This is a genomic window from Bradyrhizobium sp. Kon56 (assembly GCF_055807635.1).
This window is the reverse complement of the sequence record NZ_JBVVOU010000012.1, coordinates 112,678-204,152: the sequence shown is the minus strand read 5'-3', so window position 1 is coordinate 204,152 and position 91,475 is coordinate 112,678. Positions and strand designations below refer to the sequence as shown.

83 protein-coding genes and 1 tRNA gene (1 of these 84 running past the window's edge) are annotated in these 91,475 nt (G+C 65.1%); 44 read left to right on the top strand and 40 right to left on the bottom strand.

Annotated elements, in window-relative coordinates:
• Positions 1–254: 254 nt before the first annotated feature.
• The gene (locus tag AC0L3B_RS20975) at positions 255–1,214 is read right to left on the bottom strand and encodes an N-carbamoyl-D-amino-acid hydrolase (RefSeq protein WP_085352581.1); all 960 of its coding nucleotides are present in this window, start codon (positions 1,212–1,214) and stop codon (positions 255–257) included.
• A 233-nt stretch (positions 1,215–1,447) separates the two neighbouring features.
• On the bottom strand, positions 1,448–1,882 hold the full coding sequence (locus AC0L3B_RS20970) for a hypothetical protein (RefSeq protein ID WP_247298945.1): 435 nt from the start codon (positions 1,880–1,882) through the stop codon (positions 1,448–1,450).
• A gap of 258 nt (positions 1,883–2,140) precedes the next feature.
• Between AC0L3B_RS20970 and AC0L3B_RS20965 the strand changes: the two genes are divergently transcribed.
• The 3 genes from AC0L3B_RS20965 (at position 2,141) to AC0L3B_RS20955 (ending at position 3,253) form a co-directional block, all read left to right on the top strand.
• Positions 2,141–2,320 (top strand): hypothetical protein, encoded by a 180-nt coding sequence (locus AC0L3B_RS20965; RefSeq protein ID WP_371258555.1) that lies wholly within the window; start codon positions 2,141–2,143, stop codon positions 2,318–2,320.
• 161 nt (positions 2,321–2,481) lie between these two features.
• Complete coding sequence (locus AC0L3B_RS20960) at positions 2,482–2,706, top strand: hypothetical protein (protein WP_026233665.1); 225 nt, start codon at positions 2,482–2,484, stop codon at positions 2,704–2,706.
• A 220-nt stretch (positions 2,707–2,926) separates the two neighbouring features.
• Entirely contained in the window at positions 2,927–3,253 is a 327-nt protein-coding gene (locus AC0L3B_RS20955; RefSeq protein ID WP_085352582.1) for a hypothetical protein, read from the top strand.
• 198 nt (positions 3,254–3,451) lie between these two features.
• Here the strand turns inward: AC0L3B_RS20955 and AC0L3B_RS20950 are convergent.
• Positions 3,452–3,528, bottom strand: a tRNA-Pro gene (locus AC0L3B_RS20950).
• A gap of 68 nt (positions 3,529–3,596) precedes the next feature.
• Here AC0L3B_RS20950 and AC0L3B_RS20945 point away from each other — a divergent pair.
• From AC0L3B_RS20945 to AC0L3B_RS20920, 6 genes are all read left to right on the top strand, one after another.
• Entirely contained in the window at positions 3,597–4,586 is a 990-nt protein-coding gene (locus tag AC0L3B_RS20945; protein WP_204513870.1) for an L-threonylcarbamoyladenylate synthase, read from the top strand.
• Positions 4,587–4,608: 22 nt separating this feature from the next.
• Positions 4,609–6,036: an FAD-binding oxidoreductase gene (locus tag AC0L3B_RS20940; RefSeq protein WP_204513869.1), complete on the top strand. Its 1,428-nt coding sequence runs from the start codon at positions 4,609–4,611 to the stop codon at positions 6,034–6,036.
• Positions 6,033–6,476 carry a GNAT family acetyltransferase gene (locus tag AC0L3B_RS20935; RefSeq protein ID WP_247298947.1) on the top strand — a complete coding sequence of 148 codons (444 nt, stop codon included), beginning with the start codon at positions 6,033–6,035 and terminating at the stop codon, positions 6,474–6,476. The genes AC0L3B_RS20940 and AC0L3B_RS20935 overlap by 4 nt, the downstream gene beginning before the upstream one ends.
• 9 nt (positions 6,477–6,485) lie before the next feature.
• Complete coding sequence (locus AC0L3B_RS20930; RefSeq protein ID WP_085352586.1) at positions 6,486–7,067, top strand: NUDIX hydrolase; 582 nt, start codon at positions 6,486–6,488, stop codon at positions 7,065–7,067.
• Between the two features lie 276 nt (positions 7,068–7,343).
• On the top strand, positions 7,344–8,273 hold the full coding sequence (locus AC0L3B_RS20925; RefSeq protein WP_204513867.1) for a glycine reductase: 930 nt from the start codon (positions 7,344–7,346) through the stop codon (positions 8,271–8,273).
• A 36-nt stretch (positions 8,274–8,309) separates the two neighbouring features.
• Positions 8,310–9,503 (top strand): CaiB/BaiF CoA transferase family protein, encoded by a 1,194-nt coding sequence (locus tag AC0L3B_RS20920; RefSeq protein WP_204513866.1) that lies wholly within the window; start codon positions 8,310–8,312, stop codon positions 9,501–9,503.
• An 11-nt stretch (positions 9,504–9,514) separates the two neighbouring features.
• On the opposite strand, the gene AC0L3B_RS20915 is transcribed toward AC0L3B_RS20920, so the two are convergent.
• Positions 9,515–10,270, bottom strand: coding sequence for an SOS response-associated peptidase (locus AC0L3B_RS20915; RefSeq protein WP_204513865.1), 756 nt, complete (start codon positions 10,268–10,270; stop codon positions 9,515–9,517).
• 63 nt (positions 10,271–10,333) lie between these two features.
• Here AC0L3B_RS20915 and AC0L3B_RS20910 point away from each other — a divergent pair, with 63 nt between their 5' ends.
• The 4 genes from AC0L3B_RS20910 to AC0L3B_RS20895 all read left to right on the top strand — a co-directional run bounded on the left by AC0L3B_RS20910 (position 10,334) and on the right by AC0L3B_RS20895 (position 12,121).
• Positions 10,334–10,834 (top strand): hypothetical protein, encoded by a 501-nt coding sequence (locus AC0L3B_RS20910; RefSeq protein WP_085352590.1) that lies wholly within the window; start codon positions 10,334–10,336, stop codon positions 10,832–10,834.
• Positions 10,835–10,852: 18 nt separating this feature from the next.
• Positions 10,853–11,287, top strand: coding sequence for an NUDIX hydrolase (locus AC0L3B_RS20905; protein ID WP_085352591.1), 435 nt, complete (start codon positions 10,853–10,855; stop codon positions 11,285–11,287).
• Between the two features lie 47 nt (positions 11,288–11,334).
• Positions 11,335–11,712: a TIGR02301 family protein gene (locus AC0L3B_RS20900; protein WP_007607220.1), complete on the top strand. Its 378-nt coding sequence runs from the start codon at positions 11,335–11,337 to the stop codon at positions 11,710–11,712.
• 142 nt (positions 11,713–11,854) lie between these two features.
• Positions 11,855–12,121, top strand: coding sequence for a hypothetical protein (locus tag AC0L3B_RS20895; RefSeq protein ID WP_007594892.1), 267 nt, complete (start codon positions 11,855–11,857; stop codon positions 12,119–12,121).
• 86 nt (positions 12,122–12,207) lie between these two features.
• Here AC0L3B_RS20895 and AC0L3B_RS20890 read toward each other — a convergent pair whose 3' ends face one another.
• The 5 genes from AC0L3B_RS20890 to AC0L3B_RS20870 form a co-directional block, all read right to left on the bottom strand.
• Entirely contained in the window at positions 12,208–12,525 is a 318-nt protein-coding gene (locus AC0L3B_RS20890; RefSeq protein WP_018458822.1) for a cupredoxin domain-containing protein, read from the bottom strand.
• A gap of 10 nt (positions 12,526–12,535) precedes the next feature.
• Complete coding sequence (locus tag AC0L3B_RS20885; protein WP_085352592.1) at positions 12,536–13,069, bottom strand: DUF4142 domain-containing protein; 534 nt, start codon at positions 13,067–13,069, stop codon at positions 12,536–12,538.
• Between the two features lie 90 nt (positions 13,070–13,159).
• Positions 13,160–13,864 carry an RNA polymerase sigma factor gene (locus AC0L3B_RS20880; RefSeq protein ID WP_247338386.1) on the bottom strand — a complete coding sequence of 235 codons (705 nt, stop codon included), beginning with the start codon at positions 13,862–13,864 and terminating at the stop codon, positions 13,160–13,162.
• Positions 13,865–13,968: 104 nt separating this feature from the next.
• Positions 13,969–14,838 (bottom strand): sulfurtransferase, encoded by an 870-nt coding sequence (locus tag AC0L3B_RS20875; protein WP_085361348.1) that lies wholly within the window; start codon positions 14,836–14,838, stop codon positions 13,969–13,971.
• Entirely contained in the window at positions 14,839–16,176 is a 1,338-nt protein-coding gene (locus AC0L3B_RS20870) for a dihydroorotase (protein ID WP_018458826.1), read from the bottom strand. It lies immediately after the preceding gene.
• A gap of 101 nt (positions 16,177–16,277) precedes the next feature.
• Between AC0L3B_RS20870 and ygfZ the strand changes: the two genes are divergently transcribed.
• From ygfZ to AC0L3B_RS20840, 6 genes are all read left to right on the top strand, one after another.
• Positions 16,278–17,159 (top strand): CAF17-like 4Fe-4S cluster assembly/insertion protein YgfZ, encoded by an 882-nt coding sequence (gene ygfZ, locus AC0L3B_RS20865; protein WP_247298952.1) that lies wholly within the window; start codon positions 16,278–16,280, stop codon positions 17,157–17,159.
• Positions 17,156–17,782: a DNA-3-methyladenine glycosylase I gene (locus AC0L3B_RS20860; RefSeq protein WP_085361347.1), complete on the top strand. Its 627-nt coding sequence runs from the start codon at positions 17,156–17,158 to the stop codon at positions 17,780–17,782. The genes ygfZ and AC0L3B_RS20860 overlap by 4 nt, the downstream gene beginning before the upstream one ends.
• Positions 17,779–18,393, top strand: a complete 615-nt coding sequence (locus AC0L3B_RS20855) for a YfbR-like 5'-deoxynucleotidase (RefSeq protein ID WP_247298954.1) — start codon at positions 17,779–17,781, stop codon at positions 18,391–18,393. Before AC0L3B_RS20860 ends, AC0L3B_RS20855 begins: the two co-directional genes overlap by 4 nt.
• Positions 18,394–18,536: 143 nt before the next feature.
• Positions 18,537–19,043, top strand: a complete 507-nt coding sequence (locus AC0L3B_RS20850; protein WP_007607206.1) for a tyrosine phosphatase family protein — start codon at positions 18,537–18,539, stop codon at positions 19,041–19,043.
• Positions 19,044–19,248: 205 nt separating this feature from the next.
• Positions 19,249–20,217, top strand: coding sequence for an NUDIX hydrolase (locus AC0L3B_RS20845; protein ID WP_085352597.1), 969 nt, complete (start codon positions 19,249–19,251; stop codon positions 20,215–20,217).
• A 49-nt stretch (positions 20,218–20,266) separates the two neighbouring features.
• Positions 20,267–22,975 carry a DUF2339 domain-containing protein gene (locus AC0L3B_RS20840; protein WP_473380966.1) on the top strand — a complete coding sequence of 903 codons (2,709 nt, stop codon included), beginning with the start codon at positions 20,267–20,269 and terminating at the stop codon, positions 22,973–22,975.
• A 3-nt stretch (positions 22,976–22,978) separates the two neighbouring features.
• Here AC0L3B_RS20840 and AC0L3B_RS20835 read toward each other — a convergent pair whose 3' ends face one another.
• The 8 genes from AC0L3B_RS20835 to AC0L3B_RS20800 all read right to left on the bottom strand — a co-directional run bounded on the left by AC0L3B_RS20835 (position 22,979) and on the right by AC0L3B_RS20800 (position 34,954).
• Positions 22,979–24,667 carry a methyl-accepting chemotaxis protein gene (locus tag AC0L3B_RS20835; protein ID WP_166517499.1) on the bottom strand — a complete coding sequence of 563 codons (1,689 nt, stop codon included), beginning with the start codon at positions 24,665–24,667 and terminating at the stop codon, positions 22,979–22,981.
• A gap of 282 nt (positions 24,668–24,949) precedes the next feature.
• Entirely contained in the window at positions 24,950–26,920 is a 1,971-nt protein-coding gene (locus tag AC0L3B_RS20830) for a methyl-accepting chemotaxis protein (RefSeq protein WP_026233670.1), read from the bottom strand.
• Between the two features lie 206 nt (positions 26,921–27,126).
• Complete coding sequence (locus AC0L3B_RS20825; protein ID WP_247298958.1) at positions 27,127–29,196, bottom strand: methyl-accepting chemotaxis protein; 2,070 nt, start codon at positions 29,194–29,196, stop codon at positions 27,127–27,129.
• A gap of 415 nt (positions 29,197–29,611) precedes the next feature.
• Entirely contained in the window at positions 29,612–31,345 is a 1,734-nt protein-coding gene (locus tag AC0L3B_RS20820) for a methyl-accepting chemotaxis protein (protein ID WP_240543332.1), read from the bottom strand.
• Between the two features lie 206 nt (positions 31,346–31,551).
• A complete protein-coding gene (locus AC0L3B_RS20815; RefSeq protein WP_247298960.1) occupies positions 31,552–31,803 on the bottom strand; it encodes a DUF6894 family protein in 252 nt (83 codons plus the stop codon).
• A 158-nt stretch (positions 31,804–31,961) separates the two neighbouring features.
• Positions 31,962–32,561: a hypothetical protein gene (locus AC0L3B_RS20810; protein ID WP_247298962.1), complete on the bottom strand. Its 600-nt coding sequence runs from the start codon at positions 32,559–32,561 to the stop codon at positions 31,962–31,964.
• A gap of 112 nt (positions 32,562–32,673) precedes the next feature.
• Positions 32,674–33,660 (bottom strand): acrylyl-CoA reductase (NADPH), encoded by a 987-nt coding sequence (gene acuI, locus AC0L3B_RS20805; RefSeq protein ID WP_247298964.1) that lies wholly within the window; start codon positions 33,658–33,660, stop codon positions 32,674–32,676.
• Positions 33,661–33,700: 40 nt separating this feature from the next.
• Entirely contained in the window at positions 33,701–34,954 is a 1,254-nt protein-coding gene (locus tag AC0L3B_RS20800; RefSeq protein ID WP_085352605.1) for an MFS transporter, read from the bottom strand.
• 328 nt (positions 34,955–35,282) lie between these two features.
• On the opposite strand from AC0L3B_RS20800, the gene nadA reads away from it, so the two are divergent.
• Genes nadA through nadC form a run of 3 tightly spaced genes read left to right on the top strand, consistent with a single transcriptional unit; the run spans position 35,283 to position 38,890 of the window.
• On the top strand, positions 35,283–36,389 hold the full coding sequence (nadA, locus tag AC0L3B_RS20795) for a quinolinate synthase NadA (protein WP_247384304.1): 1,107 nt from the start codon (positions 35,283–35,285) through the stop codon (positions 36,387–36,389).
• Positions 36,390–36,398: 9 nt separating this feature from the next.
• Entirely contained in the window at positions 36,399–38,000 is a 1,602-nt protein-coding gene (locus AC0L3B_RS20790) for an L-aspartate oxidase (protein WP_247338843.1), read from the top strand.
• 11 nt (positions 38,001–38,011) lie between these two features.
• On the top strand, positions 38,012–38,890 hold the full coding sequence (gene nadC / locus AC0L3B_RS20785; RefSeq protein WP_247299531.1) for a carboxylating nicotinate-nucleotide diphosphorylase: 879 nt from the start codon (positions 38,012–38,014) through the stop codon (positions 38,888–38,890).
• Positions 38,891–38,894: 4 nt separating this feature from the next.
• Here the strand turns inward: nadC and AC0L3B_RS20780 are convergent, their stop codons facing one another.
• The 3 genes from AC0L3B_RS20780 to AC0L3B_RS20770 all read right to left on the bottom strand — a co-directional run bounded on the left by AC0L3B_RS20780 (position 38,895) and on the right by AC0L3B_RS20770 (position 44,035).
• On the bottom strand, positions 38,895–40,349 hold the full coding sequence (locus AC0L3B_RS20780; RefSeq protein ID WP_018454891.1) for a cell wall hydrolase: 1,455 nt from the start codon (positions 40,347–40,349) through the stop codon (positions 38,895–38,897).
• A gap of 479 nt (positions 40,350–40,828) precedes the next feature.
• Positions 40,829–43,783, bottom strand: coding sequence for a pyruvate, phosphate dikinase (gene ppdK, locus AC0L3B_RS20775; protein ID WP_247299533.1), 2,955 nt, complete (start codon positions 43,781–43,783; stop codon positions 40,829–40,831).
• A 96-nt stretch (positions 43,784–43,879) separates the two neighbouring features.
• Complete coding sequence (locus AC0L3B_RS20770; RefSeq protein ID WP_007594951.1) at positions 43,880–44,035, bottom strand: DUF3096 domain-containing protein; 156 nt, start codon at positions 44,033–44,035, stop codon at positions 43,880–43,882.
• A 220-nt stretch (positions 44,036–44,255) separates the two neighbouring features.
• On the opposite strand from AC0L3B_RS20770, the gene AC0L3B_RS20765 reads away from it, so the two are divergent.
• Positions 44,256–44,609, top strand: coding sequence for a DUF1236 domain-containing protein (locus tag AC0L3B_RS20765; protein ID WP_018454893.1), 354 nt, complete (start codon positions 44,256–44,258; stop codon positions 44,607–44,609).
• A gap of 268 nt (positions 44,610–44,877) precedes the next feature.
• Here AC0L3B_RS20765 and glyS read toward each other — a convergent pair whose 3' ends face one another.
• The 6 genes from glyS to AC0L3B_RS20735 all read right to left on the bottom strand — a co-directional run bounded on the left by glyS (position 44,878) and on the right by AC0L3B_RS20735 (position 50,540).
• A complete protein-coding gene (gene glyS, locus AC0L3B_RS20760) occupies positions 44,878–46,989 on the bottom strand; it encodes a glycine--tRNA ligase subunit beta (protein WP_368508446.1) in 2,112 nt (703 codons plus the stop codon).
• A complete protein-coding gene (locus tag AC0L3B_RS20755) occupies positions 46,989–47,924 on the bottom strand; it encodes a glycine--tRNA ligase subunit alpha (RefSeq protein ID WP_085352612.1) in 936 nt (311 codons plus the stop codon). Before AC0L3B_RS20755 ends, glyS begins: the two co-directional genes overlap by 1 nt.
• Before the next feature lie 195 nt (positions 47,925–48,119).
• Positions 48,120–48,311 carry a hypothetical protein gene (locus AC0L3B_RS20750; protein ID WP_085352613.1) on the bottom strand — a complete coding sequence of 64 codons (192 nt, stop codon included), beginning with the start codon at positions 48,309–48,311 and terminating at the stop codon, positions 48,120–48,122.
• A 118-nt stretch (positions 48,312–48,429) separates the two neighbouring features.
• Complete coding sequence (locus tag AC0L3B_RS20745) at positions 48,430–49,338, bottom strand: S49 family peptidase (protein ID WP_018454897.1); 909 nt, start codon at positions 49,336–49,338, stop codon at positions 48,430–48,432.
• Between the two features lie 211 nt (positions 49,339–49,549).
• Positions 49,550–50,320 (bottom strand): tRNA1(Val) (adenine(37)-N6)-methyltransferase, encoded by a 771-nt coding sequence (locus tag AC0L3B_RS20740; RefSeq protein ID WP_247412283.1) that lies wholly within the window; start codon positions 50,318–50,320, stop codon positions 49,550–49,552.
• A complete protein-coding gene (locus AC0L3B_RS20735) occupies positions 50,313–50,540 on the bottom strand; it encodes a putative signal transducing protein (RefSeq protein WP_007607161.1) in 228 nt (75 codons plus the stop codon). Before AC0L3B_RS20735 ends, AC0L3B_RS20740 begins: the two co-directional genes overlap by 8 nt.
• 131 nt (positions 50,541–50,671) lie before the next feature.
• Between AC0L3B_RS20735 and AC0L3B_RS20730 the strand changes: the two genes are divergently transcribed.
• The 5 genes from AC0L3B_RS20730 (at position 50,672) to AC0L3B_RS20710 (ending at position 55,438) form a co-directional block, all read left to right on the top strand.
• Positions 50,672–51,679 (top strand): polyprenyl synthetase family protein, encoded by a 1,008-nt coding sequence (locus tag AC0L3B_RS20730; protein WP_007594965.1) that lies wholly within the window; start codon positions 50,672–50,674, stop codon positions 51,677–51,679.
• 411 nt (positions 51,680–52,090) lie between these two features.
• Positions 52,091–52,606 carry a winged helix-turn-helix transcriptional regulator gene (locus AC0L3B_RS20725; RefSeq protein ID WP_018454901.1) on the top strand — a complete coding sequence of 172 codons (516 nt, stop codon included), beginning with the start codon at positions 52,091–52,093 and terminating at the stop codon, positions 52,604–52,606.
• 1 nt (position 52,607) lies between these two features.
• The gene (gene fabF, locus AC0L3B_RS20720) at positions 52,608–53,864 is read left to right on the top strand and encodes a beta-ketoacyl-ACP synthase II (RefSeq protein WP_247299540.1); all 1,257 of its coding nucleotides are present in this window, start codon (positions 52,608–52,610) and stop codon (positions 53,862–53,864) included.
• A 58-nt stretch (positions 53,865–53,922) separates the two neighbouring features.
• On the top strand, positions 53,923–54,555 hold the full coding sequence (locus AC0L3B_RS20715) for a LysE family translocator (RefSeq protein ID WP_018454903.1): 633 nt from the start codon (positions 53,923–53,925) through the stop codon (positions 54,553–54,555).
• A 7-nt stretch (positions 54,556–54,562) separates the two neighbouring features.
• Positions 54,563–55,438: an alpha/beta fold hydrolase gene (locus AC0L3B_RS20710; protein ID WP_247299542.1), complete on the top strand. Its 876-nt coding sequence runs from the start codon at positions 54,563–54,565 to the stop codon at positions 55,436–55,438.
• A gap of 27 nt (positions 55,439–55,465) precedes the next feature.
• Here AC0L3B_RS20710 and AC0L3B_RS20705 read toward each other — a convergent pair whose 3' ends face one another.
• From AC0L3B_RS20705 to AC0L3B_RS20695, 3 genes are all read right to left on the bottom strand, one after another.
• The gene (locus AC0L3B_RS20705) at positions 55,466–56,350 is read right to left on the bottom strand and encodes a 4-(cytidine 5'-diphospho)-2-C-methyl-D-erythritol kinase (protein WP_018454905.1); all 885 of its coding nucleotides are present in this window, start codon (positions 56,348–56,350) and stop codon (positions 55,466–55,468) included.
• Positions 56,351–56,378: 28 nt separating this feature from the next.
• Positions 56,379–58,181, bottom strand: coding sequence for a tetratricopeptide repeat protein (locus tag AC0L3B_RS20700; RefSeq protein WP_026232840.1), 1,803 nt, complete (start codon positions 58,179–58,181; stop codon positions 56,379–56,381).
• A gap of 331 nt (positions 58,182–58,512) precedes the next feature.
• Positions 58,513–60,174, bottom strand: a complete 1,662-nt coding sequence (locus tag AC0L3B_RS20695) for an electron transfer flavoprotein-ubiquinone oxidoreductase (RefSeq protein WP_018454907.1) — start codon at positions 60,172–60,174, stop codon at positions 58,513–58,515.
• Positions 60,175–60,309: 135 nt separating this feature from the next.
• On the opposite strand from AC0L3B_RS20695, the gene AC0L3B_RS20690 reads away from it, so the two are divergent.
• A complete protein-coding gene (locus tag AC0L3B_RS20690; protein WP_473380965.1) occupies positions 60,310–61,119 on the top strand; it encodes a uracil-DNA glycosylase in 810 nt (269 codons plus the stop codon).
• 124 nt (positions 61,120–61,243) lie between these two features.
• Here AC0L3B_RS20690 and AC0L3B_RS20685 read toward each other — a convergent pair whose 3' ends face one another.
• From AC0L3B_RS20685 to AC0L3B_RS20670, 4 genes are all read right to left on the bottom strand, one after another.
• Positions 61,244–62,752 carry a glycosyltransferase family 39 protein gene (locus tag AC0L3B_RS20685; protein ID WP_247391673.1) on the bottom strand — a complete coding sequence of 503 codons (1,509 nt, stop codon included), beginning with the start codon at positions 62,750–62,752 and terminating at the stop codon, positions 61,244–61,246.
• Positions 62,753–62,850: 98 nt separating this feature from the next.
• Positions 62,851–63,708: a ribonuclease HII gene (locus AC0L3B_RS20680; protein WP_247372689.1), complete on the bottom strand. Its 858-nt coding sequence runs from the start codon at positions 63,706–63,708 to the stop codon at positions 62,851–62,853.
• Positions 63,709–63,785: 77 nt separating this feature from the next.
• Positions 63,786–64,241 (bottom strand): VOC family protein, encoded by a 456-nt coding sequence (locus tag AC0L3B_RS20675; RefSeq protein ID WP_018454911.1) that lies wholly within the window; start codon positions 64,239–64,241, stop codon positions 63,786–63,788.
• A 23-nt stretch (positions 64,242–64,264) separates the two neighbouring features.
• Positions 64,265–65,428 (bottom strand): PA0069 family radical SAM protein, encoded by a 1,164-nt coding sequence (locus AC0L3B_RS20670; RefSeq protein ID WP_018454912.1) that lies wholly within the window; start codon positions 65,426–65,428, stop codon positions 64,265–64,267.
• Positions 65,429–65,639: 211 nt separating this feature from the next.
• Here AC0L3B_RS20670 and AC0L3B_RS20665 point away from each other — a divergent pair, with 211 nt between their 5' ends.
• The 4 genes from AC0L3B_RS20665 to AC0L3B_RS20650 all read left to right on the top strand — a co-directional run bounded on the left by AC0L3B_RS20665 (position 65,640) and on the right by AC0L3B_RS20650 (position 71,151).
• Positions 65,640–68,054, top strand: coding sequence for a phosphoketolase family protein (locus AC0L3B_RS20665; protein WP_473380967.1), 2,415 nt, complete (start codon positions 65,640–65,642; stop codon positions 68,052–68,054).
• 8 nt (positions 68,055–68,062) lie between these two features.
• Positions 68,063–69,247, top strand: coding sequence for an acetate/propionate family kinase (locus AC0L3B_RS20660; RefSeq protein ID WP_354263412.1), 1,185 nt, complete (start codon positions 68,063–68,065; stop codon positions 69,245–69,247).
• 338 nt (positions 69,248–69,585) lie between these two features.
• Positions 69,586–70,161, top strand: coding sequence for a glycosyltransferase family protein (locus AC0L3B_RS20655; RefSeq protein ID WP_204513849.1), 576 nt, complete (start codon positions 69,586–69,588; stop codon positions 70,159–70,161).
• Positions 70,162–70,224: 63 nt separating this feature from the next.
• Positions 70,225–71,151: a bifunctional helix-turn-helix transcriptional regulator/GNAT family N-acetyltransferase gene (locus AC0L3B_RS20650; protein ID WP_473380964.1), complete on the top strand. Its 927-nt coding sequence runs from the start codon at positions 70,225–70,227 to the stop codon at positions 71,149–71,151.
• Positions 71,152–71,395: 244 nt separating this feature from the next.
• On the opposite strand, the gene moaB is transcribed toward AC0L3B_RS20650, so the two are convergent.
• Complete coding sequence (gene moaB / locus AC0L3B_RS20645) at positions 71,396–71,959, bottom strand: molybdenum cofactor biosynthesis protein B (protein ID WP_018454917.1); 564 nt, start codon at positions 71,957–71,959, stop codon at positions 71,396–71,398.
• A 135-nt stretch (positions 71,960–72,094) separates the two neighbouring features.
• Positions 72,095–73,030 (bottom strand): KPN_02809 family neutral zinc metallopeptidase, encoded by a 936-nt coding sequence (gene ypfJ / locus AC0L3B_RS20640; protein WP_085352623.1) that lies wholly within the window; start codon positions 73,028–73,030, stop codon positions 72,095–72,097.
• Between the two features lie 400 nt (positions 73,031–73,430).
• Between ypfJ and AC0L3B_RS20635 the strand changes: the two genes are divergently transcribed.
• From AC0L3B_RS20635 to AC0L3B_RS20625, 3 genes are all read left to right on the top strand, one after another.
• A complete protein-coding gene (locus AC0L3B_RS20635; RefSeq protein WP_473380963.1) occupies positions 73,431–74,561 on the top strand; it encodes a DNA methyltransferase in 1,131 nt (376 codons plus the stop codon).
• Positions 74,562–74,682: 121 nt separating this feature from the next.
• Complete coding sequence (locus AC0L3B_RS20630) at positions 74,683–75,009, top strand: hypothetical protein (protein WP_018454920.1); 327 nt, start codon at positions 74,683–74,685, stop codon at positions 75,007–75,009.
• Between the two features lie 132 nt (positions 75,010–75,141).
• Positions 75,142–75,828 carry a glutathione S-transferase family protein gene (locus AC0L3B_RS20625; protein WP_085352625.1) on the top strand — a complete coding sequence of 229 codons (687 nt, stop codon included), beginning with the start codon at positions 75,142–75,144 and terminating at the stop codon, positions 75,826–75,828.
• A 59-nt stretch (positions 75,829–75,887) separates the two neighbouring features.
• Here AC0L3B_RS20625 and AC0L3B_RS20620 read toward each other — a convergent pair whose 3' ends face one another.
• Positions 75,888–77,849, bottom strand: a complete 1,962-nt coding sequence (locus tag AC0L3B_RS20620; RefSeq protein ID WP_473380962.1) for a methyl-accepting chemotaxis protein — start codon at positions 77,847–77,849, stop codon at positions 75,888–75,890.
• Between the two features lie 389 nt (positions 77,850–78,238).
• A complete protein-coding gene (locus AC0L3B_RS20615; RefSeq protein ID WP_018454923.1) occupies positions 78,239–78,682 on the bottom strand; it encodes a nuclear transport factor 2 family protein in 444 nt (147 codons plus the stop codon).
• Positions 78,683–78,772: 90 nt separating this feature from the next.
• Here AC0L3B_RS20615 and AC0L3B_RS20610 point away from each other — a divergent pair, with 90 nt between their 5' ends.
• Positions 78,773–79,693, top strand: coding sequence for a LysR family transcriptional regulator (locus tag AC0L3B_RS20610; RefSeq protein ID WP_204513844.1), 921 nt, complete (start codon positions 78,773–78,775; stop codon positions 79,691–79,693).
• Positions 79,694–79,892: 199 nt separating this feature from the next.
• Here AC0L3B_RS20610 and AC0L3B_RS20605 read toward each other — a convergent pair whose 3' ends face one another.
• A complete protein-coding gene (locus tag AC0L3B_RS20605) occupies positions 79,893–80,513 on the bottom strand; it encodes a glutathione S-transferase family protein (protein WP_085352629.1) in 621 nt (206 codons plus the stop codon).
• Positions 80,514–80,641: 128 nt separating this feature from the next.
• Here AC0L3B_RS20605 and AC0L3B_RS20600 point away from each other — a divergent pair, with 128 nt between their 5' ends.
• Positions 80,642–81,919 carry a flavin-dependent oxidoreductase gene (locus tag AC0L3B_RS20600; protein WP_085361332.1) on the top strand — a complete coding sequence of 426 codons (1,278 nt, stop codon included), beginning with the start codon at positions 80,642–80,644 and terminating at the stop codon, positions 81,917–81,919.
• A gap of 206 nt (positions 81,920–82,125) precedes the next feature.
• On the opposite strand, the gene AC0L3B_RS20595 is transcribed toward AC0L3B_RS20600, so the two are convergent.
• Both AC0L3B_RS20595 and mutY read right to left on the bottom strand, forming a co-directional pair.
• A complete protein-coding gene (locus AC0L3B_RS20595; RefSeq protein WP_247372684.1) occupies positions 82,126–82,548 on the bottom strand; it encodes a PaaI family thioesterase in 423 nt (140 codons plus the stop codon).
• Between the two features lie 52 nt (positions 82,549–82,600).
• On the bottom strand, positions 82,601–83,716 hold the full coding sequence (mutY, locus tag AC0L3B_RS20590; protein ID WP_018454928.1) for an A/G-specific adenine glycosylase: 1,116 nt from the start codon (positions 83,714–83,716) through the stop codon (positions 82,601–82,603).
• A gap of 122 nt (positions 83,717–83,838) precedes the next feature.
• Here mutY and AC0L3B_RS20585 point away from each other — a divergent pair, with 122 nt between their 5' ends.
• From AC0L3B_RS20585 to AC0L3B_RS20560, 6 genes are all read left to right on the top strand, one after another.
• The gene (locus tag AC0L3B_RS20585) at positions 83,839–84,333 is read left to right on the top strand and encodes a DUF721 domain-containing protein (RefSeq protein WP_018454929.1); all 495 of its coding nucleotides are present in this window, start codon (positions 83,839–83,841) and stop codon (positions 84,331–84,333) included.
• A gap of 126 nt (positions 84,334–84,459) precedes the next feature.
• Positions 84,460–85,134 carry a DsbA family protein gene (locus AC0L3B_RS20580; protein ID WP_018454930.1) on the top strand — a complete coding sequence of 225 codons (675 nt, stop codon included), beginning with the start codon at positions 84,460–84,462 and terminating at the stop codon, positions 85,132–85,134.
• A 217-nt stretch (positions 85,135–85,351) separates the two neighbouring features.
• Positions 85,352–88,816, top strand: coding sequence for a chromosome segregation protein SMC (smc, locus tag AC0L3B_RS20575; protein ID WP_018454931.1), 3,465 nt, complete (start codon positions 85,352–85,354; stop codon positions 88,814–88,816).
• A gap of 60 nt (positions 88,817–88,876) precedes the next feature.
• Positions 88,877–89,857, top strand: coding sequence for a small ribosomal subunit Rsm22 family protein (locus AC0L3B_RS20570; RefSeq protein WP_473380961.1), 981 nt, complete (start codon positions 88,877–88,879; stop codon positions 89,855–89,857).
• A gap of 138 nt (positions 89,858–89,995) precedes the next feature.
• A complete protein-coding gene (locus tag AC0L3B_RS20565) occupies positions 89,996–90,556 on the top strand; it encodes a LemA family protein (protein ID WP_085352637.1) in 561 nt (186 codons plus the stop codon).
• Between the two features lie 32 nt (positions 90,557–90,588).
• On the top strand, positions 90,589–91,475 hold the 5' portion of the coding sequence (locus AC0L3B_RS20560) for a M48 family metallopeptidase (RefSeq protein WP_317244902.1). It continues 358 nt past the right edge of the window; only the first 887 of its 1,245 coding nucleotides appear in the window; the start codon lies at positions 90,589–90,591; its stop codon lies off the right edge, out of view.

The window sequence follows — 91,475 nt, the reverse complement described above, 5'->3', positions numbered from 1 at the left end:
CGCTGCCGCGTCCACCGCAAGCCCGGCTCGCGAACATGACGACCACAAGATCGCCCCTCAAGGATGAGCCGGGATGGGCGACACATACGCCAATTCCGAATTTCGGTAAAGCGGAATATTTTTGTGAGAGCGGATTGACACGGGGGCGACACAGGCGCGGTCCCGTGGCCCGGATGAAGCGAAGCGACATCCGGGGTCTTGCCACAAGCGACAGCGGTCCCGGGTGTCGCTGCGCTCACCCGGGCTACCAGAGCTCACCGCTTCGTTCGCACCGGCGTTCCGTCCGCCATGAGTGTCACTCCCTTCCGTTCGACAATCATCCCGTAGGCGTGCGGCTGACGGTGAACGTCGAAATTGAAAGTGGTGCGCTTGTAGGAGTTGCAGAGATCGAGATCGCAACGGGCGAGCGCGATCTCGTCGCCCTTGGTCGTGCATCGCGCGATGATCTCGCCGGAGGGCGCGATGACGCAGCTACCGCCGATGTGGTCGACGCCCTCCTCAACACCGGCCTTGGCGACGCCCACCACGAAGGTGCCGTTCTGGTAGGCGCCAGCCTGCATCACCAGATGATTGTGAAACAGCGAGAGATCGTCATGCTCGGGCGCCGGCGGATTGTGCACTGGCGTGTTGTAGCCGATCATCACCATCTCGACGCCCTGCAGGCCCATCACCCGGTAGGTCTCGCTCCAGCGGCGGTCATTGCAGATCGCCATCCCCATCACGCCGCCAAAGGCCTCGGTCACGCCAAAGCCATCGCCTGGATCGAAATAGCGCTTTTCCAGATGCTGGAATTCGCGCCAGGGCTCATGCTCGGCATGCCCGGGCAGATGAACCTTGCGATATCTGGCGACGATGGCGCCACTCTTCTCGACCAGGATGGAGGTATTGTAGCGCCTCACAATTCCGGCCTCGACCGTCAGCTCGGCATAGCCAAGGTAAAATCCGATACCAGTTTCGCGCGCGAGATCGAACAAGGCTCTCGTCTCCGGCCCTGGCATCTCGCGCTCGAAGAAGCTGTCGATCTCCGTCTGATCCTCGAAATACCAGCGCGGAAAGAACGTGGTCAGCGCGAGCTCGGGATAGACGATCAGGTCGCAGCCGTTGGCGTGCGCCTGGCGCATCAGGGCCATCAGGCGCGCCACGACCGCGGTTCTGGTCTCGGTTCGCGCGATAGGGCCAAGCTGGCCGGCCGCGATCGTCACAAATCTCGTCACGAATCTTTCCCTCGTCCGCTTCCCGGGTCAGGTCGCGGCAGAGACTATCGCGCGATGCGCCGCGCGCACAGCCTCGCTGTCCGGCACGGTGCCCAACCTAGAGGCAGCCCGACCGTCATGTGGAAAGTACCGAGAACAGATAATCTCGCAAACCTCCGCTCGTGCTGCTCAGGCGATCGAGCATAGGCAGCTACACGCCTACCGGGGGGAAGATGCATCTCACGGAGCGCGACTTACCAACCCGCCGATGCAGGTTCGTTGAAGAACATCGTCTGATCGCGCGCCGCCATGCGCGAGGGCTGGCGTCGACGGTGCCTCTCCGCACTGCGCTTGTTCGGAACGGTCCGAGCTGCTTGCTTCGGCGTCGCATCAGGCTGCGCCACCATTGCAAAAGCTTGGCGGGGCTTCTCCTGCGTGGGAAGCGCGTCGGCGACGGCAGGTGCGGGAGTCGGCGGAACCGACTCGGCTTTGGACAGCGATATTTGCCGCACGCTGGTGTCCAGGACGATCTTCTCAGGCCAGGTTTGCGCGGAATGAACGCGCACAATCGACCGATCTGGCTCGGCCGGCGCGGCGGCGCTCACGGGGGCGGTCATGTACCGGTCGGCGAGGAAAAGGAGGGCGAGCAGAGCGCCGCCGGTGAAGACGAAATAGCGGATGAGCGGCATGGGTCCCTCGATCGCCTCGTTGTCGAGGCCCCTGCAGCAACGGGAAAGAGTGGCAATCGTTCCGGTGCGCTGTCGAGCAATCGTGGGAGACGCTCAGCCGCCCACTGGCATTCCGCTTGCTGCACGGGAGTCAAATCCCTCAGACCCGCAGTGGGTCTGTCTCATCGTGAGGCGATCATGCACCCGACGTCCCGTTTCGAAGCGACCATGCCGACACAGCTCCACGCATTGATCTCCGATCTGCGTTGGCGCTTGCAAATGATCGACGCCGACATTCTGGAGGAAGAACGGAAGGCCGGAATCTCCGATCCCCAAAACCTCGCCTACCCCATGCTAGCGCAGAACCTGCGGGCCCGGCGCGACAATATCCGGGTGAGCATCGCGATTCTCGAAAGCCGCCTCGAAAAGCGATCGACGGAGCGGCCGCGCGCGGCCTGATGCGGCGACGGCGATTGGCTCCCGTCGCACCCAGGTTAACGCGAAGGAACTCCCGTTGCCGATCTGCAACGGTTCCCGTCCGTCTGAAGCCGGACAAAAGAAACTCCCATTGCGGCCACGAACCCCTCTCACAACGCCGTGAGACGAGCAGGGGAACGACGATGCGTGCGCAAAGAGTCTGGGTGGTGAATGGGGCCGCCAGCGTCGAACAGTTGCAAACCAGATTGGACGATCTGAACAAGCGGCTCGGTCAACTCGAGACTCAGCACCCCGAGAGCTGGAAGGTCGAAGAGCTCAGATCGACTGCGCTCAGCCTGTCGCGCGAGATCGACGACATCCGCTGCGCCGAGGCGACGGCGGCGCTGAGCGAGCTCCTGCGGAAATAGCCGGCGTTCGCGATTCGCCCGTCGCGCAGGAACCAACGCCGCCTCCCCGCCATTGCCATGCCGAGCATGGAGCAAAATCATGACCAGGCACCTGACGCGGGCCGATCTCGCGCGCGGCGTGGCCGGCGCGGTATCCACGCTGGTCCTGTGCGCGACGATGGCATTCACCATCGCGCGCCACTTCGCTTTGTAAGGCATTTGGCGCTGTGAGGTATTTTCGATGACGTCCGACCCTGAGGAATCGGTCAGGCTGCAAGGCTACGGCGAGATGACCCTGCGTACGGCCGTCACGACGATGATGTTGCTTGCGCCGCGCGAGCGCGCGGATGCCGCCATCTTCCGCGTCCGCGACGGCGTCCGGCTTGCCTCAAGCGAGATTGCCGAACTCGCCTCCGAATGGGGCATCACGCCAACGCCGGAGATCAGGTCTCCGAACCTCGTCCCGGAGCAGCACTGGACCCACGTCGTTCGCGGCATGGTGCGTGAGGCGCCGCTGCCGGCGCTGATGATTGCGTTTATGGTCGGCGTGCTGGTGGCGAGGCGGTAGTCCTCTGACCTAGCTTGCAACGCCGAGTTATCGAAACAGGCAATGCCGAGCCATGCCACCGCGACAGACCGCCCTGTCCGGCCAAATCGGCCGTGGACCCGCCCTGAAAATCGTTGCAAGAAGACGCTCCCGGGCGCCGGCGGCTGGTCCGCCAAGCTTGGGAACGAGCCTCTAGAAAAACGTCGACTTTTGGAAGAATGGTCGGAGTGGCAGGATTCGAACCTGCGACCCCTGCGTCCCGAACGCAGTGCTCTACCGGGCTGAGCCACACTCCGACAAGAGGCCGGCTTATAGCGTCGGGTTTGGCGCACCGCAAGCGGCCGAGCTGAGGAATCTTATCCCTGTGAAAACGGGTCTTGAAACGCTGATTTTACCGGCCGGCGAGACCGGCGCGGAAGCTGCCGCCCGGACATTGGCAGCCGGCGGGCTGGTCGCGTTCCCGACCGAGACGGTCTACGGGCTCGGGGCGGACGCCGGAAATGCCAGTGCCATCGCCCATCTTTACGCCGCTAAGGGGCGGCCGGCCTTCAATCCGCTGATCGCGCATGTCGCCGACCTCGCGGCCGCGCGCAGGATCGGACGATTCGACGCCTGCGCCTTGCGCCTTGCGGAGGCGTTCTGGCCGGGGCCGCTGACGCTGGTGGTGCCGAAGACGGAAAACTGCCCGGTGGCCGAGCTTGCCACCGCGGGCCTCGACACGGTCGCGATCCGCATTCCGGCCCATCCGGTGGCGCAGGCGATCCTGCGCGCCTTTGGCGGGGCGGTGGTGGCGCCGTCCGCCAACATCTCCGGCCACGTCTCGCCGACGCTGGCGGCCCATGTCGAGAGCGACCTTGCGGGGCGGATCGACCTGATCGTCGACGGCGGGCCTGTTACGGTCGGCGTCGAATCGACGATCGTCGGCTGTTTTGCGGCGCCGATGCTGCTGCGGCCCGGCGGGCTGTCTCGCGAGCGGATCGAGGCCGTGCTTGGTGCAGCGCTGGCGCGACTGCCCGCGGAGACCGACAGCGAAGACAGCCAGCCGCTGGCGCCGGGCATGCTGGCCTCGCATTACGCGCCACACGCCCATGTGCGGCTCAATGCGCTGGACGTCGCGCCGGGCGAAGCGCTGCTGGCGTTCGGCCCGGCGCGCCTGCCTGGTCTGGAGGCCGCCGTCGCCGTCATGAATTTGTCGCCCACCGGCGATCTCGATGAAGCCGCCGCCAATCTGTTCGGCTATCTTCGCGCCCTCGATGCTAGGGGGCCGCGGGCGATCGCCGTGATGGCGATCCCCGAAGAGGATCTGGGCGAAGCGATCAACGACCGGCTGCGCCGGGCGGCTGTGGCGCGATAAGAGCGAAGCAAGAGACAAGACAATGAACATTAATCATCCCGCCACCCCTCCGCTTGCGCCCGAGCTGATCGAACAATTCCGCAAGATCGTCGGCGAGAGGCACGCCATCACCGATGTAGCCGACATCGAGGCCTACGTCACCGAAGAGCGCAATCTATTCCACGGCCGCTCGCCGCTGGTGCTGCGCCCGGGCTCGGCCGCGGAAGTCGCCGCAATCTGCAAGCTCGCCTCCGAGCACAAGATCGCGCTGGTGCCACAGGGCGGCAACACCGGGCTCGTCGGCGGCCAGACCCCGCACAATGGCGAGGTGGTGGTGTCGCTGCGCCGGCTCGACAAGATCCGCGAGATCGACACCGCCTCCAACACTATGACCTGCGAGGCCGGCGTCGTGCTGCAGATCGCGCAGCAGAAGGCCGCGGACGTGGACCGGCTGTTTCCGCTGTCGCTGGGGGCGGAGGGCAGCTGCACCATCGGCGGCAATCTCTCGACCAATGCCGGCGGCACGGCCGCGCTGGCCTATGGCGTCGCGCGCGAGATGGCGCTGGGGCTCGAGGTGGTGCTGGCGGACGGTCGCGTGCTCAACGTGCTGTCGAAGCTGAAGAAGGACAACACCGGCTACAATCTGCACAACCTGTTCATCGGCGCCGAAGGCACGCTCGGCATCATCACGGCGGCGACGCTGAAGCTGTTTCCGAAGCCGCGGTCGATCGAGACCGCCTTCGTCGGGCTGAAGTCGCCGGACGCCGCGCTGAAGCTGCTGGCGATCGCGCAAAGCGAGGCCGCCAATGCGCTGACGAGCTTCGAGCTGCTCTCGGAGATGGCGGTCGATTTCTCGATCCGCCACGGCATCGACGTGCGCGATCCGCTCGCGCAAAAGCATGCCTGGTACGTGCTGATGGAATTGTCGTCGCCCGGCGATGACGCCCGGACGCCGCTGGAAACGATCCTTGGCCGCGCCATGGAGGACGAGATCGTCGACGACGCGGTGATCGCGGCCAATCTGACCCAGCGCGCCGGCTTCTGGAAGCTGCGCGACGAAATGTCGTCAGCACAAAAGCCGGAGGGCGGCTCGATCAAGCACGACATCTCCGTGCCGGTGGCCACCGTGCCGGCCTTCATCGCCGAGGCCAATGAAGCCGTGGTGAAGCTGATTCCCGGCGCGCGGCCGGTGCCGTTCGGCCATCTCGGCGACGGCAATCTGCACTACAATGTCAGCCAGCCCATCGGCGCCAACACCGCGGACTATCTGGCGCGCTGGCACGAGATGAACGCGGTCGTGTTCGCCATCGTGCTGCGTATGGGCGGCTCGATCTCGGCGGAGCACGGCATCGGCGTGCTCAAGCGCGACGAGTTGCCCGACGTGAAGGACAAGACCGCAATTGAGTTGATGCGACAGCTCAAGGCGATGCTCGATCCGCTTGGAATCATGAACCCGGGAAAAGTGCTGTGAGTGCGCTCAAGATCGACGCGATCACCGAGGCCGATGTCGAGCCCGTGGTCGCGCTGTGGCAGCGCTGCGGGCTGACGCGGCCGTGGAACGATCCGCATGCCGACATCGCGCTGGCGCGACGGCGCGACAATTCCACCATCCTGCTCGGCCGCGACAACGGCGCCATCGTCGCCACCGTCATGGTGGGCCATGACGGCCATCGCGGCTGGGTCTATTACGTTGCGGTCGATCCGGATAGCCGGAAGCGTGGCTACGGCCGAGTGATCATGGCCGCGGCCGAAGACTGGCTGCGCGCGGCTGGAATTTTGAAGCTCCAGCTGCTGGTCCGGCGCGGCAATGAGCAGGCCAATGCGTTCTACCAGTCGCTGGGTTTCGAGGAATCGACCTCGGTGATGTTCCAGAAGTGGATCGACGGCCGCACCACAACGCCAAGCAACTGAGATCGAAGCATGACCATATCCGACCGCGTTCGCATCAAGGACGTCCGCGTGCTCTCGGACGGCTGGACCCCCCTCAAGACCACCACGTTCGAGTACCGGCGCGCCAATGGCGAATGGCAGACGCAGCACCGCGAGACCTATGAGCGCGACAACGCCGCCGCCGTGCTGCCCTACAACCGAGCGCGGCGCACGGTGATCCTGGTGAAGCAATTCCGCTTGCCGGCCTTCATCCGCGGTTACGACGATCTCCTGATCGAAGCCGCCGCCGGGGTGCTCGACGACGCCTCGCCCGAGGTGCGCATCCGCGCCGAGGCCGAGGAGGAAACCGGCTATCGCCTGCACCACGTCCACAAGGTGTTCGAAGCGTTTATGAGCCCCGGCGCCATCACCGAGAAGCTGCATTTCTTCGTCGCCGAGTACGAGCCGGAGATGCGGGTCAGCGACGGCGGCGGCCTCGAACACGAAGGCGAGGACATCGAGGTGCTGGAGCTCGGCATTGACGAGGCGCTGGCGATGATCGCGGACGGGCGTATCATCGACGCCAAGGCGATCATGCTGCTGCAGCATGTGGCGCTGCATGTGTTTCGGTAGGTTGTCTTCCTTCCTTCTCCCCTTGCAGGAGAAGGTGGCGCGAAGCGGCGGATGAGGGGTTTCTGTCCGCGCGCGCATCTCATGCAGTTGAGCACGCGAGAGACCCCTCACCCGTCTCGCCGCTTCGCGGCGAGCCACCCTCGCCCGCAAGGGGAGAGGGGAAAAAGCGGACCTGGCTCTATCAGTGCAATTCTGACCTGCATTGCCCCGCCCCCCGTTGAGCTCACCCCCGACTATCTCTAGTCTGTCGCCAACAAGAACCAGGAGACGCGCCCCATGTCCGCTTCGCGCGACGACGAATTCGGCTTTGCGCCCGACTATGACGCCCCCGTTCCCTATATGCAGCGCACGCGGGACTATTACGCCGCGATTGGCTACACCACGGCGTATCGCTGGGCTCACTACACCGAGGCGCCGTTCCAGCCGCTAAAGAAGCCGTTGTCGCAATCAAGCGTCACCATCATCACGACCGCCGCGCCATACGACCCCACCAAGGGCGACCAGGGACCGAGCGCGGCGTATAATGGCGGCGCGAAATTCTACCAGGTCTATGAGGGCGACACGGCGAAGCCCCACGACCTTCGCATCTCGCATATCGGCTACGACCGCAAGCACACCACGGCCACCGACAACGGCACCTGGTTTCCGCTGCCGCAACTCTTGAAGGCGAGCGCGGCGGAGCGCATCGGCGAGGTGGCGCCGCGCTTCTTCGGCGCGCCGACCAACCGCAGTCATCGCGTCACCCTCGACACCGACGCGCCGGAAATTCTGGCGCGCTGCCTTGCCGACAAGGTCGATGTCGCCGTGCTGGTGCCGAACTGTCCGGTCTGCCACCAGACCACGGCGCTGGTGGCCCGGCATCTCGAGGCGAACGGCATTCCGACCGTGATCATGGGCTGCGCCAAGGACATCATCGAGCACGCCGGCGTGCCGCGCTTCCTGTTCTCGGATTTCCCGCTCGGCAATTCCGCCGGCAAGCCGCACGACATCGCCTCGCAGGCGCAGACGCTCGAGCTGGCGCTCAGACTGCTGGAGACCGCGAGCGGCCCGCAGACCACGATGCAGTCGCCGCTGCGCTGGAGCGAGGACGCTTCCTGGAAGCTCGACTACAACAACGTCGCGCAGCTCTCAGCCGAAGAGCTGGCGCGCCGCCGTGCCGAATTTGACAAGCAGAAGGAGATCGCGCGCGGCAATCGCGCGGCCTGACGTCCTCCGACAACCAAAACAAACAGGGAGAGCGACGTGACGCGACCGTTCGAGGGCGTGAAGATCCTGGACTTCACGCAAGTGCTGGCCGGCCCCTATGCGAGCTACCAGCTCGCGCTGCTGGGCGCCGACGTCATCAAGGTCGAGCGGCGCGAGGGCGAGGACATGCGCCGCACGCCGCTGTCACGCGGATGGGCGGAGCGCGGGCTGGCGCCGGCGTTCCAGGCCATCAACGGCAACAAGCGCAGCCTGACGCTCGATCTGCAAAAGCCCGATGCGATCGCGATCGTGAAGAAGCTCGCCGCGCAAGTCGACGTCGTCATGGAGAATTTCCGCCCCGGCGTGATGGACAGGCTCGGCATCGGCTACGAGGCGCTGTCCGCGATCAATCCGAAGCTGATCTACTGCGCGGTGTCCGGCTTCGGCCAGACCGGTCCGGACCGGCTGCGCCCCGGCTATGACGGCAAGATGCAGGCGCTGTCCGGCATCATGGCGATCACGGGTCATCCCGAGACTGGGCCGACCCGCGCCGGCTTTGCGGTGTGCGACGTGCTGTCGGGCGCCACCGCTGCGTTCGGCGTGTCGAGCGCGCTTTACCAGCGCGACCGCACCGGCAAGGGCCAGCTCATCGACGTCTCCATGCTGGAGGCGACGATGGCGTTCCTGTCGGGGCAGATCGCGGACTGGTCGGTCGCGGGCCATCGCCAGCAGCTGTCGGGGAATCAGGCCGTCAGCCGCAGGACCACGGCGAATTTGTTTAGATGCGGCGACGGTCACATCCTGCTCGCCGTCAACAACGAGAAGCAATATCGCGCACTGATGTCTGCGCTCGGCCGCGAGGACGCGCTCAGCGATCCGCGCTTTGCCGACTGGTTTGCGCGCAACGAGAACGAGCCGGCGCTGCGCGCCATCATCGAAGAGGCGCTCGCGGCAAGGCCTGCGCGCGAATGGGAGACCATTCTGGAAGACGCCGGCGCGCCCTGCGCCAGCATCTGGAAAGTCGAGGAAGTCATCGACCATCCGCAGATCAAGGCGCGCGGCGCGATCCAGCAACTCGATACGCCCTACGGCCGGCTTCGTTTCGCCGGCAGCGGATTCAAGCTCGCGCATGGCGGCGGCAGGCTCGACCGGATGGCGCCGGAGCTCGGCGCGGATACGGATGCGGTGCTGGGCGAGCTGGGATTTGACGCAGCGGAGATCGCGGCACTACGGGCGCGGGAGATCGTGTAAGGGCGAAGCGCCTAAAACAACGACCCCTGCCCGTCATCGGCCGGCCCGGCCGCCGCTTTCCGCGCCACCTTCTTCTTCGGCGCCTCCGCCTCCATGTCCTCCGCGCTGATCGGCAGGAGTAACTGGTCGTCGTCATTGGCGACGCGGTTGACGCGGGTGGAGACCGGGTGCCAGGCGAATTCGCCGATGCGCGGGGCGGTCATCAGCGGCAACACCGCATCGAGGTCATCGCTGCGGCTGTCGAGCCAGCGCTCGAAATCGCGCGGGCTGATGGTGACGGGCACGCGATCATGCAGCGTGACGAGATCCTCGCTCGCCGCCGCCGTGACGATCGCGACCGTGTCGAGCTCCTCGCCGTTCGGCCCGACCCAGGTCTCGAACACCGCTGCAAAGCCGAGCGGCGCGCCGTCGGCGCGATGGATGAAGAAGGGCTGCTTGCGGCCACCCTCCGCCTTCCATTCGTAATAGCCGTCGGCCGGAATCAGGCCGCGGCGCCGGCGAATCGCGTTCTTGAAAGCGGGCTTCTCCAGCACCGTCTCGGAACGGGCATTGATCAGGAGCGAAAATCCCTTGGGATCCTTGACCCAACCCGGCAGCAAACCCCAGCGCATCAGGCGAAAATGGCGCGCGCCGTTCTCGCCCAGCACGACCGGAATCGGTTGTGTCGGGGCCACATTGAACCGGGGCGGGAAGTTCGGCTGCTCAATGTAGCCGAACAGTTGCCGCAAAGCCGCGGGGGCCGAAGTTATGACGAAGCGTCCACACATCCTTGAGGGCCTATATAGGGTCCGTTCAGGTCCTTTTAACCCCGAACGTTAACACTGCGGCAGATGAGCTCAACGGTCTCCCAGCCGGCGCGAATGCATGGACAGACGGGGCCCGAGGCTGCAGCCTGGGCCGAGCGGCTGCGCGTGGCCAACATCAACCCGCGGACCGGGCTTGCCACCGACTATCTCAACCATTTCAATGAAGCCGTGATGCTGCTGGAAATGGTCCCCGACATGCCGGAATGCGCGGAAGATTTTCTGACCTGGTCGCCGCTGTCCTATGCCGAGCATTTCACCGCCTCGAACTTCAAGGCCCGGGATCTGGCGATCGAGGCCTATGAAAAGGCCGACCCGAACGTGCGCGCCCAGTTCGACCACCTCACCGACACCATGACCTCGATCCTGACGGCGGTCGGCTCGGCCATGCGCGAGGTCGAGAAGGACACGACCCGCGTTCGCCTCGCCGAGCAGGCCGCCCACTGGGTCAAGCCGCTGATCGCGGCCTGCGGCGGCATCATCAATGGCGGCGCGGAAGCCGACGTCGACAACATCATGGCGAACTGAGCCCGAGCAGGTGAAGTCATGGCTGCGATCGTTCAGCCCACCCGTCCCCAGATCGCGGTCAGTGCCGCGATTTTTCGTGACGGCAAGGTGCTTCTGACCCGTCGCGCACGCTCGCCGGCAAAGGGGTTCTATTCGCTGCCGGGCGGCCGGGTCGAGTTCGGCGAATCGCTGCACCAGGCGCTGGCGCGCGAGATCGACGAGGAGACCGGGCTAGATATCGAAATCATTGGCCTCGCGGGCTGGCGCGAAGTGCTGCCGGCCGCGGCCGGCGCCGGCCACTACCTGATCATGTCCTTTGCCGCCCGCTGGGTGGCCCGGGAGCCGGTTCTCAACGACGAGCTCGACGACTACCGCTGGATCGCCCCAAAGGCCCTGGCGAGCCTTGGCGACCTCAAGCTGACCGGCGGGCTGGAAGAGGTCATCCAGTCCGCTCACCGGCTGATGGGCCCCTGACGGCCCCGCCTTGCGTCTATCGCCCCGAGGAGGCATACACCCGGCCGATGTCAACGCGATTTCTGGCCATTTTTGCCCTGATTCTCGCCTGCGCCTCGGTGCCCACGAGGGCTCAGGACGGGGCAGCGCCGTTTGACGGCGATTTGCAGCGACTGGCGGAGATCCTCGGCGGGCTGCACTATCTGCGCGGCATCTGCGGGTCCAACGAGGGCAACAAATGGCGCAGCGAGATGCAGGCGCTGATCGATGCCGAAACCCCCGCCGGCGAACGCCGCACCCGCATGATCGCCGGCTTCAACCGCGGCTATAACGGTTTTCAGCAGACCTACCGGAGCTGCACGCCGGCCGCGACGGTGGCGATCCGCCGCTATATCGAGGAAGGCGCCAAGATCTCGCGCGATCTCACGGCGCGTTACGCGAACTGAGACAGCGGCGGGAACCCTGTCATCGACTTTGTACACAGCCGTTAACCGTTCCTAAAGATGTGGCCTAGCGGGCGTTAACGTGCGTGCTACACCTCTCGCACAGCGCATCGCCGTGGATTGCGCCCCAGCCCCGACGAGTTTCATGAGCCATCCAGTGTCCTACGCTCCCGCACGCGCGCCGCTGCCCGATCACGAGCAGAAGCAGGCCGCACTGAGTTATCTCAACGAGGCCTGGGCCGAAGCGCGCCATGATGGCGTCGACGGCGACTGCCTGGCGCAGGCGAGCCTGTTTGCGGCCCTTGCCGAGCTCGTCGGCACCTATGGCGAGGACGCGGTGGCGAAGTTCGTCGAAGGCTTTCCCGGCCGCATCCGCAACGGCGAATTCTCGGTCGACATTTCCAGACAGTAAGTCTTTCTCCAGGCAGTAAGCCTTGCCGAAAATGACCCCGCCACGTAGGCGGGGCCAGCTTCGGTCGGGAATACGCTCCGAGCCCGTTACGGCTCGATCTTGAGCGTCGCTTTCATGTTGGGATGAAAGCGACAGTAATAATCGATCGTGCCCGCCTTCTTCAGAACCAACGTCCCTGATTTTTTCGCCGGCAGGTTGACGTCGAAATCGCCGTTCCTGGCTGTCGCGGTGTGGACGAAGACGTCCTTGTTGATCCATTCAATGGTGTCGCCGACCTTGGCCGAAGCGTCTTTCGGCGACACTTCGAGATTCTCCATCGTGATCTCGATGGTCGCAGCGTGCGCCGGGACGGCCACCGCCACGAGCAGGACCGCTGTCGCGATCGCGGACAATCGTCCCAGCATCATCGCCTCCCTATTTCAGCTCCGCCGCGACGTGCTCGGCGTGCTGCTGATGGCCCTGGAAGATTTTCAGGCCGGTCTGCAGCAGGCTCTTCAGTTCGGCATTGCTGGCGGACGGAATGAGCTGGGTTTCCAGCGCGCCGTTGACCGTCTTGTGGTAGGCGACCTCGTTCGCGACATAGGCCTTGTCGAAGGCCGCACCGCTCAGCTTGTCCAGTTCGGCGAGCTTCTCGCTCGCCTGCTTTGACAGCGCTTTGCTGGTGTCGTTGTCTTCAGGCGTGACGTTCAGCTTCTTGACCAGCGCGAGCGCCTGCTTGTTGACGGCCTCGTGGTCGCGCAGCATGTCCTCGGCAAACGCCTTCACGTCCTTATTCTTGGCTTTCTTCTGCGCCTGCTTGGCTGCGTTGATGTCGATCACGCCCGCGGTGTAGGCGATATGGGCGATCTGCGGATCGGTCAGCTTGTCGGCTGCTCTGGCGCCTTGCAGCAGCGCGGGGCTCGACAACAAAATTGCAGCGGCGATCGCCGTGGTCCAACGAACGAACATGGTTTGACACTCCTGTGGTGCCGGACGTTTTGCCGGCGCGTTGCTTCACAGGCGTTGGATGGAATTCTCGCGCAAACGTTCCCGAAAAATTCAGCCGCCGATGCCAAGCCGCTTCAGCACTGACACGGTCAGCCGCTCGCAGCGCCACCCGGCGAACGGGAACGCATCCATCACCACCGGACCGATCTCCTTTTCGACGTTCTCGCGCAGCATGGTCCGCGCACGGTGCAGCCGCGTCTTCACGGTCTCGGGCTTGACGCCGAGCAGCTCGGCGGTCTCCTCGATGTTCATCCCTTCCATGACGCGGGCGACGAAGACCATGCGGAAGACATCCGGTAATTCATCGATGGCGCGCTCGACGACGCGCTGGATTTCACGTTGGGCCATGGTCCTTTCCGGATCGCCTGGGGGAGAAGCGGGAAATTTGATGATCTGCGCCTCGAGCGTCGCTTCGGGCACCGAGCCGAGCTCGACCTGCGGCCTGGCGCTTCGCGCCCGGCCAAGTGCCTCGTTGATGGCGATGCGCGACAGCCACGTCGACAGTCCGGATTCGCCGCGGAATCCGTCGAGATGGGTGAAAGCGCGGACATAGGTTTCCTGAACGACATCCTCGGCTTCGCTGTCGCTGCGCAGAATTCCGCGCGCCAGACGATAGAGCCTGCGGTTGTTGGCCTGCATGATCTCGCGCAGCGCGGCCTCGTCACGGCCCCGCGCCCGCTCGACCAGTTCGGCTTCCAATGTCCTGATTTCTGAAGTCTTGGCGCCGGCGGACAGGCCGGCTGCGATCCGTGGCATGGCGGTCACCTGCTCGTTTGGCTTCGTTCCGGACATTGGATGCCGCCCCAAGGGAAAGGTTCCCAACTTTCTGTCCCTCCCCTGGGGAGGGGCCAAGGAATGTCCTAATCCGTCTCGATCGGCAGCGCCGGATCCTTCGCCCACTCCCCCATCGAGGCATCGTACAGCGTCAGCTTGTCGTAGCCGAGCTGCGTCAGCAGCAGCAGGTCGATCGTCGCCGAGATGCCGCCGCCGCAATAGCAGATCACGTTCTTGTCGCGGGTGACGCCTGCCGCGGCGAATTTGGCTTCGGCATCGGCGAGCGTCGTCAGCGTCTTGTCGGCATTGGTGAGAACTGCCGCTGATACGTTGACGCTGCCGGGAATGCGGCCGGGCCGCCCGTAGCGACTCGGCTCGAGGCCGCGATGAAATTGGGGACCGAGCGCGTTGACGATAACAGTCGCGGGATCGCCCAGCCGCGCCTTCACTGCATTCTTGTCGACGAAGAAGCCTGCGCGCGGTGTGGCCTTGAAGGTCGTGGCCGGATAGCCCTTCGGGGCGCCTGTTACGACTGGGCGTCCCTCGTCCTTCCATTTGTCGAGGCCGCCGTCGAGCACCCGCGCGTCGACGCCGAGCGAGCGCAGCATCCACCAGACCCGCGTCGACCACATCATGGTGCCGATGCTGTAGAGCACGACGGACTTGGATGCATCGAGGCCGTGGCGGCCGAAGGCGGCCTCCAGCTGGGCCACATCAGGCATCATGAAGAATTGCTGCGCAGAGGCGTCGGAGAACTCGCCTTGCAGGTCGAGAAAATCGGCCCCCGGAATATGGCCGGCCTCGAACGTCTTATCGCCCGGCACGGCGCGATAGGGCACATCGCTGCCTGGCGGCACCGGCTCGTTGTAGGTCGTGCAGTCGTAGAGGCGCAGGTTGGGATCGCCGAGCTGGGCTGCAAGTTGCTCGGTGGTGATGAGGGGTGTCGGTTCGGTCATTCACTCCTCCCTCAGCGTCTCCAGAAACCGCACCGGCTCACCTTGCGCGGCCGTCACGAGCTCGCCCTGCCACATCACGCGGCGGCCGCGGATGAAGGTGCCTACGGGCCAGCCGGTGACGCGCAACCCGTCATAGGGGGTCCAGCCGGCCTTGGACGCGACCCATTTGTTGGTGATGGTCTCGCTGCGCTTGAGATCGACGACGGTGAAGTCGGCGTCATAGCCGGCGGCGATCCGCCCCTTGCAGGCCATGTTGTAGAGGCGCGCGGGGCCGGCGCTGGTGAGATCGACGAAACGCGCCAGCGACAGCCGACCCGCATTGACGTGGTCGAGCATGAGCGGCACCAGCGTCTGCACGCCGGTCATGCCGGAGGGCGAGGCCGGATAGGTCTTCTGTTTCTCTTCCAGCGTATGCGGGGCGTGGTCCGAGCCGAGCACGTCGATGATGCCCTGCTCGATGCCGCGCCAGATCCCGGCGCGGTGATCGGCGCCGCGCACCGGCGGGTTCATCTGGGCCAGCGTGCCGAGCCGCTCGTAGCATTCGGGCGCAACCAGCGTGAGATGATGCGGCGTCGCCTCGCAGGAGGCGACGTCCTTGTGGTCGCGCAAAAATTCGATCTCTTCCTTGGTCGAGATATGCAGCACGTGGATGCGCTTGCCGGTCTCGTGTGCGAGCTTCACCAGCCGCTGCGTCGCCATCAGCGCGGCGGTCTCGTCGCGCCACACCGGGTGCGAGCGCGTGTCGCCCTCGATACGCAGCGATTTGCGGTCGTTGAGGCGGTATTCGTCCTCGGCGTGGAACGCCGCGCGGCGCCGGATCACCTGGAAGATGCGGCGCAGGCTTTCGTCATCCTCCACCAAGAGCGCGCCGGTCGAGGAGCCGATGAACACCTTCACGCCGGCGCAGCCGGGCGCACGCTCCAGCACCGGCAGGTCCTGCACATTCTCGCGGGTGCCGCCGATGAAGAAGGCGAAGTCGCAATGCATGCGGTGATGGGCGCGCTTCACCTTGTCGGTGAAGGTGGCCTCCGTCACGGTCAACGGCGCGGTGTTTGGCATCTCGAACACGGCGGTGACGCCGCCCATTACGGCGCTGCGCGAGCCGGTCTCGAGGTCTTCCTTCTGCTCCAGCCCGGGCTCGCGGAAATGCACCTGCGTATCCATCACGCCGGGCAGGATGTGCAGGCCCTTGCAGTCGATCACTTCCGCGGCGGAAGCCTGCGACAGCGCGCCGATCTCGGCAATGCGACCGTTGACGACGCCGACATCGCGGGTCCCCTCGCCGTCCTGGTTGACGACAGTGCCGCCCTTGAGGATCACGTCGAAACGCTGGGTCATGGCTGAAGGCCTCTCTCGTCCCCAAGCGCAGGGCTTGAGGTCTTGTCGTTTTTGCCTTGCGGGCTTACGTTCCGGAGCAACATGTCGCAAGAGATTTTCGTATGAAATCAGCGTTTCTTCCGGACCGGGGCGTGATCAAGGTCGCGGGCGAGGATGCGCGCAACTTCCTCAATGGCCTCGTCACGACCGATGTCGACAAGCTGAAGCCGGGCCTGGGCCGATTCGGCGCGTTGCTGACGCCGCAGGGCAAGATCATCGTGGACTTCCTGATCACGGAAGCGCCTGCCGGCCATGGCGGCGGGTTCCTGATCGATTGCCTGAAGCCGCTTGCCGACGGCCTCGCCACCAAGCTGAAATTCTACAAGCTGCGCGCCAAGGTCACGGTGGAAAACCTGTCCGACGATCTCGGCGTGCTCGCGGCCTGGGACGGCAAGCCCGCGGCCCAGCCCGACCTCGCCTTCGCCGATCCGCGCAATGGGGACCTCGGCTACCGCATCCTCATCCCCGAAGATCTCAAACAGAAGCTGTCCGATCTGATCGGCGCCGAGCTCGTCGACGCCGCCGCATACGAGGCCCACCGCATCGCGCTCGGCGTGCCGCGCGGCGGGCTCGATTTCACGTACAGCGATGCGTTCCCGCACGAGACCAACATGGACCGCCTTTCCGGCGTCGATTTCGACAAGGGCTGCTATGTCGGCCAGGAGGTCGTCTCGCGCATGCAGCATCGCGGCACCGCGCGCACCCGCAGCGTGAAGGTGCTGCTCGAGGATTTCTCGCCTGAGCCCGGCGTCAGCGTCATGGCCGGCGACAAGCCGGTCGGCACGATGGGCTCGTCGGCGAAAGGAAAGGGTATCGCGCTGGTGCGCATCGACCGCGTCGCCGATGCGCTCGATGCGGGACAGGCGCTGACTGCCGGTGGGCTCGCTGTGAGGCTTGCGGAACCAGACGTCGTGCGCATTCCAACGAAGCAACCCATCGCATGAGCCGTGCCCCTCGCCTGCATCCCGACGGAAAGACGCGTTGCCCCTGGCCCGGCGAAGATCCGCTTTACGTCGCCTATCACGATACTGAATGGGGCGTGCCGGAATATGACGACCGCGCGCTCTATGAGAAGCTGATCCTCGACGGTTTCCAGGCCGGCTTGTCCTGGATCACGATCCTGCGCAAGCGCGACAATTTTCGCAAAGCCTTCGACGATTTCCAGCCGGAAAAGATCGCACGCTACAACGAGAAGAAGGTTCACGCGCTGATGAACGATGCCGGCATCGTGCGCAACAAGGCCAAGATCGACGGCGCGATATCAAGCGCGAAATCCTATCTCGCCATCATGGAGAAGGGCCCCGGCTTCTCGAAATTCCTGTGGGACTTCATGGACGGAAGGCCCAAGGTCAATCATTTCAAGACCACCGCGAGCGTGCCTGCCTCGACGCCGCTCTCCATGCAGATCTCCAAGGAGCTGGCCTCGCGCGGCTTCAAATTCGTCGGCCCGACCATCGTCTATGCCTTCATGGAGGCGACCGGCATGGTCAACGATCATCTCGTCGACTGCCATTGTCACGCGAGCTGCGGCAAGTCGCAGCGCAAGCCGCGCCTCAAGGCCAAATGAGCGCGAAGAAGACGGACCGCGGCGCCGACACCCGCGCCTGGCAACGCATGCTGTCGGGCCGGCGGCTCGATTTGCTCGATCCCTCCCCGCTCGATATCGAGATCGCCGACGTCGCGCATGGGCTGGCGCGTGTTGCCCGCTGGAACGGCCAGACCATCGGCGCACACATCTTCTCTGTCGCGCAGCATACGCTGCTGGTCGAAACCGTGATGCGGCACGAGAATCCCCGCGTGGATCAGCGCATGCAGCTTGCCGCGCTGCTGCATGACGCGCCCGAATATGTGATCGGCGACATGATCTCGCCGTTCAAGGCCGTGCTCGACGGTCATTACAAGGCGGTCGAGAAACGTCTGCTCGGCGCGATTCACATCCGCTTTGGCCTGCCGCCGGTACTGCCGGACGAGATCACGCTGGCGATCAAGGCCGCCGATCGCGGCGCGGCCTATCTGGAGGCAACGACGCTTGCCGGCTTCAGCGAGAGCGAGGCCAAGCGCCTGTTCGGCAAGGATCCCGGCCTGTCCGACAGCGTCCGGCGCGACTATCTCACCCCCTGGACGGCTGCCCGGGCCGAGAAGCAGTTTCTGGAGCGGTTTGGCGCCGTGTTTGCGTGATCGTTGTCGTGGGTTAGAGTCTGCAGGGCGGGCAAGGGGGCCCTTGCCGCCCACTGTTTTGCGCAATGAGACGAAAGTGGTGGGTACGCTTCGCTTTGCCCACCCCGCCAACGCTCGCTATAATCTGCGGAAAAAGGTCCGCCATGATCCACGTCTGCTCCCTCGCCGCCCTTCCCGAAACCGTCCGCCTCACCAAGGCCAGCCACGTGCTGACCGTGATGGCCAATGTCGAACAGGTGGCGCGGCCGGTGTCGGTGCTGCCGGCCAACCATCTCAAGGTGTCGATGGACGACATCACCGAGGAGATGGACGGCTTCGTCGCGCCGTCGGAAACGCATATCGAGCAGGTGCTGAACTTCGTGCGCGGCTGGGACCGCGACGCGCCGCTGGTGGTGCATTGCTATGCCGGCATCAGCCGCTCCACCGCGAGCGCCTTTGCCGCCGTGTGCGCACTCAATCCGAATCGCGACGAGACCGAGATCGCGAAGAAGATCCGGGCGGCGTCCCCGATCGCCTCACCGAACCGCCGCATCGTCGGCCTTGCCGACCGTGCGCTGGGGCGCAACGGCCGCATGCTGCGCGCACTCGACGAGATGGGCCCGGGCGCGATGATGGTCGAGGGCCGCCCCTTCGTGATCGAGCTCGAATGACAGTTGCGCACCACAGCACAGGTGTGCCCCCTCTCCCGCTTGCGAGCAGAGCAATCGCATGCGAGCCTTTACGCAGACGCCTCCACATCGTCATGGCCGGGCTTGTCCCGGCCATCCACGACCTTTGCTGCGGCACGAAGAACGTGGATGCCCGGGACAAGCCCGGGCATGACCAGTTCACGGCCGCACCGGCGATCGCCATCGCATGAGCGAAAAGCTGCTGACGCCGATCGAGATCGGCCTGACCGCCGCGATCGTCGCGATTGAGGATCACGAACCGCTGATCCTCACCGCGCGCGACAGTGACGGCCTGGCCGGCCTGCCGTTCGGCCCGTTCGATGCGCCGAGCCATCGCACTTTCGAGATCGGGCTGCGGGCGTGGGTCGAGGAACAGACGGGCCTGCGGCTCGGCTATGTCGAGCAGCTCTACACGTTCGGCGATCGCGGCCGGCATGCCGAGGCTGGCGACACCGGCGCGCACATGGTGTCGATCGGCTATCTCGCACTGACGCGCGCCTTCGGCGGCGAACTGGCAGCCACGAGTGCGAGCTTCGCGCCGTGGTATCGCTTCCTGCCTTGGGAGGACTGGCGCGAGGGGCCGCCCGCGATCATCGCGGACGACATCATCCCGGCATTGACCGGCTGGGCCGAAGAGGAGACGCCGGAGACGACGCGCGCATTGCCGCGCAAGGATCGGGTGCGGTTCTATTTCGGTCTCGACGGCGCGTCCTGGGACGAGGAGCGCGTGCTCGACCGCTACGAGCTCCTGTACGAGGCAGGGCTGGTCGAGGAAGCGCGGCGCGACGGTCGCCCTGCGGCATTAGCGCGCAAGGCGCTGTCCGCGCTCGGCACATCCATGCGCTTCGACCACCGCCGGATTCTTGCGACAGCGGTCGCGCGACTGCGTGCAAAACTGAAGTATCGTCCTGTGGTCTTTGAACTTTTGCCCGCCGAATTCACACTTACCGAATTGCAGTATACGGTGGAGGCGATCTCCGGCCGACACCTGCACAAACAAAATTTCCGCCGCCTGGTCGAAATGGAAGCCCTGGTCGAACCGACCGGGGTGATGTCGACACAGACGGGCGGACGTCCGGCGGCGCTCTACCGCTTCCGTCGCGACGTGCTTCAGGAGCGACCCGCGCCGGGCTTGCGCGTACGCTCCCGGCGCTAACCCGAGATATGCGTGATCGGCCCCTGCCCGCCGGTTGCCTGGAGGCTTTATGTCTGACGGCCCGTTTGACGTCTTCGCGCTGATCATTGCGATCATCGCCTTCATCATCGCGATCAAGGCTTCCAGCCAGGCGGCTGAACTGCGACGACGGCTAAGCTCGCTCGAAGAGATGTTCCGCGCGCAACGGCCCGTGCAGCCGCCGCTGATCCCCGCAGATGTGTGGGCTGACGCGCCCCCCACAACTTCCGCAGCGCCGCCGCCGCTTGTGCCCCAAGCCGAACCGGAAGCCGAGGCGCCGCCCCCGCTCGTCACCGAAGATATTTCACCGCCTCCGCTCGAAGCGAGCACCGAGGCCGACGCGACGCCGCCGCTGCCCGCACCCGCGCCCGGGTTCGAGGAACGGCTCGGCACGCGCTGGGTAGTCTGGATCGGCGGCCTGGCGCTCGCGCTCGGCGGCTTCTTCATGGTGCGCTATTCGATCGAGGCTGGCCTCCTTGGCCCCGGCGTGCGCGTGTTCCTTGGCGGCGTGTTCGCGCTGGCGCTGCTGGGCGCCGGCGAATGGTCACGGCGCAAGGAGAGCATCTCCAACATCGCCGCGCTGCCGATCGCCAACATTCCCGCTATCCTCACCGCAGCCGGTACGGCGGTGGCATTTGCGACCATCTACGCGGCGTACGCGCTCTATGGCTTCCTCGTGCCCGCGACCGCCTTCGTCCTGCTCGGCCTCGTCGCGCTCGGCACGCTGGCTGCCGCGCTCCTGCACGGGCCCGCGCTCGCCGGCCTCGGCGTGGTCGGCGCCTTCGTGACGCCGATCCTCGTCTCCAGCGGCAAGCCGGACTATTGGGCGCTCTACATCTATCTCGCCGTCGTCACCGCCGCGAGCTTCGGCCTTGCCCGTATCCGGCTGTGGCGTTGGCTTGCGGTCACGACAATCGCCTTCGCCGTGCTCTGGATCTTTCCGGGGCTCGATACCAGCGACCTGCAGGTCGCGCCGCACGCTTTCCATGTGATCGCAGGATTCGTTCTTGCCGCTCTTCTCGTGGTCTGCGGCTTCATGTTCGGCCCGACGATCGAGGACGGTGAGATCCAGCCGGTCTCGTCGGGCTCACTCGGTGCCTATCTGTTCGGCGCGATGCTGATCGTGCTGTCGAGCGCCCATGCGGACCTGGCGCTGATGGCCTTCACGCTGCTGGTCGGCGCGACGCTGCTTGTCGCCTGGCGCGCGCCGGCGGCCACCGGCGCGCTCGGCGCCGCCGCCGCGACCGTCTTCGTCGTGTTCGCCGAATGGGCGGTGCGCGCCAATCCTGACATGCTCGTGCTGCCGGGCGGTCCCATGGCCGACATCGCACCGACGGCGATCGATAGCGCGGTGACGCTGCATCTGGTGATGGCGGCGATCTTCGCCGCCGGCTTCGGCATCGCGGGCTTCCTCGCGCAGGGACGTTCGAACTCGGCGATCATTCCGGTGGTGTGGTCGGTCGCGGGGGTCGCGACGCCGATCGCGATCCTGGTCGCGCTCTACGCACGCATCGCGCATCTCGATCGCTCGATCCCGTTCGCCATCCTCGCGGTGCTGCTCGCCGCCGCCTTCGGCGCGGCCACCGAAGCGCTTGCACGCCGCGAGACCCGGCCGGGCGCCATGATCTCCACGGCCTTGTTTGCGACCGGCACGCTCGGTGCACTGGCGCTGGCGCTGACGTTTGCGCTGGAGAAGGGCTGGCTCACGATCGCACTGGCGCTGATGTCGCTCGGCACCGCCTGGATCTCGATGCAGCGGCCGATCCCGTTCCTGCGCTGGCTCGCCGCGATCTTCGCCGGGCTGGTCACCGCACGGATCGGCTATGATCCGCGCATCGTCGGCGACGCCGTCGGAACCACGCCGATCTTCAACTGGCTGTTGTGGGGTTACGGCCTGCCGGCGGCATCGTTCTGGGCGGCGAGCCTGTTCCTGCGCCGCCGCGCCGACGACGCCCCGCTGCGCATGCTCGAGAGCGCCGCGATCCTGTTCACCGCGCTGCTCGCCTTCATGGAGATCCGCCATTTTGCGACCGGCGGCAACATGACGTCAGCACCCTCGCTGCTCGAATTCGCCCTCCAGGTCTGCATCACGCTCGCCCTGGCGATCGGGCTGGAACGCCTGCGACTGCGCAGCCGCAGCGTCGTGCACAATGTCGGCGCGGTCGTGCTCACGGTGATCGGCGGGCTCGTCGGCGTGTTCGGCCTCCTGCTCCTGGAGAACCCGCTGCTATGGCGCACCGACGTCGGTGGCGCCGTGTTCAACCTGCTGCTGCTCGGCTACGCGCTGCCGGCGGTGCTGATGCTGCTCTTGTCCTATGCCGTGGCCGGCGAACGCGGCAAGGCCTACGCCAACACGATTGCAGGCGGCGCGCTGCTGTTCGCGCTGACCTATGTCACGCTGGAGATCCGCCGCTTCTATCACGGCCCGATCCTCTCCTCCGGGGCGACGACGGGCGCCGAGCAATATACCTATTCGATCGGCTGGCTCGGCTTCGGCGTGGTGCTGCTCGGCGTCGGCATTCTCGTCAATTCGGAGCGGGCGCGGCTGGCATCGGCCGTCGTGATCGCGTTGACGATCCTGAAAGCATTCGTCATCGACATGTCGACGCTGACGGGCGTCTACCGCGCGCTATCGTTCATGTGCCTCGGCATCGTGCTGGTCGCGATCGGCTGGCTCTACCAGCGTATCCTGTTCCGGCGGCAGATCGCACCGCCGCCGGCTTCGCAGACGAGCACGTGAGCGTCAGGCCGCGCGAACCGATTCCAGGAACTGCGCGACCTCGACCTTGAGACGGGTGCTGTCGGTCGCCAGCGATTTCGCCGCCGACAATACCTCGGTCGAAGCCTCGCCGGTCTCGATCGCACCGCGCTGCACGTTGGTGATGTTCGACGAGACCTCCTGCGTGCCGACCGAGGCCTGCTGCACGTTACGCGAGATTTCCTGCGTGGCCGCGCCCTGCTCCTCGACGGCGGCGGCAATGGCCGCAGCCACCTCGGAGAGCCGCTCGATGGTGCCGCCGATCTCCTGGATGGCACTGACCGATTCCTGCGTCGCCGCCTGGATACCCGAGACCTGCGCCCCGATCTCACCGGTCGCTTTCGCGGTCTGCTCGGCCAGCGCCTTGACCTCGGAGGCGACGACCGCGAATCCGCGGCCCGCATCGCCGGCACGCGCGGCCTCGATGGTCGCGTTCAGCGCCAGCAGATTGGTCTGGCCCGCGATGGTGTTGATGAGCTCGACGACGTCGCCGATGCGGGACGCCGCCTGCGACAGCGCATTGACACGGTCGTTGGTCCGCGCCGCTTGCTCGACGGCCTCCGCCGCCATCCGCGCCGAATCCTGCACGCGGCGGCTGATCTCGGTGATGGAGGACGACAGCTCCTCCGAAGCGGATGCCACCGCCTGGACGTTGGTCGAGGCTTCCTCGGAGGCGGCTGCGACGACGGTCGCGAGTTCCTGTCCGCGCTGCGCGGTGTTGGTCAGCGTCGAGGCGGAGGCCTCGAGCTCGGTCGAGGCCGAGGAGACGGTCCCGACCACCTCGCCGATCATGGCTTCGAACTTGCGGGTGATGGCATCGACGCGGCGACCGCGTTCGATCTTGACTTCGGCGTCGCGCGCAGCGGCCTCGTCGGCGGCCTTCTTGGCGATCAGCGCCTCCTTGAAGATCTGCAGCGCATCTGCCATCGAACCGATTTCGGTCTTCTCGCCGCGATGCGGAACGTCGGCCGAGAGGTCGCCCTCGCCGAGCGACTGCATCGGGCGGATGATTGAGGCAATGCCGCGAGAAACGTCGCGCACGAGATAATAGGCGGCGCCGATCGCGATTACGACCGAGAGCACGATGATGCCGACCAGCACGCGGAAGATCATGGCGTAGCTGTCGGCGGCCTGCTTCGTCTCAAGCTCGGCACCGCGGTTGTTGAGCTCGATGCCCTTTTGGAGCAGGGGATCGGCGGCCTGGGCCATCTTCGCAACCTTGGTCTGCAGCAGCTCGTTGGCGTCGACCGGGAAACGGCCAACGCCCTTGCGCGACAGTGCCATCACGTCCTGCACGCCGTTCAGATACTCGGCCCACGCCGTGCTCCATTGCCCATAGAGCGAGCGCTCCTCGGCGGAAGTGATCAGCGGCTCGTAGACCTTGCGGGTCTGGTCGATGCGCGCGCGCAGCGAGGCCAAGCGCTTCTCGGCGGCGTCCTTGCCCTCAACGCTGTCCTGCATCAGATGCAGACGGAGCGCGACGCGCAGCTCGTTGATGTCGGCGCGAAGCGAGCCGAGCGCGCGCACGCTGGGCAGCCAACTCTCCGCGATCTCGACCGTATGGGAATTGATGTTCTGCATGGTGCCGATCGCCGTCACGCCAACGCCGGCGAGCGAAAGGACCAGGACCGACAACACGGCCAGAAGCTTGAAGACGATCGACAATTTCGACATCACGACAAATCCCGATGTTACCTGGCAACGCGCAAATTGTCCGCGCCGCAAACCGCCACGAAGATGGCGAGACGGAGGTCAGTTCAACAATGCTGGCTGGTTCTTGTCCCGTAAGATTGCACACATAGTCGCAAGCAGGCGTTAACAGGGCCCTACGTAAAATTACGGGACAGCGCTGACGGTCGTTATTTCTCCTGCAACCAACTGTTGCAGCTGCACAGCCACCTGATGCTGCGACGCGACCTGTCCACTTGCGACGCAATGTGCGGAAGGCGACGGCTGTCACGCCGCCCGTACCGAATCCAGGAAGCGCGCGACCTCGCTCTTCAGCCGGTGGCTCTCCTGCGACAGTGATTGCGCAGCCGAATGCACCTGCGCCGAGGCCGCCCCGGTTTCGCCTGCGCCACGCTGGACATCGCCGATATTCGCCGAGACTTCGGAGGTGCCATTCGCGGCGTGCTGGATGTTGCGGGAGATCTCTTGCGTGGCGGCACCCTGTTCCTCGACCGCGGCGGCGATGGTTGACGAGATCTCCGACATCCGCGCGATGGTGTCGCCGATCTCCTTGATCGCACCGGCGGAATCTTCCGTCGCGGTCTGGATCGCGCCGATGTGCTGGCCGATCTCGCCCGTGGCCTTCGCAGTCTGCTCGGCGAGCGCCTTCACTTCGGAAGCGACCACGGCAAAGCCGCGGCCGGCCTCGCCGGCACGCGCCGCCTCGATCGTCGCGTTGAGCGCCAGCAGGTTGGTCTGGGCGGCGATGGTGTTGATCAGTTCGACCACGTCGCCGATGCGGGCGGCGGCCTTCGACAGTTCGGCGACGCGTGCATTGGTGCGCTGGGCCTGCCCGACCGCCACGTCGGCGACACGGGCCGATTCCTGCACCTGACGGCTGATCTCGGAGATCGAGGAGGTCATTTCCTCGCTCGCTGCAGACACCGACTGCACGTTCGCGGAGGCCTCTTCGGAGGCGGCCGCCACGACCGTGGCAAGCCCGTTGCCGCGCTCGGCAGCCTGCGTCAGCGTATTTGACGAGGCCTCCAGCTCGGTTGCCGCCGACGAAACAGTATCGATGATCTCGCCGACCGCGCCTTCGAAAGTATCGGCGAGCCGGTGCATGTCGGCCTTGCGTTGCTGGCGCCCGCGCGCCTCAGCTTCGACCTGCTCGGTGCGCAGCCGCTCGGCCTCCGCCATATTGGTCCTGAACACCTCGACGGCACCGGCCATCTCGCCGATCTCGTCTTTGCGCCCGATGCCCGGAACGGATATCGAAAGCTCGCCGCGCGCAAGCCGCGTCATCGCGCCGACCATGCCGGCAAGCGCCTTCGAGATCGAACGTCCCAGAAGGAAGCCCACCGCGGCGAGCACGACGACGGCAATGGCGAAGGCGACCATCATCCACATGCGCACGGCATCGCGGGTCGCAGCTTCCGCAACGTCGGCCTTCCTGTAGAGGTCTTCGACTGTGTTGCGCACCTCGATCATGCTCGGTTCTAACCCACGGAACGTTTTCATCATGCTGGCGTCGAGGGCCGCAGTTTGCTGCGCCGTCTCCACCCACGCCGTGAACTCGGATTGATATTTCTGCAGCTTGGCTGTGATGTCGTTCATCACTGCCGTAGGGATTGCGACGACCTCTATCGCCTTGGAGAATTCGACCGCGGCCTTCTTCATCTCGGCGATGTATTTTGGGTCGCGCCGCAGCATGAAGTCCTTCTCGTGCCGGCGCATCATCAGCATCCAGCTCGTGGACCTGGGATCGTCGATCTCCTTGAGCTTGGCCTCAATGTCGTGCACGGCGGCGCGGAGCGAGCCGGAGAGGCCCAGAGTCTCGTTTAGGCCGAGCCGGGTCTCCGCGGCCACCAATGCGCCGAAGTCCGACGCGTATCGCTTGAAGCCGTCCTGGGCCTGCTTCATCCGGTCGGACAGCGCGCCCAAGCCGCCGGCCGACATCAGCCGCTCCACCTCGTCGAAGTCGCGATTGATCGGCCCGATCAATTCGGCATGTGCCTTGGCGTAGCTCTCGTTGCGGCGCTGCTGAAAGTTCTTCTCGTTGCGGCGGGCCTCCAGCATCTCGATCGAGAGCTGCTTGTCGAGGTCAGCGATCGCACGAGCGCGGTTGGCAATCTCGCGGGAGGCGTCCTGGGAGAGACTGCCGATCTCGTAGATCGCGCCGAAGGCGACGAGACCCAACAATCCGAACAGTCCGATCGCCATGACCTTATGGGTGAGACGAATGGAAGGGCCACTCATGGAATGTGCTCCAATACGATTGATACGCAATACGAGGAGGGCGACTCGGCACCCGGAATATTGCGGAGATCATGACTGCATCGGTTTTCCGGAAGGTTAACCGTGCGGCTCATCGCGTCGCGACATCCAACTGCGAACGCATGCGAACCACCGCGCGTCTTCGCGCGGCGGTTGTAGTCGATCGATGATTGGTGACGGCGACCGCGTCATGCTGCGCGCACGGTATCGAGGAAGTTGCCGACCTCGAGCTTGAGGCGGTTGCTGTCGCCAGAGAGCGACTGGGCCGCCGCCAGCACCTGCGACGACGCCGAGCCGGTCTCGTTCGCGCCGCGCTGCACATCGGTGATGTTGGCCGAGACCTGATGGGTGCCTTCCGCCGCCTGCTGCACGTTGCGGGAGATTTCCTGCGTCGCCGCGCCCTGCTCTTCCACGGCAGCCGCGATGGTAGAGGAAATCTCCGAGAGCTTCTCGATAGTGCCGCTGATGTCCTTGATTGCGCCGACCGAATGCTCGGTCGCGGTCTGGATGCTGGCGATCTGCTGCCCGATCTCGCCAGTGGCCTTCGCGGTCTGTTCGGCGAGTGCCTTGACCTCGGAGGCCACAACCGCAAAGCCGCGACCGGCTTCGCCGGCGCGCGCGGCCTCGATGGTCGCGTTGAGCGCCAGGAGATTGGTCTGACCCGCGATGGTGTTGATCAGCTCGACCACGTCGCCGATCCGCGTCGCCGCCCTGGACAATTCGCTGACGCGCTCAGTGGTGACACGCGCCTGGCCGACAGCTTCGTTGGCCACGCGGGCCGATTCCTGCACCTGCCTGCTGATCTCGGTGATAGAAGACGACAGCTCCTCGGTGGCCGACGCCACCGCTTGCACGTTGGTGGACGCCTCCTCCGAGGCCGCAGCAACCATGGTCGTGAGCTGCTGCCCTCGCTCCGCGGTCGATGTGAGGGTCGACGCCGAGGCTTCGAGCTCGGTCGCGGCCGAGGAGACGGTGTCGACGATCTCCCCGATCGCGGCTTCGAAGCCGTCGGCCAGCTTCCGCATCTCCGCCTTGCGCTGCTCGGCTGCCCGCCTCTCGGCCGCAGCGTGATCGCCGCGCATGCGTTCGACTTCGAGGCCGTTTTGCTTGAAGACTTCAACGGTCCGCGCCATCTCGCCGACCTCGTCACCTCGGCAGGTGCCAGGCACGACCGTCGTGAAGTCGCCATTGGCGAGCCCACGCATCGCAACCGAAATGGCTGAAAGCGGCTTGAGGATCCGGCCAAAGGTGATCCAGAAACTGAGGCCAGCGAGCATCACCGAGGCGCAGAGCAACACAACTGTGAAAACAAAATTACGAGTGCTGACCTCTGCCTGCATCGTGGCTTCGCGGTCAGCGGCCGCGCCAATGGCTTCACCGAGCTTCAGCACTGCATTGATGCCGGCGGTGGCCCGCGTGAAGTACTCGGGTCCCGTGATTCTGTAGTCCCCGCCTTCGCCACCGGCGAGCACAGTCACCCGCGTTTCACCGTAGGCACCAAAATAGGATTTCTCGACCTCCGTCATCGCCTCGCCGATCTGCAGGGCGAGGTCCGAACGCAGCCGCACCGGCAATACCGTGTCCCATGCGAGTTCGACCTTGGCCCGCAGCGCCGAAAGGCGCTCATAGCCCTCCATCCCGAGCTTCGCGCGCGCACCGACGACCCCAGCCAGCAGGGCCCGCTCCCTTCCGGCATTCTCGGCCATCTGAGCTGTCAGATGTCGCAAGCCGATGAGCTGGGCCAGCCTTGCCACGGGCGGGCTGGTGAGTGTTTCGAGCGTCAGCCGCAAGCGGTTGCTCGCGACGTCGATCACCTCCGTAATCGTTGGCGCGAAGCCATCTACGAGGTCAGGCTCGCGTTCAACGCGCGAGCGCGACATTCCCGCGTCGGCTTTCTCACGCAGGAGACGCAGCGCCTCGAATTTCGTCGCTGCGTCCGCAATCTGTCTTTGCCCCGCCGTCATTTCGGGAATCGCGCTGATATCGAGGACGGCTTGGCGAAAGGCCTCGTCGGCCGTCGCGCGCGCCTTTGCGATTTCCGCACGGCGCTCGGGACTGACGACATCAGGAGACTTCAGCACGGCGTTGGTCAGCCCGCGTTCAATCGCCCAATGTCCTGCGCTGCGCAGCAGCAGTTGGGCAACTGCATTGACCTTCAGGAATGCCTCGGACTCTCGCCTCTTGAGGACGGCCTCATAGGCGATGAATCCGGCCGAGGCCAACCCAAGCAAGACCAGGGCAGAGATGATGATCGGCAAGATCGTGCCGATCCGAACATGTCCGAGCCGACTCCACGCGCTGGCGGACTGAGTTCGGACCTGCTGATGATGAGCAGGGCTCAACATGGTACGTTTCCCCCAAAGGAAACACGCAGCCAAGTCCTTGCCGGCTGCATGGACGTTGATCGCCCTTGCCGGAGAATCTATTCCTTGGGGTTACTCATTCTGGTTAACGGGAGGGCTCGGAGAAATACTGAGATTTCAACCCAAACAGTTGAAATGGAAGAGATAATCTCGCCAGAAAGTTGTAAATTTCAGCTTGAGGTCGCCACTGTTTGCTTTTGCAGCCGACGTTCGCCGAAGTCATGCGCGAGACGTTCGCGGCGAAGATCAGGATGCAAAAACGCCCGCCTGAGGAGGCAGGGCGTCTTCCGAACTGTCTGGAACGAGGTTCTTAGGCGGCGCGCACGGTGTCGAGGAACTTGCCGACCTCGAGCTTGAGGCGGTTGCTGTCGCCGGACAATGACCGCGCGGCTGCCAGCACCTGCGACGATGCCGAGCCGGTTTCGCCTGCACCGCGCTGCACGTCGGTGATGTTGGACGAGACCTGATGGGTGCCTTCGGCCGCCTGCTGCACGTTGCGCGAGATCTCCTGCGTCGCCGCGCCCTGCTCCTCGACGGCCGCCGCGATCGTGGACGATATCTCGGACAGCTTTTCAATGGTGTTGCTGATGGCGCTGATGGCGGCGACGGAGTCCTGCGTCGCGGCCTGAATGCCGGAAATCTGCTGGCCGATCTCGCCGGTCGCCTTCGCGGTCTGCTCGGCAAGCGCCTTCACTTCCGAAGCCACCACCGCAAAACCGCGACCGGCCTCGCCGGCGCGTGCCGCCTCGATGGTGGCATTAAGCGCCAGCAGGTTGGTCTGGCCGGCGATGGTGTTGATCAGCTCGACCACGTCGCCAATGCGAGCCGCCGCCTTGGACAATTCTCCGACACGGTCGGTCGTGGTTCGGGCTTGGGTAACCGCCTCGCTCGCGACCCGCGCCGATTCCTGCACTTGGCGGCTAATCTCCGTAATTGAAGACGACAGCTCTTCCGTGGCCGACGCCACCGATTGCACGTTGGTCGACGCCTCCTCGGAGGCCGCAGCCACAACTATCGTCAGTTCCTGTGCCCGCTCCGCCGTCGAGGTCAACGTCGAGGCCGAAGCCTCGAGCTCCGTCGCGGCCGACGACACCGTATCGACGATCTCGCCGACGGCGCCTTCGAAACTATCAGCAAGCTTGCGCATATCGGCCTTGCGCTGCTCGGCCGCCACCTGGTCCTGCCGCATCTTGGCTTCCGCTTCCTGGCGCGCCTTCTGCTCCGACACGACCTTGAATTTCTCGACGGCCGCGGCGACACCGCCGACCTCGTCCTTGCGGCCGAGACCCGGCAGGACAACAGAGAAGTCACCACCAGCGAGCTTGTCCATGGCAACCGTGAGCGCGCGGATCGGCCGCGCGATGGTCAGGAAGGACATCAGCCACGAACCGATGAGGACGAGCACGGCGCACGCACCGACCACCATGCCGAGACGCTCGCTCACGGCCATCTCCTGGCTCGCGGCAGCGATTTCTTCATCGCTCTTGTGCTTGGCGAAATCGGCAATCTCGCTGGTCAAATTGTCCAGCTGTGTGGCAAGCGGCAGCGTCACCTCGCGGATCTGGCGCGCGCCTTCCTCGGAAATCTTGGCGGCGCGGACGGGGTCCGTGGCCGCAACCGCAATGGCCTCGCTGCGAACAGAGGCGTTCTGCTGCGCGCCCTTCAGGTAATCGGCCGACGTAGACTTGAGCTTCTCCATCCGCGCGCGGTTTTCCGGGGCGTGCGACAACCTGAGCATGGAATCGACAACGCCGTTCAGTGCTTTCGACCGCTCCAGCAGAAGCTCGCTCGCCTTTTGCAAGTCACCCTGATTGTTGGCGAGACGCATGTCCCGTACGGCGAGTTGCAAGCCGCGTATCCCAAGCTTGGCTTCGGTAGCCTCGCGCACCAATTCCTGCTGCGCAAGCGCGGCCTGGTTGGAATGCCGCACGTTGTTGTTGCCGATGACCTGGCTCGCGATCATGGCGCCGACGAGAACAACGCCGAACGCCGAAGCTAGCGCGAGCTTGGTACCGATTTGCAGATTCTGGATGAGTCTCGACATGAGGGCGTTTCCCGGGTTGCGCGGCCAAGTCATTGTCGGCCGCCCTCGGCGTTGATCGCCCTTGCCTAAAAACTGAGCTTCAGGTGTGGTGATCTGGTTAACGATCCCCCCGGACAAATACCGGACTTACCGGAAAATCCCTTGAAAAACGGCACGGTCCGCGCGCTTAACAGGTTAACCACACGCGGCGGTAGGATGCCCGATTTCTAGCCAGTGCGACCAAGGGCCTTTTGGCTCTCGCCAATCAAGCTGATCCGGAACACCGGCTCCTTGTTCTCGTCGAGCAGCTCCATGCGCCATTCGGCGTTCTGTTTCAGGCCGCGCGAGATGCCGCCGAGCAAATTGGCACAGACTTCGGTCATCTCGGTCCAGGCCGCGGCGCGGTCCTCGAACTCATATGGCTGGTCGGCAGCACCGGAATAGCGGCCCGTGCTGATTCGGAAGAAGTACAGCGACATCGTTGAACCCTTTTATCGGGCCGCGCCCCCGGCCGTACGCAAACTGGGCGCGAACAGCTACCAACGCATGAAAGCCGCCGTCCGTATGACTACGGCGCGGCGGCTTCGTGTCTGATGGCAGCTCTCAACGACAAAGTGCGCGGACGCGCGCAGCCAACTCACTGGGTCGAGCGGCGCAGCTCCAGCGGGGCGTCGTCCCTGGCGGGCTCCGATCTAACTTGCGGCTTCACCGGCTCGAGCCGGCTACTCTCGACGCGCGGGGTCTCGACACGCGCGGCGACTTCGGTGTTGGGCGTGCCGACCGAACCCGTGTGTTCCGAGGTGCGCAGCGAGCGCGGCCGCGCGACGGCCCGCGCCATCAGCATCTGGTTGCCGCCCTGGTGATGGAAGTCGCAATAGGCGAAGCCCATCCCCGATACCGAGCCGCGGAAACTGCGATCGTCGGTCTTTTCAAGGTTGAAACAGGGCTCGAACGGAATGCCCTTGATCGAGGCGCAGACGTTCTGGCCGCGGATCTGCAGCGTGTTGCCGGGCAGGCGGAGATGTTTCACCGGACCTGCACCCGAGAACTGCACGGCGCCGGCGGCGCCGAGGTCGTCCATGATGCGGCCCGCGCCCCGGGTGCCGTCAAAGCAGGTGAAAGCAAACACCTTCCCGGCGACGAAGCGGCGCGCCTCATCGGCGTTCATGCTTCCAGCAATGGCCGGCGTAAGCGTCGCTACCGCCGTGACCGCCCCCAACACAATACGCGCAAGCATGCTCAACTCCGAACCAACCCCGCAGCGGGCTATGCCTTATCTCTTTACCTGCTGCTTACCATACTAACCATGGCGACATTGAAGCAGCATGGTTGGTAAAGTCTGAACGCCGTTAGACAATTTTTACAACGGTGCGACCGCGGACCTGGCCGGCGAGGATTTTCGCGCCCCACTCCGGAACTTCAGAAAGCGGAATTTCGTGAGTAATTTCAGCTAGTTTTGACCGGTCCAGATCGGACGCCAGGCGTTGCCAGGCAGCTTTCCGCGGCTCGATCGGGCACATCACGGAATCGATGCCGAGAAGGCACACCCCGCGCAAAATGAAGGGTGCGACGGAAGACGGCAGGTCCATGCCGGCAGCCAAGCCGCAGGCCGCGATCGCGCCGCCGTACTTCGTCATCGACAGCAGGTTTGCGAGCGTGGTCGAGCCGACGCTGTCGACGCCGCCCGCCCAGCGCTCCTTGGCGATGGGCTTGGCGGCCGCCGACAATTCGTTGCGGTCGATCACCTCAGCCGCGCCGATCTGTTTCAGATAGTCCGCTTCGGACGCACGTCCGGTGGAGGCGATGACGTGATAGCCGAGCTTCGAGAGCACGGCGGTCGCAACCGAGCCGACGCCGCCTGCAGCCCCCGTCACCACGACCGGACCGCTGTTCGGCGACACTCCGTGCTTCTCCAGCGCCAGCACGGACAGCATCGCGGTGAAGCCGGCAGTGCCGATCGCCATGGCGTCGCGCGCCGATAGGCCCTGCGGAAGAGCGACCAGCCAGTCGCCTTTCACCCGCGCCTTCTCGGCATAGGCGCCAAGATGGGTCTCGCCCATGCCCCAGCCGGTGCAGACGACCTTATCGCCCGCCTTCCATTGCGGATGCGAGGACTGCTCGACGGTGCCGGCGAAGTCGATGCCGGCAATCATCGGGAAGCGGCGCACCACCGGCGCCTTGCCGGTGAGCGCAAGGCCGTCCTTGTAGTTCAACGTCGACCATTCCACGCGGACGGTGACGTCGCCCTCCATCAGTTCGGCTTCGTCGAACTGCGTGAGCTGCGCGGTGGTGCCCTTGTCCGCCTTGTCGATCCGGATCGCCTTGAACGTCGCCACAGCAAAACTCCCTGACTTGTTTCAGGGGATGTTTAGCCGATCAGGCAGGCTGCGCAACCGTCCGCTGGACCGGTTTCTCCACGATCGGAAGATTGATCAGCGCCGAGAGCACGCCGAACAGGATCGAGAGCCACCAGATCGGCGTGTAGGAACCGAACCGCTCGAACACGATGCCGCCGAGCCAGACGCCGAGGAAGCCGCCGACCTGATGGCTGACGAAGGCGAAGCCATAGAGCGTGGCGAACCAGCGCGTGCCGAACATGATCGCGACCAGTGCCGAGGTCGGTGGCACGGTCGACAGCCAGGTCAGGCCGGAGACCGCGCCGAACGCAATCGCCGAGAACGGCGTGATCGGAAACGAGATGAAGGCAAGCGTCGCAAGCGCGCGGGTGAAATAGATGGTCGAGAGGATGTAGCGCTTGGGCAGGCTGTTCTGGAGATAGCCGACGCTGAGCGATCCCATGATGTTGAACAGGCCGATCGCCGCGATCACCCAGCCGCCGATCTGCGTGGAGATGCCGCTATCGACCAGGAAGGCCGGCAGATGCACCGTGATGAAGGCAAGCTGGAAGCCGCAGGTGAAGAAGCCGAGGACAAGCAGCACGTAGGAGCGATGGCCGAAGGCTTCCGCGAGCGCTTTGGTGAAGGTCTGCTGGTCCGCAGGCGCCGCATTTGCCGCGCTTGCGACCGGCGGCGTCGAGAGCGCCAGCGACAACGGGATGATCAGCAGCATCAGGAAGCCGAACACGGTGAGCGCCTGCTGCCAGCCGAAATTGTCGATCAGGGCCACACCGATCGGCGCGAACAGGAATTGCCCGAACGATCCCGCCGCAGTGCCGGCGCCGAGCGCAAGGCCGCGCTTCTCGGCCGGCAAGAGCTTGGTGAAGGCCGAGAGCACCAGATTGAACGAGCAGCCGGCGAGACCGAAGCCGACCATGACACCAGCGCCGATGTTGAGCGACAGCGGCGTCGATGAGTAGCGCATCAGGAGCAAGCCCCCGGCATAGAGCAGAGCGCCGACGCACATCACCCGGAACAGGCCGAAGCGATCGGCGACCGCGCCGGCGACGGGCTGGCCCAGTCCCCACAGCAAATTCTGAAACGCGATCGCGAGGCCGAACACGTCGCGGCCCCAGGCATATTCATGGCTCATCGGCTGTACGAAGAAGCCCAGCGCCGAGCGCGGGCCGAACCCGAGCATCCCGATCGCGCAGCCGCAGAGAATGATGATCGCCGGCGTGCGCCAGGAGGAGGAACGGGAGACCGAACCGAGCTCACCCATCTGTATCGACATGCTGTTCCTCGTGCGTGGTCGCGGATTCGCAAATGGCGGCCGCGAGCCAGCTCGTTTAATGCATCTGCATGGAAACCCCAAGTCAAAAACGATTGCATTCCGCGAAGAGCTGGCGCGGGAGCATTGCATTTCCTCGCGGCCTCAGCCGACGCGCCGGGCGCGACTTAACGGAAACGTGTGCGGCAAGATCTGGCGGCTCCCAACACGACGTGTTATTTTATATTTGCTCATATCGAGCATATCGAATGATCCCCCGGCCTGTCGGCCGGATTTCTCAGGCTTTATATATGCTCAAAATGAGTACAAATGACATGCACGGGAGGCTTGGATGCCGCTAACTGGAATTTACGGCCCCGACGACTTTGCCAACCGGCCGCAGGGCCACGTCATCACCCCGGCACAGGCCAAGCAGTCGCGAACCGGACCTTCGCTGCCGATGCCTTCACTGGAATGGACGCCGGAGGTCGAGCGAGCCACCGCACCGCTTTACGAGCGCGTGAAACGTGTCATCCCGCCGATCGAATGGCCGCTGATGGCCCCGACGATCAAGGCGATCAACGAGCTGAAGCAGGCCCGGGGCGCGGTGATCCTCGCGCACAATTACCAGACGCCGGAGATCTTCCACTGCGTCGCCGACATCGGCGGTGATTCGCTCCAGCTCGCGGTCGAAGCCACCAGGGTGAAGGCCGGCATCATCGTCCAGTGCGGCGTGCACTTCATGGCGGAGACGTCGAAACTGCTCAATCCGGACAAGACGGTGCTTATTCCTGATACGCGCGCCGGCTGCTCGCTCGCTGCCAGCATCACCGGCGCCGACGTCCGCCTGCTCCGCGAAAAATTCCCCGGCGTGCCTGTCGTTGCCTATGTCAACACCTCCGCGGAGGTGAAGGCCGAGGTCGATATCTGCTGCACCTCGTCGAACGCGGTGCAGGTGGTCGAAAGCCTCGGCGCACCAAGCGTGATCTTCCTGCCCGACCGCTATCTCGCCACTTACGTGGCCTCGAAGACCGACGTGAAGATCATTGCCTGGAAGGGCGCCTGCGAGGTGCACGAGCGTTTCACTGGCGCCGAGCTGCGCAGCTACCGCGAGGCCGATCCCTCCGTGCAGATCATCGCTCATCCCGAATGCCCGCCGGACGTGCTGGCCGAGGCCGATTTCACGGGCTCGACCGCGCACATGATCAACTGGGTGCGCGAGCGGCGGCCGCGGCGGCTGGTGATGATCACGGAATGCTCGATGGCCGACAATGTCCGCGCCGAGCTGCCCGATGTGGAGATGCTGCGCCCCTGCAACATCTGCCCGCACATGAAACGCATCACGCTCGCCAACATTCTGGAGAGCCTGCTGACGCTTCGCGAGGAAGTGACGATCGATCCCGCGCTCGCGGAACGCGCGAGGCGCTCGGTCGTGCGGATGATCAATTTGAAGAATTGAGATAAAGCCATGACAAACAACATCAACACGCTCCCCCGCTCCGACGACGTCATCATCGTCGGCGGCGGCCTTGCCGGATTGTTCTGCGCGCTAAAACTCGCGCCGCGGCCGGTGACATTGATCTCGGCTGCGCCGCTTGGACAGGGCGCGTCGTCCGCATGGGCGCAAGGCGGCATCGCCGCGGCCGTGGCCGACGGCGATACGCCGGAAGCGCATGCCGCGGATACGATTGCGGTCGGCGGCGGCATAGTCGACGAAGCCATCGCACTCGGGATCGCGCGCGAGGCGGCACCGCGAATTCACGACCTTCTCGCCTATGGCGTGCCGTTCGACCGCGATCTCGAAGGCAGGCTCGCAGTCGGGCGCGAGGCCGCACACTCGGCGCGGCGTATCGTACATGTGCGTGGCGATGGCGCGGGCGCCGCCATCATCGCGGCGCTGAGCGATGCCGTGCGGCGCACGCCGTCGATCCGGCTGATCGAAGGATTCGTCGCCGAAGCGCTGTTGACCGAGGACGGCGCCGTCACCGGCCTTCAGTTGAGCGAAGCCGACAATTTCGCCGCACGGCCGATCCTACTCGCCGCGCGGACGGTGGTGCTGGCCACGGGCGGCATTGGCCATCTCTATGCTGTCACCACCAATCCGCGCGAGGCCAGCGGATCCGGCCTTGCGATCGCCGCACGCGCGGGCGCGGTGATCGCAGATCCCGAGTTCGTGCAATTTCACCCGACCGCCATCATGGTCGGTCGCGATCCCGCGCCGCTCGCCACCGAAGCGCTGCGCGGTGAAGGCGCGACGCTGATCAACGGCCGTGGCGAGCATTTCATGGCGGCGCGCCATCCGCTCGCCGAGCTCGCTCCGCGCGACATCGTGGCCCGCGGCGTGTTCGCGGAGATCTCGGCCGGGCGCGGCGCCTTTCTCGATGCGCGGCAAGCGCTGGGCGCACGTTTTGGCGACAGATTCCCGACGGTTCATGCAAGCTGCATGGCCGCTGGCATCGATCCCGCCACGCAGGCCATCCCGATCGCACCGGCGGCGCACTACCACATGGGCGGCATCGCGGTCGACCATCGCGGCCGCAGCTCGATCGACGGGCTGTGGGCCGGCGGCGAGGTGTCGTCCACCGGCGCGCATGGCGCGAACCGGCTTGCGTCGAATTCGCTGCTCGAGGCCGTGGTCTACGCCGCACGCATCGCCGATGACATCGCCGGCCGCACCAGCCCCTCGCCCGCCCGCCTTGCGGACGCGGCGACGCCGCGCGGCGGCGCACCGGATGCTGCGGCCGTGAAGCGGCTGCGGATGCTGATGAGCGCGCATGTCGGCGTGATCCGCGACGGTTACGGGCTTGCGGACGCGGTTCGCAGCTTCGCCGCGCTCGAACGAGAGGCCACGAGCATCGCGGTCCGCAACATGGCAACGGCAGCCCTGCTCGTGGCGGCGTCGGCCTGGAACCGGCGCGAGAGCCGCGGCGCGCATTTCCGCTCCGACCATGCCGCGGACGTACCCGCCCTCGCGCAGCGCACGATGACGACGCTCGCAGCAGTACGCGAGGTCGCGGACAGCCTGAGCGAACGCCCGACACCGCGCACCGCACAACCCATGATCGCCTGACGGAGTCTGCCATGATCACCCCGACCTCTCTGCTCTATCCCGACGCCTTTCTCTCCCCGCTCGCGATCGACGAGGCCGTGCTCCGCGCGCTCGATGAGGATCTCGGCCGCGTCGGCGACATTACCTCGCTTGCGACGATCCCCGAGGCAACGAAGGCGCAAGCGATCCTGGTCGCACGGCAGTCCGGCGTGATCGCCGGCTTGCCGCTGGCGCTCGCCACCTTGCAAAAGCTTTCGCCCGACATCGAGGTACGCGCACATGTTCGCGACGCCGCGCGCGTCGCCCGCGGGCAGCAGGTGCTGACGATCTCGGGGCCGGCACGCGCCATCCTCACGGCGGAGCGGACCGCGCTGAATTTCGTCGGCCGGCTGTCGGGCGTCGCGACGCTCACGGCGGACTACGTTGCGCGCGCCGAGGGCACCCGGATGAGAATCTGCTGCACGCGAAAGACCACGCCCGGGCTGCGCGCCTTGGAGAAATACGCGGTACGCTGCGGCGGCGGCTTCAATCACCGCTTCGGGCTCGACGACGCGATCCTGATCAAGGACAACCACATCGCGGTCGCCGGCGGCATCCGTCCCGTGCTGGAGCGCGCCCGCGCCCAGGCCGGCCATCTCGTCAAGATCGAGATCGAGGTCGACACGCTTCCGCAGTTGCGCGAGGTGCTCGACACCGGCCTTGCCGACGCCGTGCTGCTCGACAACATGGATATTGCGACGCTGCGCGAAGCCGTCAGGCTCAACGAGGGACGCCTCAAGCTGGAGGCATCCGGCGGTGTCACCCTGGACTCGATCCCAGCCATCGCTGCGACCGGCGTCGACTACGCCTCATCCGGCGCGCTGACGCATTCGGCGCCAAATTTCGACTGCGCGCTGGATATCGAGGCGTGAGGCGCTACCGCCGCTCGGTCGCGCCCATCTCGGCGGAGCTCTTGGCTTGCTGAGTGAGCTCGGCGGAGAGCGCGGCGGTCTGCGCCGGGGTGCCCCAGCTCGGCTCTTCGCTGCCATCGCCCCAGGCGCGTGGGCGATAGAAGGTGTGGACGCCGGTCTTGTACATCTTCTTCATCTCGGCGACCCAGGACGGGCGCACCCAATAGGCGTGGTAGTGCGTGGACTTGCCGACCTCGGGCAGCCAGATCTGGCCGTCGAGCATGGCCTTCGAGATCTTTTTCGCACGGTCCCACATCTCGGGCTCGCGGATCACGTCGGCATTGTTGTCGCAGGCAAAGGTGAACTGGCAAGCGAGATGGCGGTGCTTGTTCTGATAGACGGCGCCGCACACAGTGTCCGGGTATTTGCCGGAGAACACGCGGTTCATCACCACCTGCGCAACCGCCATCTGACCGCGCACGGCCTCGCCGCGGGACTCGAAATAGACGGCCTCCGCGAGGCATTTTTCGGACTTCGCGCGCGACTTGTCGTCGAGCGCGAGCCGTTCCGCCGGCGATCTGGCGCGCTGATTGTCGACGTTGACCTCACCCTTCGGCGCGACGCTCTCGCCGCTTTCGATATCCTTCGCAATATCCTCCGACGGCGGCGATAGCGACGCCGTCACCTTCATGTCGGGGTCGGGCATCACGATCAGCGGCTCCGCACCGGGTTGCCAGCTCTCGATGCTCTCGACGTTGCCTCCGAGCGAGGAGCTGCCGAAGAACAGGCTCGAGGTCTTGACCCGGAACGGATCGCGCGGCGGTGCAGCCGGAATGGTGGCCTGCTTCAGCGCTTCGAGCGGCTGGAGCGCGAGCGAGCGCGCAGCGTCGCTGGCTTGTGGCGCATTGGTGTATTGCGGCAGCGGCGGCGCACGCAGCGCCTCCGCGAGTTCGGGATCCAGCGCGGCCGCGGATTCCGGCGACATCGCCTGCGGCAGCGCGACGGTCTTGGCGCCGAACACCGAGCTGTTCGACGTCGCGGGATCCTCCTGCGTCGGCGCTGCCGTCGGCGCGCCCGCTTCGGGAGCCTGCGTCGGTGTGACCGTTGCGAGGCGGTCACCCTTCATGGAGCGATCGACCTTGGGAAAATCGGCGGCCTGGTAGCGGGGCGGCGCCTGCAGCGCCGGATTGCGGCTGATCGCGCCGGTGACGTCGCGGCCGTCGAGGCTCGCGAGACGAACCATCGCGCTCTGCGGAGCCGAAGTGCCGATCGGCCGGGAAAAACTGTAAGTGGCCAGTTGTATGGAGGACGCAGCAGAGAAAACCTGCTTCTGCCAACGCTCCGCGACGCCGGGTTGGCGCGCCAGCAGCGAGGCAATGTCCTGATAGCCGGTCTCTCTCGGCATCAATGCGAAGATGCAGAGACCGATGCCGAAGGACGCGAACCGCGCGCCCTTCGGATGGGTACGCAACAAAAACATCGATACGCTCACGCTACGCTTACGCTAGAAAAATCGAGCCGCAGTACATCCGTGCAATTCGATCTTTATCGTGAGTATCTAATTTAGGTTGCTGGGGCGTTAATCGGCGTTGAGCATGCGGCACACGCAAGCAATCGCAGGTGTTTTCACGGGGCGATGATGCGCCTTGGTAAATGCGCCCTCACGCGAAGGGGTAAACAACTGGTCAACGCGAATGGTGAAGGAACTCTTGCGCGCACGTGTCATTACGGGACGCGCACGGTTCCATCGCCACTTCGACCACAGCCGCCATGCCCGCGAAGGCGGGCCATCCAGTACGCCGCGGCTCCTTCCCTATCACGTCACCGCCTCTGGAATACTGGATCGCCCGCTTACGCGGGCGATGACACTGAATGTGTGGCAAGAACGTCGCCTCAAAAGAAAGAGGCGGGGTTTTGGCCCCGCCTCTTTCGCTCTCAACATTCAACTCGCCGCTTACCTTACGCTTGGCTCGCGATCGCCTTGCCGAGCGCGGCTTGCGCGGCGGCGAGGCGGGCGATCGGGACGCGGTAGGGCGAGCAGGAGACGTAGTCGAGGCCGATCGCGTGACAGAAGGCGACGGAGGCGGGATCGCCGCCGTGCTCGCCGCAGATGCCGACCTTGAGCGAGGGGCGCGTCTTGCGACCGCGTGCGACGCCGATCTTGACGAGCTCGCCGACGCCTTCCTGGTCGAGCGCGACAAAGGGATCGATCGGCAGGATGCCCTTGGACACGTAGGTGCCGAGGAAGCTTGCGGCATCGTCACGGCTGATGCCGTACGTCGTCTGCGTGAGGTCGTTGGTACCGAATGAGAAGAACTCGGCGCTCTCCGCGATCTCGGCCGCGAGCAGGCAGGCGCGCGGCAGCTCGATCATTGTGCCGACCTGATAGGTCAGCTTGGTGTTGGTGTCGCGCATCACCGCCTTCGCGGTGGAATCGATGCGCGCCTTGACGAGGTCGAGCTCCATCTTGGTGGCGATCAGCGGCACCATCACCTCGAGGCCGACGGCCTTGCCGGTGCGCTTCTCGGCCTCGACCGCCGCTTCGAAGATCGCACGTGCCTGCATCTCGGCGATCTCGGGATAGGCTATCGCGATACGGCAGCCGCGGAAGCCGAGCATCGGATTGAACTCCGACAGCTCCCGCGCGCGGTCGGCCAGGCGCCGCGGGTCGGTGTTCATGGCGCGCGCCACTTCCTCGACCTCGGCATGGGTGTGCGGCAGGAACTCGTGCAGCGGCGGATCAAGCAAGCGGATCGTGACGGGCAGGCCCTTCATGATCTCGAACAACTCGACGAAGTCGGCGCGCTGCATCGGCAGCAGTTTTGCCAGCGCAGCGCGGCGCGACTGCTCGTCCTCGGAGAGGATCATCTCGCGCACCGTGCGGATGCGCGTCTCCTCGAAGAACATGTGCTCGGTACGGCAGAGGCCGATGCCTTCCGCGCCGAACTTGATCGCAGTGTGCGCGTCCTCCGGCGTGTCGGCGTTGACGCGCACGCCGATCTTGCGGACCTGGTCGGCCCATTTCATCAGCGTGCCGAACTCGCCGGACAGCTCGGGCTCGATCATCGGCATGCGGCCGGCGAGCACCTGGCCGAGCGAGCCGTCGATGGTGATGACGTCGCCGGTCTTGAAGGTGCGTGAGCCGATGCTCATGGTGCCGCGGCCGTAATCGACGCGGATGGTGCCGCAGCCGGAGACGCAGGGCTTGCCCATGCCGCGCGCGACCACCGCAGCATGCGAGGTCATGCCACCGCGGGTGGTCAAAATGCCTTCGGCGGCGTGCATGCCGTGGATGTCTTCGGGGCTGGTCTCGATCCGGACCAGAATCACCTTGCGTCCGTCGGCCTGAAGCTTGGCCGCTTCGTCCGAGGAGAACACGATCTCGCCGGAGGCCGCACCCGGCGAGGCCGGCAGGCCGGTCGCGATCACGTCGCGCTTGGCGTTGGGGTCGATGGTCGGATGCAGCAGCTGGTCGAGCGAGGCGGGGTCGATCCGCGTCACCGCTTCCTTCTTGGTGATCAGGCCTTCATTGGCGAGTTCGACCGCGATGCGCAGCGCCGCCTTGGCAGTACGCTTGCCGCCGCGGGTCTGGAGCATCCAGAGCTTGCCCTGCTCGACCGTGAACTCCATGTCCTGCATGTCGCGGTAGTGCTTCTCGAGCAGCGTGTAGATCCGCGTCAGCTCCTTGAACGCCTCCGGCATCGCCGATTCCATCGACGCCTTGTCGGAGCCGGAGTCCTTGCGCGCTTCCTCGGTGATGTCCTGGGGCGTGCGGATGCCCGCGACCACGTCCTCGCCTTGCGCGTTGATCAGGAACTCGCCGTAGAGCTTGCTCTCGCCGGTCGAGGGATTGCGCGTGAAGGCAACGCCGGTCGCCGAGGTCTCGCCCATGTTGCCGAACACCATGGCCTGCACGTTGACCGCGGTGCCCCAGGATTCCGGAATGTCGTGCAGCCTGCGGTAGGTCACCGCGCGGGCGTTCATCCAGGATGAAAACACCGCGCCAATCGCGCCCCAGAGCTGGTCGTGCGGATCCTGCGGAAAATCCTTGCCGGTTTCGCGCGCGACCGCGTCCTTGTACTTGCCGACCAGATCGACCCAGTCGTCGGCGGTGAGATCCGTGTCGAGCGTGTAGCCCTGGCTGTCCTTGAAGGTGTCGAGGATTTCCTCGAAATGATGATGCTCGAACCCGAGCACCACGTCCGAATACATGGTGATGAAGCGGCGATAGCTGTCATAAGCGAAGCGGCGATCGCCTGACAGTTCCGACAGCGCTTCCACGGTCTCGTCATTGAGGCCGAGATTGAGCACGGTATCCATCATGCCCGGCATCGAGGCGCGGCCGCCGGAGCGCACGGAAACGAGCAGCGGATTCCTGGAATCGCCGAAGATCTTGCCGGTCAACTTGCCGACATGGTCGAGCGCCTTCTCAACCTGCGACTTCAATTCCTTCGGGTAGGATTTGTCATGCGCGTAGAAATAGGTGCAGACCGAGGTCGGGATGGTGAAGCCCGGAGGCACCGGCAGGCCGAGATTGGCCATCTCGGCGAGGTTGGCGCCCTTGCCGCCGAGCAAATCGCGCATCTCCGCTTTGCCCTCGGCCTTGCCGTCCCCAAAGGTGAACACCCACTTGCCGGCCTTGGCCGCAACAGGCGCAGCCTTGGTTGAAGCAGTCTTGCTCGGTACCGGCTTCGCGGCGACCTTCGGCGCAACCGGCTTCGTCGCTGCCTTTGCAACAGCCTTGGAAACCGACTTGGCGGCAGGCTTCACAGCCGGCTTGGCAGCGGCCTTGGCCACGGGCTTCGGGGCGCGCTTGGCAAGTGCCTTGCGGGCCGCCGGCGCGGCTTTCGCCTTGGCGGAGGACTTTGATTTCGCTGGAATTTTCGCTGGAGTTTTCGAGGCGGCTTTGGCCATAGCTTGCACACAACCTGCGAGAGGAATGGGTAATTGCGCGCCTTACACCACTTTGGGCAGGTCCGCGCAAGTCGAAGAGTTCCCTAGAATGAAGGCCTAGAGATGGAGCCACTTCAACAATCCGAGCCCGATCGCACCATTTATGATGAGAAAAATCGCGACGATCAGGTTCAGGAGGCGCGGCATGATCAGGATGAGCACACCCGCAAGCAGCGACAGGATCGGCGAGATGTGGGCGACGGTGATGTGCATGAATTTTCTTCCGTGGGTGGGGCGAATCGCGGCGGGATCATAGCGGACTGGGTTCCGCGGGTAGAGACGCACCGGGGGCGCGCGAGTTCCCGGCTTCGCGAAAACTGCCCGAAAATGCCGCGAATGCGGCGGGCGTTTTCCGGAACATCGCGGAGACGCATGCATTGGCAACCGGTCGCGCCAGTGGCGCTTCCCGAAAACCTTCTCGAAGGAGTTGCCCATGCGGAACAGGATTCTTGCTCTTGCAGCGCTCGCGGCCTCGATCGGCTCGCCCCTTGCGGCGCAGGCGCAAAGCAGCGTCACCGTGGGACGCGCGCCCGTCGTCGTCGAGAGCGGCCCGACCATTGCGGTCGAGCAGCGGCCGGCTTTCCGCGACTATGTCGTCGAACAACGTGTGCCGGCTTTCCGCATCCCGGATCGCGTGGTGGTCGGTGCCACCTTACCTGAAAGCGGCGTCACCTATTATGACGTGCCGCAACGTTTCGGCGCCACCACCTATCGCTACACCGTCGTAAACGGCGAGACCGTGCTGGTTGAGCCGCGCTCGCGGCGCATCGTCGAGGTGATGGACTAACGTTTCCGGTATCAACTAGGTGTCCGGCGCGTCACATCAATCAGGCTGACGCGAGCAGTATAGTCGGACATCAGGCCCCGCCCGGTCCTCCCCCCGCCGGGCGGGGCTTTTTGTGTGGGCACTCTTCGCGCACAGCAATTGCGGCCACCAACTCCGTCGTCATGGCCCGGGCTTGTCCCGGCCATCCATGCCTCTCCGCGAGCGAAGAAGGACGTGGATGCCCGGGACAAGCCCGGGCATGACGGTGTCCAGTTGCGCCAAGACGCGCTCAATCCTGGATCTTCGAGAAATCCGCCACCGCACGCGTGGCGCTGCGGATCTCGTTAAGCAGTTTTAGCCGGTTCTCACGCACCTTCGCATCCTCGTCGTTGACGCGAACTTTCTCGAAGAACGCATCGACCGGCGGACGCAGCTTGGCCATCGCACTCATCGCGGCAGCGAAGTCTTCCCCGGCGACGGCGGCACGGGCTTCGGCCGTCACTTCATCGATCGCGCGGGCCAGCGCCTTCTCCTCGCTGAGAGCGTAGAGCGAGGCATCGGGTGCGCCGTCGAATAAGCGCTTATCCTTCTTCTCCTCGATCGAGAGAATGTTGCTGGCGCGCTTGGTGCCTGCCAGCAGATTCTTGCCGTCGTCGGTATCGAGGAATTTTCCGAGTGCTTCGACGCGGCGGACGACCGCCACTATTGGATGCCCTTGCACCAACGAACCAGCGTTGAGAACCGCATCGACGAGATCGTAACGCGCCTTCTGATCTCGCAATTGGACCTTAAGCCGGTCTTCGAAAAAGACCATCAGATCATCAAGCTTTTCTGCAACTTCCAAGTATTGTTTGTCGTACGAGCGCTCTAAGTGCCCCCAAGCGAGTTCTCGCAAACTAATCTTAGTCTGATTTTCGAGCACAATCCTGATCACGCCCAGCGCCGCGCGGCGCAGCGCATACGGATCCTTCGATCCCGTCGGCTTTTCGTCGATCGCCCAGAAGCCGACAAGCGTGTCGAGCTTGTCCGCGAGCGCGACTGCGACGCTGACCGGATCGGTCGGCACGCGATCGGCAGGCCCTTGCGGCTTATAGTGCTCCTCGCAGGCGGCAGCGACGGAGGCGTCCTCGCCCTGGGCCAGCGCGTAGTACTTGCCCATCAGGCCCTGCACCTCGGGGAATTCGCCGACGACTTCGGTCAGCAAATCCGCCTTCGCCAGATGCGCGGCGCGCGTCGCCTTGGCGACATCGGCGCCGACGAGCGGCGCGATCTCTGCGGCGAGACGCTCGATGCGCTTGATGCGCGCAGCCTGGGTGCCGAGCTTCTCGTGGAACACGATCTGCTCGAACTTCGGCAGCCGGTCTTCCAGCTTCGTCTTCAGGTCCGTCTCGTAGAAGAATTTCGCATCCGACAAGCGCGGACGGATCACACGCTCGTTGCCGGCGACGATGGTCTTGCCGCCGTCAGGCGCCTCGATGTTGGCGGTGAGCACGAACTTGTTGGTCAGCTTGCCCGTCTCGGGATCTTTGACGACGAAGCACTTCTGGTTGTTGCGGATGGTGGCGCGGATCACCTCGTCGGGGATCGCGAGATACTCCGCTTCGAACGATCCCATCATGACGACGGGCCATTCGACGAGACCCGAAACCTCATCGAGCAGCACCTGGTCCTCGACCAGTTCGAACCCTTGCGCAAAGGTCAGCTCCTTGGCGTCGGCAAAGATGATGTCCTTGCGCGCCTGCGGATCGAGGATGACTTTTGCGGCCTTCAGCTTCGCTTCGTAGTCCTCGAAGCGGCGGACGGAAATCGCGCTAGGAGCCATGAAGCGGTGACCGTAAGTGGTCTGGCCGGCCTCGATGCCGTCCACCGAGAATTTGACGACATCGGGCTCTTCGGTCTCGAGCCCGAACGTCGCGGTGATCGCGTGCAGCGGACGCACCCAGCTCAGCGAGCCCGGCTTGCCGGAGCGCGCGCCCCAGCGCATCGATTTCGGCCAAGGGAAAGTGCGGATGATCACGGGGAGGATTTCCGCGAGCACGTCGATGGCGTCGCGGCCGGGCTTCTCGATCAGCGCGATGTAGAAGTCGCCCTTCGGATCGCGCTGGATCTTGGCCTCGTCCAGCGACGTCAAACCCGTCGCTTTCAGAAAACCCTGCACGGCCGCGTCGGCCGCACCGATCTTCGGTCCGCGGCGTTCGGTCTTCAGGTCAGGCTGGCGCGCAGGGATGCCGTGCACGGTAAGCGCAAGGCGGCGCGGCGTCGCGAACGCCTTCGCGCCTTCGTAGACGAGACCCTCGGCGACGAGCTTGTCGGTGACCATGCGGCGCAGATCGTCCGCCGCCTTGGCCTGCATGCGCGCGGGGATTTCTTCCGAGAAAAGTTCAAGCAAAAGATCGGGCATCAGGTCGCTCCGCCCGCTTCAGTATGTATCCAGGCCTCGCCGCAAGCTTTTGCCAGTTCGCGCACGCGAAGAATGTAGCTCTGCCGCTCCGTCACGGAGATCACGCCGCGCGCGTCGAGCAGGTTGAACACATGGCTTGCCTTGATGCACTGGTCATAGGCCGGAAGCGACATCAGATGCGCCTCGCGCTTGCCATCTTTCCAACCCGCATCGAGGTATTTCCGGCAGACGGCTTCCGCCATCTTGAACTGCTCGAACAGCATCGCGGTGTCGGCCACTTCGAAATTGTGCTTCGAATATTCCCGCTCGGCCTGCAGGAAGACGTCGCCATAGGTGACCTTGGCGTCGCCGTCGCGGCCGTTGAAGTTGAGGTCGTAGACCCGGTCGACGCCCTGCACGTACATCGCGAGGCGCTCGAGCCCGTAGGTGAGCTCGCCGGCGACCGGCGCGCATTCGACACCCGCGACCTGCTGGAAATAGGTGAACTGGCTGACTTCCATGCCGTCGCACCAGCACTCCCAGCCGAGGCCCCAGGCGCCTAGCGTCGGGCTCTCCCAATCGTCCTCGACGAAGCGAATGTCGTGCACGGCGGAATCGATGCCGATCGCGGCGAGCGACTGCAGGTACAGCTCCTGAAGGTTCGGCGGCGACGGCTTCATGATCACCTGGAACTGGTAGTAGTGCTGCAGCCGGTTCGGATTCTCGCCGTAGCGGCCGTCCTTGGGCCGCCGCGAGGGCTGCACATAGGCCGCATTCCAGGGCTTTGGCCCGAGCGCGCGCAGCGTGGTCGCCGGATGGAAGGTGCCCGCACCCATCTCCATGTCGTAGGGCTGCAGGATCACGCAGCCCTGCTCGGCCCAGAACCGCTGGAGCGCGAGGATAAAGCCCTGGAACGAGCGTTCCGGGCGCATATGGGCGGGCAAGGAGGCGTCCATCGTCAGATCGGGCTCTCGCGGGGGGTTGAATCGCGCGGGACCGTATCGACGGCAAGGGTGGGAATCAAGGTGAAGGGGGTGGATTCGGGCCTAGTTCTCCGTCATGCCCGGGCTTGTCCCGGGCATCCACGTTCTTCGTGCGGTGAGACAAGGCGTGGATGGCCGGGACAAGTCCGGCCATGACGACTGCAGCAGCTAACCCGGCCGATAGGCTCCGGTGACGGGATCCTGCTTCAGCGTCTGGACGGCCCCCATATGGGCGGCCTCGGCGACGCGCGAGAGGCGCATCTCCTCCAGCTCCTGGTTGATCCTGACGGCGGTCTTGTAGGCCCAGCGGACCACGGCAAGCCCGCCCAGGACGCCCGCGAATGCGACGAACGGCGGCATCGGTCATTCCTTGTTCACAATGCTCAGCCCCCACGCGCATTCTTGCGCAGACCGGGCCGCGCGGCAATTGGCACGGCTTCAAGTCACCTTGGGGCCAAATGGCGCGGAGGGGCGCCGTCTAGAACCCGAATTTCGCCCAGATCGCGCGGGTCTCGACCGCCGAGATCAGGTCGTCCGGCAGGCTGGCCATTGATTCCATGGCCGAAAGCTGCCCCGCGCCGGGCGATTTCCGGCCCAAAAGGCCGGAGAGCAGACCGGTCGGCTGGGCTATCACGGGGGTGAGAACCTTCTCGCCATAGCGGGCACGAAGAGTTGAGCGGAGATCGCCGATGCTGTCGGCGAGCCCCAGCGTGATCGAACTCTCGCCGGCCCAGTATTCGCCCGTGAACAGGGTGTCGTCGGAGCCCTTCAACCGCGCGCCGCGGCTCTCCTTCACCAGCGCGATGAAGATCTGGTGGATCTCGCGCTGGAGCGCCTTGAGCTTGGCGACGTCGTCGGGGTTTTCAGGGAGAAACGGATCGAGCATCGCCTTGTGCGCGCCGGCGGTGTAGAGGCGCCGCTCGATGCCGAGCCGCTTGATCGCCTCCTGGAAACCAAAACTGCCGCCGACGACGCCGATCGAGCCGAGGATCGAGGACGGATCGCAGATGATCTCGTCGCCGGCGCACGCGATCATGTAGCCGCCGGAGGCCGCGACGTCCTCGACGAACACCAGCACCGGCAGCTTCTTCTCCGCCGCGAGCTGCTTGATGCGCAGGTAGATCTGGCGCGACTGCACCGGCGAGCCGCCGGGCGAATTGATCACCAGCGCCACCGCCTTGGCGTTGCGCGTCGAAAACGCCCGCTCCAGAACCCGCGAAACCGTCGCGAGCGTCATGCCGGGGCGCAGCGGCGTCACTGCGCCGATCACACCGGACAGCCGGACCACCGGCACCACGGCCGTGCCGGGACGGAAGCGCGCCGGCAGATATTGCATGAGCTTGTCGGCCAGGCCGGAACTCTCACGATCGTTCAATTTTTCGGCCATGCCATTACCTCTGATTAACCGTTTCTTATCACGCGACTGTCATTGGAAGGGCCCGGAACGTGTTTTGCAGAAAACCCGTTGAGAGGCTGCAATGGGCCAGCGGAGAACACCGTGAAAATCTATCTGCTGATGCTGCTGATCGGTGCGCTGTTCATGGCGATCCGCCTGACGACTCCGCAAGAGCAGCAGTCGGAATCGCTTCCGCAATAGCTCAGCACGGTTCCACCAGGGGTAGAACCGCCCTTCCCTCCAGAATATCCATCACCTCTTTTTTCGACACGCGTGACTCCTCGTTGAGCATGAGGCCCGGCAACAATCGCGCCGGGGCCCTGCCGCCCTTGACCGCGCGCACCAGCACGCGGATCGCGGGCCGCCCGGCTTCACCGTGAACCGGCAGAATCGCGAGACTGCCGAAGCCGCGCGACAGCGCCGCCAAAACCTCAGCGATCCCATCTGCGCGCCAAATCAATGTCAGCGCGCCATGCGATCGGAGGATGCGCCGCGCCGCATGCACCCAGGCATTCAGCGTCTGATCCGTCGCCACATGCGCGATCTGGCGCGCCTGATCGGGCGAACCGCGATGGCGAGCGGGATCGTTGAAGGGCGGGTTCATCAGCACGACGTCGACGCTGTCGGGCGCGAGCCCGCTCGCTGCGAAGGCCTGCGCGTCCGCGGTGACGTCGAGCACGATCGTCTCGGCGGCAATCGCATTCGCGGCCGCATTGGCGCGCGCAAGCTCCGCCAGCTCCGGATCGATCTCGAGCAGGCCGAGCCTGATCCCGGCGACGCGCCGAGCCAACGCAAGGCCCGCCGTGCCGATGCCGGCGCCGAGATCGACGACACGGTCGCCCGCCCTCGCCTCCGTCGCCGCCGCGAGCAGAATGGCGTCGTGCCCGGCGCGATGGCCAGACCGCTTCTGCTTCAGCCGCAATTGCCCGCCGAGAAAGGCGTCCTCGGTGAGGTCTGTCAGGGCTTCACTCATCGCCGCGCAGTTCGTGGCTGAGGCCGGCCTCGGTCAGAAGCTGCCGGGCCTCGATGGCGTCGTCCTCGTGGACCAGGATCCGCCGCGGCAAAATGCCGAGCGAGCCCTCAATGATGCTCATGTTCTGGTCCAGCACCAGATGATGGATGTTGGCGCCGTCGAGCAGCGCGCCGATCGCCGACACCAGCACCATATCGTTGGTCCGAACCAGTTCTCGCAAAACACAGCCTCCTGCCTGACGGGGATTAAGCGCCAAATGTCAATGGTTCCACGGCCCTTGCCGCATCCCCGTCCAGTTTCTATTGTCTTTCCATCAGAATAGCCCTTCCGGGGCAAATATTGGAGACCGGCGTGGCCGTCATCGTACCTTTCGAAACCCCCGGCGCGTCGATCGAAGAGCTGGTTGCCCTTGTCGCCGGTGACATGGAGCGCGTCAACGCCACGATCCTGTCGCGGACCGGTTCGGACGTGACCATGATCCCGGAGGTCGCCAACCATTTGATCTCCTCCGGGGGCAAGCGCCTGCGTCCGATGCTGACGTTGGCCATGGCCAACCTCGCCGGCTACACCGGCGACGGCCATATCAAACTCGCCGCCAGCGTCGAGTTCATGCATACCGCCACGCTGCTCCATGACGACGTCGTCGACGAGAGCGAGATGCGCCGCGGCAAGCTGTCGGCGCGCATGCTCTGGGGCAATGAGGCGAGCGTGCTGGTCGGCGACTTCCTGCTCGGCCAGGCCTTCCGCATGATGGTCGAGGTCGGCTCGCTCCGCGCGCTCGACATTCTCTCCGCGGCCGCCGCCACCATCGCCGAGGGCGAGGTGATGCAGCTTGCCGCCGCCAAGAACACCGCGACCACCGAAGACGAATATCTCGCCGTAATCCGCGGCAAGACCGCGGAGCTGTTCGCGGCCGCCTGCGAGGTCGGGCCCGTGATCGCCAACCGCCCGAAGGCGGAGCAGACCGCCTGCCGCTCGGTCGGCATGAATCTCGGCATCGCCTTCCAGCTCGTCGACGACGTGCTCGACTATGGCGGCAAGAGCGCCAAGCTCGGCAAGAACACCGGCGACGATTTCCGCGAGGGCAAGATCACGCTGCCCGTCGTGCTCGCCTTCCGCCGCGGCAACGACACCGAGCGCGCCTTCTGGATCCGCGCGCTGGAGCGCGGTGAGATCGGCGACACCGACCTCGACCACGCCATCGGGTTGATGAACAAGCATCGCGCGCTCGAAGACACGCGCAGCCGCGCCCAGCACTACGGCGCCATGGCCGTGGACGCGCTGGCGCTGTTCCCGTCCTCGCCGATGAAGAGCGCGCTGGAGCAGGTCGTGGCGTTCTGCCTGGCTCGGTCGCATTAGCTACCTGCATCCTTAGCGCTTGCTGGTAGCCACACCCTCAGTGTCGTCCCGGCGAAGGCCGGGACCCATTACCTCGGTCAGCGTTGTCTTAGCGCCTGTAGCAACCATCGTGCACCACAACAACAGTCGTGGCTATTGGGTCCCGGCCTTCGCCGGGACGACATCGTTGAGATACGCGCCACCACCGCATTAACAGCGTCATTGCGAGCGCAGCGAAGCAATCCAGAATCTTCCCGCAAAGGGACTCTAGATTGTTTCGCTTCGCTCGCAATGACGAGCTAGGTGTGCGAGGGCCGCCTTCCAACTTGCATTCAAATCCTGTGCGCCATCTTGCGGCACACCTCCGTCGGAGTGTTCTAACGGTTCGCCTACTAACTTGCATTTTGCAAGCTACTCACCTACCTTCCCCTCATGCAGCCCAAATCCCCCTCCATTCAGGAATGTCCGGTCGGCCGCGCCGTGGAGACGGTCGGCGAATGGTGGAGCATTTTGATCCTGCGGGATGCATTCCAGGGCGCAACGAGGTTCGACGAATTTTCGCAAAGCCTCGGGATCGCGCCGAACATCCTGTCGCGGCGGTTGGCCCATCTCACCGAAAGCGGCATGTTCGTCCGCCGCCGCTACAATGAACGGCCGCCGCGCTACGAATATGTGCTGACGGACAAGGCCCGGGACTTCTTCCCCGTGGTCGCAACCCTGCTCGCTTGGGGCAACAAGCATCTCGCACCGATGGGCGAAGCGATCCTGCTCGCGAACCGGCACGATTGTCGTCCGTTCAATCCAGTCGTGGTCGATGCCGCCGACATGCAGCCGATCACGCTCACCAATGCGGTCGTCGTCGCAGGCCCCCGCGCCAGCCGTGTCATGCGTAAACGGCTGACCTCGCTCAAAGCCATGAACCCGGCCGTCGCGCCGGCTGGAGACTGACATGCGTCGTATCGTCGTGACGGGAATGGGCGCGGTGTCGCCGCTTGGCTGCGGTGTCGAACTTTCGTGGCGCCGGCTGCTGGCCGGCCAAAGCGGGCTGCGCCCGCTGCCGGAATGGTCGCAGGCGCTGCCCGCACGTATTGCCGGCCTCGTGCCCGACAAGGCCGATGACGCGGAGGGCGGCTTCGATCCCGCGCAGGCCGCCGCGCCGAAAGACCAGCGCAAGATGGACCGCTTCATCCTGTTCGCGCTGCTCGCCACCGCGGAAGCGGTTGCGCAGGCCGGTTGGACGCCGCAGGACGCGGCGGCGCAGGAACGAACTGCGACGATCATCGCCTCCGGCGTCGGCGGTTTTCCGGCAATGGCGGAGGCGGTGCGCATCACCGAACAGCGCGGCCCGCGCCGGCTGTCGCCGTTCACGATCCCCTCCTTCCTCGCCAATCTCGCCGCCGGCCACGTCTCGATCAAATACGGCTACAAGGGAGCGCTGGGCACACCGGTCACGGCCTGCGCTGCCGGCGTTCAGGCGATCGGCGATGCCGCGCGCATGATCCGCGCGGGCGAGACTGATGTGGCGATCTGCGGCGGCGCGGAAGCCTGCATCGACATCGTCAGCCTCGGCGGCTTTGCCGCGGCCCGCGCACTGTCGAGCGGATTCAATGACGCCCGCGCCTCGCGCCCGTTCGATCGCGACCGCGACGGTTTTGTCATGGGCGAAGGCGCCGGCATCCTGGTGATCGAGGAGCTGGAGCATGCGTTGGCGCGCGGCGCGACGCCGATCGCCGAGATCGTCGGATACGGTACGACCGCGGACGCCTATCACATGACATCGGGTCCGCCTGACGGCGACGGCGCCCGGCGCGCGATGGAGATCGCGCTCCGGCAGGCCGAGCTTGCGCCTGCGGATTTGCAGCATCTGAACGCGCATGCGACGTCGACGCCGGCCGGCGACGAGAGTGAGCTTGGCGCGATCGCGGCGCTGTTCGGCCGCCACCGCGGCATCGCGGTGAGCGCGACCAAATCGGCCACCGGGCATCTGCTCGGCGCCGCCGGTGGCCTCGAAGCGGTCTTCACCGTGCTCGCCCTGCGCGACCAGATCGCGCCGCCGACGCTCAATCTCGAAAACCCTGATCCCGCCGCTGGCGGCATCGACATCGTCGCCGGTGTGGCGCGACCGATGCCGATGCAGCACGCGATCTCGAACGGGTTCGGCTTCGGCGGGGTGAATGCCAGCGTGATCTTCCGCCGGATGGGCTGAACGACGGGCCTTAGTCGACGGGCCTTGCAATCGCGGCAAGCATCGCTACCAAAGCAGGATGATCAACACGAATTTCTGGCTGTTCCTGGCCGCCGCTTGTCTCATCGCCGCCGTTCCCGGCCCCGGCATTTTCTACGTCGCGGCACGGACCCTATCGGAAGGGCGCGGCAGCGGTTTTGCATCGACCGCGGGCACCGCGCTCGGCGGGCTGGTTCATGTGGTCGCGGGCAGCTTCGGCATCTCCGCGATCATTCTTGCCAGCGCCGAGCTGTTTGCCGCCGTGAAATTCGTCGGCGCACTTTATCTCGTCTGGCTCGGCATCAGGACTTTTCGCAGCGCCAGCCGCGCGCCGTCATTCGACAGCAAGCCCGTCGGCGACAAGCGCGCCTTTCGCGACGGCGTGCTGGTCGAGGCGCTGAACCCGAAGACCGCCGCCTTCTTCCTCGCCTTCATTCCGCAGTTCCTTGACCCGGCGGGATCGAACCCGACACTGCAATTCATCACGTTGGGCGCGCTCTCGGTGACGCTGAACACGCTCGCCGATATCGTGGTGGTGCTGATGGCCTCCGCGACACGTACGCAGTTGATCGGACGCCCGCATTTGATGCGACGTCTCACCCAGGGCTCCGGCGTCTTCATCGCAGGGCTCGGCCTGTCGCTCGCACTGGCGCGGCGGCCCGTGAATGGATAGCGCCACCATGCCCGCCCCGCAAAGCCGCATTTACGAGTCTCACGGCCTGCGGCTGCACTATGCCGACTGGGGCAACGACGGCGCGCCGGTCGCCATCCTGGTTCACGGCGGCCGCGATCACTGCCGGAGCTGGGACGTCATCGCCCGGTCGCTGCAGCCGCATTTTCACGTGCTCGCACCGGACCTGCGCGGTCACGGCGATTCCGACTGGACCAGGGGCGGCAGCTACGCGCTGACGGAGTATGTGTACGATCTGGCCCAGCTCGTCCGTGCCATCGCGGCGCCTCAAGTCACTCTCATCGGCCATTCTATGGGCGGCATGGTCAGCCTGATCTTTACAGGGGCATTCCCCGAACAGGTCTCGAAGCTGGTCGTGCTCGACGGCGTGACGATGTTGCCGGATACACCAAAACCGCCGGTGCATGAGCGGATCGGCAAGTGGATCGGTCAGCTCGACAAGTTGCACGACCGCGCACCGCGCCGCTATTCGACCCTCGAAGACGCGGCGGCGCAGATGGTCCTTCACAACAAGCGGCTGTCTCGCGAGCTCGCGCTGCACCTCGCCACCCACGGCGCGCGGCAGAACGAGGACGGCACCTATAGCTGGAAGTTCGATCCCTACCAGCGCGCCTCTGCGCCGCACCGGCTCTGGCCGGACGATCACATCGCGCTGTGGTCGCGCATCACCTGTCCGACGCTGCTCTTGAATGCCGGCGAAAGCTTTCTGGCTGGCGCGAGGGCCGCGGGGCTGGAGCGCTACTTTCCGCAGGCGCGCGTCGAGACCATTGCAGGGGCCGGACACTGGCTGCAGCATGACAAGCCGCAGGAGGTGTTGGGTGAGATCCGGCGGTTTCTCGGGCTTGGCGAGGACGCTGCGGGCTAGCTCCGCAACATCCGCGTCATTGCAGATCTAGCTCAGCGTTCCCGAGTGCACCCACCAGCCGGAATGATCCCTGCGGATATTCTCGGCGGCGGCATGCGCCTCGGCAGATGCGCCATAGATCGCAAAGCACGTCGCCCCCGAGCCGGACATGCGGGCGAGCTTGACGCCGGCGGAGCCACGCAAGGCTTCCAGCACGTCGCCAATCACCGGCTTGATGCGCATCGCAGGCGCTTCGAGATCATTGGCGACGGTCTCGAGAGTATCGATCCAGTCGGCGATGGAGGCGCCCTCGCCTGGCCAGGCCGGGCCGTCGAAGACGGACGTGGCGCCGACCAGGAGTTCGCCGTTGCGCAGGCCCAGCTCCTGGAACACGTCCTTTGTCGCGACCGGCACGCGTGGATTGACCATCACGCAGGGCATGCTCGGCAGCATCAAGGGCAGCAGCTGCTCGCCGACACCGGTCATGTCGCAGGCGCGCGAGAACAGACACACCGGCACGTCGGCGCCGGTCGCAAGCGCAACCTTCTGGAGGCGGGCGTCGTCGAGCGACAGATCGTTGAGGCGCGCCAGCAACCGCAGCGCCGCCGCGGCGTCGGCCGAGCCGCCGCCGATGCCGGCGGCGACCGGGAGCACCTTGTCGAGCGCGAAGGCGCCCAGCTTCAGGTTCGGGACGGCTTCGGCCAGGAGCTTGGCCGCCTTGAACACGAGGTTGTCGGCCATATTGCCGCAGGCCGCGGCGAGCGGCCCCGTCGTGGTGAGCTTCAGCTCGCCGCCGGGCTCCAGCGTGAGCCGGTCGGCGCAGTCGGCAAAGGCGACCACGCTTTCGAGATCATGATAGCCGTCGGCACGACGGCCCACCACGCGAAGGCTCAGATTGACCTTCGCGCGCCCTTCTTCAATCAACGCCGGCATTGACGACACGCCCCCAACTTCAACTCACTCAGCCGCCCTTGCCGTCGTCCTTCTTCTTCTCCTTCTCCGCCTGCGCAGCCGAGGAGTTCGAATTGTCGTCGGTCATACCGTTTGCAATCTTGGCCTCGATCTTCGGAAGCTCATCCGCTTCGGGCTTGAGATCGCGGGCGTGGGCCCACTGGAACTTGGCTTCCAGCGTGCGGCCGACGCGCCAATAGGCGTCGCCAAGGTGATCGTTGATAGTGGGATCCTCGGGCTTGAGATCAATGGCGCGCTCGAGGTTCTTCACCGCGTCCTCGTAATTGCCGATGCGGTAATAGGCCCAGCCAAGGGAGTCGACGATGTAGCCGTCATCCGGGCGCTGCTCGACTGCCCGCTTGATCATCTTCATGCCTTCGTCGAGATTGATGCCCTGGTCGATCCAGGAATAGCCGAGATAGTTGAGGACGTGCGGCTGGTCGGGTTGCAGCTCGAGCGCCTTCTTCATGTCGGCTTCGGCCTTGCCCCACTGCTTGGAGCGCTCCTCGCAGATGCCGCGATAATAATACCAGACGCTGTTGGCCTTATCGTTGCCGGCCGGCAGCACGTCGACGCCTTGCGAATAGGTCGCGCCGCATTCGCCGAACTTCTTGCGGCCGCGCTCGATGTTGCCGAGCGCCATGATGGCTTCGAGATCCTTGGGATCCTCAGTGGTGACGCCCTTGAGGATCTTGATCGCCTCGTCGGTGCGGTCGGCGGAATCCAGATCGATGGCGAGCTGGATTTGGGCGTTGCGCTTGAGTGGAGAGGACGACGGCACCCGCTCGTAGACCTTGATCGCCATCTGCGGCCGCTTCACCGATTCATAGAGATCGGCGAGCGAGAGCAGCGCCAGGGGATGGGTGGGCTGCAGGTAGAGCGAGAGCTGGAGGTAGACCAGCGCCAGATCCTCGCCGCCGCGGCGGGTCAGTGTGGCGCCGATGCCGTAGAGTGCTTCTGCGGCGCCGGCTTGCGCGCTATCGACCAGCGGCGGCATCTTCTTGCCGGCCTTGGTGTCGCGCAACCCTTCCACGATCAGCGGATGGCGGGCGAGCTTCTTGTCGAAAGCCTGGTAGACCGTGGTCGCGGCGGCCGAGTCCTTGTTGCGAGATAGCCAGCGCGCATAGGCCTCGGTGACACGCAACATGGAATCGTCGAGCTTGTAGGCACGCTCGAACCGGGTGCCAGCGTCTTTCTCCTTGCCGGCGAGTTCGAGGATCATGCCGGCATGGAGATCCTTGAACAGCGGATACCATTCAGGACCGGCCAGCTTGTCGATGGTGGCGACGCCGCCCTTGGCATCCCCCGCACCATAGGCGGCCCAGCCCGACAGCAGCGTGGCGACGAGATCGGTGATCGGACCGCGGATCGACTGGTTGATGTTGGTCTGCGCGGTCGCGTACTTCTTGAACTTGAGATCGTGCACGCCAACGACGAGCCGTGCAACGCGGTTGGTCTTGTCGATGGTCAGGATGCGCTCGGCGAGCTTGACAGCCTCGTCGATGTCACCGTCGGCGACCGAGGAGATGAAGGCGCGGTCGAGCAGCTCGTTGTTCTTGGGGTCGGTGCGCAGGGCCGAGCGATAGAATGCGGCGGCGGAGGCCGCGTCGCGCTCGACGCTGGCGTGGCGGGCGGCGAGATAGCTGCCGGAGGTGGTCAGCGCCTTCAGATCGTTTCGGGTCGGAAACTGCGCCGCCGTGTCGGACGGATGGTCCGGCGTCTGCGCCCGGACCGCGCCGGGGACCGTCGCCATCGCTGAGCCCATGAGGGCAATGGCGGCAACAGTCCAACGGTTGAAACGATTTGAAAGCATCGGGGCTCGCCTTGAGTTGGTAGTGCCTGGGTTTGCAGAAGGCCGTATCGCAAGCGAACGCGGCCGGTGGCATGGGGACCCGGAACCGTCAGGCCGACAATGCCGCTTTTGGCGCTTCACCGCAAGGATTCGGGCCGGGCGATCCCCTCCGCACGGCACAAATCGGCCAAGTGACCCGTCAAGAGCGCCCCAAGACGCCGCCAGTATGGCCTTATCGTGACCACGGGGACCGCGGCCGGGTTCTCACGCGAACGTGCGTCACAGGGCGAAGATCACGCAACTCTGGTCACATTGGCCTCGGTCACATGGATCGTGACTTGCTGACCCCAGCCTACATGGCCTCGTAGTTCGGACCGCCGCCGCCCTCCGGGGGAACCCAGGTGATGTTGCCGTTGGGGTCCTTCACGTCGCAGGTTTTGCAGTGAACGCAGTTCTGGGCATTGATCTGGAAGCGCGGGCCCGAACCTTCCTCGATCCACTCATAGACGCCGGCCGGGCAATAGCGATTCGAGGGACCGGCAAACACGTCGTGCTCGGAGGTCTTCTGGAGGTTCATGTCCGTGACCTTGAGATGGACCGGCTGGTCCTCCTCGTGATTGGTATTGGACAGGAACACCGACGAGAGCTTGTCGAAGGAAATCTTGCCGTCCGGCTTCGGGTAGGTTCTCGGCGCGTGGGTCTTGGCCGGATCGAGCGTCGCGCGATCGGGCTTCGCGTGCGACTGGGTGCCAAATAGCGAGCCGCCGAACAGCGTGTTGCACCACATGTCGAAGATGCCGAGCCCGGCGCCGATGAAGGTGCCGAACTTCGACAACAACGGCTTGGCATTGCGGACAGGATAGAGGTCCTTACCGACGACGGAATCGCGCCAACCGTTCTCGTATTCGACCAGCTCATCATTGGCGCGGCCCGCAGCGAGAGCCACGTTAACATGTTCGGCCGCGAGCATGCCGGTGCCCATGGCATTGTGCACGCCCTTGATCCGGGGCACGTTGACGAAGCCGGCCGCGCAGCCGATTAGCGCACCGCCCGGGAAGCTCAGCCGCGGCACCGACTGGTACCCGCCTTCGGTGATGGCGCGCGCGCCGTAAGCCAGCCGCTTGCCGCCTTCAAGCGTCGCGCGGACGGCCGGATGGTTCTTGACGCGCTGGAATTCGTCGAATGGCGACAAATAGGGGTCGTTGTAGTTGAGATGAACGACGAAACCGATCGACACCAGGTTCTCGTCATAATGGTAGAAGAACAGGCCGCCGCCGGTGTTGTTGTTCAAGGGCCAGCCAACCGCGTGCTGCACGAGGCCCTTCTGATGCTTGGCCGGATCGATCTGCCAGACTTCCTTGAGCCCGATGCCAAATTTCGGCGGCTCACTTTTGGTGTCGAGCGCGTATTTCGAGATCAGCTGCTTGGTCAGGCTGCCGCGCGCACCTTCGGCGAACAGCGTGTACTTGCCGAGCAATTCCATGCCACGGGTAAAGGAGTCCTTCGGCTTGCCGTCCCGGCCGATCCCCATGTCGCCGGTGGCGATGCCGCGCACCGCGCCATTGTCGTCATAGAGCACTTCGGCCGCGGCAAAACCGGGATAGATCTCGACGCCTAGCGCTTCCGCTTTGCGCGCCAGCCAGCGGCAGACATTGCCGAGCGAGCCGATATAGCAGTGATGATTGTCCATCAGCGGCGGCATGATGAAGTTCGGCAGCTTGATCGCGCTGGTCTCGGTGAACCAGAAGAAGCGGTCGTCCTTGACCTGCGTCTTGAGCGGACAATCGGAATCCTCGCGCCAGTCCGGGATCAGCTTGTCGAGCCCGGCCGGATCGATCACGGCGCCGGAGAGAATATGCGCACCGACCTCGGAGCCCTTCTCCACCACCACGACATTGAGATCGGCATTGATCTGCTTCAGCCGGATCGCCGCAGCCAGGCCCGAGGGACCGGCGCCGACGATGACGACGTCGAATTCCATGGATTCGCGCGGGGGAAGTTCTTCGGTGCTCATCTGATCTCAGCCCTTGAGACGGTCCTTGGTCGATTGCGCCCTCTTGTTTCCGATTTTTCCGGGTAGGACAACCTCGGAAATGCGTTTCGCCGGGGTGCAAGGCGCTCCAAACTGGACTAATAGTCAGACTTTCCGATGATCCCAGAACCCGCACCCACGGTCCGAGAGCTGCTCGCCTTCTATCTGGAGGCCGGAGTCGATTGCACGCTCGCGGAGGAACCGATCGACCGCCTGGCGGAATTGGATGTTCCACCTCCGGCCCCGCGCGCGCCACCTCCAGTCGAGGCCCCACGGCTGGTCGCCGCGCCCGCGGTGATGCGCGGCGAGGCGGCACCTGCGCCCGACATCGCGATCGCCTCGGCGCGCGAGGCCGCACGCACCGCGCCAAGCTTGGAGGCGCTGCGCGAGCTGATGCAGAGCTTTGACGGCTGCGCGCTGAAGCACACGGCGACACGTTTGGTTTTCGCCGACGGCAATCCGCAGGCACGCATCATGTTCGTCGGCGAGGCACCGGGCCGCGACGAGGACATCGAGGGGCTGCCCTTCGTCGGGCGCAGCGGCAAGCTGCTCGATTTGATGATAGGAGCCATAGGCCTCAACCGCACCACGGCCTACATCGCCAACGTGATTCCCTGGCGGCCGCCCGGCAACCGCACGCCGACGCCGCAGGAGACGCAAATCTGCCTGCCGTTCATCCAGCGCCAGATCGAGCTGGTGAATCCGGATGTGCTGGTGACACTCGGCAATCCCTCGACGCAGACGCTGCTGTCGACCCGCGAAGGCATCATGCGTACCCGCGGCCGCTGGTTCGACTACGAGACGGGCGGGCGCACCATTCGCGCGCTGCCGACCTTCCATCCCGCCTATCTGTTGCGCTCGCCGTCGTACAAGCGGCTGGCCTGGCAGGATCTGCGCGCGATCGCGAAGGTGCTGGCGGAGGCGTGAGGGGCCGTACAGCCTTTCGCCGTCATTGCGAGCGCAGCGAAGCAATCCAGAATTTTTCCGCGGAGGGGCTGTGGATTGCTTCGTCGCAAGGGCTCCTCGCAATGACGACCGAAAGAGCGAGCAACTAAGTCCCCTTCGGCCGCACGATGGCCCAGCCGATGCGCAGGAGTTGCTGGCGTCCGGTCACCAGCCATTCGAAGGCGCGCGGGACTTCCGGCACGATGCCGGGAAAGCGCGCGAGGATGTCCGGCGGCGGCGTGCCGGCGGTATCGGAAGCGCGCCAGACCACGACGCCGCCGGTCTCGCTGAATTTGGCCTGATTGATCCAGGGTGTACGCGCGGGCTCGGCATCGATGAAGAGATGCGGCCGGCCGGAATGCAGCGTGATCAAGCTCGCAAGCTGGGTCTCGCCGGCGACCGCGCGCAGGCGATGATTGGTGCGGCGGGCAAAGCTCTCGTCGAAGAAGTCCGAAATCGCGCGGGCCGGCATCGAGGTCGCGATCTCGTTGGCACCGGTCCACGGCAGCAGCAGGACGGCGAGCACGACGCCGATTGCGGGCGCCACGACGGCAGCCGCCCAGACCATCCGCAGCATCCTCGCGCGGCGCATCGCGATGAGATCGCCGGCCCCCACGACCACGGCAAGCCCCGACGACACCAGCACGACGCCGGCGCCGCCGACGACGGCGTCGAGGCCCAGCAGGCCGGAGATCAGCACCGCGCCGAGCGCCGGCGCCAGCGCGAAGAAATAGACGAAATTACGTGCGAGCGGCTCGACCGGCGGGCGGTAGATGATCGGCGCCTCCTCGCTCTTGGGCACGAACAGGCCGGTGTTGAGGACGGTCAGCGCCGGGATCGCCGCCGCACCGAGCAGGAGCCCCCCGAGCAGCCAGGCCGCGTGCAGCGCGCGGGCATTGAGCTGGGCGACCGCAGGTAAGGCCGGCAGGACGAGCGCCTCGGCGCGCATCAGCCAGACGGCATAGGGCAATGCCAGCACGGCGACGACCACCAGCGCAAACAGCGGGTCGAAGGCACGCAACGTGCGGCGGCCGTCCGCGGTTGCGAGCGCGAAGACGACGATCAGCAGCAGCAGGAAGATCGCAGCCGGCGTCGTCAGCAGCAAGAGGCCGGCCTCGATCGACCAGGCAAACCAGGCGTTGCCGCGGCGCTGTCCGATGATCTGCCAGGAATGCAGCAGCAGCAGCGCCCAGAGCGGTCGCGCCAGCACCAGAGGGCCGAAGTCGAGTGTGGGCGAGGAGAAGGCCAGCAGCGTCATGGTCAGCAGCACGGCCAGCACTGCCTGCTGGGGACCGACCACCGCGCGGGACAGATGATAGAGCGTGATCAAAGTCGCGATCCCGCAGAGCTCGGCCAGCACGTAGACACCGAACAGGTGGCCGCCGGCAGCGCGATAGGCGATGTCGGCGAGCCAGACCGGCAAGGGCGGCCCGAGATCGGTGCCGACCTGGTATTCGCGGCCGAAGGCCAGCAGGGTCGCGAGACTGCCGGGCGGGCTGCGATAAAACACGAGCGCCACGAACAGCCACATCGCGGCCTGGAGCAGCACGGCGATCCAGACGATCAGCCGCGGCCGCGCGCGAATGAGCTCGATGACCAGGGAGGTAAACCGCATGCAACGTCCGAAAGATGCAGCCAACCCGTGAAGCCGGCCCTATTCGCTCACGACTGTTTTGATAAAGGGCGTGACGCGTCGTGGCAACTGAGTCTCGTCTAGAGATTTGCCGACGCGTCGACTTCCAGGCTCGTGTCCACCTGCAACTCGATCTCGGTCACCGCAAACAGATCCTGCGCCGGCTCGACCGTCCAGGGCATGTGCTTGGCGCGTGCGGCGGCGACGGGGGCGAAGAAGCTGCGGTGGTGGACGGTGGGACCGAGGCGGTTGAGCGCGTCGAGGTGCTCGGGCACGGCGTAGCCCTTATGCTGCTCGAAACCGTAGCCGGGACAGTCCTGCGCCAACGCGCACATCAGGCGGTCCCGCGTTACCTTGGCGATGATCGAGGCCGCTGCGATCGACAGGACGATGCCGTCGCCGCCGATCACGGCTTCGCAATCGCATTCCGTGTCGAGCCGGTCGCGGCCGTCGACGAAGACGTGCCGCGGCTGCTGGGGCAGCGCCACCACGGCGCGCTTCAGCGCCCACAGCGAGGCGCGCAGGATGTTGTCGCGGTCGATGCGGGAGCGCGAGGCGACGGCCACCGAGACCTGGGCGGTCGCGCAGATCTTGCCGAACAGCCTTTCGCGCTCCTCGGCCGTCAGGCGCTTGGAATCGTCGATGCCGCGCGGGATGCGGTCGGGATCGAGAATCACCGCCGCCGCCACCACCGGACCGGCCAGTGGCCCCCGGCCCGCCTCATCGCAGCCCGCTACCGGCCAAACGCCGCGCTTGATCAGCGCGCGCTCACGGCGGAAGCTTGGGGCAACGATGATGGCGCTCTTTGTGCCGGCCAGCGCCTTGGCGATTTTTTTGGGCGCAGCTTTCTTGTTCTCAGGCGCAGCCTTCTCGTTCTTAGGCGCAGCCTTTTTGGGCGCGCCTTTGGCCGGCTTCTTGGCGGATTGATCCCGAATCATGGCCGGGATCGTGCGCAAGCGGCATGGCCTGCGCAATCGGGAACCTCGAACAATTCCCGTTATTCAAGCCAGCCGCCCTATTCCGCCAGATGCACCCGCCGGTCCTCGCCGACGTCGATGCCGGGCGCGACCACGACCTCCCAGGGATGGCCGTCAGGATCGGCGAAATAGCCGGAATAGCCGCCGTAGTCGGTCTCATGTGCTGCCTTCAGCAACGCGGCTCCCTTGCTGACGGCGAAGACCAGCACCGCATCCACCTCCTCACGCGCGCGGCAATTCCAGGCGAGCGTCATGCCGCGGAACGTCGATGGCCTCGGATGATCAGGCAATTTGGCGTCGACCGCGAGTTGATCCCAGGGAAACAACGCGAGCACCGGACCGCCGGTGTCATAGAACGCAACGGTCTCGCCGGTTACCTTGAGCCGGCGCGAGAAACCGAGCGCGTCGTAAAAGGCAATGCTGGCGCGGATGTCGTTCACGCCCAGCGTGATGACGGTCAGCCGCGGGATAGGAGCTGGCGGTTCCTTACTCATAGACGCCTCTCTCACTTCGTCCCTCAGAACAGGCTGAGCTGATCGCCGTTCCGCTTCGGCTTGGCAAAATGATCCGTCGTCAGCTTGGCGCGCCGTTTGTTCAGCCCGAGCCTGTCGCAAGCGATCTCGAAGCGGCGGCCGATGGTCCAGGCCATCGGGCCGGTGCCCTTCATGCGCTCGCCCCATTTCGCATCGTAGTCACGGCCGCCGCGCATGTCGCGGATCAGCGTGAAGACGTGGCGATACCGGTCCGGATAGTTCGCCATCAGCCATTCCCGAAAGAGATCGCGCACCTCGAGCGGCAACCGCAGCAACACGTAGGAGGCCTCCTTGACGCCGGCATGGGCGGCGGCATCCAGGATGCGCTCGATCTCGGAATCGTTCAGCGCGGGGATCACGGGCGCGACCATGACGGTGGTCGGAATGCCAGCCTCGGAAAGCTGCTTCAGTGCCTCCAGCCGCTTCGGCGGCGTGGACGCCCGCGGCTCCATGGTGCGCGCTAGTTTCGGATCGAGCGAGGTCACGGAGATCCCGACCTTGGCGAGGTTGCGTTTGGCCATTCGCGCGAGAATGTCGATGTCGCGCACGACCAGCGCCGACTTGGTGACGATCCCGACGGGATGGCCGGCGCGCTCCAGCACCTCCAGAATGCCGCGCATGATTTTGCGCTCGCGCTCGATCGGCTGATAGGGATCGGTGTTGGTGCCGATCGCGATCATCCGCGGCTCGTAGCCCGGCGCCGCAAGCTCCTTCTCGAGCAACGCCGGCGCCTCGGGCTTCACGAACAGCTTCGACTCAAAGTCGAGCCCCGGCGACAGGCCGAGATAGGCATGCGTCGGCCGCGCGAAGCAATAGACGCAGCCGTGCTCGCAACCGCGGTAGGGATTGATCGAACGATCGAAGCCGATGTCGGGAGATTCGTTGCGGGTGATCACCTTGCGCGAGGTGTCGATCCCGACCGTGGTCTTGAACGGGGGCAGTTCTTCAAGGCTCTGCCAGCCATCGTCGAATGCGACGCGCGCCTCGGCCTCAAACCGGCCGCTGGCGTTGGACTGCGCGCCCCGGCCTCGCCTGCGCTGGCGGTCGATGGCGACCGCCAGCTCAGGGAAGTCAGAAGGCGCACCCGCCGGCTCGGAGGGCGCCGTGACCGGCGGGTGCTTGAGAGCATGAGAGGATGCTGGACTCATGAAGCCAAGATAGCATGCCAAAGGAACAAATCAAGAACACAAACAAAAAACGTGAAAACAACCCCATGCACAGTAGAGCTGCCCAAATTTCGGGCGGGGGTTTTTGACTTCACGCAACACCAGCGTGACCACGATTCCGTTTGATCACGGGAGGGATCGATCGTCGCGGAACATGGTTGATGACGATCGTTGGGTGAAGGTCGGCAAGAACATGACAAATCAACAACAATTGGCCGCAGCGAGCAGCAACCTCGATCTGCTCGACCGCTATTGGCGCGCCGCGAACTATCTCTCCGTCGGGCAAATCTATCTCCTCGACAATCCGCTGCTGCGCGAGCCCTTACGGCCCGAGCACATCAAGCCGCGTTTGCTCGGCCATTGGGGCACGACGCCCGGTTTGAACTTCATTTATGCCCATCTCAACCGCGTCATCCGCGCGCTGGACCTGAACGTGATCTATGTCTGCGGTCCCGGGCACGGCGGCCCCGGCATGGTCGCTAACACCTATCTCGAAGGCAGCTACAGCGAGCTCTATCCCGATATCGCGCGCGATACCGAGGGGTTGCGCAAGCTGTTCAGGCAATTCTCCTTCCCCGGCGGCATCCCGAGTCACGCGGCGCCGGAAACGCCGGGCTCGATCCACGAAGGCGGTGAGCTCGGTTACGCGCTGGTGCATGCCTATGGCGCGGCCTTCGACAATCCCGACCTGATCGTCGCCTGTGTCGTCGGTGACGGCGAGGCCGAGACCGGCCCGCTCGCCGCGTCCTGGCACTCCAACAAATTCCTCAATCCTGCGCATGACGGCGCGGTGCTGCCGATCCTGCATCTCAACGGTTACAAGATTGCCAATCCGACCGTGCTCGGCCGGATGCGCGACGACGAGATCCGCGATCTCTTCCGCGGGCTCGGCCACGAGCCGCTGTTCGTCGAGGGCGACGATCCCAAATTGATGCACCGGGCCATGGCAGACGCGCTCGACGTCGCGCTCGTCAGCATCCGGTCGATCCAGCAGCACGCCCGCGACGGCCGCAAGAGCGTCGAACGCCCGCGCTGGCCGATGATCGTGCTGCGCAGCCCGAAGGGCTGGACCGGCCCCAAGGAAGTCGACGGCAAGAAGGTGGAGGGCTTTTGGCGGGCGCATCAGGTGCCCGTCGCGAACTGTCGCGAGAACCCGGCGCATCTGAAGATTCTCGAAGACTGGATGCGCAGCTACGAGCCGGAAAAGCTGTTCGACGCGAACGGCGCGCTCATTGCCGAGCTCCAGGCGCTCGCGCCCGAAGGCAATCGCCGCATGGGCGCCAATCCGCACGCCAATGGCGGCCTTCTGAAGAAGGAGCTGAAGCTGCCGGACTTCCGCAGTTTCGCCGTCGAAGTAGCGCAGCCGGGCGGCGTCGTGGCGGAGGCAACCCGCGAGCTCGGGAAATTCCTGCGCGACGTCATCCGCCTCAACACCGAGGCCCGCAACTTCCGCATCATGGGCCCGGACGAGACTGCGTCGAACCGGCTCGATGCGGTGTTCGAGGCCACCGAACGCGTCTGGATGGAGCCGACAAAACCTTACGACGTGCATCTCGCCCAGGACGGACGCGTGATGGAAGTCCTGAGCGAGCATCTCTGCCAGGGCTGGTTAGAGGGTTACCTGCTCACGGGCCGGCACGGCTTCTTCTCCTGCTACGAGGCGTTCATCCACATCGTGGATTCCATGTTCAACCAGCACGCCAAATGGCTGAAGGTGACCCGGCATCTGCCGTGGCGGCGACCGATCGCCTCGCTCAACTATCTGCTCACCTCGCATGTCTGGCGTCAGGACCACAACGGCTTCAGCCATCAGGATCCCGGTTTCGTCGATCTCGTCGCCAACAAGAAGGCCGACATCGTCCGCATCTACTTCCCGCCGGATGCCAACACGCTGCTGTGGATCGCCGATCACTGCCTGCGCACCTATGACCGCATCAACGTCATCGTCGCCGGCAAGCAGCCGGCGCCGCAATGGCTGTCGATGCAGGAGGCAGCCACGCATTGCGCCGCCGGCATCGGCATCTGGAACTGGGCCGGCACGGAAGACACGAATGGCGAGCCCGATGTCGTGATGGCCTGCGCCGGCGACGTGCCGACACTGGAAACGGTCGCTGCCGTCGACCTGCTGCGCAAGGCTCTGCCCGAGCTGAAGATCCGCGTCGTCAACGTCGTCGACCTCATGACGCTGCAACCCAGGGAGCAGCACCCGCACGGTTTGTCCGACCGCGACTTCGACGGCCTGTTCACGCGCGACAAGCCGGTGATCTTCGCCTATCATGGCTATCCCTATCTGATCCACCGGCTGACCTATAACCGCACCAACCACGCCGGCATGCACGTCCGCGGCTTTGCCGAGGAAGGCACCACGACGACGCCGTTCGACATGGTCGTGCTCAACGAGCTCGACCGCTATCACCTCGCGATCGAGGCGATCGAGCGCGTGCCGGGGCTCGCGACCAGGGCGGCGCAGGTGAAGCAGCAATTCCGCGACAAGCTGATCGAGCATTCGCGCTATGTGCGCGAATACGGCGAGGACATGCCGGAAATCCAGGAATGGGTCTGGCAGAACAGCGCCGGCGGCAACACGCCGGCAGAGGCAGGCGACTGAGGGGAGCCATGTCGAACACGGTTCTCGTTCTCAACTCGGGATCGTCGAGCATCAAATTCGGCCTGTTCGATATCTCGGCGGCCGAGCCCGCCCTGCTCTGCAAGGGCCTGCTTGACGAGCACGAGACGAAGCCGCGGCTCGTCGTGAAGAGTCCCGCGGGCGAAGACCTGTTCGAGAAACGGAGGGAAGCATCGGATGCGGCCAGCGATCATCTGTTCGCCGACGTGCTCGGCTTCATCGAGGATCGTTTCGGCGACCATCGCTTGCGCGCCGTCGGCCATCGCGTCGTCCATGGCGGTCCGGACTATTCCGCTCCGGTCGAGCTGACGGAGGATGTCACCGCAAAGCTGCAAGCGCTGACGCCGCTGGCGCCCCTACACCAGCCGCGCTGCCTGGCTCCGGTCCGCACTATCACGGCGATCAGGCCCGACCTGACGCAGATCGCCTGCTTCGATACCGCTTTCCACCACGGCATTGCGCCGCCCGCCAGCCGCTTCGCCATTCCGCGACGTTATGAAGAGCGCGGCATCCGGCGCTACGGATTTCATGGCCTCTCGTTCGAATATGTCGCGGGACGGCTCGCCCGAATCGCGCCGCAGCTCGTGGCGAAGCGCACTGTGATCGCGCATCTCGGCAACGGCGCGAGCCTGTGCGGCTTGCGCGACGGCCGCAGCATCGACACCACGATGGGACTGACGCCGCTCGACGGGCTGGTGATGGGCACGCGCTGCGGCAGGCTCGACCCGGGCGTGCTGCTCTATCTGCAACAGTACGAGAAGATGTCGGTCGAAGATGTCCAGCACCTGCTCTACCACGAATCGGGCCTGCTCGGCGTCTCCGGCATCGCGTCGGATATGCGCATGCTGCTTGCGAGCCGCGAAGCTGCGGCGCGGGAGGCGGTCGAGCTCTTCACCTTCCGCGCCGCGCAGGAGGTGGCGGCGATGGCGACAACGCTTGCAGGGCTAGACTGCCTGGTCTTCACCGGCGGCATCGGCGAGCATGCCAGCGAAATCCGCAGCGCGATCGGTGAGCGTCTCGACTGGCTCGGCGTGCGCATCGATGCCGCTGCGAATGATGCGGCGCGCGAGCGCATCAACGATGGCGATAGCGCAGTCGATGTCTTCGTCATTCCAACGAATGAGGAACTGATGATCGCACGACATTGTGCGGCGGTGCTGCGAACAGCGAGTTGACCGGCGTTCATTCGAAGCCCTCGTCAGCAGCGTGGTTGCACGTTTTCCCGTCCTCGCGCTCGTTCGCTATCGCATCCTCCTCTTGCATGATTGCGAACGGCCGGCGCGCCGCGCAATATTGCGGCTCACCTCCGGATTAATACGGACAGGACAGGCTGGGGCGACACATTCGGCAATATCGCCGCCCCGTACGGGACATATTTGGATGCGAGGGCTGCAGCGGTTTACCATCGTCTGCCGAGGCGCGGCCGGAAAGTTGCACTCGGCAGCGCCATGTTTTATCACGCCCTCATAATGAGCTACGCTTCTCCCGAAGTGTGGACAGTGAAGCTTCCATCATGCTGAGCGTCATCATTCCGACCGAAGGCGTCGAGCAGACGGCCGTCGCAACTCTGGCCGCGCTGGTACCCGGTGCCGCCGCAGGCGTCATCCGGGAAGTGCTCCTGGTCGACGGCACCCGCAATGGCGTCATCGAGCGCGTTGCCGACGTCGCGGGCTGCCGTTTCATCGGCTTCGAAGGATCCACTCAAGGCGCCGCGCTCGCCGCCGGCGCACTCCAGGCCCGTTCGTCCTGGCTGATGTTCCTGCCCGCGGGCGCCGTGCTGGAAACCGGCTGGATCGAGGAAACCACCCAGTTCATCCAGTCCGTCTCCACCAGCGGCCGGGATCGTGCGGCCGTCTTCCGCTATGCGCGCTCGCCCTACGCCGATGCCGGCTTCCGCCACATCCTCCGGGCCCTGATGCGCAAGCTCGTCGGTCCCTTCGGCGATCAGGGACTTTTGATCGCGCGTGATCACTACGACCGCATTGGCGGCTACCCGCCCCAAGCCCGCCACTCCGAGGCACGGCTGCTCCGGCGGCTCGGCCGCTCGTCGCGGATCATGCTGCGCAGCCGGATCGTCATGGTCGGCTGAGGCACCTCGATACTTGCCAAGGTCAAATAATTATTTGACAATGGCAAATATCGGAGGTGACCCATGTCGTTCAATCCTACCGACGACCACATCGCAGCGGTCCGCGCCTTCAACCGCTTCTACACCCGCAAGCTTGGCGTGCTCGACCAGCACCTTGGCAAGAGCCCGTTCTCGCTCAGCGAGGCCCGCGTGCTCTACGAGCTCGCGCAACGGGACGACCTTGCCGCCAAGGAGATCGGCAACGAGCTTGGCCTCGACCCCGGCTATCTCAGCCGGATCGTGCAAAGCTTCGACGAAAAGGGCCTGATCACCCGCAGGGCCCTGCCCGCGGATCGCAGGCAGTACCAGCTCAGCCTCACCGCCAAGGGGCGCCAGGCCTTTGCCAAGCTGAACCTGGGCTCGCAAAATGAGGTCGCCGCAATGCTGGCTCAGCTTTCGACCAGCGATGCAACGCGGCTCACGCAGGCTATGGCGACCATCGAGGCCGTGCTGGAGCATCGAAGCCACCCCGCGGCTTTCATGCTGCGCAGCCATCGCGTCGGCGACATGGGCTGGGTCATCTCCCGGCAGGCCGCCGCCTATGCGGCCGACTACAACTGGGATATCAGCTACGAGGCCCTGGTCGCTGAGATCTGCGGACAGTTCATCAAGAACTATGACGCCGCCCGCGAGCACTGCTGGATTGCGGAAGTGGGCGGAGAGCCGGTCGGCTCTATCTTTCTGGTCAAGGCCACGGACCAGATCGCCAAGCTGCGCCTGTTGCAGGTGGAAAAGAAAGCGCGGGGACTCGGTGTCGGCCGCGCGCTGGTCGACCAATGCATCCAGGGTGCGCGCGAGAGGGGCTACAGCAAGATGACGCTGTGGACGCAAAGCATCCTGGTCGCCGCGCGTGGCATCTATCAAAGCGCAGGCTTCAAGCTCGTGAAGAGCGAGCCGCATCACAGCTTCGGGCAGGATCTGATTGGGGAAACGTGGGAGCGGGATCTGTAGAACTCTCGCAACGAGCGAGAGGCGCATGTATGCGCCCTCGCCCCTTGTGGGAGAGGGCAGCGATGCTGCCAGACGCACACTCACTAGGGCGAGGGGTATGTCTCCGAGCACTCCGTGCCGATAGATACCCAAGCTTCGCTTCGGCATTCTTTAAGGACGGGCGGCCGAAGGCGGCCTATGCCACCTTTCCCGCATCCGCCTTCGCTAAAGCTTCGGCCAACATGAGCGGAGAAGAAATGTCCAACTACACCGTCGCGCCCTGGGCCTTCGGCCGGCGCAGGTGCTCGTCCAGCCGCGGCATGATCTCGACGAAATTGCAGGGGCGCGTGCGGTAGTCGAGCTGGGCTTTGAGGATGCCGTCCCAGCCGTCGCGGCAGGCACCGGGCGAACCTGGGAGGCAGAAGATGTAGGTTGCGCCCGCGACGCCGGCCGTGGCGCGGCTCTGGATCGTCGACGTTCCGATCTTGGCGTGGCTCAGCATGTGGAATGAGATCGAGAAACCGTCCATGCGCTTCTCGAACAAGGGCTCGATCGCCTCCGGCGTGACGTCGCGCCCGGTGAAACCGGTGCCGCCGGTGGTGATGACGACGTCGACACCTGCGTCCGCAATCCAGCGGCGGATGACGGTGCGGATCGCCTCGACGTCATCGGTGACGATCTCGCGCGCGGCGAGATGATGGCCGGCAGCGGTGAGACGGTCGGCCAGGGTCTGGCCGGATTTATCATCCGCCAGCGCGCGCGTGTCCGACACGGTGAGCACCGCGATGTTGAGCGGGACGAACTGTTTTGTTTCGTCGATGGAGGTCATTGCAACGCACCTTCTTCACAGACCACTGACGTCATCCTGAGGTGCGCGCTCTTGCGCGCCTCGAAGGATGGGCCACGGGCTCGCCATCCTTCGAGGCTCGCCAATTGGCGAGCACCTCAGGATGACGGATAACTCCTACTGTCCGCCCCCAAACGTGTTGCAGGCCTGGACGGTGCCCTGCTGGTAGCCGGTCATGAACCATTGTTTGCGTTGCGCCGCCGAGCCGTGGGTGAAGGAATCGGGCACGACGCGGCCTGTGGACTGGCGCTGCAGCGTGTCGTCGCCGATCGCGCTCGCCGTGGTGAGTGCGGCGTCGATGTCGCCCGGCTCCAGGAAGTTCGGCCGCTTCTTCGCCTCGCGATTGACCCAGACACCGGACAGGCAGTCGGCCTGCAATTCGACCTTCACCTGCAGCGCATTGGCCTCCGCCTTGCTGCCGGCCTGCTGCTGCAACCGCGTCACTCGCGGAATGATGCCGAGCAGGTTCTGGATGTGATGGCCGGCCTCATGGGCGATGATGTAGGCGGTGGTGAAGTTACAGGCCGACTTGCCGGAGCAGCCGCGAAAACGTGTCTCGACCTCGCGGAAGAAACCGGTGTCGAGAAAGATGGTTCTGTCGGGCGGACAATAGAACGGTCCCATCGCCGACTCCGCCCGGCCGCAGCGCCCGCCATTGGTGACGTTGCGGAACAGCACGACCTTTGGACCGGTAAAGGACTGGCCGGAGGCCTGGAAGATCTCGCTCCAGCGATCGTCGATCTCGCCGAGGATGCCGGAGATCATGCTGCCCATCTCGTCGGTCGGCGCGCCGCGCTTGGCGTTGGACGACGATTGGCGATCGGTCTGGTAGGACGGCGCCTGGCCGCCGCCGGTGAGTATCTCGGCGCCGCCGATCAGGATGCGCGGATCGATGCCGAAGGCGTAGCCGACCAGGCCGAGCACGATGATGGTACCGATCCCCAGCCCGCCGCCGCCCATGGGGAGGCCGAACCCGCCTCCTCCACCGCCGCCGCCACCATCGTCGCGACGATCCTCGATGTCGTCGCTGCGGCGGAAATCATCGTAGCGCATGGCGGCTTCCCTCGGTCCTAGCTCAATTCGGCGCGAAAGCGCGAAAGCTCAACGCGCCACATACGTTTCCGTTGCGTTAATCAATATCCCGCTCGGCAATTATTGCCTAGTGCGACAGCATGGCAATGCCAGTAATTTTTTCCGGGCATCGAGCAATTTTTTCCGAGAGGAATTTTGAGTCTTTTTGCGCTCCGATCACAGCCGCAACGCGAAGAAACGCGAAATACACTGCAAAACATGGAGAATGCGCGGAGCGAGCCGCTTGCAAGGCGCGATGTGAGGGCTGTTCACGAAAGCCACGGGTTAAGTCGATTTTTACTTTGCCGCTTCAATGTAACGGTCAGTCGGTTGTTTGGTCCCGCGTCGCCGACAGCGTCGCCTGAGTCAGAGTTCTTGAGTCATGGTAGAGTCGCGTCGCGGGGCGTCTGCAAGGGCGCCCCGCACAAATTTTGAGTCTCCTTCGCACAGCATCGTCCTCGGCGATTGCGTCGCCGAGATGTCGAAGCTTCAGGCTGGTTCGGTCGACCTGGTGTTCGCCGATCCACCCTACAATCTCCAGCTTAAGGGCGATCTCAAGCGCCCCGACGAATCTCATGTCGATGCGGTCGACGACGACTGGGACAAGTTCGATTCGTTCTCCGCCTATGACGATTTCACCCGCGCCTGGCTGCTCGCCGCCCGCCGCGCGATGAAGCCGTCGGCGACGATCTGGGTGATCGGCTCCTATCACAACATCTTCCGCGTCGGCGCGATCATGCAGGACCTCGGCTTCTGGCTGCTGAACGACATCGTCTGGCGCAAGACCAACCCGATGCCGAATTTCCGCGGCCGCCGCTTCACCAATGCGCACGAGACCATGATCTGGGCCGCGCGGGACGAGAAGGCCAAGGGCTACACGTTCAACTACGAGGCGCTGAAGGCCGCCAACGAGGACGTGCAGGCACGGTCCGACTGGCTGATCCCGCTTTGCACCGGCGAGGAGCGCCTCAAGGGCGCCGACGGCAAGAAAGTGCACCCGACGCAGAAACCGGAAGGCCTGCTGGCGCGCGTGCTGCTGTCGTCCTCCAAACCCGGCGATCTCGTGATCGATCCCTTCAATGGCACCGGCACCACCGGCGCGGTCGCAAAGCGCCTCGGCCGCTCCTATATCGGCTTCGAGCGCGACAAGACCTATGCGAAAGCGGCCGAAGCGCGCATCGCCGCGATCGAGCCGCTTCCGGAGGCAAGCCTCGCCCCGTTCATGACGGCGCGCGAAGCGCCGCGTGTGGCGTTCTCCGAGCTGATCGAGCGTGGCATGATCATGCCCGGCACCAAGCTGTTCGACGCGAAGAAGAAACTCGGCGCGCTGGTGCGTGCCGACGGCGCCATCATGTTCGGCGACAAGGTCGGCTCCATCCACCGCATGGGCGCAGTGGCGCAGGGCGCGCAAGCCTGCAACGGCTGGACCTTCTGGCACATCGAGACCAAGAAGGGTCTTAAGCTGATCGACGAGCTGCGCGCCGAGATCCGCGCCGGCATGCCGGCGGGGTAGCCTTCCTTTCGTCGTCCCGGAGCGCGCCTCCTGGCGCGGCCCCGGAATGACGAGACTGGTTGAATACAGCGGCCGGCGGGACTAGATTGACCGCCTACGCCCCGTCTTGACCGGTCGAGCCATGCGACGACAGTCCGAGACATTGCTGCTGGTGCCGCTGCTGCCGATCTTTCTGGTCGGCATGTTTCCGATGTTCCTGATCGCGCTGCTGGGATTTTTCGGCCTCGCCTTGTTCGGCGTGCTCGTGGTCTGTGTCGGGCTCGCCAGCAGCAACGAGGCCCACGACAGCTTCAATCACGACGTCATCGTTCACGGCTACGCGCGCGGATCGGAGCGCGCGGCGCGGGCCTCCGACATGCATATCGCTACCCGGCTCGGGTTGCGCCTGGAGGTCGTGGGCGCGGCCATGGTCATTACGGCGGCGATCGGCCTTTGTTACGCCGGCTGATCTGCGTGACGCGCAGACGCCGCCCGGCAAACTCGCCGGTTGCCCTCCCCGATAAGGTTCAGGCAAGACAAGGCCGCTTGCGGACATGTTGCTGACTCCACTCTCAGCCAACAAACACAGGGGAGATGCCCGATGCTCAAATTCTATTTCAACGGTTCGCCGAACCCGACCAAGGTCGCGCTTTATCTCGAAGAGGCCGGCCTGCCCTTCGAGCCGGTGAAGATCGACACCCGCACGGGCGAGCAGTTCACGCCGGACTACCTGAAGATCAATCCGAACGGCAAGGTGCCGGCGATCGACGACAACGGCACCATCGTGTTCGATTCCAACGCCATCCTGCTGTATCTCGCCGAGAAGACCGGCAAATTCCTGCCGGCCGCCAATGTTCGCGGCGAGATGCTGTCATGGCTGATGTTCGTCGCCACCGGCGTCGGGCCGTATTCGGGCCAGGCCGTGCACTTCAAGCATTTTGCGCCGAAAGACCAGAACCACGACTACGCGCATAACCGCTATCAGTTCGAGACCGATCGCCATTACAAGATTCTCGACGGCCACCTCAAAGGCCGCCGCTATATGGTCGGCGACAGCTATTCGATCGTCGACATGGCGCTGTGGGGGTGGGCGCGGATGGTGCCGTTCAAGCTCGGCGACGATGCCTTCGCGCGATACCCGAACGTGAAGCGGCTGGTGGACGAGATCTCGGCGCGGCCTGCGGCGACGCGCGCGATCGCGCTGAAGGACAAGTTCACCTTCAAGGCGGAAATGGACGACGAGGCGCGCAGCAACATGTTCAAGCACATGACGACGAAAGTCGCCTGATCGTCTCAGGTCACAATGCGAGGCCACGCGCATGCGCGTGGCCTTTTGCTTCTTGAGGCTCAGGCGGCGTGGACCGAGCTCAGGAAGTTGGCGACTTCCTGCTTCAAGCGATTGCTGTCGGCCGACAGCGAGCGTGCCGCCGAGAGCACCTGCGAAGACGCCGAGCCGGTCTCGGACGCCCCGCGCTGCACGTCGCCGATGTTGGACGACACGAGTTGCGTGCCTTGGGCCGCCTGCTGGACGTTGCGGGAGATCTCCTGCGTCGCCGCACCCTGCTCCTCCACGGCGGCGGCGACCGTCGACGAGATCTCCGACAGCCGCTCGATGGTGCCGCTGATTTCCCTGATCGAGCCGACCGACTCCTCCGTCGCAGCCTGGATGCCCGAGACCTGCTGGGCGATCTCACCGGTGGCCCTCGCGGTCTGCTCGGCGAGCGCCTTGACCTCCGAGGCGACTACGGCGAAGCCGCGGCCGGCTTCACCCGCGCGCGCCGCCTCGATGGTGGCGTTCAGCGCCAGGAGGTTGGTCTGGCCGGCGATGGTGCTGATCAGCTCGACCACGTCGCCGATGCGGGCTGCAGCCTTGGAGAGCTCGCTGACGCGCGCGTTGGTCTTGCTCACCTGACCGACGGCTTCGCCCGCTATGCGCGCCGATTCCTGCACCTGGCGCGCGATCTCCGTCACCGAGGAGGACAACTCCTCGGTCGCGGAGGCGACCGCCTGCACATTGGCCGAGGCTTCCTGGGAGGCGGATTGCACTTCGGTGGAGAGATCCTGAGCGCGCCTCGCGGTCGCGGTCAGGGTGCCGGCCGAGCCCTCGAGCTCGTGCGATGCCGAGGATACGGTATCGACGATCTCGCCCACCGCCTGCTCGAACCGGCTGGCGAGCCGGGCCATGTCGGCCTTGCGGCTCTCGGCCTGCCGGGCCTCGGTTGCGGTCTGCTCTTGGCGCAGCCGTTCGGTCTCGATCATGTTTGTCTTGAAGACGTCGATCGCCTTGGCCATGTCGCCGATCTCGTCGACCTTGCCGCGCGAGGGGATCTCGACGGCGAGATTGCCGCCGGCAAGCAGCCCCATTGCGCGCGTCATCGAGGTCAGCGGCCGCACGATGCTGCGGGCGGTCAGGAAGGCGACGATCAGTCCGAACAGGACGGCGAGGCCGCCCGCGATCTCCTGCAGCGAGGTCGTGCCGTCGATCACAGCATCGGCCGCGGTGCGCGAATCCTTGTAATCCGTCTTCAAGGCGGTTTCCGCGACCTTGAGCTTGGCTATGCTCGCGGAGATGAGCGGTGCGAGATCCTTGTGGTAGATCTCGTCGGACCGCAGCATCGCCGCAGAGGTGGTTTCGAACGCGGATTTGTAGATACCGAGAGCGGTCTTCACTGGCGTCAAAGACGAGCGAAGGTCCGCCGCCTGCGGGCTCCTTTCGACGGCCGCCAGCCGCTGCACCGCCCTGTCGACATTGGTTCTGAAGGCGGTGGGCCCGTTGGCGTCGCGCAGGGCGAGGAAGCGCCAGTTCGCGATTCGAACCAGCAGGACCCGGGACTCGAGGTCCGCGACGAGCGACACCGTGTCGTCGTCGGCGGCGGCACGGGCCACATCGACCAGCTTGGCCATCTTGACGGTCAGCTCTTCGCCACTCGGCAACAGCGTCGCCTTGCCGGTCCGCGCCTCGTTGACGGCGTCGCCGAGACTGTCACGCAGGCTTTTCATTTTGGCGATGTCGGCGATCAGATCGTCGTAGAGCTTCCGCCGCTCCTCCGAGAGGGGGCCCTTTGCTCCCAGCTGCAACAGCCCGGTCGCCGCGGCCTCTCGCTCGGCAGCCTCCCGCATCGCAGGCTCGTTGGCGTCGTAAATGTAGCGCAGATTGGCCCGCTGGATGGCCTGAAGATGGGTCGATATCTCCAGGACGCGCGCCGTGCTGTCCGACAACGCGGAGAGTTTTGCGACCTGATCCTGGACGGATCGCAAATTCCAGATGGCGACCACCGCCATCACAAGACCAACCGCCACCAAGGCCATGAAACCTGCGTACAGGGCGTCCCCTGATCCGCAAACGAAAACTCGGCATTCCCACTGTCCACCCAGATGCATGTCAATTCGAGCGGCCGGCCTAATCCGGCGATCGTCACCGGCCACTCTGGCAGCCGCGCGTCGCGTTGTTCGCGACCCACGCTGCACCGCGACACAATGGGGGACACTCGTTAATTGAACCTTCAAATTTTTCGCGCGCGCATCCGTCGGATGGTACAACATCTGCTGATTTTATCGGCAGGTGAGCAAGGTTTTAGCGAGAAGCCCGCAGCGGCATGCAGGCCGCTGCAGCTGGTCCGGCCTGCGCCAGACCAACACGCCCCTCGCCGACCGCGGCGGACGGCACCGGTCGACGGAGGCGACGCTGCTCGATCCGCTCAGCTCGCGGCCCTCACGGCCGTTTGTGGAAACGGACCAAGGGCCTTCTCGGTCAGCACCGAGTCGCAATATTCCCGGATCTCCTTGATCTTGCCGTCCTCGAGACGAAACACGAGACAATAGTCGTTGTCGTAGCGCACGCCTTCTGGCGTGACATTGTCGCCCTTTGCTTCGATGACGACGATATCGCCGTCGGCGATGAAGCGATGAGCGACCGTCCGCGTCCGGTCGACAAGGCGGGTCCGCACATAGCCGTGCAGATCGTTGAGGATCGCCTGTTTGCCCGAAAAGGTGCGCGACCAGGAATACTGGCCGGTCACGATCCATTTGGCGTCGTCGGCAAGACTTTCGGTGAACAAGCCACGGTCGCGCGCAGCCGGATCGGGGCTGGCGGCGGCTGCAAAGATATCCTGCATCAGTTTCTTGTTGGCGCTCGCGCTCATGGCGGCATCTCCTTTGGTGAGAACACGGAAATCATCGCCGCCGGTGCTAAATTCTTCAAATCGATAGTGGATATGATATCTATTCGCCTCATGAATTTGAATTCGCTCGACCTCAATCTCCTGACCGCGCTTGACGCGCTGCTGCGCGAGGCCAGCGTCAGCCGCGCCGCATTGCGGATCGGGCTGTCGCAGCCGGCGGCGAGTCATGCGCTCCAGCGTCTGCGCGACATCCTTGGCGATCCGCTCTTGGTACGCACAGGCGCGCGGATGGAGTTGACGCCGCGGGCGCAAGCCTTGCGCGCGCCGCTGGCGCAGGCGCTCGACCAGGTGCGCGGGCTGTTCGTATCGGATGAATTCGATGCGGCGCGCAGCGAGCGGCAATTCCGACTGATGATGCCGGACCTCGCGGTCGAGCTGTTGATGCCGCCCTTGATGGAAAAGGTGACGCAGGCCGCCCCCAACGTCCGCATCGACGTGGTGCCGTGGCGAGGACCGGCTATTTTCCACGCCGAGTTCGCCCGCACCATCGATCTCGTGATCTCGATCGGCAACGCCTTCAAGGGATTTCACCGCCAGTTGCTTTACACCGACAGCGACGCGCTGGCGGTGCGGCGCGGCCACCCCGTGGCTGCGAAGCTGAAGCGGCGCGAGACGTTCCTGGCTGCACGCCATGTCGGCGTAATCATCCGCGGCCAGCCGGAGGACCTCATCGACACTTGGCTGGGCACCAAGGGCATAGACCGGCATATCGCTCTCGTCGTCCCGGGTTATCTCGAAGCGCTGCACGTCGCCGCCCGTACCGACCTCGTCGCCTTCGTGCCGCGCCGGTTGATCGCGGCGCTGTCCAAGCAGCTCGGCCTCGTCACGGTGACGCCGCCGCTCGACCCCGGCATCGATGAGCAGTTCATGTTCTACCCGACCCGCGCGCAGATGGATCCAGGCTCGATCTGGCTCAGGCGGCTGATGCTGGAGACGGGACGGGATTTGGAGAAGAAAGGGCGCGCTGGATAGGACGCAACTTCAAAGCAAATGGTGTCGTCCCGGACAAGCGCAGCGAAGCGGAGCGCCGATCCGGGACCCATAACCACAGGACGTGGTTTGGCGAAGACTCGTGATTGTCAGCTTGCGTCACAACTTCTCCCTGTGGTTATGGGTCCCGGGTCTGCGCTGACGCTTGCCCGGCACGACAGGGGAATATATTGCCGCGCTCCTACGCCTTCTGCGCGTCCATCACCTTGCGCACGGCGGGGCGGTCGGACATGCGCTTGAAATGATCGGCGATCTTCGGCGTCGCGTTGATGTCGACGCTGTCGCCTTCGAGCCAGGTCGACAGGGTGTAGAGATAAGGATCGCAGATCGTGAACTGCTCGCCCATCACCCAGGGCCCCTTGTACATCTTCTGCTCGATCAGGGCGAAGCAGGCGCCCATGGTCTTCGGGATCATCGCCTTCATGTCGGCGAACGAGCTCTCTTCGCTCGCCCAGCGTGCGCCGCGCATCTTGTGGGCATGGTTGATGTGCACGGTCGAGCAGAGGTAGGAGTTGAACGACTGGACCTGGGCGAAGTCGAAGGGATCGTCGAGCGGCGCGAGCTTCGCCTTGGGGAAGGTCTGCGCGAGATAGGCGAGCATCGCCGGGGTCTCGGTCAAAACGCCGCGATCGGTCACCAGCGCGGGGACGCGGCCTTTCGGGTTGATCGCGAGGTACTCCACGCTGTTCTGCTGGTTGTCCTTGAAGCTCAGCCGCTCCGCCGCGTAGTCGGCGCCGGCTTCTTCCAGGGTGATGTAGGTGGCGAGCGCGCAGGTGCCGGTGGCGTAGTAGAGCTTGAGCATGTCGGACCTCATGGGAAAGCCGGAAGGTAACGGCTGCGGGCCCCGAGGTCCATAGCACGAACCTCTCTTCGCAGTTGCCCACCGGCGCCCGGCTGTGCCAAGACGCCCCGAGTTGGAGGGGCTTTCCCATGACCGTACTCATCGCCGGTGGCGGCATCGGCGGGCTGACGCTTGCGCTCAGCCTGCACGGAGTCGGCGTTCCCGTGAAAGTGTTCGAGAGCGCCGCCGAACTGCGGCCGCTCGGTGTCGGCATCAACGTGCTGCCGCACGCGGTGCGCGAGCTGATCGAGCTCGGGCTGATGGACAAGCTCGATGCCAGGGGCGTGCGCACCCGCGAGCTTGCCTATTTCTCCAAGCACGGCAAGCCGATCTGGAGCGAGCCGCGCGGGCTGGAGGCCGGCTATAAATGGCCGCAGTTTTCGATCCATCGCGGCACGCTCCAGCAATTGCTGCTCGACACCGCCATCGAGCGCCTCGGCCGCGACAACATCCTCACCAGCCATCATCTGACCGGCTGGAGCGAAACCGCCGACGGCGTGCGCGCCGATTTCGTCGACAAGGCCACCGGCAAGGCCGCGGGGACTTACGACGGCACGATCCTGATCGCCGCGGACGGCATCCATTCCGCCGCGCGAGAAAAACTCTATCCCGACGAAGGCCCGCCGATCTGGAACGGCCGCATCCTGTGGCGCGGCGTCACGCCCGCAAAAGCCTTCCTCAGCGGCCGCACCATGATCATGGCCGGTCACGAGATCCTGAAATTCGTCTGCTATCCGATCTCGAAGGAACCGGACGCCGCGGGCAACCATCTGATCAACTGGGTTGCCGAGCGCCACATGCCGCCGACCTATCAATGGCGGCGCGAGGACTATAACCGCACCGCGCGGCTGGAGGAGTTCTTACCCTGGTTCGAGAGCTGGCAGTTCGACTGGCTCGACGTGCCCGGCCTGATCAAGAACTGCCCGCACGCCTATGAATATCCGCTGGTCGACCGCGATCCGGTATCGCAATGGACTTTCGGCCGCGTCACGCTGATGGGCGACGCCGCACATCCAATGTATCCGATCGGATCCAACGGCGCCTCGCAGGCGATCCTCGATGCGCGCACCATCACGCGCGAGATCCTGGCGCACGGCCCGACGCAAGCGGCCCTGCTCGCCTATGAGGCCGAGCGGCGGCCTGCAACCACCAGTCTCGTCCTGCTCAACCGCAAGAACGGCCCCGAGCAGGTGATGCAGCTGGTCGAGGAGCGCGCGCCCGACGGCTACAAGGTCGTCACTGACGTGCTGTCGCAACAGGAGCTCGAGGATGTTGCCGCCAATTACAAGCGCGTCGCCGGCTTCCAGGTGGAAGCGCTGAATGCGAAGCCGCCGATCGTGAGCAAGGACGCGCGCGCGACGAAATGAGTATTCGCACGAAGCGAGACGCACGTTGATGCGCCCTCGCCCCTTGCGGGAGAGGGCAGCGACGCCGCTAGACGCAAGCTCACTCGGGTGAGGGGTCTGTCTCCGCGAGTCTAACTCTCATTTGAACTCGCCGAGACAAACCCCTCATCCGGCGCTTCGCGCCACCTTCTCCCGCAAGGGGAGAAGGAAAAAAGACTGCGCGGCAGCTATTTGCCCACCACCCTCGCCGCCTCCAGCAGCCGCTCGCTCGCCGTCGCCGTCGCCAGCAGCGTTCCGTCCTCTGCCATCAGCTTTGCCTCGACGAACGCAATCGTCTTGCCGAGCTGCGTCACCTTGGCCTCGCCGATGATCGGTCCGGGCTTTGCGGGCGCCAGGAAATTCACGGTCATGCTGATGGTGGTGGTGTAGAGCCTGCCCTCGCTCATCACCAGCACGGCGGGGCCCATCGTGTCGTCGAGCATGGCCGAGAGCATGCCGCCCTGGATGAAGCCGGCCGGATTGCAGAACTCCGGCTTGCCGTCGAAGGCGAGCTTGATCCAGCCTTCCCTGGGTCGGGCATCGAGCAGGCGCCACCCCAATAGCTCGGCACAGGGCGGCCTGGGAAAGTTGTCGAGCGCGGTGTTGATCATGCGAGCCTCCGTTGCCTACCACAGCTAACGCAGGCCTGCTGCCAGCATTTTGTCAGCAGGATGGGCTGCTAGGGTCCAATCCATGCGCAATCACCTTGCGCATGACGTTGGGCAATGCTTCATCGGCGAGCGTGGCGATCGGCACCCAGCGCATGCTGGCGGGTGCCCGCGTCCGCGCTTCCACCCTCGCCGTGTAGACCACCAGTTCCAGCGGAAAATGCGTGAAGACGTGGGTGACCACGCCGACCTTGCGCTGCCAGCGCGACAGCCCCTTCAACTCGGGCGCCTGCCGTTTTGCCTTGGCGTCGTCCTGCCCGGCCAGCCAGTCCGACCCCGGTACTTCGGTCATGCCGCCGAGCAACCCCTTTTCGGGACGGGTGCGGACGAGAAGCTCGTCGCCGCGCGTGACAACGAAAGCGGCGCCGCGCCGTAGCGCGCCGCTCTTCTTCGCGGCCTTGCGCGGAAACGTGTCCTGCGTTCCCAGCGCGCGCGCCGTGCAGCCCTCGTTCAGCGGGCATAGCGAGCAGGCCGGCTTTTTCGGCGTGCAGATCGAGGCGCCCAGATCCATCAGCGCCTGCGCGCTATCACCGGCGCGAGAATCGGCAAGCAGCGTCGCAGCCAACTCCTGAATCAGCGGCTTGGCCTGCGGGAGCTCTTCCTCAACTGCAAAGAGCCGCGAGACCACGCGCTCGATATTGCCGTCGACCGGCATGGTGCGTCGATCGAACGCTATCGCCGCGATCGCTGCCGCCGTATAGGGCCCGACGCCCGGCAGCGCGCGCAGACGCACTTCGGTGTCGGGAAAGGTGCCGCCATGCTCGCGCGTCACCGCGACCGCGCAGGCATGGAGATTACGGGCGCGAGAATAATAGCCCAGCCCGGCCCACATCCGCAGCACGTCCTCCTGCGAGGCCCGTCCGAGCGCGGTGACATCAGGCCAGCGCGAGACGAATTTTTCGAAATAGGGCCCGACCGCCTTCACTGTGGTCTGCTGCAGCATGATCTCGGACAGCCAGACGCGGTAAGGGTCGGATGCTTCGCCGGGCGGAGCCCGCCAGGGTAATCGGCGGCGGTGGCGGTCATACCATTGGAGCAGCGCGAGCGGACGCGATGGGGTCTCCGGCGGAACTGGTTCCGATTTCGCCTTGAGGGCGGATTTGGGGCTCATGTCCGCACTGTAACGGCAATGCGTCGATCTCTCCACGTCGTGCCCACGCATGTCGCGGGCATCCACGTTTTTCTTCGCGGTGAAGAGCCTGCGGCCGACGCCCCGGAGTGCTATAAGGTCCCATGTCCAAGCTTCGACCCATCAAACCCGGTCCCATCAGCGCCAAGCCGCTATCGCTCCTGCTCAACGACGTCTTTGCCGAGGCCTATGCCAAGCAGGGATTTGCCGCGCGCGAGCTGGTGACGCGATGGGCGCAGATTGCCGGGCCGGAGATCGCGGCGCACGCCGAGCCGCTCAAGATGCAATGGCCGCGGCCGGTCGAGGGTCAGCCGCAGGAGCCGGCGACGCTGGTGCTGCGGGTCGAGGGGCCGATGGCGCTCGAGATCCAGCACTCCGCCGATGTGATCCTGCAGCGGGTCAACCGCTTCTTCGGCTGGAGCGCGGTCGGCAAGCTGGCCTTTCGCCAGGCTCCGCTATCACGCGCCCGCCGGCCGACCCGGCCCGGCCCGCCGGACGCCAAATCGGTGGCCGAGGTGGCTGAGCGCCTGGGCGATATCGAAGATGAACAATTGAAGTCGGCGCTGGCGCGCCTCGGGGCCGCCATCAAGCGAAATTGAGCCTTATTCTGCGGCCAAACTGGACCTGTCCTTGCCGCTCGCCATTGCCTCAAACGACGTTTCAAGCTAGCGACAGGCCGTCTGAATGGGAATTCGGGCGAGACCACGCCAATCCGGGAGCCGACCTTGATCATCACCCGCCGCGCCTTCACCTCGATGCTGTCGCTGACCGGGCTTGCCGCGCTCGCCGGGTTCTCTCCGCTGCGATTCATCTCCGATGCCATGATCCCTGAAGCCATGGCGCAGGCAGCGGCTGGTGACGTGGCCAAACCGGTGTCGCTGCCCGACATGGCGCTGGGCCCGAAGGACGCCGCCGTCACCATCACCGAATACGCCTCGATGACCTGCCCGCATTGCGCGGCCTTCAATGAGCAAGTGTTTCCCAAGATCAAGTCGGAATACATCGACACCGGCAAGGTGCGTTACGTCTTCCGCGAGTTCCCGCTCGACATCAAAGCCGCCGCCGGCTCGATGCTGTCGCGCTGCATCGCCAATGGCGACGCGCCGAAATACTTTGCCGTCACCGACATGCTGTTCCGCCAGCAGAACGATTGGGTCGTGAAGAACACCACGGAGACCCTGACGCGGATCGGCAAGCAGGCCGGTCTCACCCAGCAGCAGGTCGAGGCCTGCCTGAAGGACCAGGCGCTGCTCGACAAGATCGCCGCCGACCAGAAATATGCCAGCGACGTTCTGAAGGTCGATTCGACGCCGACGTTCTTCGTCAACGGCGAGAAGATCAAGGGCGAGACCTCGTTCGAGGAATTCGCCAAGAAGATCAATCCGCTGCTCAAGAGCTGATTCGCACGGCGCAATCCTGATTCGCATCTCGATAGCCGTATCTTTCCCGGCATAAATCCCTTGGGAAAAGCGGCTTTCGCCGGTTGCCCTCGCAGCGCACCGCGGCCATTGTCCAGCCGCATGAGGCGCCTCGCGCGACTCGCCCGGATACCGACATTGCCTTCCATGGTATTGTCCCGGCAGGGGGATTCGCGCCTGCCAACAGAGATGCGTGCTTATGAAAATCACCCGCCTGCGCCTTCACGGCTTCAAGTCCTTCGTTGAGGCCACCGACTTCGTCATCGAGCCCGGCCTGACCGGCGTGGTCGGGCCCAACGGCTGCGGCAAGTCGAATCTCGTCGAGGCGCTGCGCTGGGCGATGGGCGAGACCTCCTACAAGTCGCTGCGCGCCGCCGACATGGACGCGGTGATCTTCGCCGGCTCCGGCAATCGCCCCGCGCGCAACCACGCCGAAGTGACGATGACGATCGACAATTCCGATCGCACCGCGCCGGCGGCGATGAACGACAGCCAGCTTCTGGAAATCTCCCGCCGCATCGAGCGCGAGGCCGGTTCGGTCTACCGCATCAACGGCCGCGACGTGCGCGCCCGCGACGTGCAGATTCTGTTCGCCGACGCCGCCACCGGCGCGCGCTCGCCGGCTCTCGTCCACCAGGGTAAGATCGGCGAGATCATTCAGGCCAAGCCCGAGCAGCGCCGCCGCGTGCTGGAAGACGCCGCCGGCGTGGCCGGCCTGCACGCCCGCCGCCACGAAGCCGAGCTGCGGCTCAAGGCGGCCGAAACCAATCTCACCCGCGTCGAGGACGTGATCGGCCAGCTCGCGGGGCAAATGGAAGGCCTCAAGAAGCAGGCCCGCCAGGCCGTGCGCTATCGCGAAGTTGCGGCCAAGGTCCGCAAGGCCGAAGCAACCCTGTTCCATCTGCGCTGGATCGGCGCCCATGCCGACGTCAACGAATCCGGCCAGACCCACGATCTCGCGGTCCGCGAGATGGCCGAGCGGACCCAGCACCAGGCCGAGGCCGCCCGCATCCAGGCGATTCGCGCCGCCGAAATGCCGGCGCTGCGCGATGCCGAAGCGCGCGCCGCAGCGGGGCTGCAGCGCCTGACCAACGCCCGCGAGCTGCTCGATCGCGAGGAAGAGCGCGCCAAGGAGCGCGTCGCGGAACTCGAGCGGCGCCTCGCGCAGTTCGAAGGCGACATCTCGCGCGCCCAGCAGCAGACCATGGACGCCGATATCGCGCTGCAGCGCCTCGACGCCGAAGATGCCGAGCTGAAGGAAGAGATCAAGTCGCGCGTTGAGAAGCGCTCCGGCGTCGACGAGCGTGTCGCCGAAGCCGAGGCGGTGCTGACCGAAACCGAGCAGCAGTTCGCCGAGCTCACCACCGCGCTCGCAGACCTCACCGCCAAGCGCAACCAACTCGAAGCCAACGTTCGCACCCACCGCGACAAGCTCGCCCGGCTCGACCAGGAGATTTCGAACGTCGCGGCGGAAGAGCAGAAGCTCACCGAGGAGACCGGCGGCTTCGGCGATCTCGACGAGCTGACCGCGACGGTCGAGAGCGCCGAGCAGACGCTGGCGGCCTCGGAAGCCGCCGCTCAGGCCAGCGAAGCCGCGCACGTCGCCGCGCGGCAGACGCTGGAATCCTCGCGCTCGCCGCTGGTCGAAGCCGACAAGCGCGTGCAGCGGCTCGATACCGAGGCGCGCACGATCTCCAAGATCCTCAACGGCGAGACCAAGAATTTGTGGCCGCCGATCATCGACGGCATCACCGTCGACAAGGGATTTGAAAAGGCGATCGGCGCAGCCCTTGGGGACGATCTGGACGCCCCGGTCGATCCGTCCGCGCCGATGCGCTGGACCAATGCCGGCGTCACCGACGGCGATCCGGAACTGCCCGAAGGCGTCGTGCCTCTCGCCAGCCACGTGCAGGCCCCGGCCGAGCTGACCCGCCGCCTGGCGCAGATCGGCGTGGTGCCGCGCGAGCGCGGCGCCGAGCTGGTCTCGCAGCTCAAGACCGGCCAGCGGCTGGTCTCGCCCGAAGGCGACGTCTGGCGCTGGGACGGTTTTGTCGCAGCCGCCCACGCGCCGACCGGCGCAGCAAGGCGGCTTGCCGAGCGCGCCCGCCTCATCGACATCGAGAACGAGCTGGAGCAGGCCCGCATCGACGCGCAGATCAAGCGTCAGGCGCTGGAGAACGCCGAGGCCGAGCTGCAGATGGCCGCCAGCACCGAAGGTGCGAGCCGCGAAGCCTGGCGCGCTGCGCAGCGCGAACTCAACGTCGCGCGCGAGCGCCATGCCACGGTCGAGCGCGAGATCAGCCGCCACGCTGCACGCAAGGCGACGCTGTCGGAAGCGCACAGCCGTCTGGCCGCCGACCGCGCCGAGGCCGAAGCCGCCTACGAATACGCCGAAGCCGGGATCTCCGAGCTGCCGTCGAGCGAGGACACCGAAACCCGTCTCGCCGCTGTCCGCAGCGACATCGAAGGTCATCGTCGCATGGCCGCCCAGGTCCGGGCCGAGGCACAGGCGCTGGCGCGCGAAGCCGAGCTGGCCGACCGCCGCGTGCAGGCGATCCTCGCCGAACGCACCGAGTGGCAGAACCGCAAGGAGAGCGCGGCCTCCCACATCGACACCATCCAGGCGCGCATCGCCGAAGTCTCAATCGAGCGCAGCGATCTCGAGAACGCGCCGGCCGTGTTCGCGGAGAAGCGCAGCGCGCTGATCACCGAGATCGAATATGCCGAAAACGACCGCCGCATGGCCGCCGACGCGCTCGCCAGCGCGGAAACCGCGATGGCCGAAACCGATCGCGTCGCCAAGCTGACGCTCGAGGCGCTGTCGAGCTCGCGCGAGGCCACCGCCCGCGCCGAGGAGCGCATGGAAAGCGCGCGGCGCAGGCTCGATGACATCGAGCGCGAGATCCGCGACATGCTCGAAGTCGAGCCGCAGGCCGTTGCCGGGCTCGCCGAGATCGAGCCCGGCGCCGAGCTGCCCCCGCTGCACGACATCGAGGAAGACCTCGAAAAGATGCGCCGCGATCGCGAGCGCCTGGGCGCGGTCAATTTGCGCGCCGAGGAAGAGCTGCGCGAGGTCGAGACCCAGCATAATGGTCTGGTCACCGAGCGCGACGACCTCGTCGAGGCCATCAAGCGGTTGCGCCAGGGTATCCAGAGCCTCAACAAGGAAGCTCGCGAGCGGCTCCTGACCTCGTTCGAGGTCGTCAACAACCACTTCAAGCGCCTGTTCGTCGAGCTGTTCGGTGGCGGCGAAGCCGCGTTGCATTTGATCGAGAGCGATGACCCTCTTGAAGCCGGCCTCGAAATCATCGCCAAGCCGCCGGGCAAGAAGCCGCAGACGCTATCGCTGCTCTCCGGCGGTGAGCAGGCGCTGACCGCGATGGCGCTGATCTTCGCGGTGTTCCTCACCAATCCCTCGCCGATCTGCGTGCTGGACGAAGTCGACGCGCCGCTCGACGACCACAACGTCGAGCGCTATTGCAACCTGTTGCACGAGATGACCGCCTCGACCGACACGCGCTTCATCATCATCACCCACAACCCGATCACGATGGCGAGGATGAACCGCCTGTTCGGCGTCACCATGGCCGAACGCGGGGTCTCGCAACTGGTGTCGGTGAACCTGCAAGAGGCGGTGGACATTCTCGACCAGAACGTGGCGTGAGTCCGCTCCCGTCACGCACCCATTGACGTCGTCATCCGCGCAAGCGGATGATGACCACGAATGATGATCCCACCCACCCTCCCCGCCGAACTGAAAGCGGCCCTCGACGGCAAGCTCCAGGGGTTCTCGCGCACCGACGCTGCGCAGCGATCGCAGAAAATCTCGACCACCTATCGTGCAGGGGGCGGCTCCGGCACGATCAAGTCCGAGGCCGATGCGCTCGCCTATGCGCTCGCGAGGATGCCGGCGACCTACGCTGCGGTGGCGGCAAGTCTGAATGCGCTGACCGAGGTCGCACCGGACCTCGGTCCGGAAACGCTGCTCGACGTCGGCGCAGGTCCGGGCACCGCGAGCTGGGCCGCTGCGGAAGCTTTTCCGTCGCTGCAATCCTTCACCCTGCTCGATGCCAACGCCACGCTGAGCCGTCTCGCGCTCGAACTGGCGCGCGACAGCACGCGTCTGGCGAATTGCCGCTATCTGCCGGGCGATGCCGGCGCGAACCTCGCTGAGGTTTCGCAAGCCGATCTCGTCGTCGCGAGCTATGTCATCGGCGAGCTCAGCGAGGGCGATCAACGCAAGCTCGCGGAAGCGATGTGGGCGAAAGCGCGCCACGTGCTGGTCGTGATCGAGCCCGGCACGCCCGCCGGCTACGCCCGCATCCTCACCTTGCGCCAGCAACTGATCGCGGCGGGCGCCTATGTCGCCGCACCCTGCCCGCACGAAAAGCCGTGTCCGCTGACGGCGCCCGACTGGTGCCATTTCTCCCAGCGCTTGCCGCGCTCGCAGGCTCACCGCCAAATCAAGGGCGCCGAGGTGCCGTTCGAGGACGAGCGATTCATCTACGTGGCGCTAACCCGTAGGCCTCCCGCCACCCGCGCCGCGCGCGTGTTGGCGCCGCCGGATCTCGGCAAGGCCGAGATCACGGCAAAGCTCTGCACCGAGCAAGGCGTCGAACTCGCCAAGGTCCCACGGCGGGACAAGGTCGCCTATGCAAGCGCCCGCCGCTGGCGCTGGGGTGATGCCATCCTGTCCGAAAGTTAACCTGCTCCGGCGCTTTCGCCTTGAACTCGGATAGTCCCTCATCCGACCAAGTCTTACCTCTCGTCTGTACCGGGCTCTCGCTCGGCGCCAATTTGGTCTACCCTAGGGCCCGCCTTCTTCCCCCTTCAGGAGTTCTCCATGTCGACCGGCTGGATCGTTCTCGGCGTTATCGTCGTCCTCGTGTTCTTTGCCTTCGCCGCCTACAATCGGCTGGTGGCGCTGGGCCAGCGCGTCGGCCAGGCCTTTGCCGACGTCGACGTGCAGCTCAAGCAGCGCCACGATCTGATCCCGAACCTGGTCGAGACGGTGAAGGGCTATGCCTCGCATGAGCGCGGCACGCTCGACGACGTCATCAAGGCGCGCAATTCGGCGATGTCGGCGCAGGGACCGGCGCAGGTGTCCGCGGCCGAGACCCAGCTCTCCGGCGCGCTCGGCCGACTGATCGCGCTGTCGGAGGCCTATCCCGACCTCAAGGCCAACGCCAATTTCCAGCAGCTCGCCAGCGAGCTGTCCGATCTCGAGAACAAGATCGCGGCCAGCCGACGCTTCTTCAACAGCGCGGTCCAGGAATACAACACCGGCATCCAGCAGATGCCGGCAGCCTTGTTCGCCGGCATGTTCGGCTTCACCAAAAAGGACTTCTTCGATCTCGGCGCCAGCCGCACCGAGGTCGAGGCCACGCCGCAGGTGAAATTCTGAGTTGAGCCGATAGGCCGGCAGGGCATCGCGTCATGGCCGCGTATGGTCTCTACACGCACATCGCCTCGAACAAGTTTCGTTCGATGCTCCTGCTCGCCGGTCTGTTCGCGCTGGTCTACGTGCTGGTCTATGCCGGCGCGCTGATCGCCGAAGTCGTCATCAATGGCGACGAGACCGTCCTCCATTATCTGAGACGCGCCTTCTATGATCTGAAAGTCGCCGCACCGGTTGCGACCGTCGTGGCAGCGACCTGGATCGTGATCGCCTATTTCTTCCACCAGTCGATGATCGATGCGGTGACCGGCGGCCACGACGTCACCCGGCAGGAGCAGCCGCGGCTCTATAATCTGCTTGAAAATCTTTGCATCTCGCGCGGCATCACGATGCCGAAGCTGAAGATCATGGAAAGCCCGGCGCTGAACGCGTTCGCGACCGGCCTCAACCCGCGGCAATATTCGGTCACCGTCACCACCGGTCTCCTCAATGCGCTGGACGACCAGGAAATCGAGGCGGTGCTGGGTCACGAGCTGACCCATATCAAGAACGGCGACGTGCAGCTCATGGTGGTCGCCGTCATCATCGCGGGCGTGGTCGGATTCTTCGGCGAACTGTTCTTCCGCCTGTTCACGAATTTCAGCTGGAGCTCCGGCTCCGGCGGCTCGTGGTCGTCGGGCTCCTCCTCGTCACGATCGTCCTCGTCGTCGAACGACAGCAAGAGTTCGGGCGGCGGCGCGGTGATCGTCATCATCATCGCGGTCGTGCTGATCGTGGTGGCCTGGCTGTTGTCTCAGGTGGTGAAGCTCGCGCTGTCGCGCTCGCGCGAATATCTCGCGGACGCAGGCTCCGTCGAGCTGACGAAAAATCCGGACGCCATGATCTCGGCACTGCGCAAGATCGAGAACCGCGGCGAGCTGCCGGG

Coding starts and splice junctions, on each gene's coding strand:
- AC0L3B_RS20690 (WP_473380965.1), top strand. CDS start 60,310: ATGATCCCAGAACCCGCACCCACGGTCCGAGAGCTGCTCGCCTTCTAT.
- AC0L3B_RS20960 (WP_026233665.1), top strand. CDS start 2,482: ATGCGTGCGCAAAGAGTCTGGGTGGTGAATGGGGCCGCCAGCGTCGAA.
- AC0L3B_RS20660 (WP_354263412.1), top strand. CDS start 68,063: ATGTCGAACACGGTTCTCGTTCTCAACTCGGGATCGTCGAGCATCAAA.
- AC0L3B_RS20930 (WP_085352586.1), top strand. CDS start 6,486: ATGACCATATCCGACCGCGTTCGCATCAAGGACGTCCGCGTGCTCTCG.
- ygfZ (WP_247298952.1), top strand. CDS start 16,278: ATGAAATCAGCGTTTCTTCCGGACCGGGGCGTGATCAAGGTCGCGGGC.
- AC0L3B_RS20650 (WP_473380964.1), top strand. CDS start 70,225: ATGTCGTTCAATCCTACCGACGACCACATCGCAGCGGTCCGCGCCTTC.
- AC0L3B_RS20630 (WP_018454920.1), top strand. CDS start 74,683: ATGCGACGACAGTCCGAGACATTGCTGCTGGTGCCGCTGCTGCCGATC.
- AC0L3B_RS20675 (WP_018454911.1), bottom strand. CDS start 64,241: ATGAGTAAGGAACCGCCAGCTCCTATCCCGCGGCTGACCGTCATCACG.
- ppdK (WP_247299533.1), bottom strand. CDS start 43,783: ATGGCCAAAGCCGCCTCGAAAACTCCAGCGAAAATTCCAGCGAAATCA.
- AC0L3B_RS20610 (WP_204513844.1), top strand. CDS start 78,773: ATGAATTTGAATTCGCTCGACCTCAATCTCCTGACCGCGCTTGACGCG.
- AC0L3B_RS20890 (WP_018458822.1), bottom strand. CDS start 12,525: ATGCTGGGACGATTGTCCGCGATCGCGACAGCGGTCCTGCTCGTGGCG.
- fabF (WP_247299540.1), top strand. CDS start 52,608: ATGCGTCGTATCGTCGTGACGGGAATGGGCGCGGTGTCGCCGCTTGGC.
- AC0L3B_RS20955 (WP_085352582.1), top strand. CDS start 2,927: ATGACGTCCGACCCTGAGGAATCGGTCAGGCTGCAAGGCTACGGCGAG.
- AC0L3B_RS20860 (WP_085361347.1), top strand. CDS start 17,156: ATGAGCCGTGCCCCTCGCCTGCATCCCGACGGAAAGACGCGTTGCCCC.
- AC0L3B_RS20820 (WP_240543332.1), bottom strand. CDS start 31,345: ATGTCGAGACTCATCCAGAATCTGCAAATCGGTACCAAGCTCGCGCTA.
- AC0L3B_RS20695 (WP_018454907.1), bottom strand. CDS start 60,174: ATGAGCACCGAAGAACTTCCCCCGCGCGAATCCATGGAATTCGACGTC.
- AC0L3B_RS20965 (WP_371258555.1), top strand. CDS start 2,141: ATGATCGACGCCGACATTCTGGAGGAAGAACGGAAGGCCGGAATCTCC.
- AC0L3B_RS20970 (WP_247298945.1), bottom strand. CDS start 1,882: ATGCCGCTCATCCGCTATTTCGTCTTCACCGGCGGCGCTCTGCTCGCC.
- AC0L3B_RS20845 (WP_085352597.1), top strand. CDS start 19,249: ATGAGCGAAAAGCTGCTGACGCCGATCGAGATCGGCCTGACCGCCGCG.
- nadC (WP_247299531.1), top strand. CDS start 38,012: ATGATCACCCCGACCTCTCTGCTCTATCCCGACGCCTTTCTCTCCCCG.
- AC0L3B_RS20900 (WP_007607220.1), top strand. CDS start 11,335: ATGTCAACGCGATTTCTGGCCATTTTTGCCCTGATTCTCGCCTGCGCC.
- AC0L3B_RS20605 (WP_085352629.1), bottom strand. CDS start 80,513: ATGCTCAAGCTCTACTACGCCACCGGCACCTGCGCGCTCGCCACCTAC.
- AC0L3B_RS20755 (WP_085352612.1), bottom strand. CDS start 47,924: ATGGACGCCTCCTTGCCCGCCCATATGCGCCCGGAACGCTCGTTCCAG.
- AC0L3B_RS20595 (WP_247372684.1), bottom strand. CDS start 82,548: ATGATCAACACCGCGCTCGACAACTTTCCCAGGCCGCCCTGTGCCGAG.
- AC0L3B_RS20635 (WP_473380963.1), top strand. CDS start 73,431: ATGGTAGAGTCGCGTCGCGGGGCGTCTGCAAGGGCGCCCCGCACAAAT.
- AC0L3B_RS20815 (WP_247298960.1), bottom strand. CDS start 31,803: ATGTCGCTGTACTTCTTCCGAATCAGCACGGGCCGCTATTCCGGTGCT.
- AC0L3B_RS20850 (WP_007607206.1), top strand. CDS start 18,537: ATGATCCACGTCTGCTCCCTCGCCGCCCTTCCCGAAACCGTCCGCCTC.
- AC0L3B_RS20750 (WP_085352613.1), bottom strand. CDS start 48,311: ATGCCGCCGTTCGTCGCATTCGCGGGCGTCCTGGGCGGGCTTGCCGTG.
- AC0L3B_RS20925 (WP_204513867.1), top strand. CDS start 7,344: ATGTCCGCTTCGCGCGACGACGAATTCGGCTTTGCGCCCGACTATGAC.
- AC0L3B_RS20740 (WP_247412283.1), bottom strand. CDS start 50,320: ATGAGTGAAGCCCTGACAGACCTCACCGAGGACGCCTTTCTCGGCGGG.
- AC0L3B_RS20870 (WP_018458826.1), bottom strand. CDS start 16,176: ATGACCCAGCGTTTCGACGTGATCCTCAAGGGCGGCACTGTCGTCAAC.
- AC0L3B_RS20655 (WP_204513849.1), top strand. CDS start 69,586: ATGCTGAGCGTCATCATTCCGACCGAAGGCGTCGAGCAGACGGCCGTC.
- AC0L3B_RS20855 (WP_247298954.1), top strand. CDS start 17,779: ATGAGCGCGAAGAAGACGGACCGCGGCGCCGACACCCGCGCCTGGCAA.
- AC0L3B_RS20625 (WP_085352625.1), top strand. CDS start 75,142: ATGCTCAAATTCTATTTCAACGGTTCGCCGAACCCGACCAAGGTCGCG.
- AC0L3B_RS20680 (WP_247372689.1), bottom strand. CDS start 63,708: ATGATTCGGGATCAATCCGCCAAGAAGCCGGCCAAAGGCGCGCCCAAA.
- AC0L3B_RS20570 (WP_473380961.1), top strand. CDS start 88,877: ATGATGATCCCACCCACCCTCCCCGCCGAACTGAAAGCGGCCCTCGAC.
- AC0L3B_RS20765 (WP_018454893.1), top strand. CDS start 44,256: ATGCGGAACAGGATTCTTGCTCTTGCAGCGCTCGCGGCCTCGATCGGC.
- AC0L3B_RS20710 (WP_247299542.1), top strand. CDS start 54,563: ATGCCCGCCCCGCAAAGCCGCATTTACGAGTCTCACGGCCTGCGGCTG.
- AC0L3B_RS20880 (WP_247338386.1), bottom strand. CDS start 13,864: ATGCCACGGATCGCAGCCGGCCTGTCCGCCGGCGCCAAGACTTCAGAA.
- AC0L3B_RS20745 (WP_018454897.1), bottom strand. CDS start 49,338: ATGGCCGAAAAATTGAACGATCGTGAGAGTTCCGGCCTGGCCGACAAG.
- AC0L3B_RS20685 (WP_247391673.1), bottom strand. CDS start 62,752: ATGCGGTTTACCTCCCTGGTCATCGAGCTCATTCGCGCGCGGCCGCGG.
- AC0L3B_RS20585 (WP_018454929.1), top strand. CDS start 83,839: ATGTCCAAGCTTCGACCCATCAAACCCGGTCCCATCAGCGCCAAGCCG.
- AC0L3B_RS20830 (WP_026233670.1), bottom strand. CDS start 26,920: ATGAGTGGCCCTTCCATTCGTCTCACCCATAAGGTCATGGCGATCGGA.
- AC0L3B_RS20910 (WP_085352590.1), top strand. CDS start 10,334: ATGAGCTCAACGGTCTCCCAGCCGGCGCGAATGCATGGACAGACGGGG.
- AC0L3B_RS20565 (WP_085352637.1), top strand. CDS start 89,996: ATGTCGACCGGCTGGATCGTTCTCGGCGTTATCGTCGTCCTCGTGTTC.
- AC0L3B_RS20705 (WP_018454905.1), bottom strand. CDS start 56,350: ATGCCGGCGTTGATTGAAGAAGGGCGCGCGAAGGTCAATCTGAGCCTT.
- AC0L3B_RS20670 (WP_018454912.1), bottom strand. CDS start 65,428: ATGAGTCCAGCATCCTCTCATGCTCTCAAGCACCCGCCGGTCACGGCG.
- AC0L3B_RS20715 (WP_018454903.1), top strand. CDS start 53,923: ATGATCAACACGAATTTCTGGCTGTTCCTGGCCGCCGCTTGTCTCATC.
- AC0L3B_RS20615 (WP_018454923.1), bottom strand. CDS start 78,682: ATGAGCGCGAGCGCCAACAAGAAACTGATGCAGGATATCTTTGCAGCC.
- AC0L3B_RS20810 (WP_247298962.1), bottom strand. CDS start 32,561: ATGCTTGCGCGTATTGTGTTGGGGGCGGTCACGGCGGTAGCGACGCTT.
- AC0L3B_RS20940 (WP_204513869.1), top strand. CDS start 4,609: ATGAACATTAATCATCCCGCCACCCCTCCGCTTGCGCCCGAGCTGATC.
- AC0L3B_RS20790 (WP_247338843.1), top strand. CDS start 36,399: ATGACAAACAACATCAACACGCTCCCCCGCTCCGACGACGTCATCATC.
- AC0L3B_RS20840 (WP_473380966.1), top strand. CDS start 20,267: ATGTCTGACGGCCCGTTTGACGTCTTCGCGCTGATCATTGCGATCATC.
- AC0L3B_RS20600 (WP_085361332.1), top strand. CDS start 80,642: ATGACCGTACTCATCGCCGGTGGCGGCATCGGCGGGCTGACGCTTGCG.
- AC0L3B_RS20770 (WP_007594951.1), bottom strand. CDS start 44,035: ATGCACATCACCGTCGCCCACATCTCGCCGATCCTGTCGCTGCTTGCG.
- AC0L3B_RS20780 (WP_018454891.1), bottom strand. CDS start 40,349: ATGTTTTTGTTGCGTACCCATCCGAAGGGCGCGCGGTTCGCGTCCTTC.
- AC0L3B_RS20620 (WP_473380962.1), bottom strand. CDS start 77,849: ATGGCCTTGGTGGCGGTTGGTCTTGTGATGGCGGTGGTCGCCATCTGG.
- smc (WP_018454931.1), top strand. CDS start 85,352: ATGAAAATCACCCGCCTGCGCCTTCACGGCTTCAAGTCCTTCGTTGAG.
- AC0L3B_RS20725 (WP_018454901.1), top strand. CDS start 52,091: ATGCAGCCCAAATCCCCCTCCATTCAGGAATGTCCGGTCGGCCGCGCC.
- AC0L3B_RS20835 (WP_166517499.1), bottom strand. CDS start 24,667: ATGTCGAAATTGTCGATCGTCTTCAAGCTTCTGGCCGTGTTGTCGGTC.
- AC0L3B_RS20700 (WP_026232840.1), bottom strand. CDS start 58,181: ATGCTTTCAAATCGTTTCAACCGTTGGACTGTTGCCGCCATTGCCCTC.
- AC0L3B_RS20895 (WP_007594892.1), top strand. CDS start 11,855: ATGAGCCATCCAGTGTCCTACGCTCCCGCACGCGCGCCGCTGCCCGAT.
- mutY (WP_018454928.1), bottom strand. CDS start 83,716: ATGAGCCCCAAATCCGCCCTCAAGGCGAAATCGGAACCAGTTCCGCCG.
- AC0L3B_RS20885 (WP_085352592.1), bottom strand. CDS start 13,069: ATGTTCGTTCGTTGGACCACGGCGATCGCCGCTGCAATTTTGTTGTCG.
- glyS (WP_368508446.1), bottom strand. CDS start 46,989: ATGCCCGATCTTTTGCTTGAACTTTTCTCGGAAGAAATCCCCGCGCGC.
- nadA (WP_247384304.1), top strand. CDS start 35,283: ATGCCGCTAACTGGAATTTACGGCCCCGACGACTTTGCCAACCGGCCG.
- AC0L3B_RS20905 (WP_085352591.1), top strand. CDS start 10,853: ATGGCTGCGATCGTTCAGCCCACCCGTCCCCAGATCGCGGTCAGTGCC.
- AC0L3B_RS20915 (WP_204513865.1), bottom strand. CDS start 10,270: ATGTGTGGACGCTTCGTCATAACTTCGGCCCCCGCGGCTTTGCGGCAA.
- ypfJ (WP_085352623.1), bottom strand. CDS start 73,030: ATGCGCTACGATGATTTCCGCCGCAGCGACGACATCGAGGATCGTCGC.
- moaB (WP_018454917.1), bottom strand. CDS start 71,959: ATGACCTCCATCGACGAAACAAAACAGTTCGTCCCGCTCAACATCGCG.
- AC0L3B_RS20800 (WP_085352605.1), bottom strand. CDS start 34,954: ATGTCGATACAGATGGGTGAGCTCGGTTCGGTCTCCCGTTCCTCCTCC.
- AC0L3B_RS20875 (WP_085361348.1), bottom strand. CDS start 14,838: ATGACCGAACCGACACCCCTCATCACCACCGAGCAACTTGCAGCCCAG.
- AC0L3B_RS20665 (WP_473380967.1), top strand. CDS start 65,640: ATGACAAATCAACAACAATTGGCCGCAGCGAGCAGCAACCTCGATCTG.